Below are 113,768 nucleotides of genomic sequence, written 5' to 3' on the forward strand. Positions count from 1 at the left end.
TAGTCGGTGAGCAGGCGATGGCCGTTGTAGTGGAAGTCGCCGACCAGCGGCACGTCGATGCCCATGCGGTCGAGCTGCTCACGGATGTAGGGCACCTGCGCCGCCGCCTCGGGCGTGTTGACGGTGATGCGGACCATCTCCGAGCCGGCCTGGGCCAGCTCCTTGACCTGGATGGCCGTGCCGATGGCATCGACGGTGTCGGTGTTGGTCATCGACTGCACGCGCACCGGCGCATCGCCGCCCACGGTGACGATGCGCGAGCCCCAGACCACGCTGGCCTGGCGGGAGCGGCGCGGCTTGGGCGCGGCCGCGGCGATGGGTTGCGGGCTGCAGTCGGTCGTCATTGCGCTTTCACCTCGAAACGTGCCACGCCGCCGCCGCGCGTGAACGGCTTCAGATCGAACGGCGCTCCGCGCACCTGCACGTCGACGGCCGAGGCGCGCCCCACGACCACCGACAGCGGCAGCGCACCCGAGAGGCCGACGGTCTCGCCAGCCTGCAGGCTGCGACGCAGCAAGACCCTGCCGCCGGTCTCGGTGACCGTGACCCAGCATTCCTCGCGCGCTACGAAGACCAGCGGCTGGCCTGCGCCGGCCGCAGTGGAGCTCGTCGACGCTGCCGCAGCCACTGCGGCGGTGTTTGCGCCGGGCACCGGCTGCGCGGCCACTGGCGAAGCCGGGCCTGCTGCTGAAGATGCGGGCAGCGCGGGCGAAACCGCCGCGCTTTCGACCACCACCGACGTCCCGCCCGCTGCACCTGCGGTGCCGGCCGACGTGGCGGGGACGTCGGACGCGGTTTCGGCCCCGCCCTCGGTGGTCCAGCGCGAGACGGAAGCGCCGATCTGATCGAAGACCGACTGGGGCAGCCAGAACAACAGGGCCGCGCCCACGAGCAGCAGCCCCACCACCGTCAGCAAGGCGCGCGACGGAAGCCCGCTGCTGCGGCCACCGTTCCACCGCGGCTTCCGCGAGACGACACTGGCCTTGAGCGTGCGGTCGGCCTCGGCCAGCACCGCGCGCTGCGCGCCCGGCAGCTTGGCGAGCACCGGCCCGGAATCGATCCGGAGGGCACGGCAGACACTGCTGGCCAACGCACGCGCAAAGACCGGATCCGGCAGCGCGGCGATGTCGTCGGCCTCGAGGGCGATGAGCTTCTGCGGCGGCACCTTGAGCGCCGCGGCCACCATTTCGATATGCAGCCCGTGCGCTTCACGCGCTTCGCGGAGCAAGTCGCCGGCTGTCTTGTGCGTGATGTCGCCTTCCTCGAGCGGCAGTGCCGCGGAAGTGCCGAACTCCGAAACCCGTTCAGTCATTGAAATTCCCGCGCTCGTACGCGATGGCTTCCTTCGATTGCGGGAAGCGGCGTTGCAGCTGGCCTCCCAGTTGGGCCACTGCTTCGCGATTGTTGAGCCGTCGTTCGATCTTGATGCCAAGCCACAGCGTCTCGGCACTCGCCGAGGGGCTGTTGTTGACGCGGCGGATATAGAACTGCGCACGCGACCATTCTTCGCGCTGCGCGAGCAGCGACGCCAGATTGAAACCCACCACCGGATTGCCCGCATCGAGCTCGTAGGCCTGCAGCAGGCTGCGCTCCGCCTCCGCGCGCTGGCCGGCCTGCAGCTGGCAGACGCCTTGCGTCATCAGCGTCTTGGCGCGGTCGGTATAGCCCGGCACGGTGAGCGCGCCGGTGAACTGCTGGCCTGCGTCGCCATAGCGCTTCTGCTGGCACAGCAGCCAGCCGTAGTTGTGCCGCGCGTCGGCGTCGCGCGGATTGATCGCAATGGCGCGGCGAAAGCTGTCTTCGGCCAGGCCGGGGTTCTCGAGCCGCATGTAGACGAGGCCGCGCAGGTTGTAGGCGTCGGCGTTGTTGGGTTCGATGGCCAGCGCCTGCTGGATCTCCTCGAGCGCAACGCTGGTCTGGCCCTGCTGGAAATAGCCCGCAGCCAGCTCCAGGCGCAGGCGCGCACGGCGTTGTCGGTTGGCCTCGTCGGATTCGGCCACCACCTGGTTGCCCGTGCTCGAGCTGTTGTCGGCAAGGCTGGTGGTGGTGGTGCGGGTGCTGACGCAGCCGCCGAGCAGGAACGCCATGGCGACGCCAGCAAAGCCAGCGGCTGCAAGCCGCGGCAGGTTCACGGTCGTCGTCGAAAAGGCCATGCGCATGGGGTCAGTGCTCCTGGGGTGCAGTCTTGCGGGCCGGATGCAGAACGATGGTGCGTTCGCCGGCGCGGCGCTGCGCCATGCGCTCGGCCGCGCGCGTGCGGTCCTTGACGTCTCCCGCCAGCTGTCCGCAGGCAGCGTCGATGTCGTCGCCGCGCGTCTTGCGCACCGTGGTCACGAGCCCGGCCTCGCTCAGCGTCCTGGCGAATGCCAGCACCCGCGCCTGCGGCGAACGCAGGAGGCCCGAGGCCGGAAACGGGTTGAACGGAATCAGATTGAACTTGCACGAGATGCCGTGCGTGCGGACCAGCTCCACCAGTTGGCGCGCATGTTCGGGCTGGTCGTTGACGCCATCGAGCATGCAGTACTCGAAGGTGATGAAGTCGCGCGGTGCGTGCGCCAGGTAGCGCTGGCAGGCCTCGATCAGTTCGGCGATCGGGTACTTGCGATTGAGCGGCACCAGATCGTCACGCAGCGCATCGTTGGGCGCATGCAGCGACACCGCGAGCGCCACCGGGCAATCGGCACCGAGTCGGTCGATCATCGGCACCACGCCCGAGGTCGAGACCGTGACACGGCGGCGCGACAGGCCGTAGGCGTTGTCGTCGAGCATGGTGCGCAGCGCCGGCACGAGCGCCGCGTAGTTCTGCAGCGGCTCGCCCATGCCCATCATCACCACGTTCGAGATGATGCGTTCGTCGCGCTTCAGGTGCTTGCGCAGGAAGTGTTCGGCAAACCAGAGCTGGGCGACGATCTCGCCCGTTCCGAGGTTGCGGCTGAAGCCCTGGTGCCCCGTGGAGCAGAAGCGGCATCCGACCGCGCAGCCGGCCTGGGACGACACGCACAGCGTGCCGCGGTCGTCCTCGGGAATGAACACGGCTTCGACGGCATTGCCGTCGCCGACGTCGAACAGCCACTTGATCGTGCCGTCCTTGGATTCGTGCTGCGTGAGGACCGGCAGGGCCTCGACGCGCGCGGTGGTGGCGAGCTTCTCGCGCAGCGATTTCGCCAGATCGGTCATCTGGGCGAAGTCGCTCGCGCCACGCTGGTGGATCCAGCGGAACAGCTGCGTGGCGCGAAAGCGCTTCTCGCCGAGCTTTTCGCAGAACGCAGCCAGCCCCTCGAGATCGAATTCGAGCAGGTTGGCCGTGGTCATGAAATCAGCCGGATGCGGCTTCAGCGTGCGTAGACGTTGAGGCCGGCGAAGAAGAAAGCGATTTCGTTCGCTGCGGTTTCAGGCGCGTCGGAGCCGTGCACGGCGTTGGCGTCGATGCTGTCGGCGAAGTCGGCGCGGATGGTGCCGGCAGCCGCCTTCTTCGGGTCGGTGGCGCCCATCAGGTCGCGGTTCTTGGCAATCGCGTTCTCGCCTTCGAGCGCTTGCACGAAGACGGGGCCCGAGATCATGAATTCGACCAGGTCCTTGAAGAAGGGACGCTCCTTGTGGACCGCGTAGAACTGCTCGGCTTCGTTGCGCGACAGATGCACCAGCTTGGCGGCAACGATCTTGAGGCCGGCAGCTTCGAAGCGGGAGACGATCTTGCCGATGACGTTCTTGGCGACGGCGTCGGGCTTGATGATGGAGAGGGTACGTTCGATAGCCATTGAAGTGCTTCCTGAGCTTTGATTTTGAAGTGATTTGTCACAGCAGCAACAAGGTTGTTGCACCGTTGGTCGACAAAGCCTCTGATTTTAACCGGCGCAGCCCCCGGGGTTGGTGAAAACCCCGCGAAAGGCTGCGCTGGACGGGCGGCTTTCAGCGCCCGCGACGGCGGTTTCCGCCCGGGCCGCCGAAGCCGCCGCCGGACCCGCCACCCGACGAGCCCCCGCCGCGGCGTCCGGGACCCTGGCGCTGCTCCTTGCGCTGGCGCGAGAAGCTGTCGGCACCGATGTAGCCGAGCGATGTCTTCATCGGATCGGGCTGGCTGGCACCGCCGGGTGCGCGGTCTTCACCCTGGCGGCCGCCGCGGTCGTTGCCACGGCGCCCTTGCGGCACCGGGCCGGCATTGCCGCCGCCTCCGCCGCCACCCCGGTTGCCGCGTCCGCCGCGCGGGCCGCGGCCGTCGCCAAGCGGATTCGGGATTGGGTCGCGGCCTTCTTCGCGCGGCGCCTGGCCGCCGGCATTGCGATTGCCGCGGCGCTTCTTGTTGCGTCCGTTGCGACCGCCGCCGCCCGGGCCTTCCGCACCGCGCTGCTGCTGCTGCGGACGCGGCGCACCGCCGCCCGAGGCCTGGAACAGCGCGTTGATGTCGCGCTCGTCGAGCTCCATCCAGGCGCCGCGCTTCAGCCCGCGCGGCAGCACCATGGCGCCGTAGCGGATGCGGATCAGGCGGCTCACCGCATGGCCGACCGATTCGAACAGGCGCCGCACTTCGCGGTTGCGGCCTTCGGAGATGGTGACGCGGTACCAGCAGTTGGAACCCTCGCCGCCGCCTTCCTCGATGGTGCCGAACTGCGCCATGCCGTCGTCGAGGCGCACGCCTTCGAGCAGGCGCTTCTTCTCGTCGGCGCTGAGTGCACCGAGCACGCGCACCGCGTATTCGCGCTCGAGCCCGAAGCGCGGATGCATCAGCTGGTTGGCAAGGTCGCCCGAGCTGCTGAACAGCAGCAGGCCTTCGGTGTTCAGGTCGAGTCGCCCGACAGATTGCCACTTGCCCTGCTGCAGGCGCGGCAGCTTGCGAAACACCGTCGGGCGGTTTTGCGGGTCGTCGTGCGTGACGACCTCGCCCACGGGCTTGTGGTAGGCGATGACGCGCGGCGGCGGCGGCGCGATCCGGTAGCGGATCGGCTTGCCGTTGATCTTGACCTGGTCGCCGTACTGAATGCGCTGGCCGATGTGGGCCGGCTCGTTGTTGACCGAGATGCGGCCCTGCAGGATCAGCTGCTCCATCTCGAGGCGCGAACCCAGGCCCGCCTGCGCGAGCACCTTGTGCAGCTTGGGCGAATCGGCCTCGGGCAGCAGCACGCGCTTGAGCGGCGGCACTTCGGGGCTTTCCTCGTCGGCATCGAACTGCCCCGAGATGACGTCCGCGAAGCGGATCGGCTCGGGCGGCAGCGCATTGCGCTGCTCGCGCTCGGCCGCGCGGCGCGCGCGGTCGAGGTCGTCCTCTTCCTCGTCGGGCTCTTCGTCCTCGTCGTCTTCGTCCTCATCGTCCCGGTCGTCGTCGCGCACGCGGACCTCCTGCTGCACCGCCGGCGGCGCAGCGGGCGGCTCGGCGATCGCAGGGGCAGGCGCCGGCGCAGGTGCAGCAGCCTCGGCATCGGGTGCCGGCTGCGCCACGGGCTCGGCCGCCTTCGCCTCGTCGGCGGCGGGTGCCGCGTCGCCCTCTGCGACCGGCTCGACGACCTTCTTGCGGCGGGGCGCGCGCTTCTTCTTCGGCGCCTCGCTCTCGCTCGCTGCAGCCGGGGCGGCTGCATCGGTCGTCTCGGGCGGGACCGGCACGAAGGCCGCGTCGTCGGTGTCGGAAGGGCTCATGAGGTTTTTCCGGGGGGAACAGCGTGGGGTTCGGTCTCGTCGGACGACGTGACTTCGGATGGGAGGGGGTCGGACGGCGGCGCGTCGCCGATCGCGGGTGCGGCGTCAGGTGCGGCGTCGGGTGCTTCAGCGGCCCCGGGTGCGTTGGCGTCGAAGGCAGGCTCGGCCATGGCGGAGGCGTCGGCATCGCCGTCGCCTTCGACCGGACCGTCCATCGGCAGCGCCGGCTGATGCCCCGAGGCCTGGTCGAGCGCATCGACCAGCGCCGCCTGCTGCGCCGGCGTCTCGATCAGGGGCAACTGGTCGAGCGATGCGAGGCCGAGGTCGTCGAGGAACTGGCGCGTGGTCGCGTAGAGCGCGGGCCGGCCGACCGTTTCGCGATGGCCGATCACCTCGACCCAGCCGCGGTCCTCGAGCTGCTTGAGGATGAGGGAATTGATGGTGACGCCGCGGATGTCTTCCATGTCGCCGCGCGTGACCGGCTGGCGGTAGGCAATGATGGCGAGCGTCTCGAGCGCGGCGCGCGTGTAGCGCGGCGGCTTCTCGGGGTGCAGGCGGTCGAGATGGTCGCGCATCTCGGGGCGGCTCTGGAAGCGCCAGCCGCTGCCCACGCTCACCAGCTCCAGGCCGCGCTGCGCCCAGTCTTCCTGCAGCTCGAGCAGCAACCCCTTGATGGTGTCCGCGCCGAGCTCGTCGTCGAACAGCACGCGCAGGTCGCGCACCGGCAACGGCTGGCTCGAACAGATCAAGGCGGTTTCGAGAATGCGCTTGGCATCCGCCGTATTCATGTTTTTGCGTTATCCGGGAAAAGGCGTCAGGCGACGCTGGCTCACAAGGATGGAAGAAGGCGCTGCCGGCACGCGGCGAGTGCAACGCAAGGCCGGCATCGGATGGCCGGCGCGGCCCTCGGGCCGTCAGGCACGATTGTAATCCAGCCCCCAGGCCTGCAGCGCATGCACCAGGTCGGCGGGCGGCGCGGCCCGGAACTCGAGCGGCGCCTGGGTCATGGGGTGCACGAATGCAAGCCGGAACGCATGCAGCGCCTGCCGCGTCAGCCCCGCGGCGGGTGCGCCGCCATAAAGGGCGTCGGCCACCAGCGGATGGCCGATCGAGGCCATGTGCACGCGGATCTGGTGGGTGCGCCCCGTCTCGAGCGTGCAGCGCACGGCGCAGCCCTGCGCATTGCTGTCGAGGCGTTCGATGAAGGTGCGCGCGGTCTTGCCGGCGTGGCGCTCGAGGTCGACCACCGCCATACGCAGGCGGTTGCGCGGATCGCGGCCGATCGGCGCGTCGACCTGGCGCGAGGCCGTACCGGCCCATGGCTTGTGGGCGAGCGCGAGGTACTGCCGCTTGACCTCGCGCGCGGCGATCAGCGCCACCAGCGCGTCCATGGCGGCCCGCGTGCGTGCCACCACCATCAGGCCGCTGGTGTCGCGATCGAGTCGGTGCACGATGCCTGCGCGCGGCAGCAGCGACGCCCGTGCATCGAGCGCCAGCAGTCCATTCAGCAGCGTACCGCTCCAGTGGCCCGGGGCCGGATGCACGACCAGGCCAGCCGGCTTGTCGATGATGCGCAGGTGCTCGTCCTCGTGCAGGGTGACGATCTCCATCGCCTCCGGACGAAAGGCCTGGCTCTGAGGCGTCGGGCGCAACTCGATGCGGCCCACCTGCCCGGCGCGCACGGTGGCCGAGGCCTTCTGCAGCACGCGGCCCTGCAGTTCGACCGTGCCGGCCTCGATCAGCTGTTGCAAATAGTTGCGTGAGAATTCAGGCACCAGCGCAGCCAGCGCGCGGTCCAGCCGGAGCCCATGCTCCGCGGGCCCGACCGTGAACGGCCGCAGTTCGCTGGCTTCGACCGGGTCGGCGCCCTCCTCCACCTCGGCAGCGTCGAGGGGAAGGTCCAGGGGGTCGGTCGATATAATTCGGGGCAACTGTTTCACGAAAGCCGTCTGTGATGTATCGCGCCAAATTATCGGTCCCCGCATGGATCGCCCTCAGCGCGGCCGCTCTGCTGGCCACCGGCTGCTCTTCCACCAAGGAAGACAAGACCGCCAGCTGGAGCCCCAACCGCATCTACTCGGAGGCCAAGGACGAAGCCAACTCGGGCGCCTACGACAAGGCCGTGCCGCTCTACGAGAAGCTCGAGGGCCGCGCCGCCGGCACGCCACTCGCGCAGCAGGCCCAGCTCGAGAAGGCTTACGCGCAGTACAAGGCCGGCGAAAAGGCCAGCGCGATCGCCACCATCGACCGCTTCATGAAGCTGCACCCGGCGAGCCCGGCGCTCGACTATGCGCTGTACCTCAAGGGCGTGATCAACTTCAACGACGACCTCGGCCTGTTCTCGTTCCTGACGCGCCAGGACCTTTCCGAACGCGACCAGAAGGCCGCCAAGGAGTCGTTCGAATCGTTCAGGGAACTGACCACGCGCTTTCCCGAGTCGCGCTACGCGCCCGACGCGCGCCAGCGCATGAACTACATCGTCAACTCGCTGGCCCAGTACGAAGTGCACGTGGCGCGCTACTACTATTCGCGCGGCGCCTACCTCGCCGCCATCAACCGCGCGCAGCTCGCATTGGCCGACTACCGCGAAGTGCCGGCGCTCGAAGAGGCCCTGTACATCATCGTGCGCTCGTACGACGCACTCGGCATGAAGGACCTGCGCGACGACGCGCAGCGCGTGCTGACCACCAACTATCCGCAGAGCCAATACCTGGCGAACGGATTCAAGGGCAACGACGATCCCTGGTGGAAGGTCTGGTAAGCAGGTAAGACAAAGCAAAGGCCCCGCGGGGCCTTTCTCTTTGGCTGCTGCCAGCGACGGCTCTCAGGCCGAGAGCGCGCTCTTCAGCTCGCCGATGGCGGCGTCGAAATCGGCTTCGCTCTCGAGCCGCCGCATCGGCGGCAGCGCCGCCACGAGGCGCCGGCCGTAGCCCATGGCCACGAGTCGGGTGTCGCAGACCGCAAGCACGCCGCAGTCGGTCTCACGACGGATCAGGCGCCCGGCCCCCTGCTTCAGCGCCACGGCGGCCTCGGGCAGCGAGTAGTCGTTGAATGCGCTGCGCCCCTGGGCCTCGAGGCGCTGCGACCGCGCCTCGACGAGCGGATCGTTGGGCGGCGGGAACGGCAGCTTGTCGATCACCACCAGCTGCAGCGCGTCGCCCGGCGCGTCAAAGCCTTCCCAGAACGAGGCCGAGGCCACGAGCACGCAGCCCGCGCGCCCCGCATCCGCGCCTTCGCGAAAGCGGTCCATCAGCACGCGCTTGGGCAGTTCGCCTTGCACCAGTACCTCGGGCCGCAGATGCGGCTCGATCTGTTCGAACTGCTTCTTCATCTCATCGCCGATCGTGCGCAGGGCACGCAGCGTGGTGGTCAGCACCAGCGTGCGCCCATTGAGCTCGGCTGCGCCCCGCGCGGCGAGCTGGGCCACGCGCAGGCTGTGGGAGGCGTCGTTGGGCTTGGGAAAAGTGCGGGGCACGTAGAGGCCCGCCTGCGCGGCATAGTCGAACGGACTGCGCACCCGGAGCACCTCTGCGTCGCCGAGCCCGCAGGGCTCTGTGAACCAGCGCAGCGTCGGTTCGTCGCCGAGCGTGGCCGACGTGAAGACCCAGGCGCGGCGGCTCTCGCGCGGCGCCGCACGGCCATTGCCCTCGTCGCCCTCATCGGCCTCGTCGCCGGCTTCGCCCTGCGCGATCTTGAGCACGCGCGTGCGCATGGCCTCGGCGATGTCGAGCGGCGATTCGACGAGCCGCAACTGCGTGCCCACGTCGACCCAACGCACCGAATCGACCGCGCAGGGTTGCGCGAATCGCGCGGCGCGCTTCGCCAGCTGTTGCGCCCGCTCGTGCAGCCGCACGAAGTCGGGCGAGATCTCGCTGACCATGTCGAGCCCTTCGGCGGCCATCTCGAAGGCAGTTTGCAGCGCATCGAGCGCCTCCTGCCAGGTCTGCGCGTCGAGGCCTTCTGGCGAACGCCCGACCCAGCGCAGCTTGGCGCCGGGCCACTGCTTGCCGACGGCGAGGCGCAGCTCGCGCGCCGCCCGGTCGACCGCGGCCACGAGCTGCTGCCAGTCGACCAGCCCGCGCGCGTGCTGAAGGCCGGCACCGAGCATGTCGCGCGCGAAATCGAGCGCCTGGCCGCTGCCGAGCTGCGCGCCGAGGAACTGCACGCCGGTCTCGTTGAGCTGGTGCGCCTCGTCGAACACGACGACGCTCACCGAGGGCAGCAGCTCGGCCATGCCGGTCTCGCGCACTGCCAGGTCGGCAAAGAACAGGTGATGGTTGATGACCACCACGTCGGCCGCGAGCGCCTCGCGTCGCGCGAGGTTCACATGGCAGGGCTTGAACTGCGGGCATTGCGCGCCAAGGCAGTTCTCGCGCGTGGAGGTGATCAGCGGAATGAGCGGCGAGCGCTCGTCGAGTCCGGGCAGCTCGGCGAGGTCGCCGGTGCGCGTGGCCTTGGACCATTGCTCGATCTTGGCCAGCGTGCGCAGGCTGCCGCGCTCGGGCAGCGATGCGTCGTGGCGCGCCATGTCGAGCCGGTGCAGGCAGAGATAGCTCCCACGCCCCTTGAGCAGCGCGGTACGCACCGGCAACGCGAGCGCCTCCACCAGTCGTGGCAGGTCACGGCCAAAAAGCTGGTCCTGCAGCGTCTTGGTGGCTGTGGAAAGCAGCACGCGCTCGCCGCTCAGCAGTGCCGGCACCAGGTACGAAAAGGTCTTGCCGACACCGGTGCCAGCCTCGACGACGAGCACGCCGCCGTCCTCGATGGTGCGGGCGACGGCCAGCGCCATCTCGGTCTGGCCTGAGCGCTCGCGGAACTGCTCGGCGGCGCGGGACAGCACACCGCCCAGCGCGAAGGCGTCGCGCACCTTGTCCTCGAGTGTTTCGCTCTCGCAGGCGACGCGCGGTTCGATCAATTGGGGGGAGAGGGAATGGAGATTGGAGTCCAACGTTGGCGCTGCATGCGTATTCCGCGCGCAGCTCGTGTTCATTCGATAATACGTCCTGCAACCACCCCCCAAGAAGACGGACTGCGCGCCCCCGACGCCCCGCCCATGCCCCAAGGCTTTCGACTTGCCGCCGCCACCGGCCTCCACAAGGGAGACCGTCCCTATCAGCAGGACCAGGTCTTGATGATGAGCCATCCACGCGTGCCCGGCTGCATGCTGGGCGTGGTGGCCGACGGCATGGGCGGGCGCAGCGGCGGGCGCAAGGCCTCCGACCAGGTGCTGATGACCGCGCGCCAGCTGTTCACGCGCTACCAGCCCGGGCGCGACAGCGCGGCTTCTGTGCTGCGCCAGTTGCTCGACGACGCGCACACGGTCATCAAGCTCACCGCGCTGTCGAGCGAGCAGGAACCGCACAGCACGCTCGCGGCCTTCCTGATGAACCCGCGCGGCGACTGCGCCTGGATCCACGCGGGCGACTCGCGCATCTACTACTTCCGGGACGGCCGGCTCGTCACGCGCACGCGCGACCACTCGTACGTGCAGGTGCTGGTCGATCGCGGCGAGATCACCGAATCACAGGCCAACGTCCATCCCAAGGGCAACATCCTGCTCGGATGTCTCGGCATGACCACGACGCCCCCGCCCGTCGACCCGCACCAGATTCCGGCCATGGCACCCGGCGACCTGCTGATGGCGTGCAGCGACGGGCTCTGGCACTACTTCAGCCACGAAGAGCTGGCGAGCGTGCTGTACGCCGAGGCGCCCCGCGATGCGGTGGAAATCCTGGTCAGCGAGGCGCGGCGCCGCGCGCGCGGCGCGGGCGACAACCTCTCGATCGCGGTGCTGAAACTCGAAGACTTGCCGGACGCCTGAGCGCCGGAGGCGCTCGGCGCAGTCGCGCTCAGCGCGCGGGCGAAGACGCCGCAGGGGCCGGCGGCAACGGTGCGCCGCGCGGCTTGGTGCGCTCGGCGTTCTGCCGCTCACGGTCGGCGCGGTGCTCGGCGGCGCGGCGCTGCTTGGCCTCGAAGCGCTCGACCGCGGCTGGCGCCGCGGCGCGTTCGCGTTCGGCCTTGGCCCGTTCTTCGGCCTGGGCCCGCTGCTTGGCCGCGAACTCGCGGCGGCGCTCGTCGGCTTCGGCCGCGGTGGCGGCGCGGCTCGCGGCATGGTCGGCGGCGCGCTGCTCGCGGTCTTGTTGGGACTGACGCGCTGCTTCCTGCTTTTCGGGCGCGTCCTCGGGTCGGCGCGTCGCCGCCTTCTCGTCGAGCTTCTGGAGTTCGGCGGCGCCACGGCGTTGGCGCTCGATGTCGTTGATCGCGGATTCCTGGCGCTTGATGTGGTCCGTCTCGGTGCGGCGGCGCTGGCGGCTGTCGCGCAGGCAGTCTTCGACGGCGAACTTCTGGTAGCAGACGGCGCGTTCCCGCTCGAAGCGGATCTCGATGGCCGCGCGCTCGGCAGCCAGTCGGCTGCGCTCGGCCTCGAAGTCGGCACTGCCCGCGGCCGCATTGGACTGCGCCCACAGCGGCAGACTGCCCAGCATCATCAGCACGGCTAAAACGGTATGTTTCATGTCAGTCGGGTGTCGACGATGCGGCGTTCCAGGGACAGGAACTCGCTCGATTGCATTTCGGTGAGCCTGGAAACCGTCCGCGGGAATTCATGCGCCAGCGGTCCCTCGGTGTACAACGCCTCCGGCGCCACCTCGGCCGACATGATGAGCTTGCAGCGCCGGTCGTACAAGACGTCGACCAGCCAGGTGAAGCGGCGCGCCTCGGAAGCCATGCGCACCGGCATGTGCGGCACGTCGGACAGCAGCACGGTGTGGAACTGGCTCGCAATCTCGAGATAGTCGTTCTGCGAGCGCGGGCCACCGCACAGCGTCTTGAAGTCGAACCAGACCACGCCGCCGGCCTTGCGCCGCGCGCGGATCTCGCGCTGCTCGATGTGCAGGATCGGGCTTTCGTCGGCCGTCTCGGCCAGCTTCTCGAACGCCTTGCGCATCTCCTTCTCGGCCGCCGCATCGTTCGGCGTGAGGTACATGCGCAACTGCTCGAGCGTGCGGCGCCGGTAGTCGGTGCCGTTGTCCACGCTGAGCACTTCGAGCTTCTCGTTCAGCAGCGCGATCGCGGGCAGGATGCGGTCGCGGTGCAGCCCGCCGGGATAGAGGTCGTCGGGCTTGAAGTTGGAGGTGGTGACAAAACCCACGCCGTTCTCGAACAGCGACACCAGGAGCCGATGAAGGATCATCGCGTCGGTGATGTCGGCGACGTGGAACTCGTCGAAGCAGATCAGCTTGTAGCGCTTGGAGATCCGCAGCCCGAGTTCGTCGAGCGGATTCACCGTGCCCTGCAGGTCGCGCAGTTCGCGGTGCACCTCGCGCATGAACTCGTGGAAATGCAGCCGCGTCTTGCGGCGCAGCGGAACGGCGTTGAAGAAGAGGTCCATGAGGAAACTCTTGCCGCGCCCCACGCCGCCGTACATGTACACGCCGCGCGGCAGCTCGGGCCGGTTGATCAGCTTCTTCAACGCGTTGGAACGCTGGGCCTTGTAGCCGGCCCATTCGTTCGCGCAGCGGTCCAGCGCCTCCACGGCGTGCAGCTGCGCGGGATCGCTTTGGAACCCGCGCGCGGCGAGTTCCTTCTCGTAGGCCTCTTTGACGCTGGTCAATGGATCAGCGCGTCAGAAGTTGAGCGTGCGCTTGTCCACCGCCAATGCGGCTTCCTTGGTGGCTTCCGACAGCGAGGGGTGCGCATGGCAGATGCGCGCGATGTCCTCGGCGCTGGCCTTGAATTCCATCGCCACCACGGCTTCGGAGATCAGCTCGCTCGCTTGCGGGCCGACGATGTGCACGCCGAGGATCTCGTCCGTGGCCGCGTCGGCCAGGAACTTGACCATGCCGGTCGTGTCGCCGAGTGCGCGCGCGCGGCCGTTCGCAAGGAACGGGAAGGTACCGGCCTTGTAGGCGCGCCCCGCGGCCTTGAGCTGCTGCTCGGTCTGGCCGACCCACGCGATCTCGGGGCTGGTGTAGATCACCCACGGGACCGTGTTGAAGTTGACGTGGCCGTGCTGCCCCGCGATGCGCTCCGCCACGGCAACGCCCTCTTCCTCGGCCTTGTGCGCGAGCATCGGGCCACGCACCACGTCGCCGATGGCCCAGACGTTGGGCAGGCTGGTCTTGCAGTCGTCGTCCACGGCAATCGCGCCACGTTCGTCGAGCTTCAGGCCCACCGCTTCGGCGTTGAGGCCGATGGTGTTGGGCACGCGGCCGATCGAGACGATCAGCTTGTCGACTTCGAGCGTCTGGGCTTCGCCCTTGGCATTGGTCCAGGCCACGCTCACGCCCTTCTTGGACGTCTTGATCTCGCCGACCTTGACGCCGAGTTCGATCTTGAGCTTCTGCTTGTCGAAGGCCTTCTTGGCTTCCTTGGCGATCTGCTCGTCGACCGCGCCGAGGAAGGTCGGCAACGCTTCGAGCACCGTGACTTCGGCGCCCAGGCGGCGCCACACCGAGCCCATCTCGAGGCCAATGACGCCCGAGCCGATCAGGCCCAGCTTCTTGGGCACGGCGCCGATGCGCAGTGCGCCGTCGTTCGAGAGGATGTTCTCCTCGTCGAACGGCGCACCCGGCAGCGCGCGGGCGTTGGAGCCCGTGGCCAGGACGATGTGCTTGCCACTGATCGATTCCTCGGCGGCGCCAGCGACCTTGATCTCGTAGCCGGCGTCGTCCGCTTTCACGAACGAGCCGCGGCCGTGGAAGAACGTGATCTTGTTCTTCTTGAACAGGTACAGGATGCCGTCGTTGTTCTGCTTCACGACCTGGTCCTTGCGGGCCAGCATCTTGTCGATGTCCAGGCCCAGGCCCTCGACCTTGATGCCATGGTCGGCGAAGTGGTGGCCGGCCTGCTCGTAGTGCTCCGACGATTGCAGCAGCGCCTTCGAGGGAATGCAGCCGACGTTGGTGCAGGTTCCGCCCGGTGCGGGGCCGCCCTTGCCGTTCTTCCACTCGTCGATGCAGGCCACGTTGAAGCCGAGCTGGGCCGCACGGATCGCGGCGATGTAGCCGCCGGGGCCGCCGCCGATGACGACGACGTCGAATTGCTTGTTTGCCATCTGGTTCGTCCCCAATCAGATGTCGAACAGGAGGCGCGACGGATCTTCGAGCGCTTCCTTCATGGCGACCAGGCCCAGCACGGCTTCGCGGCCGTCGATGATGCGGTGGTCGTAGCTCATGGCGAGATAGTTCATCGGGCGGATGACGATCTGGCCGTTCTCCACCACCGCGCGGTCCTTGGTCGCGTGCACGCCGAGGATGGCCGACTGCGGCGGGTTGATGATCGGGGTCGACAGCATCGAGCCGAAGGTGCCGCCGTTCGAGATCGAGAACGTGCCGCCGGTCATCTCCTCGATGCCGAGCTTGCCCTCCTGGGCCTTCTTGCCGTACTCGGCGATCTTCTTCTCGATGTCGGCGAAGCTCATCTGGTCGGCGTTGCGCAGGATCGGCACCACCAGGCCGCGCGGCGAACCGACGGCAATGCCGATGTCGAAGTAGCCGTGGTACAGGATGTCGTTGCCGTCCACCGACGCATTGATCACCGGGTACTTCTTGAGCGCATGGACCGCGGCCTTCACGAAGAAGCTCATGAAGCCGAGCTTCACGCCGTGTTCCTTGGTGAAGCTGTCCTGGAAGCGCTTGCGCAGTTCCATGACAGGCGCCATGTTGACCTCGTTGAAGGTCGTGAGGATCGCGTTGGTCGACTGCGACTGCAGCAGGCGTTCGGCGATGCGCGCGCGCAGGCGGCTCATCGGCACGCGCTGCTCGGGGCGTTCGCCCAGGTCGGGCGCGCCGGCCGGTGGCGCGACCTGCGGCAGCGCTGGCTTGGCGGCCGGCGTGGGGATGGCGGCAGCGGCCGCGGGCTTGGCGCCCGAAGCCACGGCGCCGAGCACGTCGCCCTTGGTGACGCGGCCGTCCTTGCCGGTGCCGGCCACGTCGCTGGTCTTCAGGTTGTTGTCGGCCAGCAGCTTGGCTGCGGCCGGCATGGCGACGTCGGACTTGGCGCCACCGGTGGCGGCTGCGGCCGCGGCGGGTGCCGGAGCGGCAGCCGCCGGTGCGGCCGCCGGAGCGGCTGCAGCGGCAGGTGCCGCAGCGCTGGCCTTGCCCTCGGTGTCGATCTTCGCGATCACCTGTTCGGCGACCACGGTGGCGCCGTCGGGCTGCACGATCTCGGCCAGCACGCCGGCGGAGGGTGCGGGCACTTCGAGCACGACCTTGTCGGTCTCGATCTCGATCAGGATTTCATCGACAGCGACGGCTTCGCCGGCCTTCTTCTTCCAGGTGAGCATGGTGGCTTCGGCCACGGATTCGGAAAGCTGGGGGACTTTGACTTCTACGATGGACATTTGGAGTGAGCTCCGTTTTGTTCTTCAGGGTGTTCGTTTGAAAGGAGGCTTGGCGTATTGGCGACTGCTACTTGGTCAGCACGAAGCCCTTGAGCTTGCCGAACGCGCCATCGACGAGCGCCTTCTGCTGTTCCTGGTGCAGGTGCGAGTAACCGACGGCGGGCGACGCCGAAGCGGCGCGGCCGGAGTAGCCGAGCTTCTGGCCTTCCTGCATGTTCTCGTGGATGTAGTGCTGCACGAAGAACCAGGCGCCCTGGTTCTGCGGCTCGTCCTGGCACCAGACCACGTCGACGAGGTTCGGGTACTTCTTGATCTCCGCGGCAAACACCTTGTGCGGGAACGGATAGAGCTGCTCGACGCGCACGATCGCCACGTCCTCGTCGCCGCGCTCTTCGCGCTTCTTGGCGAGGTCGTAGTAGACCTTGCCCGAGCAGGCGATCAGGCGCTTGACCTTCTCGGCCTTCAAGGCCTTGTTGTCCGGGATCACGGTCTGGAAGCTGCCCTTGGTGAACTCGGACAGCGGCGACGTCGCGTCCTTGTTCCGCAGCAGCGACTTCGGCGTCATGATGATCAGCGGCTTGCGCAGGCTGCGCACCATCTGGCGGCGCAGCACGTGGAAGATCTGGCTGGCCGTGGTCGGTTGCACCACCTGCATGTTGATGTCGGCCGACAGCTGCATGAAGCGCTCGAGGCGCGCCGAGCTGTGCTCGGGGCCCTGGCCCTCGTAGCCGTGCGGCAGCATCATCGTGAGGCCGTTGACACGGCCCCACTTCACTTCGCCCGAGGCGATGAACTGGTCGATCACCACCTGGGCGCCATTCACGAAGTCGCCGAACTGGGCTTCCCAGATGACGAGCGTGTTCGGGTCGTTCGAGGCATAGCCATACTCGAATGCGAGCACAGCCTCTTCCGAGAGGATGGAGTCGATGACGACGAACGGAGCCTGGTTTTCAGCCACGTTCTGCAGGGGCGTGTAGGTGCCTTCGTCGAACTTCTCGCGGTTCTGGTCGTGCAGCACGGCATGGCGGTGCGTGAACGTTCCGCGGCCCGAGTCTTCACCCGACAGGCGCACCGGATATCCGCTGGCCACCAGCGAGGCATAGGCCATGTGTTCGCCCATGCCCCAATCGACGTTCACCTCGCCGCGGCCCATCGCGGCGCGGTCGTCGAGCACCTTCTTCACGAGCGGATGCACCGTAAAGCCTTCGGGCACGGTCGTGATTTTTTCTGCCAGCCGCTTCCACTCGGTGGTCGGAATCGCGGTGTCGGAGGCGTCGGTCCACTTCTTGTTGAGGTACGGGCTCCAGTCGACGGCGTACTTGCTCTTGAAGTTCGTGAGCACCGGGTCGACCGTGTTGCGGCCTTCGTCGAAGGCGGCGCGCTGGGCCTTGACCATGTCGTCGCCGAGCGTGTCGCCGAGGCCCTGCGTGGCCAGCTTGTCGGCGTACAGCCTGCGCGTGCCGGGGTGCTGCGCGATCTTCTTGTACATGAGCGGCTGCGTGAGCGACGGCGTGTCCTGCTCGTTGTGGCCGAGCTTGCGGAAGCAGATGATGTCGACCACCACGTCCTTCTGGAACTCCATGCGGAATTCGAGGGCGAGCTGGGTCGCGAGCACCACGGCTTCGGGATCGTCGCCGTTCACGTGCAGCACCGGCGCCTCGATCATCTTGACGATGTCCGAGCAGTACAGCGTCGAGCGGCTGTCGCGCGGGTCGCTGGTGGTGAAGCCGATCTGGTTGTTGATGACGATGTGCACCGTGCCGCCGGTGAAGTAGCCGCGCGTCTCGGCCAGCGCCAGCGTCTCCATCACGACGCCCTGGCCCGCGAAGGCTGCGTCACCGTGCACCAGCACGGGCAGCACCTGCTTGCCCTGCGGGTCGGCGCGGCGGTCCATGCGGGCGCGAACCGAACCCTCGACCACCGGGTTCACGATCTCGAGGTGCGAAGGGTTGAACGCGAGGCTCAGGTGGACCGGGCCGCCGGGGGTGGTCACGTCGGAGCTGAAGCCCTGGTGGTACTTCACGTCGCCGCTCGGCAAGTCTTCGGGCGCGGTGTGGTCGAACTCGGCGAACAGGTCGGCCGGCATCTTGCCGAGCGAGTTCACCAGCACGTTGAGGCGGCCGCGGTGGGCCATGCCGATGACGATTTCCTGCACGCCGCGGATACCGGCCTGGTTGATCAGCTCGTCCATCGAGACGATGAAGCTCTCGCCGCCTTCGAGCGAGAAGCGCTTCTGGCCGACGTACTTTGTGTGCAGGAAGCGCTCGAGGCCTTCGGCGGCCGTCAGGCGGTTGAGCACGTGCTTCTTCTGCTCGGTCGTGAGCTGCGGGTTGGTGCGCGCGCTCTCGAGCTTCTGCTGCCACCAACGCTTGTGGTTCTGGTCGGTGGTGTACATGTACTCGGCGCCCATCGTGCCGCAGTACGTTTCGCGCAAGGCATTGAGCAGGTCGCGCAGCGACATGGTCTCCTTGCCGAAGAAGGTATTGCTGGTGTTGAACACCGTCTCGAGGTCGGCATCGGTGAAGCCGTAGAACGAGGGTTCGAGCTCCGGAATCGCTGGGCGCTCGGCGCGCTTGAGCGGATCGAGGTCGGCCCAGCGGGCGCCGACGTTGCGGTAGGCGGCGATGAGCTGCTGGACGGCGGTGCGCTTGCGGCCGAGCTCGGAGTCGGCACCGCTCGCCTGCACGACCTTGGTCGTGCCCTGCTTGGCGCGTTCGGCAAAGGCGTTGACGACCGGCAGGTGCGGCACGTCGCGCGTGTTGGAGCCATCGACGGCGGGCACGTTCTGCAGCGCGTCGAAGTAGGTGCGCCAGTTGTCGGGAACGCTTCCGGGATTGGAAAGATAGTTCTCGTACATCTCTTCGACATACGGCGCGTTGCCGCCGAAGAGGTACGTGTTGCCCTGATACGCGGCGTACGCCGAGGGCTTGGAGGAATCGCTCATGATCCGCTGACCTTCGCTTCCCTGCAGGAAGCATTAGCTGGTTGAGAAACCTTCCGCGACACGGCTGAACCGGTTGGCGGATGCGACTGTGGCTGGGGAAGGGCCTGAGTACTTGGGCATTGTGCCACGTTCACCCTGTGACGGTGTGGCGCGGCGGCACAAGGGCCGGTGTTCGACGCTCAGTAAAGGGAAAGTGACTGCCGGATCTGCCGCAGCGTCGCGGGGTCGTCCATGGTGGTCAGGTCGCCGGGATCGCGCTGCTCGCAGACGGCCTGGATGGCGCGCCGCAGCAATTTGCCGCTGCGGGTCTTGGGCAGCCCGCCCACGAAGCGCACCCGGGCTGGTCGCGCCAGGGCGCCGAGCTGGTCGGCGACCCGCTTCATGATCTCGCCCTCGAGCTTCAGCGCCGCATCGGCATCGGCCAGCGCGGCGCCCTCCCGCGGCACGACAAAGGCCATCGCGACCTGGCCCTTGAGCGTGTCGGCCACGCCCACCACCGCCACCTCGGCCACGCCCGGGTGGCCGGAAATGCTTTCCTCGATCTCGCGCGTGCCCAGGCGATGGCCCGCCACGTTGATCACGTCGTCGGTACGCCCGAGGATGTAGAAGTAGCCGTCCTCGTCGCGAATGCCCCAGTCGAAGGTCGAATAGACCATCCGGCCGGGCACGCTCTTCCAGTAGGTGTCGACAAAGCGCGCGTCGTCCCGCCACACCGTCTGCATGAAGCCAGGCGGCGTCGGGCCTTCGATGACCACCACGCCCTTCTGGTTGGCGCCGGTGAGTTCCTCGCCGGTCGCTTCGTGCAGGATCTTCACGTTGTAGCCGTACATCGGCACGCCGGGGCTGCCCAACTTGCTCGGCTTGCGCTCCACGCCGTTGGCGATCGTGATGATCGGCCAGCCCGATTCGGTCTGCCAGTAGTTGTCGATGATCGGCACGCCGAGGCCCTCGCCGATCCAGCGGCCCGTGGGCTCGTCGAGCGGTTCGCCCGCGAGGAACAACGCGCGCAGGCTCGACAGGTCATGGGCCTTCAGCAGCGCCGGGTCCTGCCTCTTCAGCACGCGCACCGCGGTGGGCGCGCTGAACATCACCGTCACGCGGTATTTTTCGACCAGTCGCCACCAGATGCCGCCGTCGGGCTGCCGGTCGATGCCCTGCGTCGGCAGGCCTTCGTACATGAGGGTCGCCATGCCGGCGATGAGCGGGCCGTAGACGATGTAGCTGTGGCCCACCACCCAGCCGATGTCGCTGGTGCAGAAGTAGGTTTCGCCGGCGCGGCCGTCGAAGATGTGCTTCATGCTCGCCGCGAGCGCCACGGCATAGCCGCCCACGTCGCGCTGCACGCCCTTGGGCCGGCCGGTCGTTCCGCTGGTGTAGATGGTGTAGCTGATGTCGGTGGCGGGGAGCCATGCGCAGGGCACCTCGGCGTCGAGGTGCTTCTGCCGCAGTTCGCTCGCGAGATGGTCGCGGCCGGCGGTCAGTGCCATGGGCGCCAGGCCGCGGTCGGTCAGCAGCACGGCGGCGGGCTTGTGCGTCGACAGGCGGATCGCCTCGTCGAGCAGCGGCTTGTACGCAATGACCTTGCCGCCGCGCGATCCCGCGTCGGCGCTGACGATCACCTTGGGTTCGGCATCCTCGATGCGCGAGGCCAGCGATCCGCTCGCGAAACCGCCGAACACCACGCAGTGGATGGCGCCGATGCGCGAGCAGGCCAGCATCGCGAATGCTGCCTCCGGGATCATCGGCATGTAGATCAGCACGCGGTCGCCCTTTTCGACCCCGAGCTCGACCAGGCTGGCGGCCGTGCGCTGCACCTCGGCGTGCAGTTCGCTGAAGCTGTAGCTTCTTTCGGTGCCGGTCTCGGTCGAGACGAAGATCAACGCGGGCTGGTCGCCGCGCGCGGCCAGGTGGCGGTCGACCGCGTTGTGGCAGAGGTTGGTGGTGCCGCCGACGAACCAGCGTGCGAACGGCGGCTCGCTCGCGTCGAGCACCTGCTCTGGGGGCGCGTGCCAGTCGATCAGCTTCGCCTGCTCGGCCCAGAACGCCTCGGGCGCCTCGATGGACTGGCGATGGAACTCTTCGTAGCGGCTCATCTGCATGTCTCCTGTGAATCTCGCGGCTTCGATTCTGGTTGCCAGCGCCTTTGCCGGCCCCGCGACCGGGTCAGCGGATCAGCGCAAGCAGTTCGGGAAAGGCCGGGTGTTCCGCGGTGCGCAGCCACTCGAACCCGACCATCTCGGTGGTCACGAGCTCGGCGCCCGCGCCTGCCAGCCGGTCGAATGCGGCATCGCGGTTGCGCTCGGTGCGCGAGCTGCAGGCATCGGTCACGACCCAGACCTCGAACTCATCCTCGAGCAGGTCGAGCGCGGTCTGCAGCAAGCAGACGTGCGCCTCACAGCCCGCAATCACGATGCTGTTGCGCTCTTCGGCGCCGGCGGCCGGTTTCTGCAGATGCTTGGGCAGGCTGCGGGCATTGCCCTGCGGCGCCTTGGCCGGCGCGCGCAGCCATTCGCCGAGCCCCTCTTCGACGCCGCTGAAGTGCATCTTCGACAGCGTGCGCTGGCACAGCGCGCGCAGCGCTGGCAGGTTTTCGCCCAGCTTCGAGGGATTGTGTTCGGTGCCCCATGCGGGCACGCCGAGCAGCCGTGCCATCTTGCCGAGGCGAACCGCGTTCTGCGCCACGGCATCGGCCTCGAAGATCGCCGGCATCAGCTGGGCCTGATAGTCGACCAGCACGAGTTGGGATTGCGAGGCGTCGAGCAGCATGGAACGGGAACTTTCAGAAAAAGAATGGCGTTGGATCGGCGTGACCGTACCACCGAAAACAGCGCGCCGGCGAGCGGCCCTCTAGACTCCGGCGGATGCAGATTCTCGCGCCCGGTCGCCTTGTTTCGATTTTGAGCCTTTGCGCGGCACTCGTGCTGGCCGGCTGCGGCGGCCTGCGCCCGTCCAGGGTGCCGCTAGCCGCCACACTCGAGAAGAGCCGTTGCACGGCCCGGGCCGATACGCTGATGGTGCTCCTGCCCGGCGCGTACTCGAGCCCCGACGAATTCGTGCGCGAGGGCTTCATCGAGGCATTGAACGACAACCGGCTGGCGGTCGATGCGATGCGGGTCGACGCGCACCTGGGCTACTACAACGATCGGAGCATTCTCGAGCGGCTCGAGAAAGACATCATGGCGCCGGCGCGCGCGGGCGGCTACAAGGCCATCTGGATCGTCGGCATCTCGGTCGGCGGCTTCGGCGGCCTGCTCTACGCGCAGACCCATCAAGGAGAACTCGCAGGCCTCGTGACGATCGCGCCCTACCTCGGCGAGCGCACGCTGGCCGCGGACATCGCCAATGCCGGCGGCCTGGTGCGATGGACCGGCCCCTTGGGCGCTGGGCCCGGCAGCGATCCGCGGCGGCCGAACGAAAGCCAGTTGTGGCAGTGGCTGCGCGGGTACGCGGGCCATACCGCTACCTTCGGCGCCCGTCCGCCGCTCTACCTGGGCTACGGCACCGACGATCGCTTCGCCTTCAGCCACCGGCTGCTCGCCGCGGCGTTGCCGCAAGAGCGCGTGTTCACCACCGAGGGCGGCCACGACTGGCCCGAATGGATTCGGCTCTGGCGCCGGATGCTGCCGACCTTGCCGCTGCCGGGCTGCCCCGGCTGAAGGCCGCGCGAGGTCAGTTGGGCCGCAGCCGCAGCAGCTTGCCGTCCGCTTCGTCGGTCAGCACATAGAGCCAGCCGTCGGGCCCCTGCTTCACATCGCGGATGCGCGCGGTGCGATCGGCGAGCAGCTTGTGCTCGGCCACCACCTTGCCGTCCTTCAGTTCGATACGGTCGAGGTAGCCGAACTTGAGCGAGCCGACGAACAGGTTGCCTTTCCACGCGGCGCCGTAGCGGTCGCTGGTCAGGAACGCCATGCCCGAGGGCGCGATCGAGGGCACCCAGTAGTGCAGCGGCTGCTCCATGCCCTGGCGGGAGGTGACGCCCTCGCCGATCTTCCCGCCGCCATAGTTCTCGCCGTAGGTGATCACCGGCCAGCCGTGGTTGCGGCCGGCCTGCGGCACATTGATCTCGTCGCCGCCCTGGGGGCCGTGCTCGGTCATCCACAAGCGGCCGTCCGGCGCGAGAGCCGCGCCCTGGGCGTTGCGGTGCCCATAGCTCCAGATTTCGGGCAGCGCGCCCGCCCGGCCCACGAAGGGGTTGTCCTTCGGCGCGGCGCCGTCCTTGGCGATGCGCACGATCTTGCCAATGTGGTTGTCGAGCTTCTGGGCATCGTCCATGCGGCTGTAGCGGTCGCCGAGCGTGAGGAACAGTGTGCCGTCGCGCGCCTCCACGATGCGGCAGCCGAAATGGCTGCGGCTCGCCACCTTGGGCTTTTGGCTGAAGAGGATGCGCAGGTTTTCGATCCGCGTGCCGTCTTCGGCCAGGCGGGCACTGGCAAGCGCGGTGCTGTTGGCCGAGCCGCCGGGCTCGGGCTCGGAGAAGCAGAAGTACAGCGTGCGGTTCCGCTCGAAGGCCGAATCTGCCAGCACGTCGAGCAAGCCGCCCTGGCCGCCTGCCGCGATGGCCGGCAGCCCGTTGACCGGCGGGCCGATCTTGCCGTCGGCGGCGATCAGCCGGAGCCGGCCCGGACGCTCGGTGACCAGATAGCGGCCATCGGGCAGGAAGGCCACGCCCCAAGGGTTCTGCAGCCCCGTCGATATGGTTTCGGGACGTATCTGGGCTGTGGCGGCAAAACAAATACCCAGGATTGCCGTGGCCGCGCAGCGCAAGGCCGCACGGCGCAGGGCGCGAAGTTGGAAGTTCATGTCATTTCCCCACAGTTCAGGGCATCTTCGGACCGAATACGGCTTTGATCCAGCATGTTGGCCAATTCACGGTGTCCGCGAGGGCCTTTTGAAATGCAATCACTTATGGAGCATAAGCGTTCACTGTTACATCTTTTCTTTGAGTCATTCGAAAATCTTCAAACAAATCAACGGTTTGTGGACACATTCCCGAATCGGGGTTAAGTTGACATAACCGCGCGTCATCCATATCCTACGCGCCATGCGTTTTTTCGTCCTACCCGCTTCCCTCCTGTTTGCCGTTGCCGTCCAGGCCGCTCCTCAACAGGATCGATCCGATGACGAACTGGCCCGGCTTCTGGCCGACAAGGGCCTGCTCGGCCAGCTCCAGCAAGTTCGCCAGACCGTCGCCGAACGCACCTCCGACCTCGTCGTGACCGCCATCGGTTTCCTGGGCGTGCCTTACCGCCGCGGCGGCAACACCGCGGAATCCGGCTTCGATTGCAGCGGCTTCGTCCGCGCGATGTACAACCAGACGCTCGGCCATGTGCTGCCGCGCCGCGCTGAAGAACAGGCCGCCGCCACCGAGAAGATCGACCGCAGCCAGCTCAAGCCCGGCGACCTGGTCTTCTTCAACACCATGCGCCGCGCCTTCAGCCACGTCGGCATCTATGTCGGCGAGGGCAAGTTCATCCATTCGCCGCGTACCGGCGCCCAGGTGCGCGTGGAAGACATGAACGGCAGCTACTGGAGCCGCCGCTTCGACGGCGCGCGCCGCGTGCTGGCCGGCGCCGCGCCGACCGACGAGATCAAGAGCATGGGCAACTGAGCCTCCTGGCCGCCAACAAACAAAAAATCCCGCCTCGGCGGGATTTTTTTGTGCCCGCTTCGATCGTTCGAAGCGGTGCAGGAGGCGCTCAGGCCTTCTTCTGCGGCGGTATGTCGGTGCAGGTACCGTGCGCCACCTCCGCCGCCATGCCGATGCTCTCGCCCAGAGTGGGGTGCGGATGAATGGTCTTGCCGATGTCGACCTCGTCGGCGCCCATCTCGATCGCGAGCGCGATCTCCCCGATCATGTCGCCCGCATGCGTGCCCACGATGCCGCCGCCCACGATGCGGTGCGTCTCGGCATCGAACAGCAGCTTGGTGAAGCCCTCGTCGCGGCCGTTGGCGATCGCGCGGCCCGAGGCGTTCCACGGGAACAGGCCCTTCTTGACCTTCACGCCCTCGGCCTTGGCCTGGTCTTCGGTGAGGCCCACCCACGCCACCTCGGGGTCGGTGTAGGCCACGCTCGGGATCACGCGGGCATTGAAGGCGGCGCTCGCGAGCTCCTTGTCGCCCTGCTGCTCGCCCGCGATGACTTCGGCCGCCACATGCGCCTCGTGCACCGCCTTGTGCGCGAGCATCGGCTGGCCCACGATGTCGCCGATCGCGAAGATGTGCGGCACGTTGGTGCGCATCTGGATGTCGACCGGGATGAAGCCGCGGTCACTCACCGCGACGCCCGCCTTCTCGGCGCCGATCTTCTTGCCATTGGGGCTGCGGCCCACGGCCTGCAGCACCAGGTCGTAGACCTGCGGCTCCTTGGGTGCGTTCTCGCCCTCGAAGCTCACCTTGATGCCGTCTTTCGTGGCCTCGGCACCGACCGTCTTGGTCTTGAGCATGATGTTGTCGAAGCGCGGCGCATTCATCTTCTGCCAGACCTTGACGAGGTCGCGGTCGGCGCCCTGCATCAGGCCGTCGAGCATCTCGACCACGTCGAGCCGCGCGCCGAGCGAGGAATAGACCGTTCCCATCTCCAGCCCGATGATCCCGCCGCCCAGGATCAGCATGCGCTTGGGCTCGGTGCCGAGCTCGAGCGCGCCCGTGGAATCGACCACGCGCGGGTCCTTCGGCATGAAGGGCAGGCTCACGGCCTGCGAGCCCGCCGCGATGATGGCGTTGCGGAACTTGACGGTCTGCTTCTTGCCCGTCGTCTCCCAGCTGGTGCCCGCGCTTTCCTCGACCTCGATGTGGTGCGGATCGACGAAGTTGCCGACGCCGCGCAGCACCGTCACCTTGCGCATCTTGGCCATCGCCGCGAGACCGCCGGTGAGCTTGCCCACCACCTTGTTCTTGTGGCCGAGCAGCTTGGCGCGATCGATCGTGGGCGCGCCGAAGCTCACGCCGAGGTCGGCGAAGTGCTTGACCTCGTCCATCACCGCCGCGACGTGCAGCAGCGCCTTCGACGGGATGCAGCCGACGTTCAGGCACACGCCGCCGAGCGTCGCATAGCGTTCGACCAGCATCACCTTGAGGCCCAGGTCGGCCGCACGGAAGGCAGCCGAATAGCCGCCGGGACCGGCACCGAGCACGACGACGTCGCACTCGACGTCGACCTTGCCGCCGTAGGCCGAAGCCGGCGCGGGCTTGCTCCCTCCCCCGCTGGGGGAGGGTTGGGGTGGGGGCACGGCGGCGCTGGCGGGCGCCGCTGCAGGTGCCGCAGCGGCCGGCGCGGACGCCGCGGCGCCTTCGGCCTCGAGCACCAGCACGACCGAGCCTTCCTTGACCTTATCGCCCACCTTGATGGCGATCGACTTCACGACGCCGGCCGCCGACGAGGGAATCTCCATCGAGGCCTTGTCCGATTCGACCGTGATGAGCGACTGCTCGGCCTTGACCGTGTCGCCGACGTTGACGAGCACCTCGATCACCGCGACTTCGTCGAAGTCGCCGATGTCGGGCACCTTGATTTGTTGTTCGCTCATTTGGACACTTTCAGTTTGAGTGTGAGAACGTCGACCGGTGGGGCCGAATTGCGATCGAATTCGCAGGCGGCGGCGATCCCCGCCTCCGCCACGTCGCGCGCGTTGCTGCGCGACTTGCCGTCCCAGGCCGCGTGCATGGCACCGAGCGCAAAGCTGCGCCCCGAGCCGATGGCCCAGAACTGCTTGAACTCGAACACCTCGCGGTAGCTGTAGATGCCGTAGATGCCGCTCTGGTTGGCCATCAGCATCGTGAACTGGCTCGATTCGTACGGCTCGTGGTCGTCTTCCTTGGTCTGCATGAAGAACGAGTCCTTGAGCACCGGATGCAGCAGCGTGAAGGTGCGGAAGATCTCGTGCTTGCTGCCGAACAGCAGCGCCTCGCGCGGCTGCGCGGCCAGCGCATGCTGCAGCACCAGAAAGTGCGCGGCAGCACCGGCCACGGCGAAGAGGCTCTGCCCCGCTGCGTCTTCCACGGAGAAGATCTTCTGGTTCGCCTCGGACCGGTGCGAGAGCCGCGTGTCGCCGAAGGTCACCAGCGAATCGGCCGCCATGGCGACCTGGCCGCCCTTGCGCACGGCCACCACGGTGGTCATAGCAGGATTCGACGGTAGTCCGCGAGCACCTGGCCGAGGTAGGCATTGAAGCGCGCGGCCAGGGCGCCGTCGATCACGCGGTGGTCGTACGACAGCGACAGCGGCAGCGTGAGCCGCGGCACGAACTGCTTGCCGTCCCACACCGGCTTCATCGCGCTCTTCGAGAGGCCGAGGATGGCCACCTCGGGCGCGTTGATGATCGGCGTGAAATGCGTGCCGCCGATGCCGCCGAGCGAGCTGATCGAGAAGCAGCCGCCCTGCATGTCGGCCGAGCCGAGCTTGCCGTCGCGCGCCTTCTTGGCGAGTTCGCCCATCTCCGCGCTGATCTGCAGGATGCCCTTTTTGTCCGCATCCTTGAGCACCGGCACCACGAGCCCGTTGGGCGTGTCGGCCGCGAAGCCGATGTTGTAGTACTGCTTGTAGACGAGTTGCTCGCCGTCGAGGCTGGCATTGAAGTCGGGGAATTTCTTCAGCGCCGCGACCACGGCCTTGATCACGAAGGCGAGCATCGTGACCTTGACGCCCGACTTCTCGTTCTCCTTGTTGGTGGAGACGCGGAAGGCCTCGAGCTCGGTGATGTCGGCCTCGTCGTTGTTGGTGACGTGCGGGATCATCACCCAGTTGCGGTGCAGGTTGGCGCCGCTGAGCTTCTTGATGCGCGACAGGTCCTTGCGCTCGACCGCGCCAAACTTCGCGAAGTCGACCTTCGGCCACGGGATGAGCCCGAGCGCCGCGCCGTCCGCTGATGCGCCGCCGGCCGGCGCCTTGGCCGACCCGGCCTTGGTGCTGGCCTGTCCGCTCATCACGGCCTTGGTGAAGTTCTGGACGTCTTCCTGCGTGATGCGGCCCTTCGGGCCCGAACCCTTGACCTCTTCGAGCGGTACGCCGAGTTCGCGCGCGAACTTGCGCACCGAAGGCGAGGCATGCGGCAGGTTGCCCTTGGGCGCCGTGGTGGGATCGTGCGGCGCGGCGGCGGCCGCGGGGGGCGCTGCGGCAGGCGCAGAAGCCGGCGCAGGTGCCGCCGGCGCGCTTGCGCTCGCCGCGGCCGGTGCTGCGGCGGCCTGGGCCTGGGCGGGCGCCGGTGCAGCGGCACCCGAGGCGCCCTCGAGCACCGCGATCAGGTCGCCGATGTTGACGGTATCGCCCACCTTGACCTTGAGTTCCTTGAGCACGCCGGCCGCCGACGACGGAATCTCCATCGAGGCCTTGTCCGACTCCACCGTGATCAGCGACTGGTCCGCGGCGATCGTGTCGCCGGGCTTGACCAGAAGCTCGACGACCGAGACGTCCTTGAAGTCGCCGATGTCGGGGACCTTGACCTCGACCGGGCCCGAAGCCGCGGGCGCGCCGGCCGGGGCCGGTGCTGCGGCGACCGGGGCCGGTGCTTCGGCTGCGGCCGCGGGGGCCGGCGCAGGTGCAGCTTCCGCGGCAGCGCCCGCCGCCTCGGCCTCGAGCACGAGGACCACCGAGCCCTCCTTCACCTTGGCGCCGACATCGACCTTGATCTCCTTCACGACGCCGGCGCTCGATGACGGGATCTCCATCGAGGCCTTGTCCGATTCCACCGTGATGAGCGACTGCTCGGCCTTGACCGTGTCGCCCACCTTCACGAGCACCTCGATCACCGCGACTTCATCGAAATCGCCGATGTCCGGCACCTTGACTTCCACTGCTGCCATGTTGTGTGTCTCCCGCCGCAAAGGCGTTCGTGGTTGTTGTTACGCGTAGAGCGGGTTGATCTTGTCGGCGTTGATGCCGTACTTCTTGATCGCCTCGGCCACCTTGGCGACCGGCACGGTGCCGTCCTCGGAAAGTGCCTTGAGCGCCGCCACCACGATGTAGTGGCGATTGATCTCGAAGTGCTCGCGCAGCTTGTTGCGGAAGTCGCTGCGGCCGAAGCCGTCGGTGCCCAGCACCTTGTAGGTGCGGCCCTTCGGGATGAAGGGGCGGATCTGCTCGGCGTAGGCCTTCATGTAGTCGGTCGATGCCACGACGGGGCCGGTGGTGGCCGAGAGCTGCTCGGCCACGAACGGCACGCGCGGGGTTTCGGTCGGGTGCAGCAGGTTCCAGCGGTCGGCGTCCTGGCCGTCGCGCGTCAACTCGTTGAAGCTCGGGCAGCTCCACACCGAGGCCGAAACGCCCCAGTCCTTTTCGAGCAGTTCCTGCGCGAAGAAGCTCTCGCGCAGGATGCTGCCGCTGCCGAGCAGCTGCACGGTGGGCGCCTTCGCCTTGAGTGCCGGACCCTGCTTCGACAGGTACATGCCCTTGATGATCTGTTCCTCGGTGCCGGGCTGGAGTCCGGGCATCGGGTAGTTCTCGTTGAGCAGCGTGAGGTAATAGAACACGTTGTCCTGGCGCTCGACCATGCGCTTCAGGCCGTGGTGCAGGATCACGCCCACTTCGTGCGAGAAGGTGGGGTCGTAGCTCACGCAGTTCGGGATCGTGTTCGCGAGGATGTGGCTGTGGCCGTCCTCGTGCTGCAGGCCTTCGCCGTTCAGCGTGGTGCGCCCCGAGGTGCCGCCGAGCAGGAAGCCGCGCGCCTGCATGTCGCCCGCCGCCCAGGCCAGGTCGCCGACGCGCTGGAAGCCGAACATCGAGTAATACACGTAGAACGGCACCATGATGCGGTTGTTGGTGCTGTACGAGGTGGCCGCCGCGATCCAGCTCGACATGCCGCCGGCTTCGTTGATGCCCTCCTGCAGGATCTGGCCGGCCTTGTCTTCCTTGTAGTACATGACCTGGTCCTTGTCGACCGGGGTGTACTGCTGGCCTGCGGGGTTGTAGATGCCGATCTGGCGGAACAACCCCTCCATGCCGAAGGTGCGCGCCTCGTCGACCAGGATCGGCACCACGCGCGGGCCGAGCGCCTTGTCGCGCAGCAGCTGCGTGAGAAAGCGCACATAGGCCTGCGTGGTCGAGATCTCCCGGCCTTCGGCCGTCGGCTCGATCACCGACTTGAAGGTCTCGAGCGAAGGCACCGTGAAGCTCTCTTCCGCCTTGGTGCGGCGGTGGGGCAGGTAGCCGCCGAGGGCCTTGCGGCGCTCGTGCAGGTACTTCATCTCGGGCGTGTCGTCGGCCGGCTTGTAGAACGGCAGGTCGGCAATCTGACTGTCCGGGATCGGGATGTTGAAGCGGTCGCGGAAGGCCATGATGTCCTCGTCGCTGAGCTTCTTGGTCTGGTGGACGTTGTTCTTGCCCTCGCCGATCTTGCCCATGCCGAAGCCCTTGACCGTCTTGATCAGCAGCACCGTCGGCTGACCCTTGTGCTTCACGGCGGCGTCGAACGCGGCATAGACCTTCTGCGAATCGTGGCCGCCGCGGCGCAACTGCCAGATGTCGTCGTCGCTCATCTTCGAGACCATCTCGAGCGTGCGCGGATCGCGGCCGAAGAAGTGCTTGCGAACGTAGGCGCCGTCGTTGGCCTTGAAGGCCTGGTAGTCACCGTCGTTGGTCTCCATCATGATCTTGCGCAAGGCACCCTCCTTGTCGCGCGCGATCAGCGGATCCCAGCCGCTGCCCCAGATCAGCTTGAGGACGTTCCAGCCCGAACCGCGGAATTCGCCTTCCAGCTCCTGGATGATCTTGCCGTTGCCGCGCACCGGGCCGTCCAGGCGCTGCAGGTTGCAGTTGATCACGAAGATAAGGTTGTCGAGCTTCTCGCGCGCCGCCAGGCCGATGGCCCCCATCGACTCGACCTCGTCCATCTCGCCGTCGCCGCAGAACACCCAGACCTTGCGGTTCTCGGTATTGGCGATGCCGCGCGCGTGCAGGTACTTGAGGAAGCGCGCCTGGTAGATCGCCATCAGCGGGCCGAGGCCCATCGACACGGTGGGGAACTGCCAGAACTCGGGCATCAGCTTCGGATGCGGATAGCTAGACAGGCCGTTGCCGTCGACTTCCTGGCGGAAGTTGAGCAGTTGCTCCTCGGTCAGGCGGCCTTCGAGGTAGGCGCGCGCATAGATGCCGGGCGACACGTGGCCCTGGATATAGAGACAGTCGCCGCCGTGGTTCTCGCTCTCGGCGTGCCAGAAATGGTTGAAGCCGGCACCGAACATGTTGGCCAGCGAGGCGAAGGAGCCGATGTGGCCGCCGAGGTCGCCGCCTTCGGCCGGATGGTGGCGGTTGGCCTTGACCACCATCGCCATGGCATTCCAGCGCATGTAGGCGCGCAGGCGCTCCTCGATCTCGAGGTTGCCGGGGCAGCGCTCTTCCTGGTCGGGTTCGAGCGTGTTGACGTAGGCAGTGTTGGCCGAGAACGGCTTGTCGATGCTGTGCTGACGCGCATGCTCCAGCAGCTGTTCCAGCAGGAAGTGCGCCCGCTCGGGCCCCTCGCTCTGAATCACGGAGGACAGGGCATCCATCCATTCACGGGTTTCCTGGGCGTCCGCGTCGTTCGCGGCCGAACCGAACAGGTTCTCGGGATTTGCCGACATGCTTGTCTCTCCTATAAGGGCTGTGGCTGTAATTTAGTGCGCTGGGGCGCCGAACGCGGCGGAGTTTCGCATAGAAATACTTAGATTTCAAATGGCGCATGATGATTTCTTAATGTGATATTTCATCAACGAACTTGGCCTGATCGTCGGCGTCGAAATCAATGTCACCGAATCTTTTCCGCGCCCTGTACACCTAAACTCGGAAGATGCCCTTTTCCTCTCCGCTCGCGGCCGCCCGCAGCGCCGCGAACGTGCCGATCCTGTCCTGGTGGCGGCGCTGGTGGCGGCGCCAGACACCAGTGCTGCAGGACTCGGTCGCCATGCTCGCGCCGATCGCGGCGGTGCTGTTGTTCCTGGCGGCGATCGTGTCGGCGTTCTGGTATCTGCGCACCGAAGAAATCGAGCGCGAGCAGGAGTCGGTGCGGCGCGACGTCGAGTACGCCCAGCAGCGCATGCGCCTGCGCCTGCTCGAGCGGCAGGAACAACTGATGCGCCTGGCGCGCGACGCCTCCAACCGCGAGATCGATCCGGTCGAATTCGCGAGCCGCGCCGAGTCGCTGGTGAGCCAGTTTCCCGAGTTGCAATCCGTGGCCTGGATCGACGACCGGCGCCGCTTCAAGGCCGGCTATTCGGCACCCAGCGTCCACCCCGCGCAGCAGCACCTGATCGGCGACGTGCTGCGCCCGGGCGAGATCGAGAGCAACTACGCGCTTGCCCGCGAACTGCGGCAGCCGGTGTTCTCGCAGCCCGTGGCCGGCGGCGATCCGACAGCGATGCTGCAGTTGCACATCCCGCTGTTCGACCAGGGCCTCTTCGCGGGCGTGGTGCTCGGCGAATTCTCGGTCGACGGCCTGCTGCGCTACGGCATGCCGTCGGAGGTGCAGGCGCGCTATGCGGTGTCGCTGCTCGACTCCAAGGGCAGCGTGCTGGCCGGCAACACAGCGAACCTGCGCGAAGGCGGCACGCGGCTGCTGCCATGGCCCGAGCGAACCAACGAATATGAAGTGCCGGTGTCGCCCGTGGGCAATGCGCTGGTGCTGCGGGCCCAGGCCTACCGTACGTCACAGGGGGTGGTCGGCAATGGCCTGTTCTGGCTGGTCTGCGCACTCAGCGTGCTGACGAGCTGGATGCTGATCGGCACCTGGCGCCACACCCGCAGGCGCCAGCAGGCGCAGCAGCGGCTGGTCGCCGAAACCAATTTCCGCCGTGCCATGGAGAACTCGATGCTCACCGGCATGCGGGTGCTCGACCTGCAGGGGCGCATCACGTACGTGAATGCCGCCTTCTGCGCGATGACGGGCTGGAGCGAAGCCGAACTGGTCGGCCAGTCGCCCCCCTTCCCTTACTGGCTCGAATCGGACCGCGAGGTGATGAACGAACGGCTCGAGGAAGAGCTGCACGGCCGCGCGCTGCCCGGCGGCTTCCAGGTGCGCGTGAAGCGCAAGAACGGCAGCGTGTTCAATGCGCGGCTCTACGTGTCGCCGCTGATCGACGCGCGCGGCCACCAGACGGGCTGGATGACCTCGATGACCGACATCACCGAGCCGACCCGCATCCGCGAGCAGCTCTCGGCCTCGTACGAGCGCTTCACCACGGTGCTGGAGGCGCTCGATGCCGCGGTCTCGGTCGCGCCGATCGGCAGCGAGGAGCTGCTGTTCGCCAACAAGCTGTACCGCCTCTGGTTCGGTTCCGACACCGTGGGCCATCTCGGCATGGTGGCGCAGGCCGGCGTGCCGGCATCGAATGCGCACGACGAGGGCCTCGACGACGTCGACCCCTACGCCGGCCTGCCGATCGACACGCTGACCGCGGCACAGACCGCCAACAACGAGATCTTCGTGCCGCACCTGGGCAAGTGGCTCGAAGTGCGCTCGCGTTACCTGACCTGGGTCGACGGCCGGCTGGCCCAGCTGGTGATCGCCACCGACATCACGCCGCGGCGCGATGCCGAGGAGCAGGCCGCGGCGCAGGCCGACCGCGCGCAGGCCGCGAGCCGGCTGATCACGATGGGCGAAATGGCGTCGAGCGTGGCGCACGAGCTCAACCAGCCGCTCACGGCCATCACCAACTACTGCAACGGCATGATGTCGCGGATCAAGGGACAGGCGATCGACACCGAGGCGCTGCTCGCGGCACTGGAGAAGACCTCCAAGCAGGCGCAGCGTGCCGGCCAGATCATCCAGCGCATCCGCTCCTTCGTGAAGCGCAGCGAACCCAACCGCACACCCTCCGACGTGTCCACCATGGTCGGCGAAGCGGTCGAGCTTGCGGGCATCGAGCTCCGGCGGCGCAACGTGCGGCTTAACCACTATGTGGCCGCGCGGCTGCCGGTGGTGCAGGTGGACCCGATCCTGATCGAGCAGGTGCTGGTCAATCTGCTGAAGAACGCGGCCGAGTCGATCGACATCGCCGAGCGTCCGCTCGCGCGGCGCAGCGTCGAACTGCGCGTGCTGCCCAAGATGATCGAAGGCCAGAATGCGATCGAGTTCTCGGTGCAGGACACGGGCAAGGGCCTCGCGCCCGAGGTGATGGAACGGCTCTACGAGGCCTTCTTCTCCACCAAGCCCGAGGGCATGGGCATCGGGCTGAATCTCTGCCGAACCATCGTCGAGTCGCACCGCGGCCGGATGCAGGCGGAGAACATCTACAATGGCCCGGATGTGATCGGATGCCGTTTTTCCTTCTGGATTCCGGTGTTGGACGCTACCAGTTCGGTAGCAAGCGACGAGACAAAGGTACCTGCATGAGTTTGATTCCGAAGAAGGGCACTGTCTATGTCGTCGACGACGACGAGGCCGTGCGAGATTCGCTGCAATGGCTTCTCGAAGGCAAGGACTACAGAGTGCGGTGTTTCGATTCCGCCGAATCCTTCCTTTCGCGCTACGACCCGCGTGAAGTCGCCTGCCTGATCGTCGACATCCGCATGGCGGGCATGACGGGCCTCGAGCTGCAAGACCGGCTGATCGAGCGCCGCTCGCCACTGCCGATCGTGGTCATCACCGGCCACGGCGACGTGCCGATGGCGGTCGACAGCATGAAGAAGGGCGCGATGGATTTCATCCAGAAGCCCTTCAACGACGAAGAGCTCGTCGGGCTCGTCGAGCGCATGCTCGAGCATGCGCGCGGCGCCTTCACGCAGCACCAGCAGTCGGCCAGCCGCGACGCGCTGCTGTCCAAGCTCACCGGCCGCGAGGCGCAGGTGCTCGAGCGCATCGTCGCGGGCCGGCTCAACAAGCAGATCGCCGACGACCTGGGCATCAGCATCAAGACCGTCGAGGCGCACCGCGCCAACATCATGGAAAAGCTCAACGCCAATACCGTGGCCGATCTGCTCAAGATCGCGCTCGGTCAGGCGGCCCCTGCGGCCAAAGCGTAGAACTATTCGCGCGATAGCGACGAACGACCCCCACGCCTGCGCAAGCGGGCGTTTTTAATTGGAAAATCGAAACCGATGACCGCCCAGCTGATCGACGGCAACGCCCTCGCCCAAACCATTCGCGCCGAAGTCGCCGACCGTACTGCCGCGCTCAAGGCCCGGGGCGTGAACCCGGCCCTGTCCATCATTCTCGTGGGCGAAGACCCTGCGAGCCAGGTCTACACCAAGCACAAGGTCAACGACAGCATGCAGACCGGCCTCGCGGCCACGCTCGAGACCTACCCCGCCGACCTCAGCGAAGCCGACCTGCTGGCGCGCATCCGCGCCCTCAACGACGACCCGAAGGTGCACGGCATCCTTGTGCAGCTGCCGCTTCCGAAGCACATGGACAGCCAGAAAGTCATCGAGACGATCTCGCCCGCCAAGGACGTCGACGGCTTCCACGTCGCGAGCGCCGGTGCGCTGATGACCGGTGCGCCGGGCTTCTGGCCCTGCACGCCGTACGGCTGCATGAAGATGCTCGAATCGATCGGCTGCGACCTGCGCGGCAAGCATGCGGTGGTGATCGGCCGCAGCAACATCGTCGGCAAGCCGATGGCCATGATGCTGCTCGCGAAGAGCGCCACCGTGACCATCTGCCACAGCGCCACGCAAGACCTCGGCGCCATCACGCGGCAGGCCGATGTGATCGTCGCGGCCGTGGGCAAGCGCAACCTGCTGACCGCCGACATGGTGAAGCCCGGAGCCGTCGTGATCGACGTGGGCATGAACCGAAAGGAAGACGGCAAGCTCGCCGGCGACGTCGATTTCGACGGCGTGAAGGATGTGGCCGGCTGGATCACGCCCGTGCCCGGCGGCGTAGGCCCGATGACGCGCGCCATGCTGCTTGCGAACACCCTTGAAGCCGCCGAACGCGCCGCCAAGTAAGGACGACATGACGAATCCGCTTCTCGACTTCACCGACCTGCCACTGTTCGACCGCATCCGCCCCGAGCATGTCGCGCCCGCCATCGACACCTTGCTGGCCGATGCCGAAAACGCACTGCAGACAGTGACCGCCGCCGATTTCCCGGCCGACTGGAACGCCATCTCGAAGGTGCTCGATGTCGCGTCGGAACGCTTCAGCCGCGCCTGGGGCGCCGTGGGCCACCTCAATGCCGTGGCCGACACGCCCGAACTGCGCGCCGCCTACAACGAGGCGATGCCACGCGTGACCGCGTTCTGGACCCGCCTGGGTTCCGACGAGCGCCTCTACGCAAAGTACAAAGCGATCGACCCTGCGACGCTGAACCCCGAGCAGCGCCAGGCCCATCGCAACGCGGTGCGCAACTTCGTGCTCGGCGGCGCCGAGCTGCAGGGTGAGGCCAAGAAGCGCTTCGCCGAGATCCAGGAGCGCCAGGCCGAGCTGAGTCAGAAGTTCAGCGAGAACGCGCTCGACGCGACGGATGCGTTTTCTTACTACGCGTCGTTCGGCGAGCTCGAAGGCGTACCCGAAGACGTGGTAAGCGCCGCCCGTGCGGCCGCCGAGTCCGAAGGCAAGGACGGCTACAAGCTTACGCTCAAGATGCCCTGCTACCTGCCGGTGATGCAATTCGCCAAGAGCAGCGCGCTGCGAGAGACGCTCTACCGCGCCTATGTCACGCGCGCCAGCGAACTCGGCGACCCGGCCTTCGACAACACCACGCTGATCAACGAAATCCTCGCGCTTCGCGAAGAAGAGGCGAAGCTCCTGGGCTACGAGAATTTCGGCGAGCTCTCGGTCGTGCCGAAAATGGCCGATTCGCCGGAGCAGGTCATCAAGTTCCTGCGCGACCTGGCGGCCAAGGCCAAGCCCTATGGCGAGCGCGACCTGGCCGACCTGCGTGTCTTCGCGTCGGAACAGCTCGGCATCGCCGATCCGCAGCCCTGGGACTGGACCTTTGTCGGCGAGAAGCTCAAGGAAGCGCGCTATGCCTTCAGCGAGCAGGAGGTCAAGCAGTACTTCCCGGCGCCGAAGGTGATGGCCGGCCTTTTCAAGATCGTCGAGACGCTGTTCGAAGTGACGATCCGCCGCGACAGTGCGCCCACCTGGCACCCGAGCGTCGAGTTCTACCGCATCGAGCGGCAGACACCCCAAGGCGCGCAGAAGGTCGGGCAGTTCTATCTCGACCCCTCGGCACGCGCTGCCAAGCGCGGCGGCGCCTGGATGGACGACGTGCGCGCGCGCTGGCTGCGCCCCGACGGCGGCGAATTGCAGACGCCGGTGGCGCAACTCGTGTGCAACTTCGCGAGCGGCGTCGACGGCAAGCCGCCGCTGCTCACGCACGACGACGTGACCACCCTCTTCCATGAATTCGGCCATGGCCTACACCACATGCTGACCCAGGTGAACGAGCGCGACGTCTCGGGCATCAGCGGCGTCGAGTGGGATGCCGTCGAACTGCCGAGCCAGTTCATGGAGAACTTCTGCTGGGAGTGGGACGTGCTCAAACACATGACGGCCCACGTCGACACCGGCGAGCCGCTGCCGCGCGCACTGTTCGACAAGATGACCGCGGCCAAGAACTTCCAGAGCGGGCTGCAGACGCTGCGCCAGATCGAGTTCTCGCTGTTCGACATGCTGCTGCACACCGAATACCAGGCTGGCGCCGCAGCGGCCGACGGCGTGCTCGCGCTGCTTGCCGAAGTGCGCCGCGAAGTGGCGGTCATGCCCTCGCCTGCGTTCAGCCGCACGCCCAACACCTTCAGCCACATCTTCTCGGGCGGCTATGCGGCCGGCTACTACAGCTACAAGTGGGCCGAGGTGCTGAGCGCCGACGCGTATGCCGCCTTCGAAGAGACCATGGGCGCCGATGGCCAGCCCGACATCGAGACCGGACGCCGCTACCGCCAGGCGATCCTTGAGGCAGGCGGCAGCCGAAGCGCTATGGATTCGTTCAAGGCCTTCCGCGGCCGCGAGCCCCAGCTCGACGCGCTGCTGCGACACCAGGGCATGGCGCAGGCCGAACCCGCTTGATGCGCGGCTGAAGCTTGAGATACTCGGGCGATGCATTCGACTCACTCGAAAACCGCCTTGCCGCGCCTGTCCGGCCTCACCCTGGTGGTGCTGCTGGCCGCTGCCGGCGCCATGGCCCAGCCGATCTACCGCAACGTGGACAAGGACGGCAAGGTCAGCTTTTCGGACCGCGCGCCAACTGCGAGCACGGCGCCCGCCGCCGCGCCGCAGGCCGCCAGCGCGTCCGCGGCCAGCGCGGGCCTGCCCTATGAACTGAGGCAGGTGGCGCAGCGCTATCCAGTCACGCTGTACAGCGGCGAGGAATGCGAGCCCTGCGGCGCCGCCCGTTCGCTGCTCATCACGCGCGGCGTTCCGTTCGAGGAACGGACCGTGAAATCGCGCCAGGACGTCGAGGCACTGCAGCGCCTCAGCAACCAGGCCTCGCTGCCGCTGCTGACCATCGGTTCGCAGCAGCTCAAGGGCTTCTCCGACGCCGAATGGTCGCAATACCTCGATGCCGCGGGCTACCCGAAGAGCAACAGCCTGCCCGCCGGCTACCGCCAGCCCGCTGCGCGGCCGCTGGTCGCGCAGCAGCCCGCGCCCGGCACGGCGCCTGCCCCTGTGGCGCAGGAGCAGCCTGCCCCGGCCCCGCAGCCGCCCGCACCGCCACCGAGCGGGCCGACGCCCAGCAATCCCGCGGGCATCAAGTTCTGAGCGAGCGCCGCGCTCGCGCAGCGCGGCTCCTCAGTCGAACTGCAGCGTCCGAACGCCCACAGGCGTGCCGAGCAGGCAGACATGGGCCCTCTGGTGCGCGAACACGCCCACCGTGACCACGCCGGGCCACTGGCTCACTTCCGATTCGAAGGCGAGCGGATCGCTGATCTGAAGGCCCGTCACATCGACGATGTGCTGGCCGTTGTCCGTCACCAGCGGCAGGCCGTCCTTCTCGCGCACCTGCGCAACGCCGCCCATGGCCTCGAACTGGCGCATCACGCGCCGCGCCGCCATCGGGATCACCTCCACGGGCAGCGGAAAGGCGCCGAGCGTGGTCACGAGCTTGGACTCATCGGCAATGCAGACGAAGCGCCGCGACTGCGCAGCAACGATCTTCTCGCGCGTGAGCGCCGCACCGCCGCCCTTCACCATGAAGCCGCGGTGGTCGATCTCGTCGGCACCGTCGATGTAGACGCCGAGTTCGTCGACCTCGTTGCTGTCGAACACCGGAATGCCCAGCGCGCGCAGCCGCTCCGTGGACGCGACCGAGCTCGACACCGCGCCCTTGATCTGGTCCTTGATCGTGGCCAGCGCGTCGATGAACTTGTTCACCGTCGAGCCGGTGCCCACGCCGACGATCTCGCCCTTGGCCACGTAGGCGAGCGCGGCGCGGCCAACCTGGGCCTTGAGTTCGTCCTGGGAGATAGCGCCGCCGGGAGCAGCGGAAGAAGTGGGTGCGGTCATCGCGGAGAATCCTTGGCTCATTGAAGTCGAGAATTATCCGATGCCCCTGCTACCTTCCTCTCTCTACGGCCTGGCCCGGCCCTTCCTGTTCGGTCTCGACCCGGAGCATGCCCACGAACTCACGCTCGACGCGCTGGCCCGCACCCAGAACACGCCGCTCGCCTGCGCCTACGCTGCACCTCGCGTCGAAGACCCCGTCACGCTGGCCGGACTCCGGTTTCCCAACCGCGTGGGTCTGGCGGCAGGGCTCGACAAGAACGCCCGCTGCATCGACGCCTTCGCCGCCATGGGCTTCGGCTTCGTCGAGGTCGGCACGGTCACGCCCAAGGCGCAGCCAGGCAATCCGAAGCCGCGCATGTTTCGCCTGCCGGAGCGCGACGCGCTGATCAACCGGCTCGGCTTCAACAACGGAGGGCTGGCGGCCTTTCTGGCCAACGTGCAGAAGTCGCGCTTCCGGCAGGCAGTGCGCAACGGGGCCGCACCGATGCTGCTCGGCCTGAACATCGGCAAGAACGCCAGCACCCCGATCGAACGCGCGGTCGACGACTACCTCGCCTGTCTCGACGGCGTGTACGCGCATGCCGACTACGTGACGATCAACATCTCGAGCCCCAACACGGCGAACCTGCGCTCGCTGCAGAGCGACGAGGCGCTCGATGCCCTGCTCGGCGCGATCGCCGAGCGTCGCGAGGCGCTCGCTGTGCAGACAGGCCGGCGCGTCCCGCTGTTCGTCAAGATCGCGCCCGATCTCGACGCGCCGCAGGTCGCCGTGATTGCCGCCACGCTGCGGCGCCACGCCATGGACGGCGTGATTGCCACCAACACCACGCTGGCGCGTGATGCGGTCGCCGGGCTGCGGCATGCAGAGGAGGCAGGTGGGCTCTCGGGGGCGCCGGTGCGCGAAGGCAGCAACCGCGTGGTCGCGCAACTGCGCGCGGCACTGGGTTCGGGTTTTCCGATCATCGGCGTGGGCGGCGTCCTGAGCGCGGCCGATGCCAAGGCCAAGGTGGCCGCGGGTGCCGACGTGGTGCAGATCTACACCGGCCTCATCTACCGTGGCCCCGGGCTCGTGCGAGAAGCAGCCCAGGCGTTGCTGCAAGGTCGCAGCGCCGCCTGAGCCGTCTTTCTCAGCGCATGCGCCAGAGGATGGGCGCCAGAAACGCCGTCAGGCGCAGCAGGCGCTTGGGACGGATCACCACCATCGCCACGGCTGCAGCCGCACCCACGGCGACGGGATGCTCCCGCGCAATCCGCAGCGCCGCATCTGCCGCCGATTCGTTGGCCGGCGGGGCTTTGGCCGAAGCCGCCGCAGTGGCGGAGGCATCGGTACGCGGAGCCTGAACCGTGGCAATGCGCTCGCGCTGATGCGCAATGCGCGCAAGCAGTTCCTCGCGCGTGGCAGGCCGCCTTGGCGTCGGTTCCTCACCTTCCGGGTCGGAGTCCTTGCCGAAGCCGAAACTCTCCTGGGCCCAGGCCCAGTCGCGTTCGAGTTCACGGCGTGCCGGCTCGAAGCTGTTCGAGGCGCCGCGCAGCGACGAGAGCAGGCCCAACGCAGCCGCCAGCCAGAGCAAGCCCCAGACCGCGGCCACCCACCAGGCTGCCGCAATGCGATGCGGCGTGTCCCAGAAATGCACCACCACGGCCATCGACAGCAGCGCCACGGCCACCGTGGTCAGGCCGCCCACTGCGACCACGAGCACGAGCGCGACCTTGAGGCGCCGCTTCTCGTCCTCCCACCCCATGCGCAAGAGCTGCATGCGGTCCTCGGCGGCCAGCGCACCTTCGGCAGCGGCAATCCGCAAGCGCCGCAGACGGGCATCGAGTCCGAAGAGGGACAACAGCTTCATGCGTCAGCGGCGGCCAAGCAGCAGACCCACCAGCAGGCCGACGGCAAGCGCGGCGCCGGCAATCTGCCACGGTTCATCGTGCGCATAGGCATTGGCCGACGTGGCGGCATCGCGCGCTTTCTTCGCGGCGAGCTTGCTTTTTTCGGCCGCGAGTTCGCGTGCGATCGCGAGCTTCGAGTCGATGCGCTGGCGCAGCGCCTTGATGTGGGGAACCGAATCCAGGTCCTTGCTGGCCAGGACCCCGCGGATGTCGCTCGCGATGTCTTCGGCTGCGGCTTCGATGTTGTTGGATGCACTCATTGGAATCTGTCCTCCGTGATGACACCGGCAACGCGCCGGCGGCTCACGCCAGCGAAATGGCGTGCCGTCATGTTACAGGCACAAAAGCCCCTAATAAATCACGAAGTTGTCGACTCCTGCACGTGGTGGGCGTCTAGTCACATTTTGGTTACGCATGAGCGAGCATTTGCGCCACGTGGCGTCCGATGGCCAGGCTGCTCGTGAGCCCCGGCGATTCGATGCCGAACAGGTTGACCAGTCCGGGCACGCCGTGCCTCGCAGGCCCGTCGATCACGAAATCGCTGGCGGGCTCGTGCGGGCCCGAAATCTTCGGGCGCATGCCCGCGTAGCCGGGAATCAGGGCCCCGTCGGGCAGCGCAGGCCAGTACTTGCGCACCTCCGCATAGAAGCCCTCGCCGCGCGCCGCGTCCACCACGAGATCGTCCGCCGCATCGACCCACTGCACGTCGGGACCGAACTTGGCCTGGCCACCCAGGTCGATCGTCAGGTGCACGCCCAGCCCGCCGGGCTCCGGCACCGGGTAGATCAGGCGCCCGAACGGCGTCCGGCCGGACAGCGTGAAATAGCTGCCCTTCGCAAAATAGGCCCGGGGCACCGCCGCCGCCGGCAGGCCTTCGAAACGCCGTGCAAGTGCGGGGGCGCCGAGGCCGGCGGCGTTGACAACGGTGTTGCAGCGCAAGGCCGTGCCGTCCTGCGCCACCAGCACGATGCCTTCCGGGCCGCATTCCGCGCGCGCCACGGGCGATTTGAGCGCCAGCATGCCGCCGGCATTCTCGAGGTCGCCGAGCAGGCTCAGCATCAGCGCATGGCTGTCGACGATACCGGTGCTCGGGGAATGCAGCGCCGCAAGGCAATGCAGTTGCGGCTCCATCTCAGCAGCCTGCTGCGCGGAGATCATCTGCAGGTCGTCGACACCATTGGCGGCGGCCTTGGCGCGGATCGTTTCGAGCTGTCCGACCTGCTCGAGCGAGGTCGCCACGATGAGCTTGCCGCAGCGCCGGTGCGGCACGCCCCGCTCGACGGCGTAGGCATAGAGCACCTCGCGCCCTTCCACGCAAAGGCGCGCCTTGAGCGAGCCTTGCGGGTAGTAGATGCCCGCGTGAATCACCTCGCTGTTGCGCGAACTGGTGCCGGTGCCGATCGCACCTTCCGATTCGAGCACCACCACCTCCCTGCCTGCGAGCGCCAACGCGCGCGCCACGGCCAGGCCCACCACACCGGCGCCGATAACAGCGCAATCGAGTTCGTCCATGCCGCGAGCTTATCGCGGCATGGACGACGCGCGACGCGCGCCGCGCGCCGTCAGGACGGCGCCGGCTCGGGTTCGGTGGGGTTGTCGCCGGGCGGAATGCTGGGGCCCTCGTCGGGCTCCACGGGCAGGTCTGGCGGAAGATCGGGGTGGGTTGCCATGGTGTTTGCTTTCGTGTGTCTTGCCTTTTTAGGCTTCAACACGAGGCGTGTCGGCCGGCCCGCACCGGCGATCTGCGTCGGGTCATGTCGTACGAGACTGAGGCGGACGCAAAAAAAGCGACCCGGTGTTCCTGGTCGCTTTCTGCAAAATCTTGGTGGGCGGTGGAGGCTTCGAACCTCCGACCCCAGCAGTGTGAATGCTGTGCTCTACCCCTGAGCTAACCGCCCTTTCAGCCTTGGCTGCCTTCCGCTGCCCCGGCATGAATCGCGCTGTGCGAAGCCTTCGATTATGCCACAGGATTTTCGTCAATCTGGCGAAACAGCGTGCGTCCGTTGCTGGATTTGTCGAGCTGGGACAACAGCGCCTCGTGCGCAGCGAGCTCCTGCTCCCCGGCCATGATGACCGGCAGCTCGAACTGGCTCAGGTCGATGGCCACCACGGTCGTACCCTGGGCCGGCTCATTCGAGCCGACGTCGATGAGCAATGCGTCCTGCCCGCGCGTCAGGTTGATGTACACGTCGGCGAGCAGCTGGGCATCGAGCTTGGCGCCGTGGAAGGTGCGGTTCGAGCGGTCGACGCCGAAGCGGTCGCACAGCGCGTCGAGCGAATTGCGCTTGCCCGGATAGACCTGCTTCGCCATCGCGAGCGTATCGGTCACCTCGCCCACGAAGCTCTGCAGCGGCGGCAGGCCCGCGAGCTCGAACTCCTTGTTGAGGAAGCCGACGTCGAAGGCCGCGTTGTGGATGATCAGCTCGGCGCCACGCAGGTACTCTACGACGTCGTTCGCGAGCATGGCGAACTTCGGCTTGTCGCGCAGGAAGTCGGTCGTCAGGCCGTGCACCTTGAGCGCATCCTCGTGGCTTTCGCGCCCGGGATTGAAGTAGATGTGCAGGTCGTTGCCGGTGAGCTTGCGCGCAAACAGCTCGACGCAGCCGAGCTCGATGATGCGGTCGCCGTTCTCGGCGGAAAGGCCGGTGGTTTCGGTGTCGAGGACGATCTGGCGCGTCATGCGTGGCTCATCAATGGTTTTCCTTGGCGTGGTTGATCGAATACTTGGGGATCTCGATCGTGACATCTTCACGCGCCAGGATGGCCTGGCAGCTGAGCCGCGATTGTGGCTCCAGGCCCCACGCGCGGTCGAGCAGGTCTTCCTCGCCCTCCTCGGCCTCGTTGAGCGAATTGAAGCCCTGCCGCACGATGACATGGCAGGTGGTGCAGGCGCAGCTCATCTCGCACGCATGCTCGATGTCGATGTGGTTGTCGAGCAGCGCCTCGCAGATCGAGGTGCCTGCGGGTGCCGTGATTTCTGCACCCTCGGGGCAGTACTCTGGATGCGGAAATATCTTGATGATGGGCATGTTGTTCTTAGAGAGATTCGACCTTGCGGCCCGACAGCGCACGCGCAATGCCCGCGTTCATGCGTTGTGCGGCGAAGGCCTCGGTGTCGTGCGCCAGCGCCTTGGTCGCGCTTTCGATGGCCGCGGCGTCGCTGCTGCTGGCTGCCGCTTCGCGCAACCGGTCCATTGAAGCCTCGATCACGGCGCGCTCATCCGCGGCCAGCAGGTCGCCGTCGGCGTCGAGCGCGCTCCGGGTCGCGAGCAGCATGCGTTCGGCATCCACGCGTGCCTCGACCAGCGCGCGCGCCTGCATGTCCTGCTGCGCGGTGCTGAAGCTCTCCTGCAGCATGTTGGCGATCTGATCGTCCGAGAGGCCGTACGACGGCTTGACGGTGACGCTGGCCTCGACGCCGCTGGCCTGCTCCTTCGCGCTCACACTGAGCAGGCCGTCGGCGTCGACCGTGAAGGTCACGCGGATGCGCGCCGCGCCCGCCGCCATCGGCGGGATGCCGCGCAACGTGAAGCGAGCCAGGCTGCGGCAATCGGCCACCAGATCGCGTTCGCCCTGCACCACGTGCAGCGCGAGCGCCGTCTGGCCGTCCTGGTAGGTCGTGAAGTCCTGCGCCATCGCGGTCGGGATGGTCTGGTTGCGCGGCACGATGCGTTCGACAAGGCCGCCCATGGTCTCGATGCCGAGCGACAACGGGATGACGTCGAGCAGCAGCAGGTCGTCGGCGCCGCCGTTGCCCGCCAACTGGTTGGCCTGGATCGCGGCGCCGAGCGCCACGACCTCATCGGGGTTCAGGTTGACGAGCGGTGCGCGGCCGAAGAAGTCGGCGACGGCGCGGCGCACCTGCGGCATGCGCGTGGAGCCGCCGACGAGCACGATGCCCTGCAATTCCTGCGGCTTGAGCTTCGCGTCGCGCAGCGCCTTGCGCACCGCGGCAATGGTTCGGTCGGTGAGCGGACGGGTCGCCGCATCGAATTGCTCGCGCGACAGGTCGAATGCCACCGCGCCGCCAGCCAGTTCGGCGCGGAAGGCCGTCGTTGCCGCCTCGGTCAGCGCCTCCTTCGCGGCGCGCGCCGCCACGAGCATCGCGGCCCTGTCGGTGTCGCTCGCGGTGCGCGCGCCGGTCTGCGCAAGCACCAAGTCCGCGAGCGCATGGTCGTAGTCGTCGCCGCCGAGGGCCGAATCGCCGCCCGTGGCGATCACCTCGAACACGCCCTGCGTGAGCCGCAGGATCGAGATGTCGAAGGTGCCGCCACCGAGGTCGTAGACCGCATAGACGCCTTCGCTCGCATTGTCGAGGCCATAGGCAATGGCCGCGGCCGTGGGTTCGCTGATCAAGCGCAGCACGTTGAGGCCGGCGAGTTGCGCGGCATCCTTCGTGGCCTGGCGCTGGCCCTCGTCGAAGTAGGCGGGCACGGTGATGACCGCGCCGTAGAGATCGTCGTTGAAGGTGTCCTCGGCACGGTAGCGCAGCGTCGCGAGGATCTCGGCGCTGATCTCCACCGGCGACTTCTCGCCAGCGAGTGTCTGCACCTTCACCATGCCGCCATCCTCGCCGGCGATCCGGTACGACATCGATTCGCGGTTCGTGATGTCGGCCAGGCCCCGGCCCATGAGCCGCTTGACGGAGGTGATGGTGTTGCCCGGGTCTTCGCCGCGCGCCGCCGCGGCATCGAAGCCGATCTGGCGACGGTCGCCTTCGAGGTAGCGCACCACCGACGGCAGCAGCACGCGGCCCTGGTCGTCGGGCAGGCACTCGGCCACGCCGTTGCGCACTGCGGCCACCAGCGAGTGCGTGGTGCCGAGGTCGATGCCTACGGCGATGCGGCGCTGATGAGGATCGGGCGCCTGGCCCGGTTCGGAAATCTGGAGAAGAGCCATAACGTTCAGCGCCTATTGTCCCAATTGATCGATCCTGGCCTCGACGTCGTGCGAGAAGCGCTCAATGAACATGAGGGCTCTCACCTGCTGCGCGGCGGCGGGGTGGTCGCCCTTCTCGTCGAGCAGCCAGTCGAGCGACGAGAGCACGCGGGCACGGCCGGTCTCGACCTCGGCCTGCAGCCGCTCGACCGCGGCGACGTCGCGGGCGTCTTCGAGCGCCTCGCGCCATTCCATCTGCTGCATCAGGAAGTCGGACGGCATCGCCGTGTTGTTCTCCGCATCGAGCGGAGCACCGTTCAGTTCGCAGAGGTAGCTCGCGCGCCGCACCGGGTTCTTGAGGCGCTGGTAGGCCTCGTTGATGCGGACCGACCACTGCATCGCCACGCGCTGCGCGGCGGCACCCTGCGCGGCGAAGCGGTCGGGGTGCGCTTCGCGCTGCAGTTCCTTCCAGCGCGCATCGAGCACGGCGCGGTCCTGCGCAAAGGTCGCCGGTACGGCGAACAGTTCAAAGTCGGTGTCGTTGAGATTCATGGCAAGAAAAAACCGCCAGCACATGACATGGTGGCGGCCTTGGTCGCGGTCAGCGACGATGCATCAGATGCGAAAGCTCTCTCCGCAGCCGCAGCGGTCGCGTTCGTTCGGGTTGTTGAACTTGAACCCCTCGTTGAGGCCTTCGCGCACGAAGTCGAGCTGCGTGCCGTCGATGTAGGCCAGGCTCTTCGGATCGACCAGCACCTTCACGCCCTGGTCCTCGAACACCACGTCTTCGGGCGAAAGCTCGTCCACGTACTCGAGTTTGTAGGCCAGGCCCGAGCACCCGGTGGTCTTCACGCCCAGCCGCACGCCCACGCCCTTGCCCCGCTTGCCGAGGTAGCGGGTGACGTGTCGCGCAGCAGCGTCGGTCAGCGTGACGGCCATGTCAGTGGACGGCTTCCGCGTCGGCGGCAGCGCCGCTCTTTGCGCCGTGCTTGGCCTTGTAATCGCTCACGGCGGCCTTGATCGCGTCCTCGGCGAGGATCGAGCAGTGGATCTTGACCGGCGGCAGCGCCAGCTCTTCGGCGATCTGCGCGTTCTTGAGTGCCGCCGCTTCGTCGAGCGTCTTGCCCTTGACCCATTCGGTCACGAGCGAAGACGAGGCGATGGCCGAGCCGCAGCCGTAGGTCTTGAAGCGGGCGTCTTCGATCACGCCGGTTTCGGGGTTGACCTTGATCTGCAGCTTCATCACGTCGCCGCAGGCCGGTGCGCCCACCATCCCGGTGCCGACCGAATCGTCGCCCTTTTCGAACGAGCCGACGTTGCGGGGGTTTTCGTAGTGGTCGATGACCTTGGAAGAATATGCCATGGTGTACCTCTCAAACTTTGTTCAATCGTGGAGCCTGGTGCGGCCTGGATCCGGGAATCTCAGTGGGCCGACCACTGGATCGTGCTGATGTCGACGCCATCCTGGAACATCTCCCACAAGGGGCTAAGTTCGCGCAGCTTGGCCACGTTGTGCTTGATGGTCGATATGGCGTAGTCGATCTCTTCTTCGGTCGTGAAGCGGCCGATGGTCATGCGAAGGCTGCTGTGGGCCAGCTCGTCGCTGCGGCCGAGTGCGCGCAGCACGTAGCTCGGCTCGAGGCTGGCCGAGGTGCAGGCCGAGCCCGACGACACCGCCAGGCCCTTGATGCCCATGATCAGCGACTCGCCCTCGACATAGTTGAAGCTCATGTTGAGGTTGTGCGGCACGCGGCGCTCGAGATCGCCGTTGATGAACACCTGCTCGACATCCTTGAACCCGTCGAGCAGGCGCTTCTGCAGGCGTGCCGCCTTGGCGATGTCGTCCTTCATTTCGAGCCGGGCGATGCGGAAGGCTTCGCCCATGCCCACGATCTGGTGCGTCGGCAGGGTGCCCGAGCGCATGCCGCGCTCGTGGCCGCCGCCGTGCATCTGCGCCTCGAGCCGCACGCGCGGCTTGCGGCGCACGTACAGCGCGCCGATGCCCTTGGGGCCGTAGGTCTTGTGCGAGGCCAGGCTCATGAGGTCGATAGGCAGCTTGGCCATGTCGATCTCGACCTTGCCGGTGGCCTGGGCCGCGTCGACATGGAAGATCACGCCCTTCTCGCGGCATACATTGCCCAGCGCCACCATGTCCTGGACCACGCCGATCTCGTTGTTCACGAACATCACGCTGGCGAGGATCGTGTCGGGACGGATCGCGGCCTTGAACTTCTCGAGATCGAGCAGGCCGTCTTCCTCGACGTCCATGTAGGTCACCTCGAAGCCTTGGCGTTCGAGTTCGCGCATGGTGTCGAGCACGGCCTTGTGCTCGGTCTTCACCGTGATCAGGTGCTTGCCCTTGCCCTTGTAGAACTGGGCCGCGCCCTTGAGCGCGAGGTTGTTCGACTCGGTCGCGCCAGAGGTCCAGACGATCTCGCGTGGATCGGCGCCGATCAGTGCGGCCACCTCGCCGCGCGCCTTCTCGACCGCCTCTTCAGCTTCCCAGCCCCAGGCGTGACTGCGCGACGCCGGGTTGCCGAAGTGTTCGCGCAACCAGGGAATCATGGCGTCGACCACACGCGGGTCGACCGGCGTGGTCGCGCCGTAGTCGAGATAGATCGGGAAATGAGGAGTTACGTCCATGGCTGGCTCGTGCTGGCGTGGGGTTGTTATGTGTCGATGTGTCGAAGAAAACTTCTAGCCGCAGCGCCCGGAGGCGCCGCGGGCCTTCAGGACTTCGCGAAGGCGTTGCCGAGGGCGAAGACCGAATTCGGCGCGTTCACGCGAATCGGCTTGACCACCGGCTGCGCCGAGATCGCGCGCTTGACGACCGGCTTGTTCTCGATCTGCACGCCCTTGGCGATCTGGTCGTCGACCAACTTCTGCAACGTGACGGAATCGAGGAACTCGACCATGCGCTGGTTCAGCGAAGCCCAGAGTTCGTGCGTCATGCAGCGGCCCTGTTCGCCGAGGCAGTTTTCCTTGCCGCCGCACTGGGTGGCATCGATGGGTTCATCGACGGAAACAATGATGTCTGCGACGGTGATATCCGCAGCCTTGCGGCCGAGGCTGTAGCCGCCGCCGGGGCCGCGGGTCGATTCGACCAGCTCGTGACGGCGCAGTTTGCCGAACAGCTGTTCGAGATACGACAACGAAATCTGCTGCCGCTGGCTGATCGCAGCCAGCGTGACCGGACCCGTGTTCTGGCGCAATGCCAGATCGATCATTGCTGTGACCGCAAAACGGCCTTTGGTAGTGAGACGCATCGCAAGCTCCTTCAAGTGCTTACCGTTGAAATGACACCTTGGCCCTGGACCGCGGTGACTTCGTCTCCGCCCTGCCCGACCCCTGGCGCTGGTGAACCAGCCAGTGGGATCGAACCTTCATCGCGAAGTTTCTTATTTGTTGTTGAGTATTTCACTCAAGTATAGCAGATGTCCCCGAGTTCTGCTCGGGTAAACCCCATCGGGCCGCGATGCGGAGTAGACGGGCGCGCGCTCAGACCGGCAGAACGGCGATGTTGTCGCCGCCGGCGGCGCCGAATGCCTGCTCCCGCAGCAGCGCGAGCTGGTCGCGCACCCGGGCTGCCTTCTCGAACTCGAGGTTGCGGGCGTGTTCCATCATGAGCTTCTCGAGCCGCTTGATCTCGCGGGCGATGTCCTTCTCGCTCATGTCCTCGACCTTGGCGCGCTCCAGGTCGAGCTTGGCCGCTTCCTTGCCGCTCTTCTCGCTGTAGACACCGTCGATCAGGTCGCGCACCTGCTTGTTGATGCTGCGCGGCGTGATGCCGTTGGCCTCGTTGTGGATGATCTGGCGGGCGCGGCGGCGCTCGGTCTCGCCGATGGCCTTCTTCATCGACTCGGTCATCCGGTCGGCGTAGAGGATGGCCTTGCCGTTCAGGTTGCGGGCGGCGCGCCCGATGGTCTGGATCAGCGAGCGCTCGGCGCGCAGGAAGCCTTCCTTGTCGGCGTCGAGGATCGCCACCAGCGACACCTCGGGAATGTCGAGCCCTTCGCGCAGCAGGTTGATGCCCACCAGCACGTCGAAGGTGCCCAGGCGCAGGTCGCGCAGGATCTCGACGCGCTCCACGGTGTCGATGTCGCTGTGCAGGTAGCGCACCTTCACGCCGTTGTCGCCCAGGTAGTCGGTCAGCTGCTCGGCCATGCGCTTGGTGAGGGTGGTGATCAGCACGCGCTCGTGCTTCTCGACCCGGATGCGGATCTCGCCCAGCACGTCGTCCACCTGGTGCGTGGCCGGGCGCACCTCCACCTCGGGGTCGATCAGGCCGGTGGGCCGCACCAGCTGCTCGACCACGTTACCGGCGTGCTGCTTCTCGTAGTCGGCCGGCGTTGCCGAGACGAAGACGCACTGGCGAACGCGGGCCTCGAATTCCTCGAGCTTCAGCGGCCGGTTGTCGAGCGCGCTCGGCAGCCGGAAGCCGTACTCGACCAGCGTGGTCTTGCGCGCCCGGTCGCCGTTGTACATGCCGCCGAGCTGCCCGACCATCTGGTGGCTCTCGTCGAGGAACATCAGCGCGTCCTTCGGCAGGTAGTCGGTGAGCGTGGCCGGCGGCTGGCCCGGCGCGGCGCCCGAGAGATGGCGCGTGTAGTTCTCGATGCCCTTGCAGTGGCCGATCTCGGCCAGCATCTCGAGGTCGAACCGGGTGCGCTGCTCGAGGCGCTGCGCCTCGACCAGCTTGCCCTGGGAAACGAACTCCTTGAGCCGCTCGGCCAGTTCGATCTTGATGGTCTCTACCGCGCCCAGCACCTTGTCGCGCGGGGTCACGTAGTGGCTCGACGGATAGACCGTGAAGCGCGGAATCTTCTGGCGGATGCGCCCGGTGAGCGGATCGAACAGCTGCAGCGTCTCGATCTCGTCGTCGAACAGCTCGATGCGGATCGCGAGCTCGCTGTGCTCGGCCGGAAACACGTCGATCGTGTCGCCGCGCACGCGGAAGGTGCCACGCGAAAAATCCTGCTCGTTGCGCGTGTACTGCATGCGGATCAGCCGGCCGATCACGTCGCGCTGCCCGATCTTGTCGCCCACGCGCATGATGAAGCGCATCTGGGTGTAGTCCTCGGGCGTGCCGATGCCGTAGATGGCGCTCACCGTGGCCACGATGACAGTGTCGCGCCGCTCCAGCACGCTCTTGGTGGCCGACAGCCGCATCTGCTCGATGTGCTCGTTGATCGACGAGTCCTTCTCGATGAACAGGTCGCGCTGCGGCACGTAGGCCTCGGGTTGGTAGTAGTCGTAGTAGCTTACGAAGTACTCGACGGCGTTCTTCGGGAAGAACTCGCGGAATTCGCTGTAGAGCTGCGCCGCCAGCGTCTTGTTGGGCGCGAAGACGATCGCGGGGCGGCCCAGCTGTGCGATCACGTTGGCCATCGTGAAGGTCTTGCCTGAGCCCGTGACGCCCAGCAACGTCTGAAAGACCTCGCCGTCGCGCACGCCCTGCACCAGCCCTTCGATCGCCTTCGGCTGGTCGCCGGCCGGCGGGTACGGCTGGTACAGCTCGAACGGCGAGTCCGGAAAGCGGACGAATTCGCCCTGCGGAGCGGGACCGATCGGGTCGAGCTTCTTCAGGTCTGCTACGGCTTCGTTGATCTCTGGCATGGCTGTTTCCGACAGGTGGCGTGTGGCCGGTAAAATTCAAGGCAACCGGCAAGCTTAAACCTCCTCCGGTTGCAGCGCAGCTTTCACCCCAAAGGACCTTTCCATGTCTATGTTCACCGCGGTCGAAATGGCACCGCGCGACCCGATCCTCGGCCTCAACGAGCAATACGCAGCCGACACCAACCCCCACAAGGTCAACCTCGGCGTCGGCGTCTACTACGACGACAACGGCAAGCTGCCCCTGCTGCAGTGCGTGCAGGCCGCCGAACAGGACATGATGAAGGCGCCTTCGGCCCGCGGCTACCTGCCGATCGACGGCATCGCGGCCTACGACAACGCGGTCAAGGGCCTGGTCTTCGGGCCCGACAGCGAGCCCGTGCAGTCGGGCCGCGTCGCCACCATCCAGGCCATCGGCGGCACTGGCGGCCTGAAGGTCGGGGCCGACTTCCTCAAGAAGCTCAACCCCGCAGCCAAGGTGCTGATCAGCGACCCGAGCTGGGAAAACCACCGCGCGCTCTTCACCCAGGCCGGCTTCCAGGTCGAAAGCTATCCCTATTACGACGCGGCCAAGCGCGGCGTCGATTTCGATGGCATGCTGGCCGCGCTCCAGGCCGCACCGGCCGGCACGGTCGTGGTGCTGCACGCCTGCTGCCACAACCCCACCGGCTACGACATCACCCCGGCCCAGTGGGACCAGGTCGTCGCCGCGGTCAAGGCCAAGGGCCTGGTGCCCTTCCTCGACATGGCCTACCAGGGCTTCGGCTATGGCCTGAAGGAAGACGGCGCCGCCGTGGCCAAGTTCGTCGAGGCCGGCCTGACCTTCTTCGTCTCGACCTCGTTCTCGAAGAGCTTCAGCCTCTACGGCGAGCGCGTCGGCGCGCTGTCGGTGCTGTGCGAGAGCAAGGAAGAAGCTGGCCGCGTGCTCTCGCAGCTCAAGATCGCGATCCGCACCAACTACAGCAACCCCCCGATCCACGGCGGCGCCGTGGTGGCCGCGGTGCTCGGCAACCCCGAGCTGCGCACGCTCTGGGAAAAAGAGCTCGGCGAGATGCGCGTGCGCATCAAGGCCATGCGCCAGAAGCTGGTCGACGGCCTCAAGGCCGCCGGCGTGAAGGAAGACATGAGCTTCATCACCACCCAGATCGGCATGTTCAGCTACTCGGGCCTCAGCAAGGACCAGATGGTGCGCCTGCGCAGCGAATTCGGCGTCTACGGCACCGACACCGGCCGCATGTGCGTGGCAGCGCTCAACAGCAAGAACATCGACTACGTCTGTGCGTCGATCGCCAAAGTCATCTGACGATCGAAACGAGAACTTTATTGTTAATGTAAAGTTCTCCACATTTCGGGCCAAAACGACCCTGCCTTCAGGGTCGGCCTAGGGTTCGCCCCCTGCAGCGCGCTCCGTGGACTGATATATTGCACTGCAACATTTTCTTTCCGGGACCACGATGCTGTATCAACTCTACGAAGCCCAGCGCTCCCTGATGGAGCCGTTTGCCGATTTCGCGCAGGCGGCGTCCAAGCTCTACGGCCATGGCGCCGTGTACGGCCAGCTGCCGATGGCGCAACGCATGGCAGCCGGCTACGACCTGCTCTACCGCCTGGGCAAGGACTACGAGAAGCCCGAGTTCAACATCAAGAGCGTCAAGGTCGACGGCGAAGAGGTCGTGATCCAGGAAGCCATCGAGCTCGACAAGCCCTTCTGCGAGCTGCGCCGGTTCAAGCGCTTCACCGACGAGCCGCACATCCTCAAGACGCTCAAGAGCCAGCCCGTGGTGCTGATTGTGGCGCCGCTGTCGGGCCACTACGCCACGCTGCTGCGCGACACCGTCCGCACCATGCTGCAAGCGCACAAGGTCTACGTTACCGACTGGAAGAACGCACGCCTGGTGCCGCTCTCCGAAGGCGAATTCCACCTCGACGACTACATCAACTACGTGCAGGAGTTCATCCGCCGCCTGCAGGCCGAATACGGCAACTGCCACGTGGTGAGCGTGTGCCAGCCGACGGTGCCGGTGCTCGCGGCGGTGTCGCTGATGGCCAGCCGCGGCGAGCCGCTGCCGCTCACCACGACGATGATGGGCGGGCCCATCGACGCGCGCAAGTCGCCCACCGCGGTGAACAACCTCGCGATGAACAAGAGCTACGAGTGGTTCGAGAACAACGTGATCTACCGCGTGCCGCACGGCTTTCCGGGTGAAGGCCGCCGTGTGTACCCCGGCTTCCTGCAGCACACGGGCTTCGTGGCGATGAACCCCGACCGCCACGCCACCAGCCATTACGACTACTTCAAGAACCTTATCAAGGGCGACGACACGAGCGCAGAGGCCCATCGCAAGTTCTATGACGAGTACAACGCGGTGCTCGACATGGACGCCGACTATTACCTCGAGACCATCCGCACCGTGTTCCAGGAGTTCGACCTGGTGAACGGCACCTGGGACGTGCGCAACCCCAAGGGCGTGCTCGAGCGCGTGCGGCCGCAGGACATCCGCTCGACCGCGCTGCTCACGGTCGAGGGCGAACTCGACGACATCTCCGGCTCGGGCCAGACCGAGGCCGCGCACAGCCTGTGCACCGGCATCGCCGACGCGAAGCGCGAGCACTACGAAGTCAAGGGCGCGGGCCACTACGGCATCTTCAGCGGCCGCCGCTGGCGCGATCTGGTCTATCCGCGGATGGCCAAGTTCATCGCGGCGCACGACGAGCCGCAGCGCCGCGCCGGCGCACGCGAAACCCTGCCTGCCGAAGACCGGGTCAAGCCCGCCCGCAAGACGACCGTCGCGGCCGCCGCCAAAAAACCCGTGACGGCCGCTGCCGCCAGGAAGCCTGCGGCCCGCAGGAAGTGAACGCGCTGGCCGCACGCATCCACCAGGCACTGCCGCAGACGCAGTGCACACGGTGCGGCTATGCCGATTGCGCCGGCTATGCGCAGGCCGTGGCCGAAGGCGAAGCAGGCATCAACCAGTGCCCGCCCGGCGGCGCCGAAGGCATTGCGAGGCTGGCGCGGCTCACCGGCCGCGAGGTGCAGCCGCTCGACGCGCAGTTCGGCACCGAAGGCCCGCGCAGCATGGCGGTCATCGACGAAGCCTGGTGCATCGGCTGCACGCTCTGCCTCGATGCCTGCCCGACCGACGCCATCCTGGGCATCCACAAGCGCATGCACACCGTGATCGAGGCGCACTGCACGGGTTGCGAACTCTGCATTCCGGTGTGCCCGGTCGACTGCATCTCGCTCGAGGTCGAAACGCCCGGGCGCAGCGGCTGGGCCGCGTGGTCCGAGGCCCAAGCCGAAGCGGCGCTGCAGCGCTACCAGCGGCACGGCACGCATCGCCGGCTCGCCAAGCGCATCGACGAGCCGTCGCCTACCCCTGCCGAGCCGCAGGCCGCCGACACGCGCAAGCGCTCCATCGTCGAGGCCGCGCTGGCGCGCGCCCGCGCTGCCTCGCTGCTGCGCCCACCCACGGCCAAGCCTTGAGCGACTTGTTGGGAGCGGGGGTCAGCGCTTCTTCGGGCGCTTGAACAGCAGCAGCAATACGCCCGCGAGCACCACGCCCACCGCGTACCACTCGAAGCGCGTGACCGTCTCGTTCGCGATCCACACGCCGAGCAGCATCGCGATCACCGGGGTCACGAAGGTATAGCTCGAGGCCAGCGCCGCTGGCGCCCTGGCGAGCAGCACCATGTAGGCGTTGAACGCGATCAGCGAACCGAAGACCACCAGGTACAGCCACGCGCCGACCGCGAGCGGATCGAACGGCCAGGCCAGGCGCTCGCCGGCAGCGGCCGCCAGCGCCATCAGCACCACGCCGCCGCAGATCATTTCGCTCGCGAAACCCATCGCGCCCGGCGCGAGCGGCAGGCTGCGCTGGCTCAGCACGCTGCCCATCGACCAGCACACGCAGGCGATCGAGATCGCGGCCAACCCTGCAGGCGATGACTGGAAGCCGCTGCCCTGCGTCAGCATCAGCACGCCGACAAGTCCCACGGCAATGCCCGCTGCTTCCAGGCGCGTGGGCCGGATGCCCCAGACCAGGTTCAGCAGCGCGATCAGCAGCGGCACCACCGCGATGAAGGCCACCACCAACCCCGAGCCGATCGACACCTCGGCCACGGCCGTGCCGCCCATGCCGCCGCCGAGCATCAGCGCGCCCACCACGAAGGCATTGCGCCACTGCACGGGGGACGGCCAGGCGGCGCCGCGCCAACGCATCCAGGCAAGCAGCACCACGCCGGCGAACAGGAAGCGCGAGCCCATCTGGAGAAATGGCGGAAAGCTGACCAGCGCGTACTTGATTGCCAGGTAGGTCGATCCCCAGACCAGCCAGGTGGCGGCGAGGCAGAGCCAGAGGATCGGCGGCATGGTGCCGGCAGCGGGCGCGGCGTGCGCTGGGGAAGCGAGCGTGGGCATGGGAACGATGGTTGTGGCGGCGAATGCGCCATGGTATGAAAGCGGTTCGCGTTCAACCATGCCAATCTCATGGTTCTGGCGCCCTTCCCACCGTTGTTTTGAAGGACTTCCATGGATTCCGCCTTGAACCCCACGCTGGACGCCCACGACACGCGCATCCTGGCCGAACTGCAGAAGGACGCGCGCCTCACGATGGCCGAACTCGGCCGCCGCGTGCACCTGAGCCAGCCGGCCGTGACCGAGCGCGTGAAGAAGCTCGAGGCCGCGGGTGTCATCAGCGGCTACCGCGCCACTGTCAATCTTTCCAAGCTGGGCTACGGCATCCGTGCGCTGATCCGCGTCGGCCGCGCCGAATACGACCGCGTGGTCCAGCTGATCCAGCAGACGCCCGAATGCGTGAATGCCTACAACGTGACCGGCGACGACAGCTGGATCCTCGAGATCGCGGTCATCGACGTGAGCCACCTCGACGCCGTGGTCACCAAGTTCTGCATCCTCACCGAGACCGCGACCTCGATCATCCTGAACCCGGCGCGCGAGCACCAGCCGATGCTGCCGCCGCACCGCTCGGACGTGAAGCCGCCGATCCGGAAGATCGTCAACGCGTAGCCGCGAGCGCGGCGAACGCCGCCACCACCTCGGGCGGCGCCTGCACCATCTCGATCAGCACGCCCTCGCCCGCGATCGGAAACTCCTCGTTCGCCTTCGGGTGCAGGAAGCAGATGTCGAAGCCCGCCGCGCCCTTGCGGATGCCGCCGGGCGCAAAGCGCACGCCCTGCGCGGTCAGCCACTCCACGGCCTTCGGCAGGTCGTCGATCCACAGGCCCACATGGTTGAGCGGCGTGGCATGCACCGCGGGCTTCTTCTCGGGGTCGAGCGGCTGCATCAGGTCGACCTCGACCTTGAACGGTCCGCTGCCCATCGCGCAGATGTCCTCGTCGACGTTCTCGCGCTCGCTGCGGAAGGTGCCGGTCACTTCGAGCCCGAGCATGTCGACCCAGAGCTTCTGCAGGCGCAGCTTATCGAGTCCGCCGATCGCGATCTGCTGGATGCCGAGCACCTTGAACGGGCGTTGTGTCGTTGTCATGCGTGCGGCTCCTGCGTGCATGTGGCGTTGAGCCCCAGTTTTTTGAGCAGCACCGTGTCGGCCTCGACATCGGGGTTGCCGGTCACCAGCAGCTTGTCGCCGTAGAAGATCGAGTTGGCGCCCGCCATGAAGCACAGCGCCTGCACCGCATCGCCCATCTGCTGGCGGCCGGCCGACAGGCGCACGCGGGCGGTCGGCATGGTGATGCGCGCGACCGCGATCATGCGCACGAAGTCGAAAGGGTCGACCGGTTCCGAATCGGCCAGCGGCGTACCGGGCACGCGCACCAGGCTGTTGATCGGCACCGACTCCGGATACGGGTCGAGGTTGGCCAGTTGCGCGATCAGCCCCGCGCGGTGCACCGGCTGCTCGCCCATGCCCACGATGCCGCCGCAGCACACGCTGATGCCCGCGCTGCGCACATGCGCCAGCGTGTCGAGCCGGTCCTGGTAAGTGCGCGTGTCGACCACGTCGGTGTAGTACTCGGGCGCGGTGTCGAGGTTGTGGTTGTAGTAGTCGAGGCCCGCCGCCTTGAGCTGCTGCGCATGGTGCGGCTCGAGCATGCCGAGCGTGGCGCAGGTCTGCATGCCCAAACCTTTCACGGCCTCGACCAGCACGGCCACCTTCTCCACGTCGCGGTCCTTGGGCGCGCGCCAGGCCGCGCCCATGCAGAAGCGCGTGGCGCCCGCGTCCTTGGCGGCCTGCGCGGCGCGCAGCACCTCGTCGACCTCCATCAGCTTCTGCGCCTTCACGCCAGTGTCGAACTCGGCCGATTGCGGACAGTAGCCGCAGTTCTCGGGACAGCCGCCGGTCTTGACCGAGAGCAGCGTCGCGAGCTCGATGTCGCCTGCGGGAAAATGCGCACGGTGCACCGTCTGCGCCTCGAACAGCAGGTCCATCAGCGGCCTGTCGAGCAGCGCCTGAATGGCCTCGACCGTCCACGGGCCTTGCGGTGCTGCGGCCTTGGGCGCCGGGCGGTGCAGCTTGACCGGCTGCTGCAGATCGTTCGCACCCATCAGTTGAACTCCATGATGACCTGGTCGACCGCGAGCGACTCGCCCTTGTTCGCCGAGATCTTGCCGACCACACCGTCCTGCGTGGCGAACAGCACGTTCTCCATCTTCATGGCTTCGATCACCGCGAGCTTCTCGCCCGCGCGCACCTGCTGGCCCGGCTGCACCGACACCTCGACCAGGAGGCCCGGCATCGGCGACATCAGGAACTTGCTCAGGTCCGGCGGCGCCTTGTAGGGCATCAGCGCGAGCAGGCGGGCGCCCAGCGGCGACAGCACCATGGCCTCGATCTGCTTGCCGTCGTGCGCCACGCGCAGCGCCAGCGGGCTGCGGCCGGCGCCGCGCTCGACCTGCGCGGTGAATGGCCGGTCGTTCACCGTGCCCTGCAGCCGGATCGCGCCGAGCGCGGAACCGCCGTCGATCTTGTAGGTCTTGCCGTCCACCGCCACCGCGCAGGCACCGGTCTTGCCGTGGAAGTCGGTCACCGACACCGGATGGTGCACATGCTGGCCCTCGGCCCCGAGCTCGACCACCACGAACTGCTCGCCCACCTTCACGCCGTGGCCTTCGAGCTGGCCGCTGATGCCCGAGGCGCGCGCGCGATAGCGGCGGTGCACATAGGCCGCCAGCGCCACCAGGAACGAGGAATCGGCATGCGCCACGTCCTCGGCATGGAAGCCCTGGCCGTAGTGTTCGGCGATGAAGCCGGTGTTGAAGTCGCCCGCCACGAACTTCGGATGCGCTAGCAGCGCCGCCTGGAACGGGATGTTGGTGCTGATGCCGCGGATCACGAAGCCGTTGAGCGCCTCGCGCATGCGTGCGATCGCATGGTTGCGGTCCTTGCCGTGCACGATGAGCTTAGCGATCATCGAGTCGTAGTACATCGGGATCTCGCCGCCGTCGTACACGCCGGTGTCAACGCGCACGCCGTTCAGGCGCTCGGTGTCGGCTGCGAACATCGTCTCGGGCGGCGGCTGGAACTTCACCAGCCGGCCGGTCGAAGGCAGGAAGTTGCGGAACGGGTCTTCGGCATTGATCCGGCACTCGATGGCCCAGCCATTGCGCTTCACGTCGTCCTGGCCGAGCGGCAACTTCTCGCCGGCCGCCACGCGGATCATCAGCTCGACCAGGTCGAGCCCGGTGATGCACTCGGTCACCGGATGCTCCACCTGCAGGCGCGTGTTCATCTCCAGGAAATAGAAGCTCTGGTCCTTGCCGACCACGAACTCCACCGTGCCCGCGCTCTGGTACTTCACCGCCTTGGCGAGCGCCACCGCCTGCGCGCCCATCGCGCGGCGCGTGGTCTCGCTGATGAAGGGCGACGGCGCCTCCTCGATCACCTTCTGGTGGCGCCGCTGGATCGAGCACTCGCGCTCGTTCAGGTAGATCACATTGCCGTGCGAGTCGCCCAGCACCTGGATCTCGATGTGGCGCGGCTCCTCGACGAATTTCTCGATGAACACGCGATCGTCGCCGAAGCTGTTGAGTGCCTCGTTGCGGCACGAAGTGAAGCCCTCGAAGGCCTCCTTGTCGTTCCACGCCACGCGCAGCCCCTTGCCGCCGCCGCCGGCCGAGGCCTTGATCATCACCGGGTAGCCGATGTCCTTGGCGATCTCGACCGCCCGCTCGGCTGTCTCGATCGCGTCGTTCCAGCCCGGGATGGTGTTGACCTTGGCCTCGTTCGCGAGCTTCTTCGAGGCGATCTTGTCGCCCATCGCCGCGATCGAATAGTGCTTCGGGCCGATGAAGGCGATGCCCTCTTCCTCGACCTTGCGCGCGAAGGCTTCGTTCTCCGACAGGAAGCCGTAGCCCGGGTGCACCGCTTCGGCGCCCGTGGCCTTGCAGGCGGCAATGATGCGGTCGGCCTGCAGATAGCTTTCGCGGCTCGGCGCGGCACCGATGTGCACGGCCTCGTCGGCCATCTCGACGTGGCGCGCTTCCTTGTCGGCGTCGGAATAGACGGCGACCGTGAGGATGCCCATCTTCTTGGCCGTCTGGATCACGCGGCAAGCGATCTCCCCGCGATTGGCAATCAGGATCTTCTTGAACATGTTCTTCTTCTCCGCAGCACTCACAAGGGGATGTTGCCGTGTTTGCGCCACGGGTTCTCGAGCTTCTTCTCGCGCAGCATCACGAGCGAGCGGCAGATGCGCTTGCGCGTCTCGTGCGGCAGGATCACGTCGTCGATGTAGCCGCGGGCACCTGCCACGTACGGATTGGCGAAGCGCGCCTTGTATTCGGCCTCGCGCGCAGCGAGCTTCGCGGGGTCGTTCTTGTCCTCGCGGAAGATGATCTCGACCGCGCCCTTGGCGCCCATCACCGCGATCTCGGCGCGCGGCCAGGCCAGGTTGACGTCGCCGCGCAGGTGCTTCGACGCCATCACGTCGTAGGCGCCGCCATAGGCCTTGCGCGTGATGACGGTGATCTTGGGCACCGTGCATTCGGCGTAGGCGTACAACAGCTTGGCACCGTGCTTGATGATGCCGCCGTACTCCTGGCCGGTGCCGGGCATGAAGCCGGGCACGTCGACAAAGGTGACCACCGGAATGTTGAAGGCATCGCAAAAGCGAACGAAACGCGCGGCCTTGATGCTCGACTTGATGTCGAGGCATCCGGCCAGCACCAGCGGCTGGTTCGCCACGATGCCGACGGTCTGGCCTTCCATGCGCGCGAAGCCGATCACGATGTTCTTCGCATAGTCGGGCTGCAGCTCGAAGAAGTCGCCGTCGTCGGCCACCTTGTGGATCAGCTCCTTGATGTCGTACGGCTTGTTCGGGTTGTCGGGCACCAGCGTGTCGAGCGAATAGTCGGGCCGGTCGGCCGGGTCGCCCTGGCCGTTGTTGCCCAGGCGAACGGGCGGCTTCTCGCGGTTGTTGAGCGGCAGGTAGTTGTACAGGCGGCGCAGCATCATCAGCGCCTCGACGTCGTTCTCGAACGCCATGTCGGCCACACCGCTGCGCGTGGTGTGGGTGATGGCGCCGCCGAGCTCTTCGGCCGTGACGCTCTCGTGCGTCACCGTCTTCACCACGTCGGGGCCGGTGACGAACATGTAGCTCGAGTCCTTCACCATGAAGATGAAGTCGGTCATGGCGGGCGAGTACACCGCGCCGCCCGCGCACGGGCCCATGATCATGCTGATCTGCGGCACCACGCCCGAGGCCATCACGTTGCGCTGGAACACGTCGGCGTAGCCGCCGAGCGAGGCCACGCCTTCCTGGATGCGCGCGCCGCCCGAGTCGTTGAGGCCGATGACAGGCGCGCCGACCTTCATGGCCTGGTCCATCACCTTGCAGATCTTCTCGGCATGTGCTTCGCTGAGCGCGCCGCCGAAGACGGTGAAGTCCTGGCTGTAGACGAACACCAGGCGGCCGTTGATCATGCCGTAGCCGGTGACCACGCCGTCGCCCGGGATCTTCTGCTCGGCCATGCCGAAATCGACCGAGCGGTGCTCCACGAACATGTCCCATTCTTCGAAGGTGCCGTCGTCGAGCAGCAGTTCGATGCGCTCACGCGCGGTGAGCTTGCCCTTGGCATGCTGCGCGTCGATGCGCTTCTGCCCGCCGCCGAGACGCGCCTGGGCGCGGCGCTTTTCGAGTTGTTCGATCAGTTCTTGCATGTTGTGCTTCCGAAGCTGTGGTCCTGGATCTGTGGGTGGTGGCTTCATGCCTTGGCCGCAACGGCCGCGGCCGCGAGCAGCTGGCGCGCCGCGGTCGACGCGGGCAGCGCGCCCTCGGCCACCTGGCGGGTGAGCTGCGGCAGCAGCTCGCGCACTTGCGGATGCTGCCTGAAGGCCTGCTTGAGGCCCGCGTCGATGCGCTCCCACATCCACGCGGTGGCCTGTTTTTCGCGGCGCCTGGTGAGCTTGCCGTTGGACGTCTGCAGCGCCTTGAACTGCGTCACCGCGTCCCAGAAAGCGTCGACGCCGGTGTTCGCGAGCGCGCTGAGCTGCAGCACCCGGGGCAGCCAGAAGCGCACCTCGGCGCCGCTGTGCGCGTCGTGCGCCGCATGCGCGTGATCGGGATTGCCCTGGTGGCCGAAGAGCCGCAGCGCCGAAGTGATCTGCGCCTGGGCGCGCGTAGCAGCGTCGCGGTCGAGGTCGGCCTTGTTGATGACGACGAGGTCGGCGAGCTCCATCACGCCCTTCTTGATCGCCTGCAGGTCGTCGCCCGCATTGGGCAGCTGCATCAGCACGAACATGTCGGTCATGCCGGCCACCGCCGTCTCGCTCTGGCCCACGCCCACGGTCTCGACGATGACGATGTCGTAGCCCGCGGCCTCGCACACCAGCATGGCCTCGCGCGTCTTCTCGGCCACGCCGCCCAGCGTGCCGCTCGACGGGCTCGGCCGGATGAACGCGCGCTCGTGCACCGACAGCCGCTCCATGCGCGTCTTGTCGCCGAGGATGGAGCCGCACGAGACAGTGGACGACGGATCGATTGTGAGTACCGCCACGCGGTGGCCGCGCTCGATCAGCAGCAGCCCGAGCGTCTCGATGAAGGTCGACTTGCCCACACCCGGCACGCCCGAGATGCCGAGCCGGAACGACTCGCCGGTGCGCGGCAGCAGCGCGGTGAGCAGCGCGTCGGCCTCGGCGCGATGGTCCGCGCGGGTCGATTCGAGCAGCGTGATGGCCTTGGCGATGGCACGGCGCTGCGCCATGCCCTGCGGCGCGGCCAGCGCCCGGTCGAGCGCCTCGGCCGAGTTCAGCACGCCTCCCCCGCTGCCGCGCGCCATCGGTAATGCAGGTCGAAGCCGTCCTCGGCCTCGAGCACGAAGCCGTGGCGCAGGTAGAAGCGGTTGGCATCGCTCTTCACAAGCGCGGTGAGCTTGATGTCGCGCTGCTGCGCGCGTGCCTCCGACTTGGCCCATTCGAGCACCCATTCGCCGATGCCCAGGTTCTGGAAGCCGGTGCGCAGGTAGAGGTGATCGAGGCGCAGCGCATCGCCGCCCTCGGGCTTGAGCGTGACGAAGCCGATGCGCTGGTCTGCGTCGAGCACGATGTGGTGCATGTACGGCACGACGAAGCCTGCCGAGAGCCGCTCGCGCGAACGCTCGGGATCGAAGCGCCCGACGCGCTCCAGACTCGGGCGCATCGCATCGATGCGCAGGGCCAGCATGGCCTCGAAATCGCCGGAGTCCACCGGCTGCAGCGACAGCCGCGACAGGAGATCTTTCACGTTGCTTCCCACACGCGCTGATTCAGGAGGACACCGCTGCGCGGATCTGCTCGAGCACGTCCTTGGCGCTGGCCGGGATCGGCGTGCCGGGGCCGTAGATGCCCTTGACGCCCGCCTCGTACAGGAAGTCGTAGTCCTGGCGCGGGATCACGCCGCCGACGAACACGATGATGTCGTCGGCGCCCTGCTTCTTCAGTTCTTCGATGATTGCGGGCACCAGTGTCTTGTGGCCCGCCGCGAGCGTGCTCACGCCCACCGCATGCACGTCGTTCTCGATCGCCTGGCGCGCGCACTCCTCGGGCGTCTGGAACAGCGGCCCCATGTCGACGTCGAAGCCCAGGTCGGCGAAGGCGGTAGCCACCACCTTGGCGCCGCGGTCGTGGCCGTCCTGCCCGAGCTTGGAGATCATCACGCGCGGGCGGCGGCCCTGCGCTTCGGCAAAGGCGTCGATCTCGGTCTTGAGGGCTTCCCAGCCTTCGGCCGAGTCGTAGGCAGCAGCGTACACACCGGTCACCTTTTGCGTGTCGGCCCGATGGCGGCCGAATGATTTTTCAAGCGCGTCGGAGATCTCGCCCACCGTGGCGCGCAGGCGCACCGCGTCGATGCTCAGCGCGAGCAGGTTGCCGGTGCCGTTCTCGGCCGCCTCGGTCAGCGCGTCGAGCGCGGCCTGCACCTTGGCAGCATCGCGCGAGCCGCGGATCTTCTGCAGCCGCGCCACCTGCTGCTCGCGCACCTTCACGTTGTCGATCGACAGGCTGTCGATCGCGTCTTCGGTCTTGAGCTTGTACTTGTTGACGCCGACGATCACATCCTTGCCGGAGTCGATGCGCGCCTGCTTCTCGGCCGCCGCGGCCTCGATCTTGAGCTTGGCCCAGCCGCTGTCGACTGCCTTGGTCATGCCGCCCATGGCCTCGACCTCGTCGATGATGGCCCAGGCCGCATCGGCCATGTCCTGCGTGAGCTTCTCCATCATGTAGCTGCCGGCCCAGGGATCGATCACGTTCGTGATGTGCGTCTCTTCCTGGATGATGAGCTGCGTGTTGCGCGCGATGCGTGCGCTGAACTCCGTCGGCAGCGCGATCGCTTCGTCGAGCGCGTTGGTGTGCAGGCTCTGCGTGCCGCCGAACACCGCGGCCATGGCCTCGATGGTGGTGCGCACCACATTGTTGTACGGGTCCTGCTCGGTCAGCGACCAGCCCGATGTCTGGCAGTGCGTGCGCAGCATCAGGCTCTTGGGGTTCTTGGGGTTGAACTCCTTCATGATGCGGCACCACAAGAGGCGCGCCGCGCGCATCTTGGCCACCTCGAGGTAGAAGTTCATGCCGATGGCCCAGAAGAACGACAGCCGCCCGGCGAAGCCGTCGACGTCGAGGCCCTTGGCGAGCGCGGTCTTCACGTATTCCTTGCCGTCGGCCAGCGTGAAGGCCAGCTCCAGCGCCTGGTTGGCGCCGGCCTCCTGCATGTGGTAGCCGCTGATCGAGATCGAGTTGAACTTCGGCATCTTCTGGGCCGTGTACTCGATGATGTCGCCGATGATCCGCATGCTCGGCGCGGGCGGAAAGATGTAGGTGTTGCGGACCATGAACTCCTTGAGGATGTCGTTCTGGATGGTTCCGCTCAGCTGCTCCTGCGCGACGCCCTGCTCCTCGGCCGCCACGACGTAGCCCGCCAGCACCGGCAGCACTGCGCCGTTCATCGTCATGGAGACGCTCACCTTGTCGAGCGGGATCTGGTCGAACAGGATCTTCATGTCCTCGACCGAATCGATCGCCACGCCGGCCTTGCCGACGTCGCCGGTCACGCGCGGATGATCGCTGTCGTAGCCTCGGTGCGTGGCCAGGTCGAAGGCCACGCTCACGCCCTGGCCGCCCGCGGCCAGCGCCTTGCGGTAGAAGGCATTCGATTCCTCGGCGGTCGAGAAGCCGGCGTATTGGCGGATCGTCCACGGGCGCACCGCGTACATCGTGGCCTGCGGGCCGCGCAGGTACGGCTCGAAGCCCGGCAGCGTGTCGGCGTACTTCAGCCCCTTCAGGTCGGCGGCCGTGTAGAGCGGCTTCACGGTGATGCCGTCGGGCGTGAGCCAGTTCAGCGCGCTCACGTCGCCGCCGGGCGCCGACTTGGCCGCGGCCTTGGCCCAGTCGTCGAGGGTTGCGGGCTTGAAAGTGGGTTCGGGTGTGCTGCTCATGAAGGGGCCGTGGTGCAGTGTCGTCTTGCAGGAATCGTCGCATGCGCCCGCACGGATTTGCAGGTCGGCCGCGAGTCTAACCGATCCGTAATTATTAATTCAAACCCAGTTTTGAGGTACATTCGCGCCCATGTCCGCCGTCACCCTCACCCCGCGCGCCCTCTACGAAGAGGTGGCCGAGCTGCTGCGCCAGCGGATCTTCCGCCGCGAGCTCGAGCCTGGCAGCTGGATCGACGAACTCAAGTTGGCCGACGAATACGGCATCAGCCGCACCCCCCTGCGCGAGGCGCTGAAAGTGCTCGCGGCCGAGGGGCTGGTGACGATGAAGGTGCGCCGCGGCGCCTACGTGACCGAGGTGTCGGAGCAGGACCTGGCGGACGTGTACCACCTGCTGTCGCTGCTCGAGAGCGACGCGGCGGGCGTGGTGGCCGAGCGCGCCAGCGCCGAGCAGCGCCAGGAACTCAAGGCGCTGCATGCCGAACTCGAGGCCGCCGCCGCGCCCGGCAAGGTCGACCGCGAACACTTCTTCGCGGTCAACGAGCGCTTCCACATGCGGCTGCTGGCGATTGCCAACAACAAGTGGCGCGACCAGATGGTGGCCGACCTGCGCAAGGTGATGAAGCTCAACCGCCACAACTCGCTGCTGAAGGCGGGGCGCATCGCCGAATCGCTGGCCGAGCACCGCGCGGTCATGGCGGCGATCGACACGCGCGACGCGACGGCGGCCATGGCGCGCATGCGCGAACACTTCGCGAACGGGCTGGAAGCCGCGAACTAGGCCCACCCCCGAAACGGCTCACTTCGTGTAGCCGTCTCCCCCTCAAGGGGGCAACACCGGTGGCCCGGCAAAGCCGGTTCCACGGTGTTCCTGGCATGACCTTGTCGGCTACGCGGCTTGGGCGACAGGCTCGTGCGCGAGCGCCATCACCTCGCGCGGCGGGCGCGTCTTGAGCTTGTGGTCGCTCCACACCTGCCGCCAGCGCCGCGCGCCGGGCAGGCCGTTGCGCAGGCCCAGCATGTGGCGTGCGATGGAATACCAGAGCGTGCCGTGTTCGGCCGCCTCGCGCTCCATGTAGTCGCACATCAGCGATTCCACGTCTTCTCGTGTGAGCGGCTGCGCTTGGGCGCCGTAGAACTCGACATCCCATTCGGCCAGCCACCACGGGTTGTGGTACGCCTCACGCCCGATCATCGCGCCGTCGAGCAGCCGCAGGTGCTCGTGCACCTGTGCATTGGTCGTGAGGCCGCCGTTGACGGAAAAGTCGAGATGAGGAAACTCGTGTTTCAGCCGGTGCACGATCTCGTAGCGCAGCGGCGGGATCTCGCGGTTCTGCTTCGGGCTCAGGCCCTGGAGCCAGGCATTGCGCGCATGCACGATGAAGGTCTTGCAGCCGGCCTCGCTCACCGCGCCGACGAAGTCGCGCACGAATTCGTAGCGCTCGATCTTGTCGATGCCGATGCGGTGCTTGACCGTGATAGGCACATCCACCACGTCGACCATCGCCTTCACGCAGTCGGCCACCAGCTGCGGCTCGTTCATGAGGCAGGCGCCGAATGCTCCGCGCTGCACCCGCTCGCTCGGGCAGCCGCAATTGAGGTTGATCTCGTCGTAGCCCCACTCTTCGCCGAGCTTCGCGCAGTGCGCAAGGTCGGCCGGCTCGCTGCCGCCGAGCTGCAGCGCCACCGGATGCTCCGCGTCGTGGAAGCGCAGATGCCGCGGCACGTCGCCATGGATGAGCGCGCCGGTGGTCACCATCTCGGTGTAGAGCAGCGCATGGCGCGTCATGAGGCGGTGGAAGAACCGGCAATGGCGGTCCGTCCAGTCCATCATGGGTGCGATGGAGAGGGTTTTCTCTTTCAGATTCAAGGACTTGTCGTTCATACGCGGGCGCTGGCTCGGGCCGGTAGTTTCTCACGCGATGGTTTTCCGCACTGCACAACGACGAGTTTGGGGCGCTTTGCGGACGCGGATGGGTGGGTCTTGTCCGACTCCGCATCGCGCCTGCATTCGTGACAATGGGTAAACCCTGCGGCGGCCCGCCCCCATCTGACGTGCACGAAGCCGACGCATTCCCTCTCCAGGTTCCGCACCGATGACCCGCATCTACCTCATAGAAGACAACCCCCTGATCGCCACCACCCTGTCCGACGGGCTGCGCGAGTTCTCCGGATGCGAAGTCGTCGCCACCGCCGCCAGCGCCGACGAGGCGATCGACTGGCTCGACGCGAACCCCGATGGCTGGGACGCTGCGGTGATCGACATCTTCCTCGCCCAGGGCAACGGGCTGACCGTCGTCAACCATTTGAAAGAACGCAAGTCGCCCGCGCAGCGCACTGTGGTGTTCATGAACCACGCCACCTCCGAAGTGCGCGAGGACGCGCTGTCGGCGGGTGTCGATGCGGTGTTCGACAAATCGCTGCAGCTCGAGGACTTCTACGAGTTCTGCCGCGCGCTCGGCATTCCACGCCGCTGAGCCGCCCGGCGCGCGGCGCGCGGCGGCACAATCGTGCGCGTGCGCCCCATCGCTCGCCTTCTTCTTCCCCTCGGACTTTCGCTGGCCTTCTCGCTCGTCGCGCCGCGCGGCCACGCGGCAGAACCGCTTCTGCTCGTCACCTCGCCGCTGGCCCTGCAAGCCGCCGAGCAAGGCGGGGCCGCATTCGGCCGCTGGTTCGACGTGCCTGCAGCTGCAAGCGGCATCGCAACCAACCAGGCCATCGCGCGTTCACCATCGTGGCAGTCGGTCGCCGGGCCGCTGAACGGCAGCCTCGCCGCCCTGCAGCGTCGCGACCGGCAGGCGGGCGTCGGCATCGCGCGCTATCCGCACCGCCTGTTCGACGCGCGCTGGCTTTCGAGCGCAGACGCGTTCTTCGAACTCGTGGGCGTTGCCAACCGGATGGACCGGCGTCCGTTCCAGGACGGCGCCTGCGGCGAGACGCGGCTGGTTTACCGGCTCGCCTACCGCACGGTCGCGATGCAGTCGCGCCTTCCGATGACGGTCGCGGTCGAGTTGCGCGGCGATGCGCCCGATGCAGCCGGCAGTTGCGCGGACGCTGCCAGGCGCTGGCAGCCGCCGCGGGCCGGCATGGCGGACGAGGCGCTCGGTCGCTGGCTGGTGTCGTCCACGGGCCCGCTCGCGCGCGAGCGCCTCGCGCCGGCGCGCATCGCGCAAGTCACGACCAACCTCCAGAGCGTGCGTTGGCCCTCGGCGGTGCGGCCGGACCTGGGCGGCCATGCCGAATACATGCTGCGCGCGTTCCGCTGGAACGCGGGCACGCAGCGCTTCGATGTGGCGCCCCTCGAGAACACGCCCGATGTCGCACGCCTCAAGGCCGATGCCGCGCTGAAGAAAGAGCTGCGCCAATGGCTGCAGCAGTCCGCCAACCTGCGCGCGCTCGACGACGCCACGCTGCGCATTCCCGAGAAGTTCCTCGCCACCGAGGCCGTGTCGGTGGCGCCGCGCGGCCTGGAGCGTCTCGCGAACCGGCCTTTTGCCCAGGTCTTCCAGCCCGGCGAATGGCAGGCGGTGCCCGCAAGCCGCACGCTGCAGTCGCCCGAGGCCGTGCTGCGCCGGCTCGACGACCTGGGCTGCGCGGGCTGCCACCAGAGCCGTGCGGTCGCGGGCTTCCACCTGCTCGGCGTCGATCGGCGCGGCGCCTCGCGCACTTTCACAGCGGGCAACGCGCTCGCGCTGGCGCATTCGCCGCATCTGCAGGACGAGCTGGCGCGGCGTGGCCGCTACCTGCAGGCAGCGCTGTGGACGCCGCGGCCCGACGCGTTTCGCCCGCTTGCCGAGCCCGGCGTCATCGGCGGCACGAGAGGCCGGGCCGTGTTGGGCGCAAGTTGCGAGCCAACACGCATCACGCCCTCGGCCGACCCATGGCGCGACCGCGCCGTCAAGCTGGCGCGCGTAGCCTGCGAGGGCGCGTCCTCCGTCTGCGAAAAGACCTTGGTCGGTTTCCCGGGCGGCATGTGCTCGGGCCCCTGCGACCCCAACGACCGCCTCGGCACCTGCGGCGGCATCGCTGTGCTCAGCGATTTCAACCAGTGCCTGGCCGCCAACCGGCCGTTCGGCGAATGCCTCGCGAAGCACACACGGCCCGGCAACCTTCGAAGCTGCTCGGCCGGCGAGCCGTGCCGCGACGACTACATCTGCGCCCAGGCCGAGGGCCGGCCCGAAGGACGCGGCGCATGCATTCCGCCCTACTTTCTGTTCCAGATGCGGGTGGACGGGCATTCCTGAGCATCTTCACGCTCGTCAGTCCACCTTCACTCTGAACAGCACCATACCCAAGCTGCCCGGCTCGACCGTGCCGACGAACTTCCATTCGATAGGCCCCGTGCCACCCGCAGTCTGTGCCGTCCCACAAGACACGGCCGCCGCCGGCAGCGCATTGGCCGGTGTGTTCTTGGTGCAGCTCGTCAGGCTCGCCGGCGTCGTGCCCGCGCTCGCGCTCACGAACGTGGTGTAGCCCGGCGTGATGTCGTTGACCACCAGGCTGCTGATCGGCGCGGCGCTGTTGTTCAGGTACGTGATGCGGTATTCCAGCGTCTCGCCCGACTTGGCCTGGTTGCTGATGCCGAAGGTCGTGATGCCCTGCGTGACGTTGCGTACCTCCTTCTTCAGGTCCAGCGCCTGGCTGCCGACGGTGGTGATGTCCTCCAGCACGTAGCTGGCGCTCAGCGCAGGGGTGGCATTGGCATAGTCGAAGGTCGCCTGCACCACGAGCTTGTTGTTTGCACCCAGCGTGGCGGTGGCCGGGATGAACTGTTGCACGACGATGCACTTCTGGCCCCCTGTGCTAACCGCGGCGCCCGTGCCTGCTGCGGGCGGGTACAGCTGCGCCGCGCCAGGCTGCAAGCTGCCGGTGCAGCCCGTGTCGTCGAAGATCCTGGCCGTCCAGCCGGTGATGACCGGCGTGGCGGTCTCGCTCGCGATGACGAAGCGCACGGCCCCGGCGGTGCCCGCGGTGAAGGTGTGGCCGTAGGTGACGGTGGTGCCGGGCAGTCCGTTCTTGGCGCCGCTGGTGGCGAAGGTGGCGTTGGGCACGTCGCCGAAGTCGAGGTTGCTATGGCCGGTGCCGTTCCAGGCGAAGGCGATGCGGTCGCCTGCCCCGGTGCGGGTGTAGGTGTAGCTGGTGCCGCCCACCGCGGTGGCGGTGCCCGAAGGCAGCGCGGTGCCGCTGGCGGAGGCGCCGGTGGAGGCGTGGCCGCTGGCGTTGGTCTCTTCGACGCACAGGGCCGCGCCGCTGGCGGTGCCCGAGGGCGGCGCGAGGCTGTAGCCGCCCACGGCGTTGGTGACGGCCGTGGCGTACACGGTGGCCGCGCAGTTGGTCAGCCGCACGGTGACGCCGGCCTGCGGAGCCTCACCGCCGTTGAGGAGGCCGTCGTTGGCGGTGCCCCCACCAGTGCCGGTGTCCAGGAACACGCGGCCCGTGACGGTGGGCGTGCCGGCGCTGTTGGTGATGACGCAGCGCAGGTTCGCGCCGGTCGCCGCCGTCACGGCCCGACCCGTGGCAGTGTTGAAGGGCTCGTTGGTGGGCAAGGACGATGTCGGGGTCAGGCCCGTCGCATCGGTACAGGTGAGCGAGGCGTTGTAGTTGGCGAGGTTGGCGCCGCCGGTGCCCGATTCGGTCAGCGTGTAGAGCGTGCCGGGAACGGTATAGAAGTCGTCGGTGGTGCCGGTGCCGGGGTCGATGGTGGAACCGCTACCGGTGCTGGTGGCGGAGACCGGCGAGCTTACGATGGGACCGGTGGCCCCCCCGGTGCGGATGGCCACCGAAAAGTTGTCGCCTGCGCCGACGCGGTTGCCGGAGAGCGCCTTGCTCAGGTTGATGATCGAGGGCCGGTTGGTGAAGGTGCAGGTGGTCACCGTGTCGCGCGGCACGTTGGCGATGGTGACTGAATTGCCCGTTCGCACGGGACTCAGGCCGGGGCAGCTGACGCTGTCGAGCACGAAGCCGGTCGCCGGCGTCTCGTTGATGGTGACGTTGGCCGTGGCGCCCGGGCTGGTGATGAGCAGCGGCTGGTTGTTCGCAAGGGTGGCGCTCGCGTCGTAGTAGCGCGTGGTGTTGACCGCCGCGGTGGTGATGCTGGCCGTGGTGCCGCCGCCGCCCATGGTGGTATCGACACCGGTGGTCGTGTAGTTGAACGTGCCCGTGGTGCCCAGGCTCGTCTTGGCCAGGCAGATGCCGGTGTTCTGGATCGAGATCGGTGCACCGACGGCGATGTAGGGGGAGCCAGTGCCGTTGGCGCCCGTAGCGGTGAACCTGAGCCTGGCGTTCTTCGGGATGCCGACCGGCAGCCGGAGCTGCACGGAGTTGGCGATGTCCTTAACCGGCGAGGCACAGCCGGTCACGCACACGGCGCCGTTGCTGGCGCTGGCCACGGCGGTCGGATCGATGGCGTTGTTGCTGACGGTGGCGGTCCAGTACACCGTTTCCGCTCCAGCGGGGCCATAGCTCGCGGTGAGGGTGCTGGATGTGCCGGCGACCGTGCCGTTGCCGAAGTTCCAGACGAAATTGAGCAGCGCGCCCGGCGTCACGCCGCTGAGGACCTGGGTCTGGTTGGCGGGTCCGTTGTTCCTCAAGGCAGAGAAACTGTTCCCTGTGGTGGTCCACCCCGACCTGACCCAAGCGCCGTTGGTGAAGGTCGTGCCCGCGATGACCGGATCTGCATTGCAGATCGGCGTCGGCCCCGGGTTCGGCCCTGGTCCGCCATCGGGACCCAGTGTCGGATAGTTGGTGATCAGGCAACTGATGTTGTCGCCCCCAGCGGGCGTGATGTTGATCGGCAGCGTGGCGATGCCGCTCACGTTGGTCGGCCCGCCCGCGTTGCTGCACGAGACCCCTTGCGTATAGAGCGACAGCGCCGAAACACTGCCCGGCGCCATGGCTTCGTTCAGCGTGTAGGCGCTGCCCGCCGTGGCCGTGAAGCTGTAAGCCGCGGAGGTCACGGCGATGCCGCTCCCCGTGGTGGTGACGCCCGCGGGCGCGCCAGGACCGGTGCCCGAGAGGACGAACTGGTCGTTCGCGTTGATCCGGCCCGTGCCGCCCAGGGCTTTCTGCAGCGTGAGAACCGGCTCCTTGAACACGTTTGCAATATCGCAAGTGAAGGACGTCTTGCCCGCCAGGCTGGCAGCCGCAATGGTGTAGACCCCGGCGGACAGGCTTCCGACGGTGGTGCCCGACTGGTCCACGCAGCCGATGCTCTCCAGCGTCCAGGCACTCGACAAGGCAGGTTCGCTCAGCGTGACGTTCGTCCCCAGGGAGCCGACCACGAAGTGCTGGACGCCGCCGGTCGCCGGATCGGCGTCGACCGCGGTCGCCGTGTCAGCCGCCGTGGTCGTGACCGTTGCGGTGGCCGGCGCGGTGTTCGTCAGTGCAATGCTGAACGGCCCGCCGCTGCCCGACTTGGTCGTCTTCCTCACCTGCACATAGGGCACGATCACGACCGGATGGTCTTCGACTTCACCCCCCGCACTGGCCAGAGTGCTCGCCGCCTGGGACGTCGACAGGCTCCCGGACACGATCCTGAAGCGCGCAAACGTCGCGCCTGCACCGTTGGTGACAAGCCCGGAGACCCCGTTCCACGTGAGCGTCACGTTGGCCGCGTTGGTGCCCGCCGCCACATTGGCCGTCACGCCTTCGCTGGCTTCGAAGGTGCCATTGCGGTTGAAGTCGATCCAGCCGCCCAGCGTCGCTGCGCTCGACGCCAGCCTGTTGGAGACGTTGACCGTCGCGCTGTAGGTGCTGGCATTGGTCGCGATGACGCTCAGCGCTGCCACGCCATCCTCGTCGTCGACACTGGCGGCATCGTCGCCATTGGCCGACGCGGAGGACTGCGCGCTCAGTTCAGTGTCGGCTTCGCCGCCCAGATAGACCGCAGCGTTGATCTCCTGGCCAGCGCCGCCGTAGCTGGCCGGTGCATCGCCGAAGTCGCTGCCGATCGTGGCGCAGCGCACGGTCAGCCCGTCGAAGCCTTCGCCGCCACGCTCGCCCGTCAATCCGCGCACCACTTCATTGGAGGCCGTGCCGCACACCGGTCCGGCAAACGCGCTGTTGGAGTCGTTCTCGTCATCGCCCGCAATGACCACGGTCGCGGCGCCGCTGGTGCGCAGCTGGTTGTTTGCGTCCAGAACGAGCGTTCGGCAATAGAGGTGGATATTGGACGGATACGTCCCCTGGCCCGGCGGCATGAAGGTGTCCGCGGCCACCTGGGAGACGACCTGTCCCGCCGGGCAGGTCGCGGTGTGGATCGTTCCGTCGCCGGTGTAACCAGAAACATCGAGATAGGTGGCATCGGGCGTCACCGTGACGGCGCCACTCGTCGACACCGTCACCGTGCCGCACAGCTGGCCGTAGTCGCTGACCATGCCGTTGAGATAGGTGACGTAGGTCGGGTGGAAACGGTCTTCTTCCCAGACGCCGACGAGCACCTTGTTGCTGGGGCACTCGATCGCGCTCTTGGCGGCTCTGGTGGTTCCCAGCGTCGCCGTGTTGGCCGACGGGTTGAGCCACATGGTGGCCGCGCTTGCGGGCCCGCACAACAACGCGAGCAGCATCAGGCTCGCCAGAGACATCAGGGCACGCATCACCATGGCTTTCCCCCGCCGATGCCGGGCAATTGAACCTGCGATTGCGATCGAGTTGTGCTGCATTTCTTCTTGAGCGCTGTTTGTTATATCGGTCGACCTAAGGCGCCGCGGGGGTTCCCGCCGCGGGACCGCCCGCCGATGCAAACCCCAGTGTCGTCTCATCGAACTTGAACCGCAGCCTGATGTACGCACCCTTGCTCGTGTACTCGTTGGCTGTCAGGTCGCGGTCGTGCAGCCCGATGAAGTTGTAGCCCACCGAGACCCACGCGTTCTTGTAGATCTGGTAGCCCAGCTCCAGCCCGAAGGTCTTCTGCAGCCCGCCGCCCTTGCCGAAGAGCAGGCCGCCCTGCACCCCGATGTCCCAATCCTTGTTCAGGTCCTGCGTGTAGCGCAGCTGCACCAGGTGCGCCCAGTAGCTGCTCGCGAGCAGGTCGTCCCTCGCGCGGCTGACCTTGCCCGCATAGCGCCCCATCAGGTAGCGCCCGCGCTCGGGGTTGTAGTTCACATGCGCCGAGACGATGTCTGCACTCGTCGTGCCTGGCAGGCTCGCATTGCCGTTGCCCGCACCGAACACCGCCCCGCCCACCAGCGCTCCGGCCGCGTTGCCCTCGCCCACCACGCGCTCGGACCTGCGCTCGTAGCGCGCCAGCGCATTCCACCTGTCGTCGTCCACCGGCCGGTAGGCCACGCCCACCTGGTGGCGCTGCAGGTGGCGCTCGTTGCCCGCGTTGGCCCCCCTGCCCTGGCTGGTGCTCACGATGCTGCGCGCAAGAAGGCTCCATGAGGGATCGAGCTTGTAGCCGAAGCCGGCGCTGAAGAGCCGCGTGTTCGCGTCGTCGCCGTTCCTCGCCTCGAACACGCCGCTGGTCTTGAGCCGGTCGGTCATGTACTCCACGCCGCTCGTGATGGCCGTCGACTCGCCCAGCCCGCCCGCAAAGCCGGTGCCGCTGTTCACGCTGTTGCTGTAGCCGCTCAGGTCGCGCGCATGCTCGATGCCGCCCGTCACGCGCAGCCGCTCCGTGAGGCTCACGGTGTTGCGCACGCCAATGGCCGACTGCACGCCGCGCCCGTCGGCGCCGTCGGAGATGCGGTACTCGTTGTACACGCGACCGCCCGCCATGTAGTTGCTCTCGATGCCGACGATGCCGACGTTGTTGCGCTGGCCGCCGTCGAGCTCGTAGGGTCCGTACAGCGAGGAGATGAGCTCGTAGCGCCCGTACACGCGGGTCTTGTCCGACAGCGCATAGTTGCCGCCGACGGCGAACACGCGCCGGTCGCTGTCGTGGATGTCCTGCTCGCCCTCGACGAACACCTGCGCGCCGGGCACGGCCGCAAGCTGGGTTGAGAGGCGCGCGCGCACGGTGGTGAGGCTGCGCGCATCGGCGCTGTCGGTGGCCGCGGCCGCCCCGAGGGTGGTGACGCTGTTGGCGCCGATGCTGCTGCCCAGTTGCCCGTTGTAGGTGGAGATCTGGCCGTAGTCGAAGCCGGAGTTGGTGCCGATGGCGTCGTTGCTCTGGCCGTGGCGCAGGCCCAGCTCGACGGTGGTGGTCTCGGTGAGCTTCTTCTGGGCGCTGACGGTCACGCCCTTGCGGTCGCCCTCCTGGGCGAGGTCGCGGCTGTAGAGCGCCTCGGCGCGCACGGCCAGGCTCGGGTCGATGCGGTACTCGGCGCGCGTGGAGGCGGCGGTGCGCCCGGCCGAGAAGCTGGAGCCGGGGTTGTCGAAGCCTTCGCTGGTCTTGGCCGCGAGGCCGACGACGGCGAGCTTGTCGTCCTGGTAGCGCGCCTCGACGCGCGCGCCGTGGCCGCGGCCCTTGTCGTCGGAGCGCGTTTGCACGACCTCGCCCGCGACGCTGGCGTTCTCGCCCACGCGCGCCAGGCCGGTGAGCGCCTGCAGCTGGCGCTTGTTGGCGGGGTTGCGGTCGACGCTGGCGACGGCGCCCAGTTGCAGCGACTCGTTGACCTTGACCTGCACGTCGGTGCCCGCGACGGTGAACTCCGGCCCGCCGCTGTCGACCTCGTAGGTGACGCGGATCGATTGCGGGTTGAGGTTCGGATCGATGGAGGCGATGGCGCGCGTAAAAAGGATGCGCCGGGTCAAGGGCTCGACGGTGTAGTCGACGAAGCGCGTGACGGGGGTGCGCTGCAGCACGATGTCGGGCTGGTTGCGGTCGCGCACGACGATCTCGACCTGCTCGCTGTTCTCGACGAACTCGCCCCCGGCGGCGCTCAGGTAGTAGGGCCCGGAGGTGCCGAGGGCGCGGAACTCCTCGATCTGCTGGACCTGGGCGGTGCGCGAGGCGTAGCTGGTGGCACGCACGCGCTCGCTCTCGTAGACGTGCTTGAGCCCGGTGAGGGTGCGGTTGCTCTGGCTGAGCTCGCGCACCTCGGTGCTGCTGGCGGTGGTGAAGTCGCCGTACAGCAGGTAGGAGCGGTTCTTGTCGATGCGCACGTAGAGCTTCTGGCTGCTCTGGGCGTCGAACCCCTTGACGGCGGAGTCGCCGTAGATGGGATAGAACTCGTCGGGACGGATGTCGCGGAAGAGCCTGTCCTTCTCCGTCTTGTCGGAGTCGTAGGCGGCGGTGAGGAGGTACTCGCCCTTGATGGCGCCCTTGAAGAAGAAGGCGGCGCGGCCCGCGGTGCGGCGGTTGTTGTTGCCCTCGCTTTGCAGGCCGGTGAGTTCGCGCTCGAAGGCGGCGCCAGCGGGCATGGCGCCCAGGGGCAGGTTGCCGCGCTTGGTGAGGTCGATGACGCCTTCGACGATGCCGACACCGATCATGGGGCGCAGCTCGGGCAGGAAGACGAGGCGCGCTTCGCTCGCGAAGCTGGAGGCGCTGACGCGGATGCGGGCATCGCCGGGTTCGCCGGGGGGGATGAGGGCGAACTCGGCGGCGCCGCCTTCCATGAAGACCTGGGTGCCGGGCTCGAGGGGGTTCAGGTCTTCGGCCCGCCAGCGGCCGCGGTCGGCCTCGAGGGTGAGCTGGGTGCGCGAGGTGACGGGGACGCCGGCGCCGTCGAGCAGGCGCACCTTGACGACGACGGGGGTGCGCAGGTCGGCGCGCACGTTCTGGGGCAGGCCGAGCTCGATGGCGGCGAGGTTGTCGGGTGCGGTGAGGACGATCTCCACGGGCGCGCCGCGCACGTTGCCGAAGCCGTCGAGGGCTTCCAGGCGCAGGGTGTTGGCGCCGGGGCGCAGCACGATGCCGATGTACTCCCAGGCAGCAAGCTGCTTGGACGGCAGCCGCGCCTTCTTGCCGACGCGCCGATCCTCGATGGCGGCGCCGTTGACGCTCAGGCGGAAGGTGCCGTCGGCGCCCTTGACGCGCACGTTGAGGGTGCGGCTGGCGACGATGCTGCCGTTCTTGAGGTCGACGAAGCCGAGGCTGTTGTCTGTGAACTCGGGCAGGAGCTTCTCGAGTTCGACGACGGCGGGTATAGCTGGTGGCGCAGCCAGCGGTGCGTTGACAGCCCGAGGTGCGGTGGCGCTCGGCGCGAAGAGGCTACCCGCGGGCGCGGGCGCGGGCGCGGGCACGGCCTGGGTGCCGAGCGGCGCGCCGCCCGTGGCCTGGGCACCGAGGGTGCCGCCGAGGCTGCCGCCGGTGGCGTTGACGAAGGTGCTGCCGTTGGCGGGACCGTTGGGCAAGGTGATCAGGGGGGCGCTGGTGGGCTGCACGGTGCCGGTGCTGCCGCTCGAGAGCATCTGGCCCGAGGCGGGCAGCGCGCGCACGTCGCCGACAGGCACCACCCTGCCCTCGGGGTCCAGGCGCAGGCGCACCTGCGCCTCGGCCTCGGTGTCGGGCACGGCGGTGATGGCCGCGCGCCGCGCAATGACGTCGTCGATGACGCCCTGGTCGCCGCAGTTGGCGATGGGGAAGTTGGCCTTGTGCAGTTCGCCCTTCTTGAGGTCGACGAAGCGGCTCTCGGGGGTGCCGGCGTTGCGGTTGTCCAGCACGTCGAGCCGCGCCCCGCGTGGCAAGGTGGTCTGGTCCAGGCGCAGCACGTGGGTGATGGGCTTGAGGCCGTACAGGCTCCACTTGCCTTCGATGTCGGTGATGACGTGGGTGCCGTTCTCCAGGTACAGCCGCACGCCGGGCACGCCGATCTCGTCGCTGCCGCTCTGGCGCCCGTCGCGCTTGCAGTCCATGTAGACCTTGCCGAAGAGGAAGGCCTCGTCGGAGAAGACGCCGCCGGTGACGCGAACGCTCCAGCTGGCAAGGTTCGATTGCACGGGGCCGGAGTTGGCGCGCGCGCGGTTGATGGCATCGCCCTCGGTAGGGGCGCCGACGCCGATGCGTACGCGGTAGCGCACCATGGCGCTCTGCTCGGGGGGCAAGGACAGTTGGGGGTAGTGGAAGACGAGGCCGGGGCCGGCGCCGCCGGCGGGGTCGGGGATGGCGCCTCCGTTGAGCCGGGCGCTGCCGCGCTGGTAGGCGAAGCCCGGCGGCAGGCTGTCGCTCAGGGTGAGGCCGGTGATGGGGAAGCCGGTCTTGTTGGTGACGGTGAGCGCGTAGTCGAGGAAGTCGCCGAACTCGGCCTGGCGCTTGCTGCCGTCCTTGCGCAGCACGAGGCCGAGGACGTTGCCGGGGTCGAGAGGGATGTGGTTGTGCACGGCCTCGCAGAAAGAGGCATCGGGGTTGAGGCCGGCGCGCAGCTGGAAGTAGTGGGTGGTGGGGTCTGCGCCAACGGGCGGGGTGGCGCTGGGCACGACGGGGCCGCAGCTGGCGCTGCCACCGGTGGCGGGGATCAGTTGCGAGGGAACGACGTAGCCGCTTCCAGCTGGCGGGGTGACGGCGAGGCCGTAGGTGCACAGGCCCGTGATGGGCGGGGCCATGAGGTAGAACTGATAGCTGCCGTCGGCGCCGGTGGTCATGGAGACGCTGCCGTCGCCATTGAAGGTGTACAGGCCCGACTCGGATGCGAAGATCTCGGCCGCTGTGATCGGGCCCACGGGGCCGGCGCTGCAGGTCTGGCGATTGAAGGTGACCACGGCTCCGGACACCGGCTCGCGCGTGACCGCGTTGTAGACCGTGCCCTGCGGGTCGACCAGCAGCGTGTGCGACGTCGCTGCAGCAGCCGCGATGATCGACGCGTTGCCCGGGTTGTTTTGATCGAGCGCGGCGGCCCATGCCTTGTTGTCGAGCGTGACGCGGCGCCCCGTCCGGCCCGGCTTCCGCGTCACGCGCACGGTAAAACGGACCTCCTCGCTCTGCCCCGGCGCGAGCGAGCGGCTGCCGTCCGTCAGACTCAGCGTGATCTGCGACGGGAAACGATAGGGATCGTTGCTCTCGAATCCTTCACGGTCGCATGCGGCGCGTCCCGTGAAGCCTCGAGCCACCGACAGGTTGCCGTTGATCGCCTCGGGCGCCCCGACCAATGTCCATGAGGCAACTTGGCCATCGGACTTGTCCATCTCGAAGGCGCAGTCGAGGTTGTCGACCAGACGCACATTCGGCGCGTCCACCGCGCCCGTGTTGGTGACCTTGAGCGTGTAGTCCCACTCGTGGACATCATTGGACAACTTGCGCACCGCAGAGGTCTGCTTGGTCAGCTCGAGCACGGGCATTGCGAAGCGCACCGGCGTCGGCGACGTGTCGTTGCCCGGATTGCCGTCGCCATCGAGGTCGGGGTCGATCCCGTCGACCGAATCGTCGAAGACGGCGGGCGGACCGCCTGCAAACAGTGCAGCGGACGCCTTGGCCGTGTTGTAGCGGACCCCGCCGTTGCCCGTGAAGTTGACGATCGCATCGAACTCAAGCACCAACCGGCCGCCCGGCGGCAGCGCGGCGCCGGCGGCAAGCAGGTTCTGCGCATCGGCGGTTCCCTTGAGCAACGGGTTGCCTTGCGCGATGACCCCTTCGCCAGCCGAGGCCACTACCTTTGCCGAGCCTGGCACGATCGTGTACTCATTGGCGGCCGGCTGCGCACTGGGCGAGTAGCGCCCGAACTTGTTGAGGCCGGTACCCTCCAGCAGGTCGGTCACCTGCACGCCGTGCAGCCACGTCGAGCCGTAGTTGCGCACGCTCAGACGAAAACGCACCGAGACGCGACCGTTGGGCTTGCCGTTCACGCCATAGAGCGTCTGCGCCGGAAAGGCGGTCTTGGCGATGCCGATGCTGGCGCCGTTGGAAAGAACCACCGTGTTGGAGTCGACCACGGCCGGGCGAATGCCGTCGTGGTAGTAGGTCTGCGCGGTATTGCGGATGTCACCGGTCTGGCTTGCCATGACCCGCGCGGCGAACTGCATCGAGAAGGAGGCATTGCGCGCCACGGGCGTGCGCAGGCCGATGGCCACTTCGATGGCGGACGCATCTTCCGCGGTGCGGTAGCTGAACGGCGGATCGGCCGGCAGGCGGTACAGCTTGATGGCGTTGGCAGCACTGGACTGCAGCGTACCGGGGATGTACTGCATGCCCGTTGGCACGACGTCGCGGACCAGCACCAGTTCCGACGGCGCGCCATTGACCAACAGCGCCATGCCCGCGGGCGCCACCGTGTTGGCGGGCTGTGCATCCTGCGCGCCGATGTTGCTGCCGCGGACCGAGAAGTCGACGCGCGTTCCCTGGGGCGCACTCGAACCCGGGTAGCTCGCCGACTTCGTGAGCGTGAGCACCGCCATGTTGCCGATGTCGATGGTGTCGCGGTTGGTCGCGGCCACCCCTTGCAGCGCCGTGGTTGCCGAAAACGCCACGCAGGCGGAGCCACTCGCCGCGCCGGGAACGGTGCCCTGCACCAGCAGCGCGACCGTCTCGTCGGGCTGCAGACGAAGCACGTCGGCCGTATTGAGCGAAAGCTCGGGCTCGCCACCGTCTGCCACGCCATTGCCGTTCACGTCGCGCACGACGCGCAGCGCCCCCAGGTCCACCGTGTCGGCGGCGCAACCCGCGCCGTTGTTGACCAGCGCCACGGTGTAGCGCGAGTCGACGTTGCCGGTGTTCTTCAGCAAGTGGCTCAGCGTGACGGTGCTGCCCGGCGGGCGGGAAACCGCCTGGTCTTGCGTGAGGGTGAGCGCCTCGACCGGTCGAACCGTGGCGATCACCGCGTTCGAAGTCACGATCTCGGCTTGCATGAGGCCGGCGGGAACGTAAGTTCCTGTTGCCACGTTGCGGATGACAGTGCCTGCGGGCAACGAGGCGGCAGCCGCCGGACCCGCCGCACCCAGCAGCCAGGGCAACGCCACGCACGCCACAAGAGCGGCAAGGCCGCGCCGTGTGCGTGCGCAGTGGCCTCTGAACTTTGGCATGAAAGACATAGGGCGAAGGGGGCCGGCCCTTATTGGTCGGCGGAGATAAGGAAGGCGTCGAAAAGGAGACAAGGAAAAATTGGGAACCCGCTCTGCTTTGGGCTTTCGACTTCACAAAGCAGAGCGCTGCCGGAGCGGCACGACACCGGCGGGACAAGCCCGCCGGCACCGCACGCGAGGCAACGCTAGTTGTTGACCCTGACCGAGAAGGTCATGGTGGCCGTCCCGCTCGGGTTGACGGTGTTGCTTGCAGTGCCACAACTCACCGTGGAGGGCGTCACGTTGAAGTTCGCGTTGGTGAACGCGGCCGTGACACCCGTGGAGGTGCACTTCGTCGCCGGTTGGGTCGCCCCCGTGAGACCGGTGTAGGCGGGCACGGCATCGTTGATCGACAGGTTCGTTACTGGCGAGGCACCTTCATTGGTCGCGACCACGCGGTACACCAGGCATTGGCCGGGCTTGGCCGTCAGCGGCGCCGACGACGTGGGCGCTTCGGTACCATCGCAGTTGATGTCCAGCGCCTGCGTCTTGACCAGGCGGATCTGCCCCGTGATGACGGTGGTCACGTCCGTGGCCGACGGCGTGCCGCAGGACCCCGTTCCCGAAGGGAAGGTCACCGTCACAGTCGCCGTATTCGTGGCGCCAGGGGTCGCACCGCCCGGTGCGAAGACCTTGAGCAGCAGCTTGTGGGTGCTGCCCGTGGCCAGCGGGCCAGGAATTGACCCGGTGATCAGCGTATCGCCCGCGTCGAGCTGGCCGTCGCCGTTCACGTCGTTGTACAACGAGATCGTCCAGCCCGCGGTATCCGCCAGCGAGGCCGAGACGGTGTACGGACCCGCGCAGCTCTGGCCGCCCGTGTTGGTCAGCGTATGGGCATAGACGACCGAGCCGCCCGGCGCGACCTGGCCGTTGTTGTTCGGCGTCAGCGTGGCCGAGAAGGTGTTGGCCGCCGTCACGGTGACCGCATCGGTCTTGGTGTCGGTGGCGATCACGCCGCTGGAGGTCGTGATCGTGGAGCGCAGCTGGAAGTACACGCGCTGTGCGGTGACCGGAACCTGCGATGCCGGCGGCGTCACGCAGGCATGGAACGGCGTCTGCGCACCCGCTGCCGCACTCACCGTGGTGATGGCGGCCGAGGCGCAGGTGCCACCCGACGCGACGAACTTGACCGTCCAGCCCGCGGGCAGGCTGCCCGGGAAGCTGTTGGTCTGGCTCGCTGCCAGGCTGTAGGTGTTGGCGACCGAGTCGTTGTTGCGCACGAACAGGTTGAACAGCGCGCCGGTGCCCGCGGGCGTCGACAGCGTGGTGGTCGGATCCGGGCTGGGGCCGGTGCCCACGTCGCCGTTGCCGGTGTTGCCCGCCGTGCCGTTACCGGTCGTGGTGTTGGTCAGGTCGATCAGCGTGCCCACCATCGCAGTGAGCGTGTCGCGCGTCGATTCCTTCTTGCTGCTGTCGCCCACGGATGTACCCGTGACGATCGCGCTGAACGGCCCGGTGGGCAGCGTAGCCGGCGACGGCAGCGTGGCGGCTAGCACGAAGGTGGTGCTTCCACCCGCGGCGATCGGACCGGTGTCGACCACGCCGTCGGCGTTGTTGTCGATCAGCGGCGTCACGCCGTCAGCTGCAAACAGTTTGAATGTCGTGCCGGAAGGGAAGCTGCCGATAGCCGCCGCCAGGTTCACGATGTCCGAGGCATTGCCGGCGTTGAAAGCCTTCTGCGTGAACTTGATCGTGCTGCCCGCGGTGGCGCTGGCGATGGTCGTCGTGTCGTTCACCGAGGTGTTCGGATTGCCCGCGCCGGTGTCCAGCGACGTGGTCGTGCTCGCGGTAGGGCTGGCCGAACCGAGGACGATGCCGTAGGTGCCCAGCACATTGAATGCGGCAGGGTTGGTCGAGGCCGAGGCCTCAGGAGGAGGGTCGAAAGCCCCCATCGTTGCATCGACCGGGCTGTATTTCGCCGTGTTGGTCGTGGTCGAAGTGCCAATGGCCGCATCGCTGTCCACCCGCACGACGAAGCTCACTGTCTGGGTGGCATTCACCGGAACGGAGTCCACCCAAATGGTCAGCGTATCGGCCGACCCCTCGAACTCAATACCGGCCGGATCGTCGGCGTCGCCCGCGGCGTCCCCGAGCGCGGTACCGGGGGCGCTGCTCCAGACGGCGGAGCCCGGCACGTAGGTAAAGCCGCTCGGCAGGGTATCGGTCATGAGGAACTTGCCGGCCGCGCCACCCGTGTTGTTGAAGCGCAGCGTGTACGTGGTGTACGTACAACCTGCCGCCGGAGCATCTGCGCCAGCGACCGTGGCCACGCAACCCGCGAGCGAGGCCTGCCCGCTGGTCGATGCCGTTGGCCAGGGGCCGCCGTCGACCCAGCTGACTGCAGGCACGCTCAGGCTTTTGGTGGCGTTGAACGCGGCCTTGGTCGTGAGGTTCACCTGGTCAACGTCGGATGCCGACTGATTGGTCGCCTCATACAGGGTTGTGGTGGTCGGAACGGCCTTGACGGTCGCAGTCTGTGACGTAGCCCACGCGCCGGTGGTGGTCGCGGTACTTGGGATCGAATAGGCCACCACGAACGGGAACGTCGCATTGCCACCCGCGACCGACGGTGTCGTGAAGCTACAGTCGGCGCTGCCGTTCGGCGTCGCGACGGTGCACAGCGCAGTCGTGCCGTCGGGTAGGCCGTCGGCGTTCGCATCGGGGAAGATCTGGACCTTCGAGAAGGTGGCCGGCGCATCGTTCACGCGGATGGTGAACGTGTCCGCGCCGTTGCCGGTGTTGGTCAGCACGTGAGGCGCATACACCGTGGCGCCGGCGGCGCCGGTCTTGGTGTTGACCACGTCGGTGGTGTCGGTGCTCTTGCCGTCCAACGTGAACGAGCCGACCTGCTGCACGGTCGTCTGTACGAGGTTCGACGTGGCGAGTTGGCTCGCGCCATTCGGATCGAGGTAACTGGCCGAGGCCTGGTTGCCGATGACGGTGTTGGCGGGCGGCGGTGCAGCGTGTACAGCCGAGCTTCCGAACAGGAAGCTCAGGGTCAGCGCTGCAGCACCTGCCCAGGACGCGCGTGGCACGAGGCCGCCGCGGCGAGCTGGCAAGAATGAGGTCACTGGATTTCTCCTTGGAGTTGCGATGGCAAAGGCGCGGCGTCCCCGCGGGCAGGAACGTCCGGAATGAAAAAGGAAGCGGTTGGTCAGCTGAGCGCGGACGCGCTCTCAAGGGCGCTGAGGCCCATCCGGTCGCGCTGCGAGGGGATCAGCTGATCCCACGCATGCGCCTCGGGCTCGTCAGTGAGGGGGCGGTGAAACTGTTTCCACTCGCGCTCGGGCACTCACTTCCGTCGATCCGCTGGCGGGCAGTTGGCCCAGTGACCAGCGCAAGGTCCGGTATTCGTTGTAGGGAATTGGTTGAACCTTGCCATTCACGGTTCGCTGCAGCGGCTCGGGCGCGAACTGTCCGTTCTTGGTGGCCACCTTCACCAGCGCGCCGCCTGGCTTGGCGCTGGTGGCTTGATATTCGAGCCCTTCGGGGATCGGCAGGTTGGCGACCAACCCCTTGACGGGCTTGCCCAACTTGTTGGTATAGGACGCGCGGTATTCGAGAACGTCCCCGGGACGCACGGCGTCGGCCGCAACCAGTTGCTCCTTGCCGTCGAGACCCTCGACGACCTTGGACTGCACAAGCACGACCTCGATGGCGGCCGCTTTGTGCTCGGGCTTCGACGCTTCCGCAGGTTGGGCCGTGGCATGGCCGACAGCGCCCAAGGCAAGCCACGCGAGGCCGAAAGACCAGCGGCGACAGCCGCGCCGGAATTTCGACAGAATCGGGCGCGCAGGTCGCGCAGCACCTGCAACGCCAGTCCAAATTTCAGCAATGCGGCGATGTTGCATTTCAGCCCTTCTCGTAATTCCCAAACCGACGTTGCTTCCCGAAGATCGGAAACTGCGCGCATTTCTAGAATAAATGCGTGCGGCAAAGACCCGGAACAGAGCGCAACGAATGCGCTCCGAACACCGGTCAACTGTGCCCGTAACCGTCGGTAAATGAAGCTAGTCTTTCGTATAACTACTTAGAACTTTTTCACGACATGCCGCCCTCATCTGCGATGGTACCGGTTGCAATGCTTTTCATTGGTTTGATCCGCAGTCGCGCGACCATATGCATGAGTTCCGCTGCGGTGCGCGCGCCCATTCGCTCCATGATGCGGGCCCGGTGGTACTTGACGGTCTGCTCGACAATCTCGAGTGCTTCCGCGATCTGCTTGTTGAGCTTTCCGTCGGACAGCGCTTCGAGCACCTCGCGTTCACGGGTGCTCAGCATTTCGAAACGCTTCTGTAGCTCGATCAGTTCTGCATCCCGACGGCGACTGCCCTCTTGCTGGTGCAGCGCGCTGCGCACCGCCTGAATCAGAACCTCGGTCGCCACTGGCTTGGTCAGGAAATCCGCCGCGCCTCTCTTCATGGCCCGCACCGACATCGGAATGTCGCCATGCCCCGTGAGAAATACGATCGGCAGCGTCAGGCCCTTGCTCGCCAGATGCTCCTGAAGATCGAGCCCGCTAAGCCCCGGCATCGAGACATCCAGAATCACGCAGGCACTGGCCGCAGCGTCGGGCAGTTCGGCAAGAAATGCCTCGCCCGATTCGCAAGTACGCACTTCGAATCCTTCTTCCTGAAGCATCCGGCCCAGGGCCCGGCGAATGCTCGCGTCGTCATCAACAACAAATACGATTGCCATGGAGTCCTCCGATCGGATGTGTGCAGCTGTGGTGTGCTTGCGTGGCTAAGCAGGTCCGGAAACGGGCAATGAAATCGTGAATGCGGCGCCACCTTCCGAGGGGCTGGCTGCAGCGATGGCGCCGTGGTGGGCCTCGAGGATCGCGCGGCTGATGGGCAGGCCGACACCGATGCCGTTTTCCTTTGTGGTCCAGAATGGATCAAAGATGTGCTCGAGCTCTTCCTGTGCGATGCCTTTGCCATGGTCGGCGATCGTGACGGTCACCCATCTGTCGTCCGGCGCGGTCTGCAGGATCAGCACCCGGCTCTCATTCGGTGTTTCCGACATCGCCTGCATGCCGTTCAGCATCAGATTGAGAAGCACCTGCTGGATCTGCACCCGGCTGCCTCTCACCGGCGGCAGACCGGGCGCGGGCTCGACGCGAACGGTGACGTGGCGCCAGATGGCTTCTTCCCTCAGCAGTTGCACGGTTTCGAGAACCAGTTCGTTGATCTCGAAACCCTCTGCCTCCACCGGCGCACGGCGATAGAGGGCGGAGACATTCCGGATGATGTCGGCCGCCCGCTTGTTCTCTTCGTTGATGTCTTCGAGGATCTCCTTGAGCTCGCCGGTTCCGACGTCAAGCCGCTTGAGGATCTTTCGCGCCGTGTCGGTATTGAAGCGGATGGCGGCGAGCGGCTGGTTCAGCTGATGCGCGATGCCGATCGAGAGTTGCCCGACCGTGGAGATGCGCGACAGGTGCATCATCATCGCGCGATCCTGGGCGGACTGGGCCTCGGCCTCCTTGCGCTCGGTGATGTCCATGGTGACGCCCGTGATGTGGCAACCATCCGAGACTTGGCCGCGCACCTCGATCCACGAGGCGGCGCCCTCCTGCTCGACCAGCCGCAGTTCGATGTCCAGTTCCTCCTGCCGGTCGACGACGCGCTCGATGGCTGCGGCCAGCCGTTCACGATCGCTGGGGTGCACGCGCTCGACGAAATCCTCCACATGCTGGATCAAGCCCCCGGGCGAGCTGGCGTGCTTGCGCGGCGCGGTCCCGTTACCGCTTTTGGGAACGCAGAGGTCCCAGTTGAACGTGCCCAGCCGCGCGGCCTTGGTTGCAGCACTGAGATGGTGCTGGCTTTCGGTCAGCGCGCGCGCGGTGCGCTGGCGCCGCCGGCGCTCGACCAGGAGCGCGCTGATCAGAAGCGCCTGCGCGAGGAAAACCAGCCCTCCTGCCACCGCGTGCGCCCGGTAGAGTTCCATGAATGACGGTTCCCGAAAATGGATGACCGCATCTTCCGGGACCAGTTCGGGCGCCACTTTCCACTTGCGCAATTGCCGCCAGTCGAGTTGCGGACGAAGCGTCACCATCTGGCGCATGACTTCCGGATCGGTTTCTGTTCCGGCCACGAAATCGTCGAGCAGTCGCCGCGCAGCACGGCCAATCTCGTCGAAGGTGACCATTCGGCCACCGACCGCACCCACGCCGATGTGCGTGGAGAAGATCGAGTAGATCGGCGCGGCACTGACCGACGCCATGAGCTCGACCGACTCGACCGGCGTGAACCCGTCTCCCACACCATCGCGGTAGTAGCCGGGGGTGTAGACAATGCTGTCGGGCGGCAACGCGGCCAGCCGCGCCAGCAGTTCGCTGGTGGGCAATCCGGTCCAGTACGCCACGTCGATCGACACATTGCTCGAAGCCACTGCATCCGCGACGGCGTCGCGATGTTCTCTGCCCCTGTCCGCCATGCTGGTGACAACGACCAGGCGTTTCGCCTTGGGGTGGAACTGCAGCGCCAGCGCCAGCGCCACCGTGCCAGCGATGTCGTGCATCACGTGAACACCGTCGACGTCCGGGGGCAGGTTCGGAATCTCGTCGAGAAAGCGTTGGTCGACGCCCATGTGCATGATGGGCACGTCGGGGAACATCTCCTCTCGAAACTGGAGCACGAAAGCGAGTGCAATGTCGCCGCCGACCAGAATTACCTTCGGCGGCCGGTCCGCGTACTTGTTGCGCAGGTAGGCGGCCGTGCGCTGCTCATGAGCGTCGCCCGAAAAGGCCGGATGGTCCAGAAATTCCGTGAAGAACCGAAGCCCCACCCCCTGGAGTGGACCGCTCGGTGACGCAGTCAGGCCCCTGTCGGCCTGAATGTTGGCGGGCAGGAGCCGATTCTGGGAGTAGATGAGGAGAACGTCAGCCGGCTTCGCGTGGGAAACCACCGGCGCAGCAAGCAGCCACGCCACCAGAAGGACGCAGAATTCGAGCCTGAACGGGCGTTGAACGTATTTGATCTGCTGTCTCCCGGCACGGTCACAACATGGTTCTTTTCGCCCGCTGCCCAACTCTTGCGAGAACCGGGAACAGCCTTTGGCGATTACCTTTGCATTTTCAGTGTCCTAAGCCGAGATTTTTTGACGCAGCGAAATTCAGGTCATTTTCGATAATTCTTTATCGAGTTAATAACTCTATGGTAATTTGTTAACAATGATAATTGTCAGAACTTAATTTAGTATTTCGGCGCTTGAGATGTGGCTTCTTCCTTGTCGTACCACCGCTCCTTCGCCAGCAGCACCCGATGGTGCCCCTGCCCGGCCGGCATCATCGGGAAGCAGTTCTCCTGCGCCGCCACCTGCACGTCCAGGAAGAACGGTCCTTCACTCGCCAGGCATTCGGCGAGCGCGTCCTCGAGTTCGGCAGGGTCCGAGACGCGGCGTGCGCCCCATCCGAAGGCACGCGCCAGCGCGACGAAGTCGGGCAGCGCCTCGTTCCAGCTGTGGCTCAGCCGGTTGCCGTGGTTCAGCTCCTGCCACTGCCGCACCATGCCCATGTAGCCGTTGTTGCACAGCACCAGCTTCACGGGCGTGCGGTGTTGCATGGCGGTCGACAGTTCCTGGATGTTCATGAGCACCGAAGCGTCGCCGCTCACGCACACCGCGAGCGCGCCAGGGTAGGCGATCTGGGCGCCGATTGCGGCAGGCAGGCCATAGCCCATGGTGCCCGCACCGCCCGACGTGAGCCAGCGCCGCGGCCGCTCGAAACGCAGGTACTGCGCGGCCCACATCTGGTGCTGTCCCACGTCGGTCGACACGATCGCATCCCGGTCGCCAATGGCCCGCTGCAGCGACGCCATGAGCTGCTGCGGCAGGATCGCATCGCTGCGCGGCACAAAGCCCAGGCAGTTTTCCGCGCGCCAGCCGTCGATGCGCTGCCACCAGGGGGCGAGCCGTTCAGGCGCAAAGCCTTGCTCGGGCAGCAGTGCGAGCAGCGCCTCCACCACGGCGCCACAGTCGCCGACCATCGGCACGTCGACGCGCACCACTTTGTTGATGCTGCCGGGATCGACGTCGATGTGGATCTTGCGCGCATGCGGGCAGAACTCGTCGAGCTTGCCGGTCACGCGGTCGTCGAAGCGCGCGCCCACGCACACGACGAGGTCGGCCTCGTGCATCGCCAAGTTGGCCTCGAGCGTGCCATGCATGCCCAACATGCCCACGAACTTCGGGTCTGACGCAGGAAACGCACCGAGCCCCATCAGCGTGAGCGTGCAAGGCGCATGCAGACGATGCACCAGCTGCGCAAAGGCCTCGCACGCTGCGGGCCCCGAATTGATCAGCCCGCCGCCGCCGTAGATGATCGGCCGGCGCGCGGTCGAGATCAGGTCGGCCGCGCGCTGCAGCATCGGCTTGGGCGGCAGCGCCGCCCTGCCCGCGCGCAGCGGCCGCAGCGCACGCACCGCACCCGGCGCCGCGCCGTGGCCCAGGCGCGCGAGCTGGACGTCTTTCGGCATGTCGAGCAGCACGGGCCCCGGCCGGCCCGAGGCCGCGATCTCGAGTGCCCGCCGCACCAGCGCGGGCACCTCGTCGGCCGTGCGTGCCTGTTGGTTCCACTTGGTCACGGGGCGCGACATGCCGAGCGCGTCGCTCTCCTGGAACGCCTGCGTGCCGATCACCGCGGTGGCCACCTGGCCGCTGATGCAGAGCAGCGGCACCGAGTCGCTGATCGCGTCGAGCAGTCCGCTGATGGTGTTGGCGACACCCGGCCCCGAGGTGACGAGCACCACGCCCACGCGCCCCGTGCTGCGCGCATAGCCTTCGGCCGCATGCACGGCCGCCTGCTCATGCCGCACCAGCACATGGCGCAACCGCGGCTCGCCGTGCAGCGCGTCGTACAACGGCAGCGCCGCGCCGCCGGGGTAGCCGAAGATCGTGTCGACACCGCACGCGATCAGCGTGTCGAGCAACGCCTCGGCCCCATTGCGGGGACGTGGCGCCAGTGGGGAGGAAGAGGAAGAAGAAGCAATGTCCAGGTCGAGCAGTCTCATGCCGTCGATTCTTCCGCCTTCGGTGCAAAATGTGTTTCTTTCTTTTGGTTAACTCGGCATCTTTTATGAAGACCAATCGCCAAATCAAGGATTCAGACGAAGGATCTTTCGACAAGATTGACTTGGCCATCCTGCGTGTGCTGCTGCTCGACTCGCGCAAGACCCTGCAGGACATCGGCAACGAGGTCGGCCTATCACCCACCAGTTGCTGGACGCGCATCAAGAAGCTCGAGGCCCAGGGCGTCATCAAGCGCTACACCGTCGACATCGATCCCGCCAAGCTCGGCTACCACGACTCGGTTATCGTGCAGGTCACGCTCGAGAGCCACACAGACGAGACGCTCTACGACTTCGGCCGCATGCTCGCGACCATTCCCGAGATCCAGGAGGCCTACCTTGTCTCGGGCGACTACGACTACTACATCCGCATCGCCGTGCGCGACACGCGCGACTACGAGCGGCTGCTGCGCGAGAAGCTCTACAAGATCCCCGGCATCCGACACAGCAAGTCGCACTTCGTGCTGCGCGTGTTGAAGGAGACGAGCGTGCCGCTGATCTGAGGCCGGTGCGGTTGATACGACTATTGCAACCGCCAACTACCCTGTTTTCGCACGCTCTGCAGAGCCGGCATGGCATCCTCGGCGCGCGCCGCCGACCCTGGCGCGACCCAAGCCAACTCGGAGCCTTCATGCAGACTGGACGACCGGTGCGACGATTCTTGTCCGCTTCAACCTGGGCGCTCCTGCTCATGATGTTCCTCGTCGCCTGCGGCGGCGGTGGTGGTGGTGGCGGCGGAGCGGGCAGCCTGGCAGCCGTCGGATTGCTCCCGCCGGCGGCGCCACCCGCATCACCCGAGCCGGCCCAGCCCGAGCCCCCGCCACCCGACCCCGTGCCGCCCGCGCCGGAGCCGCCCCCTGCCGAGCCTCCGCCCGCCGAGCCCGAGCCACCACCGCCCGAGCCCGAGCCGGCAAGCCGGGTCGTATCGGAGCGCATCACCTCGGCGTTCACCGGCGCGGAATACCCGGTCGAGATCTACCTGCCCGCGTCGTACGACGGCAGTTCGGCCGCGTACCCCGTCATCTACGCCATGGACGGGGACGGCATCTTCAATCCACCCGGTACGCGTTTCGAGAACTTCAAGAACACGCTGGAGTCGCGGGGCACGCAGGCCATCCTGGTCGGCATCGGCGGCACGGCGCGCCGCGAGCAAGACTACATGCTGCCCGGCGCGCGCGCGTACCACGACTTCCTCACGCAGGAACTCGTGCCGCTCGTCGAAGCGAAGTTCCGTGCCGACCCAGCCCGGCGCATGCTCACCGGCTTCTCGCTCAGTGGCAGCATGGCCGCCGTTGCACTTCTGCTTGAGGGTGCGAGCGGCAAGCTGACCTTCTCGCACTTTCTGGCATTTGAGGCGTCTTTCAACTCGCAGCCCGCAGAGAACAATGCGCTCGAGCAGCAGATGCGCGACGCCCGGGGCAATAACCCGCTGCCTGTCACGCTCCTCCTCACCCGCTGCGACAACCCGGACGAATGCAATTTCGACAACGTCGACGAGATGCACAGCCGGCTGCAATCGCGCGGCTACCCGGAGCTCAGGCTCTCGGAAACCACCTACTCGACCACGCATGTGGGCGCCGACACCGCGTCCTTCGTCGACGCCATTGCCGCGCTGTTCCCGTAGCCTGCGGTCCATTCACGGCAGACGCGCGGCAATCCATTCGCGCAGCCACTGGTGCCCCGGGTCGCGATGGCGTCGCTCGTGCCAGAGCATCGCCATCTCGTAGCCCGGCACCTCCAGAGGCGCCTCGACCACGCGCAGGCCGGGTGCGCCGCGCGCGAGCCGCTCGGGCAGCATGGCGACCAGGTCTGTGCTCGCCAGCACCGACATCATGAAGAGGAAGTGCGGCACCGACAGCACCACGTGCCGCGTCAGGCCCTGCCGCGCCAGCGCCTCGTCGGTGGGCCCCAAAAAGCCGCCGCCGCCGGGCGACACCACCACATGCTCGAGCGCGCAGAACTGCGCGAGCGTGGGCCTGCGCTTGAGCCGTGGATGACCGGCACGGCCGGCCAGCACATAGCGTTCGTCGAACAGCTTGCGCCGGTGCAGCCCCGGCGGTGCGCCCACGCTGGTGTGGAAGAACAGGTCGATCTCGCCCTGCTCCAGCTGCCGCGCCATGCGTGACGGCACGGCCTCCACCACCGCCAGGCGGGTGTGTGGCGCGGCGGCGCGCAGGTCCGCGAGCATGGGCAGCAGGATGGCCGTTTCGGCATAGTCGGCCGCGGCCAGGCGCCATGTGGTGGTGGCGTCGGCCGGATCGAAAGGCCGGCTCGGCGCACCGCGCGGCCCAGAGCGTCGAGGGCTTCACGCAGCGGAGCGCGCAACTCGTCGGCACGCGCGGTGGGCCGCATGCCGCGCTGCGCGGGCACCAGCAGCGGGTCGCCAAACGCCTCGCGCAGCCTGGCGAGCTGCACGCTCACCGAGGGCTGCGAAAGGTTCAGGCGCTCGGCTGCACGCGTCACGCTGCGCTCGGCGAGCAGCGTGTCGAGCGTGACCAGCAGGTTGAGATCGAGCCGACTGAAATTGTTCACGGCAATTCCTTGGATTTGAACTATTCATTTCCAATATACCGCCCGCATGCCTAACCTGAGGGCATCAACACCTGGCCCTCTCGAACAGATGAACATCCTCCTCGTCCTCGCCCACCCCGAACCCACCTCGCTCAACGGCTCGCTACACCGCTTCATGCGCGAACGCCTTCGCGACACCGGCCACTCGGTGCAGGTGTCCGATCTCTACGCCATGCGCTGGAAGCCTGCGCTCGATGCCGACGATTTCCCCGCGCGCGGGCCGGCCGAAGCCTTCAGCCCCGAACGCGATTCATTGCACGCCTTCGCGTCGGGCACGCAGGCCGACGACATCGCTGCTGAGCAACAGAAGCTGCTTTGGGCGGACGCGGTGATCCTGCAGTTCCCGCTCTGGTGGTATTCGATGCCGGCCATCCTCAAGGGCTGGGTCGAGCGCATCTACGCCTATGGCTTTGCCTACGGCGTAGGCGAGCATTCCGAAACGCACTGGGGCGACCGATTCGGCGAAGGCACCCTGGCCGGCAAGCGCGCGATGCTGGTCGTCACGACCGGCGGATGGGCTTCGCACTACGGTCCGCGCGGCGTCAACGGGCCCATGGACGACCTGCTGTTTCCGATCCAGCACGGCATCCTCTACTACCCCGGCTTCGAGGTGCTGCCGCCCTATGTGGTGCACCGCACCGGCAAGGTCGACGATGCCGCTTACGCGCGCATCAAGGCGGAATTGGGCGAGCGGCTCGACACCCTCTTCAGCGCCGCGCCGATCCCGTTCCGCCGCCAGAACCATGGCGACTACGAGATTCCCGCGCTCACGCTGCGGCTCGACATTGCGCCGGGCCGTTCGGGGTTCGGCGTGCATCTCGCCGAACAGGGGCTCATTCGGCGGTGATGCCCGCAGCCTTCACGATGCGGCCCCACTTCTGCGATTCGCTGGCCTGGAACTTTGCGAGTTCTTCGGGCGAGGTGGTGAACACCTCGGTGCCGGTGGGACCGTAGAACGCCGTCTTTGCCGACTCGCTCCGGACGGCCTTCACGAGCAGTTCGTTCAACCGCTTGACGACGGCCGGCGGCGTGTTGGCGGGCGTATAGGCCGCGAACCAGTAACCCATCTCGTAGCCCTTCACGCCGGCTTCGGCAATGGTGGGTACGTCGGGCGCGAGCGGCGAGCGCGCCGCGCTCGACACGCCGAGCGCGCGCAGCTTGCCGGCCTTGACCTGCGGCAGGCCCGTGGCCGCGTCGGTGATCATCATGTGGATCTGCCCGCCGAGCAGGTCCGTGACGGCGAGCGTGTTGCTCTTGTAAGGCACGTGCAGCAGCTGGATGTCGGCCATTTGCTGGAGCAGTTCGCCGGCCATCCGGCTCGACGAACTGCCGCTGCCGAAGCTGTACTTGCCGGGCTCCTTCTTGGCGAGCGCGATGAACTCGGCCACGCTCTTGGCCGGGAACGTGGGGCCCACCACCATGATCTGGCCACCCTTGCCGAGCCCCGACACGGGCGCGAAATCCTTCACCGGGTCGTAGGGCAGCTTCTTGAACAGGTGCTCGTTGGCGGCATGCGTCGTGTTCGTGGTGATCAGCACCGTGTAGCCGTCGGCCGGCGCCTTGGCGACTTGCTGCGACGCGATGAAACCGCTCGCGCCAGCCTTGTTGTCGATCACGACCGCCTGCTTGGTTTCGGCCGTGATGCTGTTGCCCAGCGCACGCGCGATCTGGTCGGTGGCGGTGCCGGCCGCAAAGGGCACGACGAAGGTGATCGGTTTCTCGGGGAAGGCCTGTTGCGCGTGGGCGAGCAGCGGTGCGAGCGCGAGTGCGGCCGCAGAGAGGGTCAGGGAACGTCTTTTCATTGGGTGTTGTCTCCGGATGGATGGGTCGTTGAAAAATCGGAAAGCAAAAGGGGTCGGCCGCTAAGGCCCGGCAAGCAACGGCTCGAGCGCGCGCGGCATCCGCACGGGCATGTCGAGCAGCAGGAACGCAAGTGCCTTGCCGTGCGCATCGAGGTTCAGCGCGTCGTTGACGCCGCCGTCGAGCACCGCGTCGAGCACGAAGTTCATGGCATGCAGCCGAGGCAGGAGAAAGCGCTGCACACGCGCCGGCGCGCGATGCCTGAACTGCGCCGCCACGCGCTCGGGCGTGAGCTGCTCGGCCAGCACGGGATAGAGCGCCGGATGCCAGGCGATCACGCTGATGTTGGAGCGGTCGCCCTTGTCGCCGGTGCGGCCATGCGCGGCGCGGTAGAGCGGCACGTCGATGGTGTCGGTATCGGCATTGGCGTTGGTGTTCATCCGAGCTCCTTCGCGCCGAGCAGTTCGAAGCGCACCGGCACCGCGTCCCGCGGCACCAGGCACGACAGGGTATTGAGGCGCGGCGTGAGCGCGGTGCGCACGCCGCCGCCGCCCGCGGGCCCGCAGGTGTAGAGCGCCATCACCTCGCGCGCGAGCCGCTCGGCCTGTGCACGCTCGGCATGCGCCGCCGCCACGCGCAGGCGCACGTCGCGCAGCCCGGCATCAGGTGTGTCGGCGAGCATGCGTCCGGCATCGTCGCCAAGGATGCTGAGCGCACCGATCAGGTCGACGCGCAGCGTGAGCCCGCCCAGGCGCGCGCGCAGCACCTCGGCCGCGAGACGGGCGCGGGCTTCTGCGCGCGGGCCGGCATAGGAGATTTCGCCCTCGGCGAGCCAGCCGCCTTCGTGGCAGACATTGACCTTGAAATGGCTTGGCCGCGCATGCCCGCGCACGCCCGAGAGCGCCACGCGGCCGAGTGGCAGCGGCGCCACCTCGGCGTCGGCAATGTCGGCCACCACGTCGGGCGTGAGATAGGCGCTCGGGTCGTGCACTTCGTAGAGCAGCTGCTCCTTCACGGTAGCCTCGCTCACGAGGCCGCCGGTGCCATCGGCCTTGCCGATGGTGCAGTGGCCGTCGGCATCGATCTCGGCGATCGGAAAGCCCACGCGCTCGAGGTCCGGCACGTCCTTGAAGCCCGGGTCGGCGAAGTAGCCGCCGCAGACCTGCGCGCCGCATTCCAGCAGATGCCCCGCCATGGTGGCGCGGCCGAGCCGGTCCCAGTCGTCGGCGCGCCAGCCGAAGTACGACATGGCGGGCCCCACCGCGAGCGATGGATCGGCCACGCGGCCGCACACCACGATCTGCGCGCCGGCGTCGAGCGCGGCGGCGATCGGCTCGGCGCCGATGTAGGCGTTGGCACTGACGATGCGCAGCCCGTCGAGCTGCGCGCCGAGCGCGTCGTGCAGCAGCGTACGCTGCGCGGGGCCCGAAAGATCGTCGCCCTCCACCACCGCGATGCGCGGTGCGTCGGCGCCGAGTTCGCGCGCCATGCGGGCGATGTGCCGGGCCGCGGCGCGCGGATTGGCCGCGCCGAAGTTGCTCACGATGCGGATGCGGTGCGCAAGGCAGCGCGCCAGCACGGGCCGCAGCATGGCGTCGAGCAGCGGCTCGTAACCGGCTTCGGGATCGTCGCGCCGGCGCAGTTGCGCAAGCGCGAGCGTGCGCTCGGCCAGCGTTTCGAAAATCAGGAAGGCGCGCTGCTGCGCAGGACCTGCCCGCAGCCGCGCGATCAGCGTGTCGACCACCGGCCCCGCGGCATCGGTGCGGTCGCCGGAAAAACCGGCCGCACAGCCGATCAGCAGGGGTGGCGGTGCATGAGCGTTCATCGAGGCCGACTGTAGGCAGCGGCCTTCGATCCGTGAAATTGAAAATTCAGATCAATTGATCTGCAATACAGATGAATCGCCATCCCGTCGGACGGGCCAATGAAAAAGCCCCGCTTTCGCGGGGCCTGATTCGCTGCGCAACCGCAGTGCTTACAGCGGCAGCGCTTCGCCACGCGCGGCAGCGCGGGCTGCGGCACGCACCACCGCGGGGTCGACCGCACCGGCGGCCACATAGGTCATGCCGGCGGATGCCGCTTCGGAAAAAGCGTCAGGGCTGTGCGCGGCGGCCACGGCTTCTGCACGGACCTGGTCACGGCTGCGCTGCGACACGGGCGACTGCGCCACGCTGGCATTCGCGCCTTCGGCGTACGGGTCGGCGCTGTGGGCAGCGGCGATGGCCTGGCTGGCCACGTCGGCACGGCTTTCGGCAGTGGTCAGGCGATGCACGCCTTCATAGGTTTCGGCATGGGCGGCACCGGTGGCGGCAACGAGGGCGACGGCGACGGCGACGGCGGAGAGGAGCTTGGAGACGGTCATTTCGATTTCCTTGGATCAATGGTTTCACTTCGGGACGTGTCGAACCGGTCTTGGGTGGGAAGCCGTCCTTTCGAAAGGACAGCCGCCGCGCTCGGGGGCCTTGTTCAGCCGGGCCAGCCTGATGGCCGGTCCGTGGGATCAATTGTGCGCCGGCAACCCCCGTGGAAACCCTGTGCAAAAGGAACCGCGGCGTTCACGCCATGGAAACAATGCATGCGCTCACAAGCGGTCGCCAGGCGGGCCTCAGGCGGCCAGCTCCTCCACGCGCAGCGCGGTGGGTTCCCCTGCCACCGCCGGGTGCAATGCCAACGCATGCGACACCAGGTCAATCTCGCGCTGCGGCATCGGCTGCGTCACCACCAGCAAGTGGGGCGTGTCGGCGACCTCGGCCGCCGCCAGCCGGAGCTCGCGCACGGGCACCTGTCTCGCCGCCAGCCAGCCCGACAGCGCTTCGATTGCCTGGGACTCGCGCAGTGGCACTCGCAGGTAGTACGCCGTGCGCACCTCGGCACGCGGCAGCACCGGCAACGCGCGCATCGCGTGGGCATGAAAGCCCAGGTGCGGCACGCGCTGCGCCGCCCGCGTGCCATCGAGCCGCGCCACGTCCACCAGGTCGGCGATCACGGCCGAGGCGGTCTGCTCCGAGCCCGCGCCGGCCCCGCAGTACAGGGTCGGGCCGGCCGCGTCGCCCTTGACCACCACCCCGTTCATCACGCCGTTCACATGCGCCATCGGATGCGAAGCGGGCACCAGCGTGGGCTGCACGCGCAGTTCGAGCCCCGCGTCGGCGAGGCGTGCCAGCGCCAGCAGCTTGATGCGGTAGCCCAACTGCTCGGCGCAGGCCATGTCGACGCGCTGCAACGCCGTGATGCCCTGCACTTCCACGTCGGCCAACTGCACGGCGGTGCCGAAGGCATTGGCCGCGAGCAGCGTGAGCTTGTGCGCGGCATCGATGCCCTCGATGTCGAAGGTCGGATCGGCCTCGGCATAGCCGAGCGCCTGGGCCTCGGCGAGTGCGGCCGCGAAGTCGAGTCCGGCATCGCGCATCCGGCTGAGGATGAAATTGGTGGTGCCGTTGACGATGCCCGCCACCCATTCGATGCGGTTGGCCGCAAGGCCCTCGCGCAGCGCCTTGACGATCGGGATGCTTCCCGCCACCGCGCCTTCGTAAGCCACTGCCACGCCCTGCTGCCGGGCGGCGGCGAAGATCTCGGTGCCATGTACCGCGAGCAGCGCCTTGTTGGCCGTGACCACGTGCTTGCCGTGCGCGATCGCGGCCAGCACCCAGTCGCGTGCCGCGTCCGTGCTGCCGGCCACTTCGACCACCACGTCGACCTCGGGATGCGTCGCGACGCGCAGCGCGTCGTCGGTGAGCGGTACCTCGCCGGCCACCGAAGCCGCACGCGCCAGGTTGCGCGCGGCCACCAGCACCAGTTCGATGGGCCGGCCTGCGCGGGCCGCGATCTCGGCCTGGTTGCGCTGCAGCACGCGCAGGGTGCCCGCGCCCACGGTGCCGATGCCGATCATCCCGACGCGCAGCGCGCGGATGGCCGCGGGGCGGCCGGGCAAGGACTCGAGGGACTGGACTGGATCGCGGTACATGGAAACCTCCGGATGAAAAACGAAAAACCCAGCTGCCAGAGCTGGGTTTCATTCATTCGGGGGAAGAGCGATACACCAGGTGGCTGCCGAAACGGCCACCTGCGCGTGCTCAGGTGGCCGCGGTGGTAATGGTGCGAATCATTCGTGCAGCAGCAGCGATCCCGGCCCCGCCGGTGCGCGCGAACGCGAACGGCAGCAGCGTGCGCGCCGAGGCGGCGGCGCAGGCGTTGACAGGGATGAGATGGCACGACATGAGCGCCGCAGTGTACAGGAGCCCCGTGCCGAGCCCGCGCCCTGCCTTCGGCGATATGCGCAGCAGGCCTACAGCCCGGCGATGCAGCCCGGCCTACGCTTAAATCACAGAACTACATTGCCCAGGAGGCCGCACCATGAAGAACTTCGTCCTAGAACCCAGCATGCGGGCAGCCATCGGGGGCGCCTTCTATCCCTCGGGTTACTCGATGGTCATGTTTCCGGACTCGGAAGATGCGAACCGCATCGGCCACCGCCTCATCGAAAAAGGCGTGAGCGGCGACGAGATCTACCTGATCCCCGCCGAGACCGTGCTCACGGAGATCACGCCCACGGCGTCGGATTCGGACGACCCGCTGCCGTCCGCGGGCACCGATGCCGCGACCGTGCGCGCCTACACCAAGCTTGCCCGCGAAGGCCACACCGGTCTGCTCGTAAAGACGAAGAACGAAGAGGAAGCCAACCGCCTGATGGAAGAAGTGCGCACCGTGCCCTACTCCATCGCGCAACGCTACCGCATGCTGGTCATCGAGGATCTCTGAGCCGGGCGGCTCAGGCTGGCTGCGGGTCCGCTGCACGCCGCACCACGTCGCGCGCCATGGCTTGCGCGAGTTCATGCTCCCCGAGAAAAACCGTGGCGGACGTTTCTTGCGACAGGAGCCGTGCCTCTTCCTCGTTGTGGCTGCGAACCACGGTCTCGATGGCGGGGTTCAGCGTGCGCGCCGTCTCCATCATCTGCCGCACGTTCATCGCGTCGGCCACGGCCACCACGAGCACGCGCGCCCTGGCGATGTGCGCCTGGATGAGCACCGCCGGATCGGCCGCGTCGCCCCACACGGCCGCCACGCCGGCCGCGCGCAGCTGGCCTACGAGTTCTCGGTTCTGCTCGGCCACCACGTAGGGAATGTCGTGCGCCGCCAGTTCGGCCGCGATGCGCCGGCCGACGCGGCCGTAGCCGACGAGCACGACCTGCCTCGACAGGAAGCGCGCCTCCGTGCTCATCGGCAGTTCGGCCAGCGGATGGTCACGCGCTTCGAGCCCGCGCACCAGCGCAAAGCGCCTGTGCAGCCATTCCTGCAGTGGCGCGATCAGGCTGAACCAGAGCGGGTTGGTGGCGATCGAGATCAGTGCGCCCGCCAGGATCAGGCTCTGCCCCTCGCTCGGCAGCAGGCCAAGCGAGAAGCCCAGCCCCGCAAGGATGAACGAGAACTCGCCGATCTGGGCCAAGCTCGCGCTGACCGTGAGCGCGGTGCCGAGCGGATAGCGCATCGCGAGCACCAGCGCGCAGGCGGCGAGCGACTTGCCGAGCACGATCACCGCCACCACCGCGAGCACCTGCAGCGGCCGCTCGAGGATCACCCACGGATCGAACAGCATGCCCACCGAGACGAAGAACAGCACCGCGAACGCATCGCGCAGCGGCAGCGATTCCTGCGCCGCGCGGTGGCTGAACTCGGATTCGCGCATCACCATGCCCGCGAAGAAGGCGCCGAGCGCGAACGACACACCGAACAGCGCCGCCGAGGCGAACGCGATGCTGACCGCGGCGGCGATCACGCACAGCGTGAACAGCTCGCGCGAGCCGGTGCGCGTGACCTGCCAGAGGATCCACGGAAACACCCGCCGCCCCACGACCAGCATCAGCGCGACGAAGCCGCCCACCTGCAGCAGCGTGAGCCCCAGCGTCTGCCACAGCGGATCGCCCGCGCCATCGCCGGCCTGGCCGCCCATCACGCCCGCCAGCGGCGGCAGCAGCACAAGCACCAGCACCATGGCGAGATCCTCGACCACGAGCCAGCCCACGGCGATGCGGCCGGTGAACGAATCGAGGATGCCCAGGCTCTCGAGCGCGCGCAGCAGCACCACCGTGCTCGCCACGGACAGCGCCAGCCCGAAGACCAGCGCCGCGCCCCACGACCAGCCCCACCAGAGCGCGAGCGCGCCGCCGAGCAGCGTGGCCACCGTGATCTGCGCCAGTGCGCCGGGCAGCGCGATGCGGCGCACCGCGAGCAGGTCGTCGAGCGAGAAATGAAGGCCCACGCCGAACATCAGCAGCATCACGCCGATCTCGGCCAGCTGCGCCGCGATGGCGCCGTCGGCCACGAACCCCGGCGTGAACGGCCCGATGATCACGCCCGCGAGCAGGTAGCCCACCAGGGCCGGCAGGCGCAGCCGCGCCGCGATGAAGCCGAGGACGAGCGCGAGCCCGAGGCCGGCGGCGATGGTGCTGATCAGGGAGACGCTGTGGGGCATGCGGCGATTGTGCACAGCGCGGGCCCAGCCCCGCGGCGCCGGGGCTTTTGCACTAGGGCGCGATGCGGCCGGCGTCCAACGGCTCGGGCGCCGGGACAGCGACGCGGCCGCGACTCAGTTCGTCATCGAGCCGCTCGGTATCGAGCTCGTGCGTCCAGCGCGCCACCACGAGCGTGGCGACGCCGTTGCCGATCAGGTTGGTCAGGGCGCGCGCCTCCGACATGAAGCGGTCGATGCCGAGGATCAGCGCCAGCCCCGCCACCGGCACGTCGCCCACCACCGACAGCGTCGCCGCAAGCACGATGAAGCCGCTGCCGGTCACGCCGGCCGCGGCTTTCGAGGTGACGAGCAGCACCGCCAGCAGCGTCATTTCCTGGCCCAGCGACAACGGTGCGCTCGTGGCCTGGGCGATGAACACCGCCGCCATCGTCAGATAGATCGAGGTGCCGTCGAGGTTGAACGAATAGCCCGCCGGCAGCACGAGCCCCACCGACGCCTTGCTCGCGCCGAGCTTCTCCATCTTCTTCATCATGCGCGGCAGCACCGTCTCGGACGACGAGGTGCCGAGCACGATCAGCAGTTCTTCGCGAATGTAGCGGATGAGCTTCCAGATGCCGAAGCCGTGCAGCCGCGCGATCAGCCCCAGCACCACGAAGATGAACAGCAGGCACGCCAGATAGAAGGTGCCGATGAGCTTGCCGAGCGAGAACAGGCTGTCCGCGCCGTACTTGCCGATGGTGAAGGCCATGGCGCCGAAGACGCCGATCGGCGCCAGCTTCATGATGTAGTCGACGATGCCGAACAGCACCTGCGAGCCCTTCTCGATCACGTCGAACACCAGCGTGCCGCGGCCGCCGAAGCGGTGCAGCGCGAAGCCGAACAGCAGCGCGATCAGCAACACCTGCAGGATCTCGCCCTTGGCGAAGGCATCGACCAACGTGGTCGGGATCACGTTGAGCAGAAAATCGACTGGCCCGGTCATCTTGCCCGGTCCGGCGACCGACGCCACGGCGGCCGCGTCGAGCGTGGCCGGATCGATGTTCATGCCCGCACCGGGGCGCAGCAGGTCGGACATCAGCAGCCCGAACACCAGCGCGATGGTGCTCACCACCTCGAAGTACAAGAGCGCGAGCCCGCCGGTGCGCCCCACCTTCTTCATGTCCTCCATGCCCGCGATGCCGACCACCACGGTGCAGAAGATGATCGGCGCGATGATCATCTTGATGAGCTTGATGAAGCCGTCGCCCAGTGGCTTCATCGCCTCGCCGAGCGCCGGATAAAAGTGCCCGAGCAGCACGCCGACGATCACCGCGGCAATCACCTGGACGTAGAGCGAACGGTAGAGCGCGGGCTTCGGGCCCGGCGCGAGGATCGTGTCAGCCATGGGTTCTCGTTGTCTCCGGGAGTAGCCAACGAAAAAACCCGCCGAAGCGGGTTTTCGTGGCGCAGGTGCCGAAGGGCACCGTCAGTGCATGTGCAGGCCGCCGTTGACCGAGAAGTCGGCCCCCGTCGAATAGCCGCCCTCGTCGGTGGCGAGCCACGAGATGATCGAGGCGATCTCGCTCGGCTCGCCGAGGCGCTTGACGGGAATCGTCGCGACGATCTTGTCGAGCACTTCCTGGCGGATGGCCTTGACCATGTCGGTGCCGATGTAGCCCGGGCTCACGGTGTTGACGGTAACGCCCTTGTTCGCGAGCTCCTGCGCCAGCGCCATCGTGAAGCCGTGCATGCCGGCCTTGGCGGCCGAATAGTTGGTCTGCCCGGCCTGGCCTTTGGCGCCGTTGACCGAGCTGATGTTGATGATGCGGCCCCAGCCCTTTTCGACCATGTCGCCGACCACCTGCTTGGTGACGTTGAACATGCTGTTGAGGTTGGTTTCAATCACCGCGCTCCAGTCCTCGGGCGTCATCTTGAGGAACATGCGGTCGCGCGTGATGCCAGCGTTGTTGACCAGCACGTCGATCGGGCCGTGCGCGGCCTTGGCGGCCGAGAAGGCCTCGACCGTGGACTGCCAGTCGCCGACGTTGCCGACCGATGCATGGAACTCGAAGCCGAGCGCTTTCTGTTCGGCCAGCCACTTGGCGTGGTCGCGCGTGGGGCCGCAGCCTGCGACGACCGTGAAGCCGTCCTTGTGGAGCCGCTGGCAGATGGCTGTTCCGATGCCACCCATGCCTCCGGTGACATATGCAACTTTCTTGCTCATGAGATTTCCTTGATGTGTGCGAAGCAAAAGCCTGAACGGCCGCCTTCACTCTAGCGAGTTTCAAGCCACCGAACTCTGAGGAAAACACTGAGCCTGGCTTGCAACCAGCTGTCACGGCGCGCCGCCTGCAACGATATTGCATCGCGGCTACCGATTCATGCATAACCCGCCGCCGTCGAGGCAATCGAAAGTACGAAGATCAATCCGCCTGCACGCCTGCCGCCCGGATCACCTTGCCCCACTTCTCCGTCTCGGCTGCGAGGTGGCTGCGCAGCGATTCCGGCGTGACCTTGTCCATCGGCACGGCTTCGGTGCCGAGCTCGGCGAAACGGTGCTTGACCGCTTCGTCCTGCAGCGCGGCGCGCAGTGCCGTGTTGAGCTTTTCCATCACGGCCGGCGGCGTTCCCTTGGGCGCGTACACGCCGTGCCACACCTTCACGTCGAAGCCCTTCAGGCCCTGCTCGTCGAGCGTGGGAATGTTCGGCATGCTGGACAGCCGCTTCGGCGTGGTCACGCCGAACACCTTCACGCGGTTGCCGTCCTTGATGACGGGCGCGGTCTGCGTGGTCTGGTCACACAGCAGGTCGACCTGCCCGCCCATCACGTCGTTGAGCGCCGGGCCCGCGCCCTTGTAGGGCACGGTGGTCAGTTGCACGCCGACCTGGTGCGCGAACAGCATGCCGCACAGCTGCGACACCGCGCCGATGCCGGCATTGGCCAGCGTGACCTTGTCCTTGTTGGTTTTGACGTAGGCCAGCAGCTCCTGGAAGTTGTTGGCCGGAAAGTCCTTGCGCGACAGCAGCGTCATCGGCACGTCCATCACCTGGCCCACGTACTCGAAGTCCTTCAGCGGATCGTAGGCGAGCTTCTTGTAGAGCGCGGGCGCGGTGGCCATGCCCATGTGGTGGATCAGGATGGTGTAGCCGTTGGGCGCAGCCCTGGCCACCCGCGCAGGTGCGATCGTGCCGCCGGCGCCGACCGTGTTCTCGACCACCACGGTCTGGCCGAGCGACTTGCCCATCGGGATCGCGAGCATGCGCGCCACCACGTCGGTGGGCCCGCCGGCCGAGTACGGCACGACCAGCGTAACCGGCTTGTCGGGCCAGGCGGCCTGCGCGAGCGCCGGCCCGGCATGAAAGGCAAGAATGCAGGCGCTCGCCGAAGCGGCGAACAGGGCCTTGAGGTTCCGGGTCTTCATCGTCGTCATGGTGGTTGTCTCCTTCTTGTGAAATCGGGGTCGGTGATTCAGGCGGTTGCCATCGCCAGCAGGCGTTCGGCCAGGCGCAGCACGGGCGCATCGACCATGCGGCCGTCGAGGCTCGCGACCCCGCCGCCCGAGGCGCCCACGGCCTGCACCACGCGGCGCGCCCAGGCGAGCTCGTCGGCGCTCGGGCCGAGCCCCGCCTGCACCGGCGCGACCTGGTCGGGGTGGATGCAGAGCTTGGCGCCGAAGCCCCCGCGCCGGGCGCGTGCCGTGTCCGCAGCCAGCCGCGTCGCATCGCGCCAGTCGGCCGTGACGCCGTCGATCGGCGCAGCCAACCCGGCGCGGCGCGAGGCCAGCACCAGCGCAAGGCGCACCGGCACCAGCTCGGCCTCGTCGGCATCGCAGGCCAGGCCGAGGTCGGCCTGGAAATCGAGATGGCCGAAGGCCAGCCGCAGCACCCGGGGCGCGGCGGCGATTTCATCGACCGCCGCGAGCCCCGCGGCCGACTCGACCAGCGGCACCAGCACGCCGCCGCCGCCAACCACCGCGGCCACACGCGCCAGGTCGGCTGCGCGCTCGGCCTTGGGCACCACGATGCCGGCCACGAGACCCTGCGCGGCCAATGCACCGGCCTGCGCGCAGTCGTCTTCGTGCCAGGGCGTGCCGGGCGCGTTGATACGCAGCAGCACACGCCCGCGGGCATCGGATACCAGCGCGGCGAGCGAAGCCGCAAGGCCGTCGCGCGCGGACGCCTTGCGCTCGGGCGCGACCGCATCTTCCAGGTCGACGATCACCGCGCCCGCACCTGCGGCCAGCGCACGCGCGTGGCGCTCGGGACGGTCGGCCGGCACGAAGAGAAAAGTACGCGCCAGTGCGAGCGGCGCCGTGTTCAGGGTCACACCGCGCCCGCCTCGCGCAGTGCCGCGATCTCGGCCTCGCCGCGGCCCAGGCTGCGCAGGATCGCTTCGGTGTGCTGGCCCACGGCCGGTATCGGGTCCATGCGGTAGTCGAAGGCACTCTGCCGCCCCGCCGGCAGCAGCGCCGGGATCTCGCCGGCCGGCGAGCCCACCTGGCGCCAGCGCTCGCGCGCCTTCAGTTGCGGATGGGCCCACAGCCCCGCCATGTCGTTCATGCGCGCATTGGCGATCTGCGCGGCATCGAGCCGCTCGACCACTTGCGCGGTGCCGAGCGACTCGAAGACCGCCACGATGATCGCGCGCAGCGCCTCGCGGTTGTCGTTGCGGCGCGCGTTGCTGTCGAAGCGCGGGTCGCTCGCGAGCGCCGGCTGCAGCAGCACCTTCTCGCAGAACGCGCGCCACTCGCGCTCGTTCTGCAGGCCCAGCATCACCGTGCCGCCGTCGCCCGCAGGGAATGGTCCATAGGGATAGATGGTCGCGTGGGCGGCGGCGCTGCGCGGCGGCGGCGTCGCGCCTTCGTAGGCGTAGTACATCGGATAGCCCATCCACTCGGCGAGCGACTCGAGCATCGACACGTCGATGTGGGAACCCTCGCCGGTCCTGCCGCGCTGCAGTAGCGCCGCGAGGATGCCGGTGTAGGCGTACATGCCCGCCGCGATGTCGGCGATCGAATTGCCCGACTTGCAAGGATCGTCGGGCGTGCCGGTGACCGACAGGAAGCCCGCCTCGCTCTGGATCAGCAGGTCGTAGGCCTTCTTGTCGCGGTAGGGCCCGTCGTCGCCGTAGCCCGAGATGTCGCAGACGATGAGCCGCGGATGCCGTGCCCGCAGCGCCTCGGCGTCCAGGCCCATGCGCGCGGCCGCGCCGGGCGCCAGGTTCTGCACCAGCACGTCCGCGCCGGCGATCAGTTCCTGCAGCACCGCGAGCGCGGCGGGCTGCTTGAGATCGAGCGTGAGGCTCTCCTTCGAGCGATTGACCCAGACGAAATGCGAGGCCTGGCCGGCCACGCGCGCATCGTAGGCCCGCGCGAAGTCGCCGGCGCCCGGGCGCTCGACCTTGATGACGCGCGCGCCGAGGTCGGCGAGCTGGCGGGTGCAGAACGGCGCCGCGATGGCGTGTTCGAGCGAGACCACGGTGATGCCGTCGAGCGGTCTTGTCATGGGCTGGTTTCTCCGTGTAATTCGAGCACCGCCGTGGCCTGCATCGTGAGCCAGCCTTCGGCGTCCTCGCCCCACAACGCAAAGCGCTTGCCGTCCGCCTGCGCCGCGTCGGGCCTGCCGTGCACCCGGAACGGCGCGATGTCGAAGGTCGGGCGCACCGCGCGGAACTCGAAGCGCGCGAGCTGCGCGCCCGGCACATGGCGGCGCAGCAGGTCGACCAGCAGCGTGGCGATCAGCGGACCGTGCACGATCAGGCCCGGGTAGCCCTCGACCTCGGTGACGTAGCGGCGGTCGTAGTGGATGCGGTGGCCGTTGAAGGTGAGCGCCGAATAGCGGAACAGCAGCACGTCGTCGGGCACGATGTCGCGGCTGAAGGCGGTGTCCCGGGGCGCGGGCTTGGGCGGCGGAACCGGCTCGCCGGGTTCGGCCGCGGCGCGGTAGACGATGTCGTGCTCCTCGGTCAGCGCCAGGCCGCGCGCGTTGTGCACCTCGTGGCGCACGAGCACAAACACCAGCGCCCCCGTGCGGCCCGCCTTGTGCGTGACCGAGACGATGCGCGAACGGCGCTCGGCCCGGTCGCCGACGCGCAGCGGGTTGCCGGCTTCCCACGCCAGCCGGCCGCCTGCCCACATGCGGCGCGGCAGCGGCACCGGCGGCAGGAAGCCGCCGCGTTCGGCGTGGCCGTCGTCGCCGAGTTCCGACTGGCGATGATGCGGCAGAAAGTAGAGCCAATGCCAGAGCGCGGGCAACGGCGTGCCAGCCGACGGCGGCGGGTCGTCGCGGTCGAGCGTGGCACAGAGCCCGCGCACGGGGGCGGCGGTGATCTCGTCGACGAGTGTTTCGCTGCGGCCCTCCCAGGCCTGGAGCTTCGCGAGCGTCTGGGCGTCGATCGTGGCTACGGGGTTGTGGTTGTCGGGGTTCGAATGCGGCATGGCGGGTGTTGTTGGTTTCTTCAATCGACCGCCGCGCCCGATGCCTTCACGATCCGCGCCCACTTGGCGAGATCGGCCTGCAGCAGCGCCGCGAACTGGTCGGGCGACGTCGGTGGTGCGATCTCGACGCCCTGTTGTTCGAGCTTGTCGCGCAGGTCCTGCGCGGCCAGCGCCTTGCGCGTGGCATCCTGCAGCGTGGCCAGCACGTCGGGCGGCACACCCGCAGGCGCGAACAGGCCGATCCAGAGCGTGCCGCTGTAGCCCGGCACCGCCTCGGCGATGGTGGGCACCTCGGGCAGCACGGCCGAGCGACGGTCGCCGCTCACCGCCAGCGCGCGCAGCTTGCCGGCCCTGATGTGGGCCAGCGCCGAAGGCAGGCTCGCGAACACGATCGGCAACTGCCCGCCGAGCACGTCGTTGAGCGCGGGCGCGACGCCCTTGTACGGCACGTGCTGCAGCGAGATGCCGGCCATGCTGTTGAGCATTTCGCCGAGCAGGTGGTTGAGCGTGCCGTTGCCGGCCGAGGCGTACTGGTAGGCCGCGCCCTTCGTGCGCGCGAGCCTCAGGAATTCGCCGAGGTCTTTGGCCGGGAACGAGGGATGGACCAGCAGCACGTTGGGCACTGCGCCGATCAGGCCGACGGGCCTGAAATCCTTCACCGGGTCGAAGCCCGGGTTCTTGTAGAGCGCCGGGTTGATCGCCTGGCTGCTGCTGATGGTCATGAGCAGCGTGTGGCCGTCCTTCGGCGCCTTCGCGACCAGCTGGGTGCCGATGTTGCCGCCCGCGCCCGGGCGGTTGTCGACCACCACGCTGGCGTTGTTCTTCATCACCTCGCCAAGCTTCTGGCCCACGAGCCGGCCGACGATGTCGTTGGTGCCGCCCGCGGCCTGCGGCACGACGAGCGTGACGGGGCGAGACGGATAATTTTCAGCGTGCGCGGGGCCGAACGGCAGCAGCGCGGTCGCGGCGGCGGTGGTCAACGCCAATGCCACGCAGGCGAGCGGGCGTCGTAGCGCAAGGGGTGTGGTTGTCTCCATGCCCGCATGGTGTTCGCCGCCGGCGCCCCGTGCAATCTGCGAATTCGGAACCCAGCCTTCCATGGTTCCGAAGGCTCGGGGTCTACCATCGCCCCATGCTCTTCGACCTGACCGACCTGCGCCTGTTCGTGGCTGCGGCCGAACTCGGCAACCTCACGCGCGCTGCCGAGCGCCAGCACCTGTCGCTGGCGGCCGCGAGCGCGCGCATCAAGGCGCTCGAAACCCAGGCCGGCCTGCAGCTGCTGCAGCGCGAAGCACGTGGCGTGCGCCTGCTGCCGCCGGGCGAAGCCTTCTTACACCATGCGCGGCTGGTGCTGCACCAGACGGAACAGTTGCGCGCCGACCTGCTCGAATACGGCGGCGGCCTGCGCGGCCATCTGCGCGTGTTCGCCAACACCACGGCGGTGACAGATTTTCTGCCCGAGATCCTGCCCGGCTTTCTGGCGCGCAATCCGCGCATCAACATCGACCTTCAGGAAAAACCGAATGCTCAGATTCCGCGCGGTGTGCTCGACGGCCGTGCCGACATCGGCATCGTCGCCGGCCGCGTCGACACGCTGGGCCTCGAGGCGATCCACTTCAGCACCGACCGGCTGGTGCTCGCGACCTCGCGCAAGCACCGCTTCGCGAAGCGCCGCAGGATCTCGTTCGCCGAGACGCTCGAGGAAGACGCGATCGGCATGCAGCAAGGCAGCACGCTGCAGGCCTTTCTTTCGCAGATCACCGACAACCTCGGCAAGCGGCAGAAACTGCGCATCCAGCTCGGCAGTTTCGACGCCATGTGCCGGATGATCGGGAGCGGCGTGGGCATCGGCGTGGTGCCCGAGTCGGCCGCACGGCGCAACTGCGAGAGCATGCAGCTGGCGCTGATCGAGCTCAGCGACACCTGGTGCGTGCGGGAGCGCTACCTGCTGGTGCGCGACCGGGCGGCGCTGCCGATCTATGCGCAGGCGCTGGTCGAGACACTGTGCCGGCACTATGTCGACGAGCCGCCCGCCGCCACGGCCTGAGCGCCGCGCCTGTTTCTCGTCAAAACAAGGACTTGCGGGCGACTTGTGCGGAAGTCAGCGCCGTCCCCAGTTTCCGTGGACAACTTTGAGGATAACTGATGTTCTTCCTTGTAAACGTGATCTAAGCTGTTGTTTTACAAAGGGAATAATCAGTTTGCTCAATTTTTGAGCGGTGCACAAGATGGTCTCGGAGCGGGACGCGCGTTCAGGGCGTGTGCCCAGGCCGCCGGGTACTCCCCTGCGCGAATGTCCCCCGCCGCAGGCCGGGGGACATTCGCGGAGAAAGGTACCCCGTCGGCGGGATCGCGCCCTGAAAGCAGCGCCCCGCCGAAACTCTAGCGCTCGATCGTCAGCGCCACGCCCATGCCACCGCCGATGCACAGCGACGCGATGCCCTTCTTCGCGTTCTGGCGCTGCATCTCGTGCAGCAGCGTCACCAAGATGCGGCAACCCGACGCGCCGATCGGATGACCGATGGCGATGGCGCCGCCGTTCACGTTGACCTTGTTCACGTCCCAGCCCATTTCCTTGTTCACCGCGCAGGCCTGTGCGGCAAAGGCTTCGTTGATCTCGAGCAGGTCGAGGTCGGCGGCCTTCCAGCCGGCGCGCTGCAACGCCTTGGTCGAGGCGGGCACAGGGCCCATGCCCATGATGGCCGGGTCGAGTCCGGCCGTGGCGTAGCTCGCGATGCGGCCCAGCGGCTTGAGGCCGAGCGCGGCCGCCTTCTTGGCCGTCATCACCATCACCGCAGCAGCGCCGTCGTTCAGGCCCGACGCATTGCCCGCGGTCACGCCGCCGGCCTTGTCGAACGCGGGGCGCAGTCCGGCGAGGCCTTCGGCGCTGGTCTTGCGGTTGATGAACTCGTCCTGGTCGAAGACCAGCGGATCGCCCTTGCGCTGCGGAATGCTCACCGGCACGATCTCGTCCTTGAACTTGCCGGCATCCTGCGCGGCCGCGGCCTTGGTCTGGCTGCCGAGGGCCAGCTCGTCCTGCGCCGCACGGTCGATGCCGAACTTCTTGGCCACGTTCTCGGCCGTGATGCCCATGTGGTACTGGTTGTAGACGTCCCACAGGCCGTCGACGATCATCGTGTCGACCAGCTTCCAGTCGCCCATGCGCTGGCCGTTGCGCGAATTGGGCAGCACGTGCGGCGCCATGCTCATGTTCTCCTGGCCGCCGGCGATCACGATCTCGCTGTCGCCCGTGGCCACGGCCTGCGCCGCGAGCATCACGGCCTTCAGGCCCGAGCCGCAGACGGCGTTGATGGTGAGCGCCGGGGTTTCCTTCGCGCCGCCGCTCTTGAGCCATGCCTGGCGCGCCGGGTTCTGCCCAGCGCCCGCCGCCAGCACCTGGCCCATGATCGCCTCGCCGACCTGCTCGGGCGTGAGCTTGGCGCGCGCGATCACTTCCTTGATGACGAGGGCGCCCAGCTCGGTGGCCGCAATGCCGGCCAACGAGCCGCCGAACTTGCCGACCGGCGTGCGTGCAGCCGAAACGATGACGATGTCTTCCATTTGGGTTCTCTCCGTTGATGTGTGATTTGGAAGGGTGCGGGCGAAGATCAGGCGCGAGCCTTCACGTAGCGCCCGGGCGCCGGCTCGATCGCCTTGTAGGCCTTGCCGTTGCCATAGGCCTTGGGCGCAGCAACCTGTTTGCCGCCGTGGCCCTTGAGCCATTGTGCCCAGTCGGTCCACCAGCTTCCGGGCTGCTCCTTGGCGCCGGCGAGCCATTCGGCCTGGGTCTTGGGAAACTTGCCGTCTTCGCGCAACCAGTGGCTGCGCTTCTTCTTGGCGGGCGGGTTGATCACGCCGGCGATGTGGCCCGAAGCGCCCATCACGAAGCGCTTCTTGCCCGGCAGCAGCTGCGTGGAGGCATAGGCGCCGCCGATCGGCACGATGTGGTCCTCGCGCGAGCCGTAGATGTAGGCCGGGACGTCGATGCGGCCGAGGTCGATCTTCTCGCCGCAGACCGTGAGTGCACCGGGCTTGGCGAGCTTGTTCTCGTGATAGGTGTTGCGCAGGTACCAGGTGTAGAACGGCCCCGGCAGGTTGGTGGCGTCGCTGTTCCAGTAGAGCAGGTCGAACGGCGGCGGCGTCTCGCCCTTGAGGTAGTTGCCGACCACGTAGTTCCAGACCAGGTCGTTCGGCCGCAGGAAGCTGAAGGTCGAGGCCAGGTCCGTGCCGGGCAGCAGGCCGCCCTTGCCGAGCTGCATCTCACGGTACTTGACCATCGGCTCGTCCACGAAGATGTCGAGGATGCCGGTGTCGCTGAAGTCGAGAAAAGTCGTCAGCAGCGTGAGCGACGCAGCCGGCTTCTCGCCGCGCGCCGCGAGCACCGCGAGCGCGGTGCTCAGGATCGTGCCGCCGACGCAGAAGCCGAGCGCATTGATCTGCTTGTTCGCGCCGATCTCCTGCACCACGTGGATTGCCTTGATCGCCGCCTGCTCGATGTAGTCGTCCCAGGTGGCATGGGCCAGCGACTCGTCGGGATTGCGCCAGCTCACCACGAATACGCGGTGACCCTGCTCGTTGGCATAGCGGATCAGCGAGTTCTCGGGCTGCAGGTCGAGGATGTAGAACTTGTTGATGCACGGCGGCACCAGCAGGAACGGCCGCTCGTGCACCTTGGCCGTGAGCGGCTTGTACTCGAGCAGCTGGAACAGCTCGTTCTCGAACACCACCGCGCCCTCGGTCGTCGCGACGTTGCGGCCGACCTCGAAGGCGCTTTCATCGGTCATGCTCAGGTGGCCCTGCTTCACGTCGTGCAGCAGGTTCTGGATGCCGCGCGCAATGCTCTCGCCGCGCGTGTCGATGGCCTTCTTCTGGGCTTCGGGGTTGAGTGCGAGCGAATTGCTCGGCGACGCAGCGGCCATCCATTGCTCGACCGCGAAGCGCAGGCGCGAGCGGGTCTTCTCGTCGGCCTCGACCGCCTCGGCCATGCGCAGCAGGGTGCGGCCGTTGAGCAGGTACACCGCGGCCGCAAAGGACGACAGCGGATTGCTGCCCCAGGCCTCGCCGGCGAAGCGCCGGTCGCCCTCGGGCCGCGCCTCGAGGCCCTTGCGCCAAAGCTCGTTCGCCTCGGCAACGTAGTCCTGCTGAATCGCCTGCAGCTTCTCGGGCGGCACGGACAGGCGCGGCATCTCGGGCATCTGCGGCATGCCGGGCATCTCGGGCATCGGCGGCAACTGCCAAAGCGGCTTGCCGGCAAAGGCTGCGGGTGTCTGCCCGGCCGCCTGCTGGAACGCCTGCATGGCCTGGGCCCAGCCGTCTGAAAACGCCTTCTGGAGCGGTGCGAATGCCTCTGCCCCCGTTGCTTGTTGCTTTGTCATGTCTTCGGGTCCTCACCTGAATCGATACGGATGGCTTGCGCGTTTTGAGTATCCTGCATTTCCCGAGGCCTCCGAAGCGGCGGCCTTCCACTTACCTGCTGAAACCTGCTGTGTTCATCCACCTGATCGTGATCGGCTGGCTCTACGTCGTCGTGATGATGGCCGTGGCCGAGGCCACCAACACCACGGGCACCGTGCTGGGTGCCATCTTCACATTTCTTTTGTACGGATTGGCGCCCGTGGCACTGGTGGTTTACCTGATGGGCGCGCCGGCGCGGCGGCGCGCGATCAAGCAGCGCGAGGCCGAGGCCCAGGAAGCTGCTCGGCAGGCCGCGGCGGCCGAGAAGGCGGCCGCGCTGGCTTCAGCGCTTCCAGACCAGGGCAGCGAAGCGCCCGCTGACGCCGTCGCGCCGGTGCGAAAAGAACCGTGAGGGATTGCCGACGGTGCACCACTCGGCGCTGCCGTCGTTGCCATGCAGTTGCACCAGGCCCACTGCGCGCAACCGCTGGCGCGCCAGCGACGGCAGGTCGGCCAGCCATTTGCCGGGCGCTGCCGCGGGTGCGAAGCAGGCTGCCGCCTCAGGGGCATGCGCCTCGAAAGCGGCCTTGACCTCGGCCCCGACCTCGAAGGCCGTGGGGCCGATGCAGGGCCCGAGCCAGGCCATCAGCTC

Annotated in this window: 91 protein-coding genes, 1 tRNA gene and 1 pseudogene (2 of these 93 only partly in view); 23 read left to right on the forward strand and 70 right to left on the reverse strand. The window is 67.4% G+C overall.

Annotated elements, in window-relative coordinates:
• From ispG to AC3A6G_RS12255, 8 genes are all read right to left on the reverse strand, one after another.
• Positions 1-344: the start of a flavodoxin-dependent (E)-4-hydroxy-3-methylbut-2-enyl-diphosphate synthase gene (ispG, locus tag AC3A6G_RS12220; protein WP_487873709.1), read on the reverse strand. Its footprint begins 940 nt before the window's first position; only the first 344 of its 1,284 coding nucleotides appear in the window; the start codon lies at positions 342-344; the stop codon falls past the left edge of the window.
• The gene (locus AC3A6G_RS12225) at positions 341-1,312 is read right to left on the reverse strand and encodes a helix-turn-helix domain-containing protein (protein ID WP_487873710.1); all 972 of its coding nucleotides are present in this window, start codon (positions 1,310-1,312) and stop codon (positions 341-343) included. The genes ispG and AC3A6G_RS12225 overlap by 4 nt, the downstream gene beginning before the upstream one ends.
• Positions 1,305-2,159 (reverse strand): type IV pilus biogenesis/stability protein PilW, encoded by an 855-nt coding sequence (pilW, locus tag AC3A6G_RS12230; protein ID WP_487858815.1) that lies wholly within the window; start codon positions 2,157-2,159, stop codon positions 1,305-1,307. Before pilW ends, AC3A6G_RS12225 begins: the two co-directional genes overlap by 8 nt.
• A 4-nt stretch (positions 2,160-2,163) precedes the next feature.
• Positions 2,164-3,312: a dual-specificity RNA methyltransferase RlmN gene (rlmN, locus tag AC3A6G_RS12235; protein WP_487873711.1), complete on the reverse strand. Its 1,149-nt coding sequence runs from the start codon at positions 3,310-3,312 to the stop codon at positions 2,164-2,166.
• A 20-nt stretch (positions 3,313-3,332) separates the two neighbouring features.
• Positions 3,333-3,758 carry a nucleoside-diphosphate kinase gene (ndk, locus tag AC3A6G_RS12240; RefSeq protein ID WP_487858813.1) on the reverse strand — a complete coding sequence of 142 codons (426 nt, stop codon included), beginning with the start codon at positions 3,756-3,758 and terminating at the stop codon, positions 3,333-3,335.
• A gap of 151 nt (positions 3,759-3,909) precedes the next feature.
• Positions 3,910-5,628, reverse strand: a complete 1,719-nt coding sequence (locus AC3A6G_RS12245) for a pseudouridine synthase (RefSeq protein ID WP_487873712.1) — start codon at positions 5,626-5,628, stop codon at positions 3,910-3,912.
• The gene (gene scpB / locus AC3A6G_RS12250; RefSeq protein ID WP_487873713.1) at positions 5,625-6,416 is read right to left on the reverse strand and encodes an SMC-Scp complex subunit ScpB; all 792 of its coding nucleotides are present in this window, start codon (positions 6,414-6,416) and stop codon (positions 5,625-5,627) included. Before scpB ends, AC3A6G_RS12245 begins: the two co-directional genes overlap by 4 nt.
• A gap of 126 nt (positions 6,417-6,542) precedes the next feature.
• A complete protein-coding gene (locus tag AC3A6G_RS12255) occupies positions 6,543-7,598 on the reverse strand; it encodes an RluA family pseudouridine synthase (protein ID WP_487873772.1) in 1,056 nt (351 codons plus the stop codon).
• On the opposite strand from AC3A6G_RS12255, the gene AC3A6G_RS12260 reads away from it, so the two are divergent.
• Positions 7,583-8,389, forward strand: coding sequence for an outer membrane protein assembly factor BamD (locus AC3A6G_RS12260; RefSeq protein WP_487858810.1), 807 nt, complete (start codon positions 7,583-7,585; stop codon positions 8,387-8,389). The genes AC3A6G_RS12255 and AC3A6G_RS12260 overlap by 16 nt on opposite strands.
• Positions 8,390-8,452: 63 nt before the next feature.
• On the opposite strand, the gene yoaA is transcribed toward AC3A6G_RS12260, so the two are convergent.
• Positions 8,453-10,618 (reverse strand): DNA repair helicase YoaA, encoded by a 2,166-nt coding sequence (gene yoaA, locus AC3A6G_RS12265; RefSeq protein ID WP_487873714.1) that lies wholly within the window; start codon positions 10,616-10,618, stop codon positions 8,453-8,455.
• Between the two features lie 63 nt (positions 10,619-10,681).
• On the opposite strand from yoaA, the gene AC3A6G_RS12270 reads away from it, so the two are divergent.
• A complete protein-coding gene (locus tag AC3A6G_RS12270) occupies positions 10,682-11,449 on the forward strand; it encodes a PP2C family protein-serine/threonine phosphatase (RefSeq protein WP_487873715.1) in 768 nt (255 codons plus the stop codon).
• Between the two features lie 28 nt (positions 11,450-11,477).
• Here AC3A6G_RS12270 and AC3A6G_RS12275 read toward each other — a convergent pair whose 3' ends face one another.
• From AC3A6G_RS12275 to AC3A6G_RS12305, 7 genes are all read right to left on the reverse strand, one after another.
• Entirely contained in the window at positions 11,478-12,143 is a 666-nt protein-coding gene (locus AC3A6G_RS12275) for a hypothetical protein (RefSeq protein ID WP_487873716.1), read from the reverse strand.
• The gene (gene zapE / locus AC3A6G_RS12280) at positions 12,140-13,240 is read right to left on the reverse strand and encodes a cell division protein ZapE (RefSeq protein ID WP_487873717.1); all 1,101 of its coding nucleotides are present in this window, start codon (positions 13,238-13,240) and stop codon (positions 12,140-12,142) included. The genes AC3A6G_RS12275 and zapE overlap by 4 nt, the downstream gene beginning before the upstream one ends.
• Positions 13,241-13,252: 12 nt before the next feature.
• The gene (gene lpdA / locus AC3A6G_RS12285) at positions 13,253-14,683 is read right to left on the reverse strand and encodes a dihydrolipoyl dehydrogenase (protein ID WP_487873718.1); all 1,431 of its coding nucleotides are present in this window, start codon (positions 14,681-14,683) and stop codon (positions 13,253-13,255) included.
• A gap of 15 nt (positions 14,684-14,698) precedes the next feature.
• Positions 14,699-15,970 carry a 2-oxoglutarate dehydrogenase complex dihydrolipoyllysine-residue succinyltransferase gene (gene odhB / locus AC3A6G_RS12290; RefSeq protein WP_487873719.1) on the reverse strand — a complete coding sequence of 424 codons (1,272 nt, stop codon included), beginning with the start codon at positions 15,968-15,970 and terminating at the stop codon, positions 14,699-14,701.
• Positions 15,971-16,037: 67 nt separating this feature from the next.
• Positions 16,038-18,914 (reverse strand): 2-oxoglutarate dehydrogenase E1 component, encoded by a 2,877-nt coding sequence (locus AC3A6G_RS12295; RefSeq protein ID WP_487858803.1) that lies wholly within the window; start codon positions 18,912-18,914, stop codon positions 16,038-16,040.
• A gap of 179 nt (positions 18,915-19,093) precedes the next feature.
• A complete protein-coding gene (locus tag AC3A6G_RS12300) occupies positions 19,094-21,007 on the reverse strand; it encodes a propionate--CoA ligase (protein ID WP_487873720.1) in 1,914 nt (637 codons plus the stop codon).
• A gap of 70 nt (positions 21,008-21,077) precedes the next feature.
• Positions 21,078-21,680 carry an isochorismatase family protein gene (locus tag AC3A6G_RS12305; RefSeq protein WP_487858801.1) on the reverse strand — a complete coding sequence of 201 codons (603 nt, stop codon included), beginning with the start codon at positions 21,678-21,680 and terminating at the stop codon, positions 21,078-21,080.
• Between the two features lie 95 nt (positions 21,681-21,775).
• Between AC3A6G_RS12305 and AC3A6G_RS12310 the strand changes: the two genes are divergently transcribed.
• Positions 21,776-22,570, forward strand: a complete 795-nt coding sequence (locus tag AC3A6G_RS12310; protein ID WP_487873721.1) for an alpha/beta hydrolase family protein — start codon at positions 21,776-21,778, stop codon at positions 22,568-22,570.
• A gap of 13 nt (positions 22,571-22,583) precedes the next feature.
• On the opposite strand, the gene AC3A6G_RS12315 is transcribed toward AC3A6G_RS12310, so the two are convergent.
• Positions 22,584-23,714, reverse strand: a complete 1,131-nt coding sequence (locus AC3A6G_RS12315; RefSeq protein WP_487863717.1) for a PQQ-dependent sugar dehydrogenase — start codon at positions 23,712-23,714, stop codon at positions 22,584-22,586.
• 241 nt (positions 23,715-23,955) lie between these two features.
• Between AC3A6G_RS12315 and AC3A6G_RS12320 the strand changes: the two genes are divergently transcribed.
• On the forward strand, positions 23,956-24,522 hold the full coding sequence (locus tag AC3A6G_RS12320) for a C40 family peptidase (protein ID WP_487858798.1): 567 nt from the start codon (positions 23,956-23,958) through the stop codon (positions 24,520-24,522).
• 88 nt (positions 24,523-24,610) lie between these two features.
• Here the strand turns inward: AC3A6G_RS12320 and lpdA (AC3A6G_RS12325) are convergent, their stop codons facing one another.
• From lpdA (AC3A6G_RS12325) to aceE, 4 genes are read right to left on the reverse strand one after another with little or no spacing between them, the layout of a single operon-like run.
• Positions 24,611-26,440 (reverse strand): dihydrolipoyl dehydrogenase, encoded by a 1,830-nt coding sequence (gene lpdA / locus AC3A6G_RS12325; protein WP_487863715.1) that lies wholly within the window; start codon positions 26,438-26,440, stop codon positions 24,611-24,613.
• Positions 26,437-27,033 carry an MFS transporter gene (locus AC3A6G_RS12330; protein ID WP_487863714.1) on the reverse strand — a complete coding sequence of 199 codons (597 nt, stop codon included), beginning with the start codon at positions 27,031-27,033 and terminating at the stop codon, positions 26,437-26,439. Before AC3A6G_RS12330 ends, lpdA (AC3A6G_RS12325) begins: the two co-directional genes overlap by 4 nt.
• A complete protein-coding gene (gene aceF, locus AC3A6G_RS12335) occupies positions 27,030-28,712 on the reverse strand; it encodes a dihydrolipoyllysine-residue acetyltransferase (RefSeq protein ID WP_487873722.1) in 1,683 nt (560 codons plus the stop codon). The genes AC3A6G_RS12330 and aceF overlap by 4 nt, the downstream gene beginning before the upstream one ends.
• A gap of 39 nt (positions 28,713-28,751) precedes the next feature.
• The gene (gene aceE, locus AC3A6G_RS12340; RefSeq protein WP_487863712.1) at positions 28,752-31,466 is read right to left on the reverse strand and encodes a pyruvate dehydrogenase (acetyl-transferring), homodimeric type; all 2,715 of its coding nucleotides are present in this window, start codon (positions 31,464-31,466) and stop codon (positions 28,752-28,754) included.
• A 206-nt stretch (positions 31,467-31,672) separates the two neighbouring features.
• Between aceE and AC3A6G_RS12345 the strand changes: the two genes are divergently transcribed.
• From AC3A6G_RS12345 to AC3A6G_RS12365, 5 genes are all read left to right on the forward strand, one after another.
• Complete coding sequence (locus AC3A6G_RS12345; RefSeq protein WP_487863711.1) at positions 31,673-34,213, forward strand: PAS domain-containing sensor histidine kinase; 2,541 nt, start codon at positions 31,673-31,675, stop codon at positions 34,211-34,213.
• A complete protein-coding gene (locus AC3A6G_RS12350) occupies positions 34,210-34,842 on the forward strand; it encodes a response regulator transcription factor (protein ID WP_487858792.1) in 633 nt (210 codons plus the stop codon). Before AC3A6G_RS12345 ends, AC3A6G_RS12350 begins: the two co-directional genes overlap by 4 nt.
• 75 nt (positions 34,843-34,917) lie before the next feature.
• Positions 34,918-35,769 (forward strand): bifunctional methylenetetrahydrofolate dehydrogenase/methenyltetrahydrofolate cyclohydrolase FolD, encoded by an 852-nt coding sequence (gene folD / locus AC3A6G_RS12355; RefSeq protein ID WP_487873723.1) that lies wholly within the window; start codon positions 34,918-34,920, stop codon positions 35,767-35,769.
• 7 nt (positions 35,770-35,776) lie between these two features.
• Positions 35,777-37,837 carry a M3 family metallopeptidase gene (locus AC3A6G_RS12360; RefSeq protein ID WP_487858790.1) on the forward strand — a complete coding sequence of 687 codons (2,061 nt, stop codon included), beginning with the start codon at positions 35,777-35,779 and terminating at the stop codon, positions 37,835-37,837.
• 30 nt (positions 37,838-37,867) lie between these two features.
• Positions 37,868-38,530 carry a glutaredoxin domain-containing protein gene (locus tag AC3A6G_RS12365; RefSeq protein ID WP_487858789.1) on the forward strand — a complete coding sequence of 221 codons (663 nt, stop codon included), beginning with the start codon at positions 37,868-37,870 and terminating at the stop codon, positions 38,528-38,530.
• A 30-nt stretch (positions 38,531-38,560) separates the two neighbouring features.
• Here AC3A6G_RS12365 and rpiA read toward each other — a convergent pair whose 3' ends face one another.
• Positions 38,561-39,274, reverse strand: a complete 714-nt coding sequence (gene rpiA, locus AC3A6G_RS12370; protein ID WP_487873724.1) for a ribose-5-phosphate isomerase RpiA — start codon at positions 39,272-39,274, stop codon at positions 38,561-38,563.
• A 40-nt stretch (positions 39,275-39,314) separates the two neighbouring features.
• Between rpiA and AC3A6G_RS12375 the strand changes: the two genes are divergently transcribed.
• Entirely contained in the window at positions 39,315-40,391 is a 1,077-nt protein-coding gene (locus tag AC3A6G_RS12375) for a quinone-dependent dihydroorotate dehydrogenase (protein WP_487858787.1), read from the forward strand.
• A 10-nt stretch (positions 40,392-40,401) separates the two neighbouring features.
• Here AC3A6G_RS12375 and AC3A6G_RS12380 read toward each other — a convergent pair whose 3' ends face one another.
• The 14 genes from AC3A6G_RS12380 to uvrB all read right to left on the reverse strand — a co-directional run bounded on the left by AC3A6G_RS12380 (position 40,402) and on the right by uvrB (position 51,655).
• A complete protein-coding gene (locus AC3A6G_RS12380) occupies positions 40,402-41,121 on the reverse strand; it encodes a phage holin family protein (protein ID WP_487858786.1) in 720 nt (239 codons plus the stop codon).
• Between the two features lie 3 nt (positions 41,122-41,124).
• Positions 41,125-41,421: a glycine zipper domain-containing protein gene (locus tag AC3A6G_RS12385; protein ID WP_487858785.1), complete on the reverse strand. Its 297-nt coding sequence runs from the start codon at positions 41,419-41,421 to the stop codon at positions 41,125-41,127.
• Between the two features lie 148 nt (positions 41,422-41,569).
• Entirely contained in the window at positions 41,570-42,673 is a 1,104-nt protein-coding gene (locus AC3A6G_RS12390) for an NAD(P)/FAD-dependent oxidoreductase (RefSeq protein WP_487873725.1), read from the reverse strand.
• 50 nt (positions 42,674-42,723) lie between these two features.
• Positions 42,724-42,831: a stereocilin gene (locus tag AC3A6G_RS12395; protein ID WP_487858783.1), complete on the reverse strand. Its 108-nt coding sequence runs from the start codon at positions 42,829-42,831 to the stop codon at positions 42,724-42,726.
• 153 nt (positions 42,832-42,984) lie between these two features.
• Positions 42,985-43,059, reverse strand: a tRNA-Val gene (locus tag AC3A6G_RS12400).
• 59 nt (positions 43,060-43,118) lie between these two features.
• Positions 43,119-43,841 (reverse strand): DNA polymerase III subunit epsilon, encoded by a 723-nt coding sequence (gene dnaQ / locus AC3A6G_RS12405; protein ID WP_487858782.1) that lies wholly within the window; start codon positions 43,839-43,841, stop codon positions 43,119-43,121.
• A 10-nt stretch (positions 43,842-43,851) separates the two neighbouring features.
• Positions 43,852-44,190, reverse strand: coding sequence for an ISC system 2Fe-2S type ferredoxin (fdx, locus tag AC3A6G_RS12410; RefSeq protein ID WP_487858781.1), 339 nt, complete (start codon positions 44,188-44,190; stop codon positions 43,852-43,854).
• Between the two features lie 7 nt (positions 44,191-44,197).
• Positions 44,198-46,060 (reverse strand): Fe-S protein assembly chaperone HscA, encoded by a 1,863-nt coding sequence (gene hscA / locus AC3A6G_RS12415; RefSeq protein WP_487863708.1) that lies wholly within the window; start codon positions 46,058-46,060, stop codon positions 44,198-44,200.
• Positions 46,061-46,072: 12 nt separating this feature from the next.
• Positions 46,073-46,591 (reverse strand): Fe-S protein assembly co-chaperone HscB, encoded by a 519-nt coding sequence (gene hscB / locus AC3A6G_RS12420; protein ID WP_487858779.1) that lies wholly within the window; start codon positions 46,589-46,591, stop codon positions 46,073-46,075.
• A gap of 63 nt (positions 46,592-46,654) precedes the next feature.
• Positions 46,655-46,978, reverse strand: coding sequence for an iron-sulfur cluster assembly protein IscA (gene iscA / locus AC3A6G_RS12425; RefSeq protein ID WP_487858778.1), 324 nt, complete (start codon positions 46,976-46,978; stop codon positions 46,655-46,657).
• A gap of 1 nt (position 46,979) precedes the next feature.
• Complete coding sequence (iscU, locus tag AC3A6G_RS12430; protein ID WP_487858777.1) at positions 46,980-47,402, reverse strand: Fe-S cluster assembly scaffold IscU; 423 nt, start codon at positions 47,400-47,402, stop codon at positions 46,980-46,982.
• Between the two features lie 59 nt (positions 47,403-47,461).
• The gene (locus tag AC3A6G_RS12435; RefSeq protein WP_487863707.1) at positions 47,462-48,682 is read right to left on the reverse strand and encodes an IscS subfamily cysteine desulfurase; all 1,221 of its coding nucleotides are present in this window, start codon (positions 48,680-48,682) and stop codon (positions 47,462-47,464) included.
• 86 nt (positions 48,683-48,768) lie between these two features.
• Positions 48,769-49,305 carry a Fe-S cluster assembly transcriptional regulator IscR gene (iscR, locus tag AC3A6G_RS12440; RefSeq protein ID WP_280817610.1) on the reverse strand — a complete coding sequence of 179 codons (537 nt, stop codon included), beginning with the start codon at positions 49,303-49,305 and terminating at the stop codon, positions 48,769-48,771.
• A gap of 232 nt (positions 49,306-49,537) precedes the next feature.
• Positions 49,538-51,655: an excinuclease ABC subunit UvrB gene (gene uvrB, locus AC3A6G_RS12445; protein WP_487863706.1), complete on the reverse strand. Its 2,118-nt coding sequence runs from the start codon at positions 51,653-51,655 to the stop codon at positions 49,538-49,540.
• Between the two features lie 103 nt (positions 51,656-51,758).
• Between uvrB and AC3A6G_RS12450 the strand changes: the two genes are divergently transcribed.
• The 3 genes from AC3A6G_RS12450 (at position 51,759) to AC3A6G_RS12460 (ending at position 55,136) form a co-directional block, all read left to right on the forward strand.
• On the forward strand, positions 51,759-52,955 hold the full coding sequence (locus AC3A6G_RS12450; protein WP_487858774.1) for an amino acid aminotransferase: 1,197 nt from the start codon (positions 51,759-51,761) through the stop codon (positions 52,953-52,955).
• Between the two features lie 151 nt (positions 52,956-53,106).
• A complete protein-coding gene (locus tag AC3A6G_RS12455) occupies positions 53,107-54,507 on the forward strand; it encodes a polyhydroxyalkanoate depolymerase (protein ID WP_487858773.1) in 1,401 nt (466 codons plus the stop codon).
• Complete coding sequence (locus AC3A6G_RS12460; RefSeq protein WP_487873726.1) at positions 54,504-55,136, forward strand: RnfABCDGE type electron transport complex subunit B; 633 nt, start codon at positions 54,504-54,506, stop codon at positions 55,134-55,136. The genes AC3A6G_RS12455 and AC3A6G_RS12460 overlap by 4 nt, the downstream gene beginning before the upstream one ends.
• Positions 55,137-55,157: 21 nt before the next feature.
• On the opposite strand, the gene AC3A6G_RS12465 is transcribed toward AC3A6G_RS12460, so the two are convergent.
• On the reverse strand, positions 55,158-56,069 hold the full coding sequence (locus tag AC3A6G_RS12465) for an EamA family transporter (RefSeq protein ID WP_487873727.1): 912 nt from the start codon (positions 56,067-56,069) through the stop codon (positions 55,158-55,160).
• Positions 56,070-56,180: 111 nt separating this feature from the next.
• On the opposite strand from AC3A6G_RS12465, the gene AC3A6G_RS12470 reads away from it, so the two are divergent.
• On the forward strand, positions 56,181-56,678 hold the full coding sequence (locus AC3A6G_RS12470; protein ID WP_487858770.1) for an Lrp/AsnC family transcriptional regulator: 498 nt from the start codon (positions 56,181-56,183) through the stop codon (positions 56,676-56,678).
• Here the strand turns inward: AC3A6G_RS12470 and AC3A6G_RS12475 are convergent.
• Genes AC3A6G_RS12475 through scpA form a run of 7 tightly spaced genes read right to left on the reverse strand, consistent with a single transcriptional unit; the run spans position 56,668 to position 65,531 of the window.
• Complete coding sequence (locus AC3A6G_RS12475) at positions 56,668-57,156, reverse strand: VOC family protein (RefSeq protein WP_487873728.1); 489 nt, start codon at positions 57,154-57,156, stop codon at positions 56,668-56,670. The two genes, AC3A6G_RS12470 and AC3A6G_RS12475, sit on opposite strands and share 11 nt — an antisense overlap.
• Positions 57,153-58,172 (reverse strand): biotin synthase BioB, encoded by a 1,020-nt coding sequence (bioB, locus tag AC3A6G_RS12480; RefSeq protein WP_487873729.1) that lies wholly within the window; start codon positions 58,170-58,172, stop codon positions 57,153-57,155. Before bioB ends, AC3A6G_RS12475 begins: the two co-directional genes overlap by 4 nt.
• Positions 58,172-60,220, reverse strand: a complete 2,049-nt coding sequence (gene accC, locus AC3A6G_RS12485) for an acetyl-CoA carboxylase biotin carboxylase subunit (protein WP_487873730.1) — start codon at positions 60,218-60,220, stop codon at positions 58,172-58,174. Before accC ends, bioB begins: the two co-directional genes overlap by 1 nt.
• A 20-nt stretch (positions 60,221-60,240) precedes the next feature.
• Entirely contained in the window at positions 60,241-61,785 is a 1,545-nt protein-coding gene (locus tag AC3A6G_RS12490; protein WP_487858766.1) for an acyl-CoA carboxylase subunit beta, read from the reverse strand.
• A gap of 44 nt (positions 61,786-61,829) precedes the next feature.
• A complete protein-coding gene (gene meaB / locus AC3A6G_RS12495; RefSeq protein WP_487873731.1) occupies positions 61,830-62,903 on the reverse strand; it encodes a methylmalonyl Co-A mutase-associated GTPase MeaB in 1,074 nt (357 codons plus the stop codon).
• Positions 62,873-63,346 (reverse strand): GNAT family N-acetyltransferase, encoded by a 474-nt coding sequence (locus tag AC3A6G_RS12500; RefSeq protein ID WP_487873732.1) that lies wholly within the window; start codon positions 63,344-63,346, stop codon positions 62,873-62,875. Before AC3A6G_RS12500 ends, meaB begins: the two co-directional genes overlap by 31 nt.
• A gap of 22 nt (positions 63,347-63,368) precedes the next feature.
• Positions 63,369-65,531, reverse strand: coding sequence for a methylmalonyl-CoA mutase (gene scpA, locus AC3A6G_RS12505; protein ID WP_487873733.1), 2,163 nt, complete (start codon positions 65,529-65,531; stop codon positions 63,369-63,371).
• A gap of 130 nt (positions 65,532-65,661) precedes the next feature.
• Between scpA and AC3A6G_RS12510 the strand changes: the two genes are divergently transcribed.
• A complete protein-coding gene (locus AC3A6G_RS12510; protein WP_487858762.1) occupies positions 65,662-66,309 on the forward strand; it encodes a GntR family transcriptional regulator in 648 nt (215 codons plus the stop codon).
• Between the two features lie 108 nt (positions 66,310-66,417).
• Here AC3A6G_RS12510 and dusA read toward each other — a convergent pair whose 3' ends face one another.
• A complete protein-coding gene (dusA, locus tag AC3A6G_RS12515) occupies positions 66,418-67,413 on the reverse strand; it encodes a tRNA dihydrouridine(20/20a) synthase DusA (protein ID WP_487873734.1) in 996 nt (331 codons plus the stop codon).
• 211 nt (positions 67,414-67,624) lie between these two features.
• Between dusA and AC3A6G_RS12520 the strand changes: the two genes are divergently transcribed.
• On the forward strand, positions 67,625-68,005 hold the full coding sequence (locus tag AC3A6G_RS12520) for a response regulator (RefSeq protein ID WP_487858760.1): 381 nt from the start codon (positions 67,625-67,627) through the stop codon (positions 68,003-68,005).
• A gap of 39 nt (positions 68,006-68,044) precedes the next feature.
• Positions 68,045-69,772 (forward strand): hypothetical protein, encoded by a 1,728-nt coding sequence (locus AC3A6G_RS12525; RefSeq protein ID WP_487873735.1) that lies wholly within the window; start codon positions 68,045-68,047, stop codon positions 69,770-69,772.
• A 15-nt stretch (positions 69,773-69,787) separates the two neighbouring features.
• On the opposite strand, the gene AC3A6G_RS12530 is transcribed toward AC3A6G_RS12525, so the two are convergent.
• The 7 genes from AC3A6G_RS12530 to ilvB form a co-directional block, all read right to left on the reverse strand.
• Positions 69,788-74,128, reverse strand: a complete 4,341-nt coding sequence (locus AC3A6G_RS12530; RefSeq protein WP_487873736.1) for a beta strand repeat-containing protein — start codon at positions 74,126-74,128, stop codon at positions 69,788-69,790.
• Between the two features lie 94 nt (positions 74,129-74,222).
• The gene (locus AC3A6G_RS12535; protein ID WP_487873737.1) at positions 74,223-81,188 is read right to left on the reverse strand and encodes a hypothetical protein; all 6,966 of its coding nucleotides are present in this window, start codon (positions 81,186-81,188) and stop codon (positions 74,223-74,225) included.
• A gap of 359 nt (positions 81,189-81,547) precedes the next feature.
• Positions 81,548-84,472 carry a hypothetical protein gene (locus AC3A6G_RS12540; protein WP_487873738.1) on the reverse strand — a complete coding sequence of 975 codons (2,925 nt, stop codon included), beginning with the start codon at positions 84,470-84,472 and terminating at the stop codon, positions 81,548-81,550.
• Positions 84,473-84,649: 177 nt separating this feature from the next.
• Positions 84,650-85,252 (reverse strand): hypothetical protein, encoded by a 603-nt coding sequence (locus AC3A6G_RS12545; protein WP_487873739.1) that lies wholly within the window; start codon positions 85,250-85,252, stop codon positions 84,650-84,652.
• 190 nt (positions 85,253-85,442) lie between these two features.
• Positions 85,443-86,099: a response regulator transcription factor gene (locus AC3A6G_RS12550; protein ID WP_487863693.1), complete on the reverse strand. Its 657-nt coding sequence runs from the start codon at positions 86,097-86,099 to the stop codon at positions 85,443-85,445.
• Positions 86,100-86,144: 45 nt separating this feature from the next.
• Positions 86,145-88,331 (reverse strand): sensor histidine kinase, encoded by a 2,187-nt coding sequence (locus tag AC3A6G_RS12555; RefSeq protein WP_487873740.1) that lies wholly within the window; start codon positions 88,329-88,331, stop codon positions 86,145-86,147.
• Positions 88,332-88,594: 263 nt separating this feature from the next.
• On the reverse strand, positions 88,595-90,409 hold the full coding sequence (gene ilvB / locus AC3A6G_RS12560) for a biosynthetic-type acetolactate synthase large subunit (RefSeq protein ID WP_487873741.1): 1,815 nt from the start codon (positions 90,407-90,409) through the stop codon (positions 88,595-88,597).
• Between the two features lie 65 nt (positions 90,410-90,474).
• Between ilvB and AC3A6G_RS12565 the strand changes: the two genes are divergently transcribed.
• Together AC3A6G_RS12565 and AC3A6G_RS12570 are read left to right on the forward strand one after the other, a co-directional pair.
• Positions 90,475-90,969, forward strand: coding sequence for an Lrp/AsnC family transcriptional regulator (locus tag AC3A6G_RS12565; protein WP_487873742.1), 495 nt, complete (start codon positions 90,475-90,477; stop codon positions 90,967-90,969).
• Positions 90,970-91,157: 188 nt separating this feature from the next.
• Positions 91,158-92,090: an alpha/beta hydrolase gene (locus tag AC3A6G_RS12570; protein ID WP_487858751.1), complete on the forward strand. Its 933-nt coding sequence runs from the start codon at positions 91,158-91,160 to the stop codon at positions 92,088-92,090.
• A gap of 12 nt (positions 92,091-92,102) precedes the next feature.
• Here AC3A6G_RS12570 and AC3A6G_RS12575 read toward each other — a convergent pair.
• Positions 92,103-92,998, reverse strand: a pseudogene (locus AC3A6G_RS12575) (LysR family transcriptional regulator).
• An 88-nt stretch (positions 92,999-93,086) separates the two neighbouring features.
• On the opposite strand from AC3A6G_RS12575, the gene AC3A6G_RS12580 reads away from it, so the two are divergent.
• Complete coding sequence (locus AC3A6G_RS12580) at positions 93,087-93,884, forward strand: NAD(P)H-dependent oxidoreductase (RefSeq protein ID WP_487873743.1); 798 nt, start codon at positions 93,087-93,089, stop codon at positions 93,882-93,884.
• On the opposite strand, the gene AC3A6G_RS12585 is transcribed toward AC3A6G_RS12580, so the two are convergent.
• The 6 genes from AC3A6G_RS12585 to AC3A6G_RS12610 all read right to left on the reverse strand — a co-directional run bounded on the left by AC3A6G_RS12585 (position 93,871) and on the right by AC3A6G_RS12610 (position 99,054).
• Positions 93,871-94,839, reverse strand: a complete 969-nt coding sequence (locus AC3A6G_RS12585; RefSeq protein ID WP_487858748.1) for a Bug family tripartite tricarboxylate transporter substrate binding protein — start codon at positions 94,837-94,839, stop codon at positions 93,871-93,873. The genes AC3A6G_RS12580 and AC3A6G_RS12585 overlap by 14 nt on opposite strands.
• A gap of 60 nt (positions 94,840-94,899) precedes the next feature.
• Positions 94,900-95,277, reverse strand: a complete 378-nt coding sequence (locus AC3A6G_RS12590) for an AtuA-related protein (protein ID WP_487873744.1) — start codon at positions 95,275-95,277, stop codon at positions 94,900-94,902.
• Positions 95,274-96,662: an acyclic terpene utilization AtuA family protein gene (locus tag AC3A6G_RS12595; protein ID WP_487873745.1), complete on the reverse strand. Its 1,389-nt coding sequence runs from the start codon at positions 96,660-96,662 to the stop codon at positions 95,274-95,276. Before AC3A6G_RS12595 ends, AC3A6G_RS12590 begins: the two co-directional genes overlap by 4 nt.
• 150 nt (positions 96,663-96,812) lie before the next feature.
• On the reverse strand, positions 96,813-97,199 hold the full coding sequence (locus tag AC3A6G_RS12600; protein ID WP_487873746.1) for a helicase SNF2: 387 nt from the start codon (positions 97,197-97,199) through the stop codon (positions 96,813-96,815).
• 243 nt (positions 97,200-97,442) lie between these two features.
• Positions 97,443-98,801: a homoserine dehydrogenase gene (locus AC3A6G_RS12605; protein WP_487873747.1), complete on the reverse strand. Its 1,359-nt coding sequence runs from the start codon at positions 98,799-98,801 to the stop codon at positions 97,443-97,445.
• A 109-nt stretch (positions 98,802-98,910) separates the two neighbouring features.
• The gene (locus AC3A6G_RS12610) at positions 98,911-99,054 is read right to left on the reverse strand and encodes a hypothetical protein (RefSeq protein WP_487873748.1); all 144 of its coding nucleotides are present in this window, start codon (positions 99,052-99,054) and stop codon (positions 98,911-98,913) included.
• 136 nt (positions 99,055-99,190) lie between these two features.
• On the opposite strand from AC3A6G_RS12610, the gene AC3A6G_RS12615 reads away from it, so the two are divergent.
• Positions 99,191-99,595 (forward strand): hypothetical protein, encoded by a 405-nt coding sequence (locus AC3A6G_RS12615; protein WP_487858742.1) that lies wholly within the window; start codon positions 99,191-99,193, stop codon positions 99,593-99,595.
• A gap of 10 nt (positions 99,596-99,605) precedes the next feature.
• On the opposite strand, the gene AC3A6G_RS12620 is transcribed toward AC3A6G_RS12615, so the two are convergent.
• The 8 genes from AC3A6G_RS12620 to AC3A6G_RS12655 form a co-directional block, all read right to left on the reverse strand.
• Positions 99,606-101,306: a cation:proton antiporter domain-containing protein gene (locus AC3A6G_RS12620; protein ID WP_487873749.1), complete on the reverse strand. Its 1,701-nt coding sequence runs from the start codon at positions 101,304-101,306 to the stop codon at positions 99,606-99,608.
• 52 nt (positions 101,307-101,358) lie between these two features.
• The gene (locus AC3A6G_RS12625) at positions 101,359-102,690 is read right to left on the reverse strand and encodes a dicarboxylate/amino acid:cation symporter (protein WP_487873750.1); all 1,332 of its coding nucleotides are present in this window, start codon (positions 102,688-102,690) and stop codon (positions 101,359-101,361) included.
• A gap of 81 nt (positions 102,691-102,771) precedes the next feature.
• A complete protein-coding gene (phbB, locus tag AC3A6G_RS12630) occupies positions 102,772-103,509 on the reverse strand; it encodes an acetoacetyl-CoA reductase (RefSeq protein WP_021006768.1) in 738 nt (245 codons plus the stop codon).
• Positions 103,510-103,708: 199 nt separating this feature from the next.
• Complete coding sequence (locus AC3A6G_RS12635) at positions 103,709-104,716, reverse strand: tripartite tricarboxylate transporter substrate-binding protein (RefSeq protein WP_487873751.1); 1,008 nt, start codon at positions 104,714-104,716, stop codon at positions 103,709-103,711.
• Between the two features lie 38 nt (positions 104,717-104,754).
• Positions 104,755-105,606, reverse strand: a complete 852-nt coding sequence (locus AC3A6G_RS12640) for an HpcH/HpaI aldolase/citrate lyase family protein (protein ID WP_487873773.1) — start codon at positions 105,604-105,606, stop codon at positions 104,755-104,757.
• 2 nt (positions 105,607-105,608) lie between these two features.
• Positions 105,609-106,790, reverse strand: coding sequence for a CaiB/BaiF CoA transferase family protein (locus AC3A6G_RS12645; protein WP_487873752.1), 1,182 nt, complete (start codon positions 106,788-106,790; stop codon positions 105,609-105,611).
• On the reverse strand, positions 106,787-107,722 hold the full coding sequence (locus tag AC3A6G_RS12650; protein WP_487873753.1) for an HTD2 family dehydratase: 936 nt from the start codon (positions 107,720-107,722) through the stop codon (positions 106,787-106,789). Before AC3A6G_RS12650 ends, AC3A6G_RS12645 begins: the two co-directional genes overlap by 4 nt.
• 20 nt (positions 107,723-107,742) lie before the next feature.
• Positions 107,743-108,759 (reverse strand): tripartite tricarboxylate transporter substrate binding protein, encoded by a 1,017-nt coding sequence (locus AC3A6G_RS12655; RefSeq protein WP_487873754.1) that lies wholly within the window; start codon positions 108,757-108,759, stop codon positions 107,743-107,745.
• A 95-nt stretch (positions 108,760-108,854) separates the two neighbouring features.
• Here AC3A6G_RS12655 and AC3A6G_RS12660 point away from each other — a divergent pair, with 95 nt between their 5' ends.
• On the forward strand, positions 108,855-109,769 hold the full coding sequence (locus tag AC3A6G_RS12660) for a LysR family transcriptional regulator (RefSeq protein WP_487858734.1): 915 nt from the start codon (positions 108,855-108,857) through the stop codon (positions 109,767-109,769).
• A 335-nt stretch (positions 109,770-110,104) separates the two neighbouring features.
• Here AC3A6G_RS12660 and AC3A6G_RS12665 read toward each other — a convergent pair whose 3' ends face one another.
• Together AC3A6G_RS12665 and phaC are read right to left on the reverse strand one after the other, a co-directional pair.
• The gene (locus AC3A6G_RS12665) at positions 110,105-111,283 is read right to left on the reverse strand and encodes an acetyl-CoA C-acetyltransferase (RefSeq protein WP_487858733.1); all 1,179 of its coding nucleotides are present in this window, start codon (positions 111,281-111,283) and stop codon (positions 110,105-110,107) included.
• A 47-nt stretch (positions 111,284-111,330) separates the two neighbouring features.
• Positions 111,331-113,097 (reverse strand): class I poly(R)-hydroxyalkanoic acid synthase, encoded by a 1,767-nt coding sequence (gene phaC / locus AC3A6G_RS12670; protein ID WP_487873755.1) that lies wholly within the window; start codon positions 113,095-113,097, stop codon positions 111,331-111,333.
• Positions 113,098-113,207: 110 nt separating this feature from the next.
• Here phaC and AC3A6G_RS12675 point away from each other — a divergent pair, with 110 nt between their 5' ends.
• Positions 113,208-113,528 carry a hypothetical protein gene (locus tag AC3A6G_RS12675; protein WP_487858731.1) on the forward strand — a complete coding sequence of 107 codons (321 nt, stop codon included), beginning with the start codon at positions 113,208-113,210 and terminating at the stop codon, positions 113,526-113,528.
• On the opposite strand, the gene pgeF is transcribed toward AC3A6G_RS12675, so the two are convergent.
• Positions 113,460-113,768, reverse strand: partial view of a peptidoglycan editing factor PgeF gene (pgeF, locus tag AC3A6G_RS12680; RefSeq protein WP_487858730.1) — the end only. The gene runs 456 nt beyond the window's last position; only the last 309 of its 765 coding nucleotides appear in the window; its start codon lies beyond the right edge, outside the window; the stop codon is at positions 113,460-113,462. The genes AC3A6G_RS12675 and pgeF overlap by 69 nt on opposite strands.

The organism is Variovorax sp. Soil_C_26 (assembly GCF_057657075.1).

Excerpts from the sequence above, each read along its gene's own strand:
- AC3A6G_RS12390 (WP_487873725.1), bottom strand. The coding sequence starts at position 42,673 with ATGGACGAACTCGATTGCGCTGTTATCGGCGCCGGTGTGGTGGGCCTG.
- iscR (WP_280817610.1), bottom strand. The coding sequence starts at position 49,305 with ATGCGTCTCACTACCAAAGGCCGTTTTGCGGTCACAGCAATGATCGAT.
- folD (WP_487873723.1), top strand. The coding sequence starts at position 34,918 with ATGACCGCCCAGCTGATCGACGGCAACGCCCTCGCCCAAACCATTCGC.
- AC3A6G_RS12565 (WP_487873742.1), top strand. The coding sequence starts at position 90,475 with ATGAAGACCAATCGCCAAATCAAGGATTCAGACGAAGGATCTTTCGAC.
- AC3A6G_RS12330 (WP_487863714.1), bottom strand. The coding sequence starts at position 27,033 with ATGACCACCGTGGTGGCCGTGCGCAAGGGCGGCCAGGTCGCCATGGCG.
- phbB (WP_021006768.1), bottom strand. The coding sequence starts at position 103,509 with ATGAGCAAGAAAGTTGCATATGTCACCGGAGGCATGGGTGGCATCGGA.
- AC3A6G_RS12610 (WP_487873748.1), bottom strand. The coding sequence starts at position 99,054 with ATGTCGTGCCATCTCATCCCTGTCAACGCCTGCGCCGCCGCCTCGGCG.
- AC3A6G_RS12450 (WP_487858774.1), top strand. The coding sequence starts at position 51,759 with ATGTCTATGTTCACCGCGGTCGAAATGGCACCGCGCGACCCGATCCTC.
- AC3A6G_RS12260 (WP_487858810.1), top strand. The coding sequence starts at position 7,583 with ATGTATCGCGCCAAATTATCGGTCCCCGCATGGATCGCCCTCAGCGCG.
- pilW (WP_487858815.1), bottom strand. The coding sequence starts at position 2,159 with ATGCGCATGGCCTTTTCGACGACGACCGTGAACCTGCCGCGGCTTGCA.
- AC3A6G_RS12580 (WP_487873743.1), top strand. The coding sequence starts at position 93,087 with ATGAACATCCTCCTCGTCCTCGCCCACCCCGAACCCACCTCGCTCAAC.
- AC3A6G_RS12605 (WP_487873747.1), bottom strand. The coding sequence starts at position 98,801 with ATGTACCGCGATCCAGTCCAGTCCCTCGAGTCCTTGCCCGGCCGCCCC.
- aceF (WP_487873722.1), bottom strand. The coding sequence starts at position 28,712 with ATGGCAGCAGTGGAAGTCAAGGTGCCGGACATCGGCGATTTCGATGAA.
- aceE (WP_487863712.1), bottom strand. The coding sequence starts at position 31,466 with ATGTCGGCAAATCCCGAGAACCTGTTCGGTTCGGCCGCGAACGACGCG.
- hscA (WP_487863708.1), bottom strand. The coding sequence starts at position 46,060 with ATGGCTCTTCTCCAGATTTCCGAACCGGGCCAGGCGCCCGATCCTCAT.
- AC3A6G_RS12520 (WP_487858760.1), top strand. The coding sequence starts at position 67,625 with ATGACCCGCATCTACCTCATAGAAGACAACCCCCTGATCGCCACCACC.
- AC3A6G_RS12655 (WP_487873754.1), bottom strand. The coding sequence starts at position 108,759 with ATGGAGACAACCACACCCCTTGCGCTACGACGCCCGCTCGCCTGCGTG.
- lpdA (WP_487863715.1), bottom strand. The coding sequence starts at position 26,440 with ATGAGCGAACAACAAATCAAGGTGCCCGACATCGGCGACTTCGACGAA.
- AC3A6G_RS12595 (WP_487873745.1), bottom strand. The coding sequence starts at position 96,662 with ATGAACGCTCATGCACCGCCACCCCTGCTGATCGGCTGTGCGGCCGGT.
- AC3A6G_RS12475 (WP_487873728.1), bottom strand. The coding sequence starts at position 57,156 with ATGACAACGACACAACGCCCGTTCAAGGTGCTCGGCATCCAGCAGATC.
- AC3A6G_RS12345 (WP_487863711.1), top strand. The coding sequence starts at position 31,673 with ATGCCCTTTTCCTCTCCGCTCGCGGCCGCCCGCAGCGCCGCGAACGTG.
- dusA (WP_487873734.1), bottom strand. The coding sequence starts at position 67,413 with ATGAACGACAAGTCCTTGAATCTGAAAGAGAAAACCCTCTCCATCGCA.
- AC3A6G_RS12455 (WP_487858773.1), top strand. The coding sequence starts at position 53,107 with ATGCTGTATCAACTCTACGAAGCCCAGCGCTCCCTGATGGAGCCGTTT.
- AC3A6G_RS12650 (WP_487873753.1), bottom strand. The coding sequence starts at position 107,722 with ATGCCGCATTCGAACCCCGACAACCACAACCCCGTAGCCACGATCGAC.
- AC3A6G_RS12625 (WP_487873750.1), bottom strand. The coding sequence starts at position 102,690 with ATGGCTGACACGATCCTCGCGCCGGGCCCGAAGCCCGCGCTCTACCGT.
- AC3A6G_RS12535 (WP_487873737.1), bottom strand. The coding sequence starts at position 81,188 with ATGCAAGCCGAGATCGTGACTTCGAACGCGGTGATCGCCACGGTTCGA.
- AC3A6G_RS12375 (WP_487858787.1), top strand. The coding sequence starts at position 39,315 with ATGCCCCTGCTACCTTCCTCTCTCTACGGCCTGGCCCGGCCCTTCCTG.
- AC3A6G_RS12660 (WP_487858734.1), top strand. The coding sequence starts at position 108,855 with ATGCTCTTCGACCTGACCGACCTGCGCCTGTTCGTGGCTGCGGCCGAA.
- AC3A6G_RS12465 (WP_487873727.1), bottom strand. The coding sequence starts at position 56,069 with ATGCCCACGCTCGCTTCCCCAGCGCACGCCGCGCCCGCTGCCGGCACC.
- AC3A6G_RS12270 (WP_487873715.1), top strand. The coding sequence starts at position 10,682 with ATGCCCCAAGGCTTTCGACTTGCCGCCGCCACCGGCCTCCACAAGGGA.
- dnaQ (WP_487858782.1), bottom strand. The coding sequence starts at position 43,841 with ATGACGCGCCAGATCGTCCTCGACACCGAAACCACCGGCCTTTCCGCC.
- AC3A6G_RS12585 (WP_487858748.1), bottom strand. The coding sequence starts at position 94,839 with ATGAAAAGACGTTCCCTGACCCTCTCTGCGGCCGCACTCGCGCTCGCA.
- accC (WP_487873730.1), bottom strand. The coding sequence starts at position 60,220 with ATGTTCAAGAAGATCCTGATTGCCAATCGCGGGGAGATCGCTTGCCGC.
- AC3A6G_RS12645 (WP_487873752.1), bottom strand. The coding sequence starts at position 106,790 with ATGACAAGACCGCTCGACGGCATCACCGTGGTCTCGCTCGAACACGCC.
- AC3A6G_RS12360 (WP_487858790.1), top strand. The coding sequence starts at position 35,777 with ATGACGAATCCGCTTCTCGACTTCACCGACCTGCCACTGTTCGACCGC.
- AC3A6G_RS12310 (WP_487873721.1), top strand. The coding sequence starts at position 21,776 with ATGCAGATTCTCGCGCCCGGTCGCCTTGTTTCGATTTTGAGCCTTTGC.
- AC3A6G_RS12435 (WP_487863707.1), bottom strand. The coding sequence starts at position 48,682 with ATGGACGTAACTCCTCATTTCCCGATCTATCTCGACTACGGCGCGACC.
- AC3A6G_RS12635 (WP_487873751.1), bottom strand. The coding sequence starts at position 104,716 with ATGACGACGATGAAGACCCGGAACCTCAAGGCCCTGTTCGCCGCTTCG.
- fdx (WP_487858781.1), bottom strand. The coding sequence starts at position 44,190 with ATGCCCATCATCAAGATATTTCCGCATCCAGAGTACTGCCCCGAGGGT.
- AC3A6G_RS12385 (WP_487858785.1), bottom strand. The coding sequence starts at position 41,421 with ATGAGTGCATCCAACAACATCGAAGCCGCAGCCGAAGACATCGCGAGC.
- rpiA (WP_487873724.1), bottom strand. The coding sequence starts at position 39,274 with ATGACCGCACCCACTTCTTCCGCTGCTCCCGGCGGCGCTATCTCCCAG.
- lpdA (WP_487873718.1), bottom strand. The coding sequence starts at position 14,683 with ATGGCAAACAAGCAATTCGACGTCGTCGTCATCGGCGGCGGCCCCGGC.
- phaC (WP_487873755.1), bottom strand. The coding sequence starts at position 113,097 with ATGACAAAGCAACAAGCAACGGGGGCAGAGGCATTCGCACCGCTCCAG.
- AC3A6G_RS12320 (WP_487858798.1), top strand. The coding sequence starts at position 23,956 with ATGCGTTTTTTCGTCCTACCCGCTTCCCTCCTGTTTGCCGTTGCCGTC.
- ndk (WP_487858813.1), bottom strand. The coding sequence starts at position 3,758 with ATGGCTATCGAACGTACCCTCTCCATCATCAAGCCCGACGCCGTCGCC.
- scpB (WP_487873713.1), bottom strand. The coding sequence starts at position 6,416 with ATGAATACGGCGGATGCCAAGCGCATTCTCGAAACCGCCTTGATCTGT.
- ilvB (WP_487873741.1), bottom strand. The coding sequence starts at position 90,409 with ATGAGACTGCTCGACCTGGACATTGCTTCTTCTTCCTCTTCCTCCCCA.
- AC3A6G_RS12365 (WP_487858789.1), top strand. The coding sequence starts at position 37,868 with ATGCATTCGACTCACTCGAAAACCGCCTTGCCGCGCCTGTCCGGCCTC.
- AC3A6G_RS12350 (WP_487858792.1), top strand. The coding sequence starts at position 34,210 with ATGAGTTTGATTCCGAAGAAGGGCACTGTCTATGTCGTCGACGACGAC.
- AC3A6G_RS12550 (WP_487863693.1), bottom strand. The coding sequence starts at position 86,099 with ATGGCAATCGTATTTGTTGTTGATGACGACGCGAGCATTCGCCGGGCC.
- AC3A6G_RS12380 (WP_487858786.1), bottom strand. The coding sequence starts at position 41,121 with ATGAAGCTGTTGTCCCTCTTCGGACTCGATGCCCGTCTGCGGCGCTTG.
- rlmN (WP_487873711.1), bottom strand. The coding sequence starts at position 3,312 with ATGACCACGGCCAACCTGCTCGAATTCGATCTCGAGGGGCTGGCTGCG.
- AC3A6G_RS12665 (WP_487858733.1), bottom strand. The coding sequence starts at position 111,283 with ATGGAAGACATCGTCATCGTTTCGGCTGCACGCACGCCGGTCGGCAAG.
- AC3A6G_RS12225 (WP_487873710.1), bottom strand. The coding sequence starts at position 1,312 with ATGACTGAACGGGTTTCGGAGTTCGGCACTTCCGCGGCACTGCCGCTC.
- meaB (WP_487873731.1), bottom strand. The coding sequence starts at position 62,903 with ATGGCGCGCGGCAGCGGGGGAGGCGTGCTGAACTCGGCCGAGGCGCTC.
- AC3A6G_RS12530 (WP_487873736.1), bottom strand. The coding sequence starts at position 74,128 with ATGGTGATGCGTGCCCTGATGTCTCTGGCGAGCCTGATGCTGCTCGCG.
- AC3A6G_RS12490 (WP_487858766.1), bottom strand. The coding sequence starts at position 61,785 with ATGCAAGAACTGATCGAACAACTCGAAAAGCGCCGCGCCCAGGCGCGT.
- uvrB (WP_487863706.1), bottom strand. The coding sequence starts at position 51,655 with ATGCCAGAGATCAACGAAGCCGTAGCAGACCTGAAGAAGCTCGACCCG.
- iscA (WP_487858778.1), bottom strand. The coding sequence starts at position 46,978 with ATGGCCGTCACGCTGACCGACGCTGCTGCGCGACACGTCACCCGCTAC.
- hscB (WP_487858779.1), bottom strand. The coding sequence starts at position 46,591 with ATGAATCTCAACGACACCGACTTTGAACTGTTCGCCGTACCGGCGACC.
- bioB (WP_487873729.1), bottom strand. The coding sequence starts at position 58,172 with ATGGGTGCGAACGATCTGCAGCAGCCGGTCAAGCTGCACCGCCCGGCG.
- AC3A6G_RS12305 (WP_487858801.1), bottom strand. The coding sequence starts at position 21,680 with ATGCTGCTCGACGCCTCGCAATCCCAACTCGTGCTGGTCGACTATCAG.
- AC3A6G_RS12275 (WP_487873716.1), bottom strand. The coding sequence starts at position 12,143 with ATGAAACATACCGTTTTAGCCGTGCTGATGATGCTGGGCAGTCTGCCG.
- AC3A6G_RS12615 (WP_487858742.1), top strand. The coding sequence starts at position 99,191 with ATGAAGAACTTCGTCCTAGAACCCAGCATGCGGGCAGCCATCGGGGGC.
- AC3A6G_RS12545 (WP_487873739.1), bottom strand. The coding sequence starts at position 85,252 with ATGCAACATCGCCGCATTGCTGAAATTTGGACTGGCGTTGCAGGTGCT.
- AC3A6G_RS12295 (WP_487858803.1), bottom strand. The coding sequence starts at position 18,914 with ATGAGCGATTCCTCCAAGCCCTCGGCGTACGCCGCGTATCAGGGCAAC.
- iscU (WP_487858777.1), bottom strand. The coding sequence starts at position 47,402 with ATGGCATATTCTTCCAAGGTCATCGACCACTACGAAAACCCCCGCAAC.
- AC3A6G_RS12590 (WP_487873744.1), bottom strand. The coding sequence starts at position 95,277 with ATGAACACCAACGCCAATGCCGATACCGACACCATCGACGTGCCGCTC.
- AC3A6G_RS12300 (WP_487873720.1), bottom strand. The coding sequence starts at position 21,007 with ATGAGCCGCTACGAAGAGTTCCATCGCCAGTCCATCGAGGCGCCCGAG.
- AC3A6G_RS12510 (WP_487858762.1), top strand. The coding sequence starts at position 65,662 with ATGTCCGCCGTCACCCTCACCCCGCGCGCCCTCTACGAAGAGGTGGCC.
- AC3A6G_RS12600 (WP_487873746.1), bottom strand. The coding sequence starts at position 97,199 with ATGACCGTCTCCAAGCTCCTCTCCGCCGTCGCCGTCGCCGTCGCCCTC.
- yoaA (WP_487873714.1), bottom strand. The coding sequence starts at position 10,618 with ATGAACACGAGCTGCGCGCGGAATACGCATGCAGCGCCAACGTTGGAC.
- scpA (WP_487873733.1), bottom strand. The coding sequence starts at position 65,531 with ATGAGCAGCACACCCGAACCCACTTTCAAGCCCGCAACCCTCGACGAC.
- odhB (WP_487873719.1), bottom strand. The coding sequence starts at position 15,970 with ATGTCCATCGTAGAAGTCAAAGTCCCCCAGCTTTCCGAATCCGTGGCC.
- AC3A6G_RS12245 (WP_487873712.1), bottom strand. The coding sequence starts at position 5,628 with ATGAGCCCTTCCGACACCGACGACGCGGCCTTCGTGCCGGTCCCGCCC.
- AC3A6G_RS12620 (WP_487873749.1), bottom strand. The coding sequence starts at position 101,306 with ATGCCCCACAGCGTCTCCCTGATCAGCACCATCGCCGCCGGCCTCGGG.
- AC3A6G_RS12395 (WP_487858783.1), bottom strand. The coding sequence starts at position 42,831 with ATGGCAACCCACCCCGATCTTCCGCCAGACCTGCCCGTGGAGCCCGAC.
- AC3A6G_RS12470 (WP_487858770.1), top strand. The coding sequence starts at position 56,181 with ATGGATTCCGCCTTGAACCCCACGCTGGACGCCCACGACACGCGCATC.
- AC3A6G_RS12315 (WP_487863717.1), bottom strand. The coding sequence starts at position 23,714 with ATGAACTTCCAACTTCGCGCCCTGCGCCGTGCGGCCTTGCGCTGCGCG.
- AC3A6G_RS12570 (WP_487858751.1), top strand. The coding sequence starts at position 91,158 with ATGATGTTCCTCGTCGCCTGCGGCGGCGGTGGTGGTGGTGGCGGCGGA.